Origin of the sequence: Paenibacillus sp. 19GGS1-52 (assembly GCF_022369515.1) — a bacterium.
Taxonomy (GTDB): domain Bacteria; phylum Bacillota; class Bacilli; order Paenibacillales; family Paenibacillaceae; genus Paenibacillus_AQ.
Map to the genome: position 1 here is coordinate 5,939,810 of NZ_CP059724.1, position 115,343 is coordinate 6,055,152.

The window sequence follows — 115,343 nt, forward strand, 5'->3', positions numbered from 1 at the left end:
TGGAATAGCAATGACAAACAGAATTAGTGACAGGAACATGCAGAACTGTCGATACATACGATGAGCTTTCAAATTCATCTTCCTTTCGGTAGCCAGGCTGCCACTCTTGCGAAGGCCCTTTAGCTTTGCGTCCCTATCTTTCGATAGGTTTGCCTTTATCGTTTTGAAGGAATTTTCCTTCTTACCGTATGTATCGACTCTTTTTTTTTTTTGTTTAGTGCATTTACAAAATATTCTTAAAATTGAGTCTTTCTACCCGTTTTGACTCTGTCATATTCGGTTAAATAGATAGTTTAGGCCTATGAAATGAACTGTTGTAGCTCGATATCTTTCCAGTCCAATGTAATACGAATGTTATCTTCCTCAACCAGCTCAGAGCCGGTCTGTACCTCAATAAATTCAACATCCGTCAATGCCAGAATAGCATGCTTAGTCCCCTCGGGAATACGCACCACATCGCCTGCCTTAACGTTATGCATTTTCTCATTCAGCACGATGCTCGCTTCGCCGCTGATAATAGTCCAGATCTCACTACGTTTGCGATGCAACTGATAACTAATGTTTTTGCCTTCAGATATAAAGATCCGCTTGGTCAGCACTTCATTGCCCTCTTCATACTTCACATAGTCAATAACTTTGTAATGACCCCAACGGCGTTCCTCATACATTGGTCTTTGTTCAAAAGCTTTCAGTACTTCCTTGATTCGCGGACTCTCTGCCTTATGCGTGACCAATATTCCATCAGGGCTGGCTGCGATAATTAAATCCTTTGCACCAATGACCGTGATTGGAATGTCGAGTTCGTTAATCAAGCAGGTCCCTTCAGAATCTGCAGTAATGAAACCTTTGCCAACATGATTGCTGCTCATTTCCTCGGTCAATGTATTCCATGTACCAAGATCCTTCCAGAAGCCGTCATACGGCTGTACAACAATATTCTTTTCTTTTTCCACCACTTCATAATCAAAGCTGATTGAGGACAATAATTTATACTGCTTCTGCAAGTCTTCATAATTCAGAGGCAGCCCTTTATGCTGCAAAATATCCAGTAAATATCCTAAACGGAAGGCAAACACGCCGCAGTTCCACAAGGCGTTGCGACTTATGAGCTCTTCGGCCTGCTTTCGTTCCGGTTTCTCCTGAAAATGACTTACTCGCAAATATCCACTTTCACCCGCTGCTTCAGTGGTAGGAATGATATAACCGTATTTCTCCGAAGCATGCTCAGGAACCACACCCATCAACGCCAGATTTGCACCACTTTCCTGCATCGTACGCTCAAGCTGGGCTACCGTATCAAAAAAAGATGCTTCCACATAAGGATCAACAGGTAGGATTGCTACAGTCTCATCTGGGGAAACCCCCACTACTGAATACAGATAGGTGGCTGTCAACGCAATTGCCGGAAAGGTATCGCGGCGTTCCGGTTCGACGATGATAGGCACATCATATCCAAGTTGGCTCTGAATCATCTCCACTTGGCTGCGGCCTGTGGCTAGATAAGAGGAATCCGCCATGCCAGTCTCCTGAAGTTGTCTCCATACCCGTTGTACCATGGATTCCGGTTCACCCAGTGGGCTTTCAAGTACCTTCAGAAACTGTTTCGAACGTGAATCGTTGGACAAAGGCCATAACCGTTTACCTGAACCACCTGATAATAGTACTAGTTTCATAAGTGAACCCTCCTTATTATTTATGTGTTACAGGTTTAAACTGTACCGGCTATACTGGGTGAGTACCCGCTGAGACCACCCATTTGCGGACGTCCAACCGAGTGATACACAAGCCCAGTACCTTCAATCTGCTGCTTGGAGTAGACGTTGCGGCCGTCTATCAGAATCTGCCGACGCATAACTTTCGCCAACTGACGCAGGTCAATGTCTTTGAATATCGCCCAATCGGTCAGCAGACAAACAGCGTCACTGCCTTCCGCTGCTTCTTCTGGCAGGCCGCACCAGCGGAGTTGTGGATGATCATATTGCTTTCTGAAATTATCAGCGGCAATCGGATCATACAGCTTAACTGTAGCTCCTTCCGCTACCAGTGCCTCGACGATCTCACGTGCAGGCGCTTCACGGACATCATCGGTATTCGGCTTGAATGCCAAGCCCCAAATTCCGATAACTGCTCCACGCAGGTCACCCAGAGATTCGTGAAGCTTCGAGATAATCATAAACCGCTGCCCTTTGTTCACCTCGACTACGGATTCTAACAATTTAAACTCGTAATCAACGTTGCCGGCGATTTGGATGAGCGCATTGGTATCTTTCGGAAAACAGGAGCCTCCGTAACCGATGCCGGCCTGCAAGAAGGATGAGCCGATTCTTCGGTCCATACCCATACCTTGAGCCACCTCGGTCACATCAGCTCCCACTTTTTCGCATATATTAGCAATCTCATTGATAAACGATATTTTCGTTGCCAAGAAGGCATTCGATGCATATTTGATCATTTCCGCACTGCGGATATCAGTCACAAATACATTTTCTGTGAATCCCTTATGAAGCTCCCTCATTACCTCTTCTAGCTTCGGATTATCGATTCCGATAATGATTCGGTCAGGATGCAGAGTATCCTGGATCGCTGAGCCTTCACGCAGAAACTCAGGGGCTGAGACAACATCGAAAGGATGAAGGGTATGTTCAGCAATGATCTTGCGAATCTTCTCGTTCGTTCCTACCGGAACGGTCGATTTGGTCATGATGATTTTGTAGCCTTCCATCGCTTGCGCGATTTCCGCTGCAGCCCCTTCGATATATTGCAAATCAGCTTCTCCGTTAGGCAGGGAGGGCGTACCTACAGCAAGGATGACGATATCAGAACGACCCACTGATTTGTGCAAATCTGCGGAGAAGGATAACCTTCCCTCCCGGAGATTCATTTCAATCAGCGCCTCGATTCCCGGCTCATAGATGGGAGATTCCATCCGGTTCAGCTTGTTGATCTTCTCTTCATCCTTATCCACACAGACGACATGATTTCCGTTAAGCGTAAAGCATACGCCTGATACAAGACCGACATAGCCGGTGCCGATTACTGCCAGCTTCATACAATCATCCTCCTTTTAGAAAATTAACATAGGCCTGTTCCACATACTGCTTAAACTGGACCATAAATGTCTGTTCATCGAATTTCTGTGCATGCCCGACAATCTGACCGATATCCCAGGCATAAGACTCTACCTCGTGAATGGCTCTCAATAAATCCTCAACCTCTTGATGCTGGAAAAACACACCGTTGACATAAGGGACGATGGTATCAAGTGCCCCACCAGCCTGATAAGCAATTACCGGTCTTCCTGCAGCATTAGCCTCCAGTGGTGTGATGCCAAAATCCTCTTCCCCTGGAAAAACGAAAGCCCGACACTGAGCCATCAACCCCGTAACCTGCTCATCTTCCAGCCTACCTAGAAACGAGACATTCTTCTTAGCCATTCCTTCCAGACGTTTCTTATCTGGTCCGTCACCCACGATATACAACTTTAGGCCGTTACGATTAAAGGCTTCTACTGCCAAATCAATTCGTTTGTAAGACACCAGTCGGGAAACAATCAGATAGTAATCACCGATAGATGAAGAGCTTTTGAAGCGGGCTGTATTAATCGGTGGAAAGATTACATCCGAGTCCCTGTGATAGTAATTCTGTATCCGCTTCTTCACCACTGAAGAATTGGCTACGAACTGATTCACATTTTTGGATGTTTTTTGGTCCCAGGTCTTGAGCTGCTGCATATATACCTTCAGCAACCTTTTGAACAAGCCTGAATTTGACTGCCGTTCCATGTAGGTGTCATAATCCCAGGCAAAGCGCATTGGAGTATGGCAATAACAAAGATGAAACGTATGCTGCGGCACCTGAATGCTTTTCATAAAAGCACTGCTGGAGCTCAGAACAATATCGAAACCACGAAAGTCCAAATCACGGATGGCCATCGGATACAGTGGCAACACCCCTTTAAAATTGGTCTTCACTCCCGGAATTTTTTGTAGCCAGGAGGTTCGGATATCAGCATCTTTGAGGTTCTCAGTCAGGCGGCTTCCATTAAAAACCGTTGTATAGATTGGAGCTTCCGGATACATCTGGTGGAATACCTCAACCACTCTTTCCGCTCCGCCCATTTGGATTAAGTAATCATGCGCTATCGCAATTTTCATGTGAATCATCCTCAAAGTTTTATGGAGCATCATCATCAGAGTTACTGGTTACTAACTATTAGGTACTCGCCAGTAATCCCTTGTAGTAGTCGACAATGTCCCTGACTGTATTCTCGATTACAAAATGCTCCTTCACCCGTCTCATTCCATTATCTGCCATCCGTTTTCTTTCCTCAGGATGTTCTAGCATCCATGTGATGGAATCCGCAAGAATCTTGGCATCTCCTGGCTGTATCAACAGCCCCGTCTCACCGGGTATCACAATTTCTACCGGGCCACCTTCAGCGGAGGCGATCACCGGCAGACCCGCTGCCATGCCTTCGACGATGACCTGACCAAAGGGTTCAGGAGTGATCGAAGTGTGTATCAGCAAATCAGCTTTATTCATTAATCCCTGTATATCTTCCACATGTCCCAGCAGACTAACGTTGGTCAGTTCATCCTTCGCCATCTTCTGAATCAACTCTTGCTTGTATTCCTCTTCACCGAACAAAGCATCGCCCGCCAACCAGAACTTCACGCGTGTGTCTTGCTTGAAAGCCTTGGCTGCCTCCATCACGATATGTTGGCCTTTCCAATGCGCTAACCGACCCACTAACAAGACGTTGAAGGTTTTCTGATCCCGTTTGCCGATCCCAGCTCCAATGGCTTTAGCGAAGGCGGAGTAAACTACCAGCGTTTTCTTCGAACTCGGCAACTCCAGTGCGTTCAGCGTAGAGTGGGAATTGGCAATGACACCGTTCGGAATCAGACGTGACAGGACTCGAATAGTTTTAGCCACAATGGGCTTTAGATAGGGGGCTCCGATATGATCCCGAATATGCCAGATCAGTGGAACTCCCGCCTTCTTGGCTGCGATGGTTCCATACAGTGCCGATTTCAATGAATTGGTATGCACACAGACTACCTTTTCCTGCTTCAAGAGAGGGGCCAACTTACGACCGTAAGCCAACAACTTGAAGGCTGCGGCTGGCGCTCCCAGATTGACTGCATTCCGCCCACGGCTGCGAATGCTCTCATCGAGGGGGATAATCCGAACATCGATCCCTTTTTCCCGCAAGCGCTCCGCCAGTGTGCCTTCCTCCGCCAAAATGACCAAAGGATCAATCTGATCTCCGATATTGGTAAGGATATTGAACAAGGCAACCTCTCCACCACTCCATTTGGCGGTGTGATCAATATAAGCTACTCTTAGCATCCTGCAGCCACACCCTTTCCCAAAGCTTGTAGGAAGACAGATTCTACTTGTTCAGCAACATGCTCCCATGTATATTTCTCCAGTACATGTCCCCTGCATTCCTCACGACTGGGAAGCAGTTTACGATTACTCAACATATGAATCATACCTTCAGCCATATCATCGCTAGCTGCACTCTTGAACAGCATCTCTGGCCGAAAAGCTTGTAATATTTCTTTGTTGCCACCAATGGGGGTAGCCATGACTGGCGTCCCTGTAGCCATTGCCTCGACAGTGATGAGGCCAAAGCCCTCTAAAGCCTGAGACGGAACCACGAACAAGTCGGCGGCTTGATAATAAGAAGTTAATTCATGATCGGGAATGTATCCGAGCAGCCGTACTTTATTGCTAAGTCCATAGTCAGCGATCTTTTCTTCCAGTTCTCCGCGCAGTGGACCTTTGCCTCCGATCAGCAGTATCGCATTGGGGAAACGTTCCGCCACCTGCTTCCAGGCCTCCAGCAACTGCAAGAGCCCCATCCGATTTACCAGTCTCCGTACTGTAAATACTGTGGTAGCTCCTTCCGGCAAATTCAAGGTCCGGCGGATGGCCAACCGGTTCGTAGCGGGAACGAAACGTTCCACATTGGCTGCTCCCGGTATAACTATGATTTTGTGCAGAGGCACACCATGCAAGGAGTGCAGCATATCGCGGAAGGTCTCGCTAAGCACAATAAATTTATCTGCCAGCTTATAAGCCTTATGTTCTATCGATTTGGCGATGGTAGTCTTGACCCGATGTTTAATCCCTTGGCCCTCGATCTTCATCTCTTCGTTCCACGGACCATGGAATGTCATAACTACTGGAATTCCACGTTTCTTGGCTTCTATCGCCGGACCAATACCATAAGGTGCAAAATGGGAGTACAGGATATCAATGCGTCCACTACCGTTCCCCATTAGTTCTGCTGCCTTACGCTGGAAGGCATCCTTACGTTTCCAGATCGTTTCTTTCGGATCACCTGCATTGTGTATAATCAACTCTTCCGAGGTAGACGGCGTCTCTTGACTGCAGATCAGCGCGTGTACCCGGTTGCGTGAGGAGAGCTGCTCGCAAACGGATTTGAAATAGGTATTGAGTCCGCCAGGCTGTAACGATGGCCAACTAAGACCCGTCGTCATAATGTTCAGTCCGTCATTGTACGGCATAGCTTCTCTCCCCTTTCTCTTCCTTTTCAGCGGGAAGCATGGCATTATGCTGAGCCAGCTTACCTGCGCTGTTTAATTCGTAATGCTTGAAGCCGACCATGAATTCATACATCACCCAAAATACCGATACTGCGAAACCAGACAAACCTTTCTTGAACAATCCATGCAGGAAATACTTCTGCAAGAAACGTGCCGGTGGACGAAGCAGCAGGTGACTAAGCCGAAATGGCTTACCGCTGGCATATGCGCTTTGTGCTTCCAAATCAGTGTATTTATTGAATCTAGCCACATGATCATTAATGCTGCGGAAGCCTTGATGCCAAAGTGTTCCAGTCAAGCGGACAATCCGTTCCTCCGAAACCTCGGGCATTTCATGCACAAGACTGTTGCGGATCCCATACTCTTTGCGATTGTACAGGCGTACAAGGTACTCACCACGATCCAGCCATCTGCCAAGAAAATCACCAATCCGGTATAACGAGTAAGCAACAGTTACATCCGTTAGCCCACGTTTATGTTCAAGAATATCTGTCGCCAGCTCTTGGCTGACTACTTCATCGGTATCAATGAGGAAGACCCAATCATGGACCGCGCGCTCCACTCCGAATTCTCTTTGTTTCGCGTATCCGGGCCATGGATTGACGAACACCCGGCAATCCAAGCTTTCAGCCAACTGCACCGTTCCGTCTTTGCTGCCTCCGTCGATTACAACCACCTCGTCGGCGAATAGTCTGCAAGACTGAATGGCTTGGGCTATTCGAACTTCGTCATCCTGAGCAATGATGACTGCCGAAATTGGATAACTACCCGGTGCGCCAAGTACGCTTGTCACTGAATCCATGAAGGTTTCCTCCTTTTTGTGTTATGTGCCAACTTAAGCTCAAGTTAACTGTTAGCGTCCATTGGTTTTTTTCGAATGTAGGAATTCATCGTCGTCTTCATCCATTGGATATCTTCTTTGTTAATGAGCAAACGTGGTAGTTTTACTTTTAGGTTGTACCTTATGTTGAGTATGATAAATATGAAACGCAGAACAGCCGACGAGAGCATGGCCACACCCGCTCCAATTAACCCGAATTTAGGTACCATTAGAAACAAAAGTGGGATGACCAAGAGTAATCCAACGCCCTGCAGGATGGATACAAACTTTGGCTTGCCAAGCGCCATAAAGACTTGGGCCAGAATAAGTGTCCCACCGCTTATAGTTACTTCCAGCAGTAGAAGGCGGAAGACGTGCAATGCTGTATTAAAATCTTTACCGTATAGCAGAGGAATAACTAAAGGGGCAATTAGCATTAAGAGCAGCGAACCCAATAGTGTAAATGTAGTACTGATTCGGAAAGCTTTGAAGGTAAGGGCAATGGCATCTTCCTTAGACATCTCAGAGGCTTTAGGAAACAACACCACTGTAATCGAGTTTGAGAAGAAGTTGACCATTCGTGATAGACTCACAGCTACTGCGTACAACCCCAGATCAGCGGGTCTTAACAAGCCAGCGATAATGATCTGATCGATATAATAAGAGAACTGTCCGAGCAAATCATTACCGTAAGAGCCAAGTCCATAAGTGAATAATCTTTTGAAATTAAGATAAGTATCTCTCATCTTCACTCTGTAAGTGCGAAGTAGAGAAATCGTCATCCAGATGAAGATCGGCACCGATGGAACCAGATACGCCAGTGCTGTCGTGAAAGGATTCATTTCATCCAGAAGGATCAAGACTCCGATCGCCACTAGTGTAAGTAAAGGAATCAGATATCTCAGCCAGTTGAATCTCTTATAATCCCCTCTGAATTGATAGGTTGCGTTATTCACCTGAGTGACTACAATCAGCGGACAAAGGATCATGGACCATTGTGCAAACCTGATAACATCTGGACTAAAGGATTTCAGCCAATAGGGTAGAACCAGAACACCTATAATCATGGCGGCAGTACCAAAGAACAACGCGATTAGCAAGGATATGCGATACAGCAGCCCGGCATCATCCGGGTTTTTTTTGGCATTGTAGATCAACGCCGAAGGAATACCGAAGCTCATGCTGAACGCCAGAAACTGTGACCAGTTCACCATTGCTGTCTGTTCCCCACGGCCAGTTGGTCCGAGATAACGGGCCGTTAGTACACCGGTGACCATGTTGACCAGCAGAATCAATATGCTGACGAACATAGTCTTGACGGCTGCCGAGCTATTGTCCTTACTCTTCGTAAAATGCCGGAGTGAGGACCAAACGGAGCTAATGGGAAGTGATTTTGCGTTCAATTGCTGCATGGGGCGTTCCCTTCTTTCTGCTGCTCTCAATAATCTCTTTTGCACTGAGGCCTAAGCCGATCAGCATCCAGATCAAGTAACCTTTTAATCCAGGAAAGCCATTGTCTGAAACCAGACTAACCACGGCTCCTGTCCATGCTGCCAGTGAAAGGCGTGCGTACGATTGAAGATTGTCTTTGCTAATCACTCGTGAGACGATTTGTTTGGCAATGGCCCCCAAAGCTCCGAAGAAGAATAGGGCGCCAATGACTCCAAAGGTGAGCAGCAAGGCAATAAAACCGTTATCCATATTGCCGTATTCACCAAGTTCGCCGCCATTCCCAAGCTTCGTTCCCTGGCCTACGCTGCCAATCCCCTGACCTACTGGGTTAGCGGCAACCATTGGCAGCATATTCTGCCATAGACCAAGCCGCTCATTATAAGAATGATCCTCCGAAACGGAGGTGAGCGTCTCCATCCTTGCAACCAGCCCCTCTGCTCCGGGTAACTTGGGAATAATCCAGAACAGGGCAGCAGCAACAAATACAATTTGGATTAATGTTTTCCACTTCCCTTTGGATGGTGAAGTTCCGATATACACCAACAACATGACCAGCAGTACCAGCCATGCCGAGCGAACTAAGGTAGTAAGCAGGCATACCACAACGAGTAGAACTCCGATCCAGCGCAGTGTTCCCTGCCATCTTTTCTCCAGAATCATCGGCACTAAGGCAAATACCAGAAAGGTTGCTGCCGGACCTGGAGAGTTCAAGGTAGAGAAAACCCGGATTTCCAAGGGATAAGGTGTCCCGATGGACATCATATCCGCATTCCTCATCCAAAAGGCATCCCAGGGTGGAACGGTTAAATATTGTACAATTCCGTATATTGCCACCAAAACTGCGATATTAGCGTAAGCATATAGCAACCGGTCAATATCCTTGGGCTTGAACCGTGTGACCGCGAAATAGGGGAGCAGTAGTAGCGGAACAATGTAGTTCGCCAGGTCGTACACTGAGCCCATACCGTTCTTAGCCAAACCGATCAAGGCTCCGTAAGCCAATGCCACAGCGAATAGCAGTATGATTCGGGTGGAGGATTTCTGTATTTTGTGAATCTCTCTTAGCACTGGAATGGCCAGTGTTGCTCCGGTTAGCAAGGGTGCCAGACTGAGCAGTGATACGGAGTGATAAACACCCTCTGACCAATCGGATATTCGGCGCAGCTCCGGGGCGACCGCCCAGATTAGCAAAGTATAAGATACTAGCAAACGCGGTCTGAGCAGGGCCAGCAGGAAGGCCGGGAATAGGATGCCGGCTAGGATCACTCCCTGCAGACTGCTTGTAGCGCTTAGCTTCGCGCTGGCAAAACCAATCATTAGTGGTAGTACCATACATATAGCGGCAACCACTCCTATAATGCCAGCAGTCTTGATAGACGACAGGGATGGAAGAGTGAAGCTCCCTTCATTGCGGTTCATCATCTTCCCATCCACCTCCGCTTTCGGAAATTCAGCTCTTCGTATGACGGACAAGGAAAGCAAACCTTCATCCTTGCTATGCCCGCAGTCTCCGTCAGTACGTTCATTCAGAGCCTCCTCCCTTATCTTTATCCCGCTTGCGCAGCTCCTTTAGCAGAAGAATCAGGAATTGGGCATCATCGACAAGATATCTTTTCCATAATCGCCCTGGTTCCTGACTCAACCGCCAGAACCATTCCAAGCCTGTTCTTTGCATAAAATCTGGTGCCCGCTTCACTGAACCTGAGAGAAAATCAAAGGTTGCTCCAACTCCGATAGATATCGGAGCCTGATAAGAGGTGTAATGTCGATAAATCCATTTCTCTTGTTTGGGAGCACCCACGCCGACGAATACAATATCGGGTTGGCTCTCAGTCAGCATGTTTATAATCCGTTGGTTCTCTTCATCATTGTGCTCAAAGCCATAAGAGGGAGAATAGCAGCCGACAATGTTCATTCCGGGATATGATGCTTTAAGATTCATTGTAGCTCGCTCCGGTACGCCTTCTGCTGAGCCCAGGAAGAACAGCCGGTACTTCCTTTGCTCAAAAGCATTGCCCAGACGACTGAAGAGATCCGCACCGGATACCTTCTGTTTCAGTGGCTTGCCTAGCATCTTGGAAGCCCAGATTAGCGGCATTCCATCAGCGACAACGGCTCCCGCCTCGGAATATACCGTTTGGAACTCTTTGTCCTTGCGAAGCTTGATTACATGATCCACGTTACAGGTCAGGATATAAGATTGATTCCGTTCCCTAATCGTCTTATCAATGTATTCAAGCAGGTCCATGAAATCATAATTATCGAATTTGACATCAAACATATTCACTTGATTCATCGTATCACTTCTTTTTGTGGGGAATCGGTTGGCTGTGAAGATCGATACAGGCAGTTTAGGTACCAACAGAACGGAATAATGGATTGGACCGTCGACAGCGTGTTGTCAGAGAAAGAATAGATCAGAAACGCTGCAATAAATAACAGATAAAAGGGTTTTACCGGCGGTGCCAAGGCTTTGTAAACCAGAATGAATACTGCCAATAAGGATAACAACAACAGTATGGAGCCGATGTACCCTCCATCGAAGTAGAACCGGATGTACTCGTTGTGTGGAACAACAAAACCTTTGTACAACGTTCCGTCATTCGCTACGGTGACCGCTCCAAGTCCTCTACCGGACCAAGGAGAATCAGCTACCTTATTCAAGAAATACTCCCAAGCCTCTGCCCGTCCAGACAAGTCAACACCTGTATCGGTCGATCTTTGAAAAGAGCGCTTCTCGAGATTGTCGAGCTGTGAATACACGGCGGCAAAGATGAGTACAATCGAGCACACCAGCGGAATCAGGTATTTTGTTTTACCCTTTACATATTGACGGAGGATATCGTAGAAGTAGTAAAGCACCATCAGGCTCAGTGCTAAGATCGGTCCACGTGTCCCAGTTCCGACAAGGATGAAGAAGTTCAGCGCTAACACGATATAAAAAAAGCGGGCTCGTTGCGGATTTCGTTTAATTTCTATAAACGGAATGGCAACTCCCATAAAGGCCAGCATAGCCAGATGCGCTGGAATATTCGCACCCTGAATCCGTACAGCACCTGTAAACTCGACATCCAGTAAGGAGTGAAGATGGACCAGTTGCAGCAATACTCCTGCCAGTACACTTACTACCGGCAATAAACAGATCATCCGGATATGCCGTTCGGCCACTTCTTTTTTCCAATTAATTAAGAGAAAAACAAACGGAAGTGATAAACCAATGAAGGCTTTAATAGCAATGGAAGAACTCATCTGCGGCAACCAGATAGAAAAGCCGAAGGTGATACACACTAAAATTACCATTGCCCAGAGAGGATAACTTAGTCGGAAGCGTAAGCCGTTAACCAGAATACAAGGCACCAGCAACATCAGGATACCTAGTTTATAGAGCGACAATATCTCTACTCCAAAAAGACTGCCGTCATATAAGAAGTTGATCGATATCGCCGTGGTCAGGAGAACAAAATAGCTGATTAAATCAGGACGTGAGATCGAGACACCAAGCAAAATAATTAGGAATACTATGCCTATCGCAATCACCGGCTGGTAGATCACCGCTGTTCCCAGAAGCAGGGCAGACATGAGATAGAGCATCCCGTATGGCAAAACGTTTAATTTGGAGCCCCACTCAAAGTTAGTCATGTCATTCCTCACCCCGCTGCAGATTGCCTCTTCCGGTTCCAGATCATATGAAGAGTTCCGCGAATACTCTCCAGCCTGCATTTGTTCAGAAGTTTTCTTCCCTGACTTCTTGAGAGGATCGAATCGGCTAGTATGTATAATACTTTAGCAGCCGTCTTTCCTAGCAGGAGCAGATTGTCCTTTACACCTTCGCTCTTCATCGCGTTGGATATGCCTTGGCTGTAATATCTTTTCATAATCCATGCTTCGGTCAAACGTTGTGCCGGAACGAAGTGGTTAACCGCCATTCGCGGATGGTAGAGAATGGAGTGTCCTTCTGCCTGAATCTGTCCGAATAACCAGGACTCTTCACCGGATATTAGGGAATCTCCCTTTCTACCTAGCTCCAGCGGAAACAAGCTGATATCGAATACAATCTTGCGCATAGCCATGTTAGCGCCGCACGGGTGAAGCCGTCCGGGATAATCCTTGATCCGGTTCCCCAAATCAACGATCGTGTACGGAAGTTCAAACGGCTTGATCAACCACTCCGGACGCTTTGTTTCGAATATAGGAGCAATTTTGCCTCCCATAGCCATCACTTCCGGCTTACTTCCAAAAGTATTGATTATTGTAGTAATCCATGTCTTGCAAGGGATTGCATCATCATCAAGAAAAGCAATCCATTTTGACTTTGAAGCTAGAATTCCTGTATTCCGTGCAGCTGATAATCCTTGTACTGGCTCCAGCATGTAATAGATATCTAATTTAGCTCCGTGTGCTTCGATGAACTCTCCCACAGAAGCTGCCGTATCATCCTTAGAGTGATTATCTACAACAATGATCTCGGCCTGCTCTAAATTCTCCAGTAATAATAAGGACTGAAGTGTCTTAATTAGCAAAGCCGATCGATTGTAAGTACAAATGATAATGGATAAACGGGGAACGACTCCGTATTCACGCATCGGCATTCACCTAATTTCCATAGTATTAATAAGCATCTTTGGAACCCAACAGCATCAAGCCTGTTTTGGCAATGATCTTCAGGTCCAGCATGGTGCTCCGGATATGAATGTAGGTTAGATCTAGCTGCACCATTTCTTCAAAGCCAACACTGTTTCTGGCATTAACCTGCCAGTAGCCGGTGCAGCCGGGGGTAACAGTAAGACGTTGCTTATCATATTCCGAATATTGCGCTACTTCGTCTGGCAGTGGAGGTCTGGGACCCACAAGACTCATATTCCCAACCAATACATTCCACAACTGTGGAAGCTCATCTATACTACTCTTGCGCAGAAACCTACCAGTCCGTGTAATGCGTGGATCATTCTTAATCTTGAACATCGCACCACTTACCTCGTTATAGGCCATCAAGTTCTGCTTTAGCTCTTCGGCATTGGATACCATAGAGCGGAACTTATACATGGGGAACTGTTTTTCATCTTTGCCTACACGATTCTGCCGGAAGAATACCTTCCCTTTCGGGTCCTCCAGCTTGATTAGGACGGCTACTACAACAAACAGCGGCAGCAGCACGAGAAGTCCAAGAGCGGAGAAAAAGATGTCGATCATCCGTTTCATAAACAGATAAGAATCTGCTTCTCTCGTTCCTTCTTTGGCGTGCAGCATGTAAAGTTTCGGCAGGACGTACTCGTAATCTTCCGGCAGTTTTTGCATGCTCAACTCTCCTCATTCCTATTATTATATTTATGGTGCATTTGTTTAACCGATAGTAGGCTGTCCAGCTTTACTTAACCATTCCGCCATTGCATCCATTACTTGATAACGTAAATCCTCACTTTGCAAAGCGAATTCCAATGTTGTCAAAATATAGCCGAGGCGTTCACCAACATCGTATCTCGTACCCTCAAAGTTATAAGCATATACCCGTTCGCTTTGATTCAGCTTCTGGATGGCATCCGTCAGTTGGATCTCGCCTCCGGCACCCTTTTCCTGCATTTCTAAATATTTAAAAATCTTAGGTGTGAACACGTAACGTCCCATGATAGCCAAATTGGAAGGTGCTGTTCCGAGCGGTGGCTTCTCGACAAAATTGTTAACGCGGTACAATCGTCCGTCCTGCTGGTCAGGTTCGATAATGCCATAACGGTTGGTAAATTCATCTGGAATCACTTGTACACCAATTACTGAATTCTGAGTTTCCTCATATTGGTCCATCAACTGCTTAAGGCAAGGTATTTGTCCTGTTACGATGTCATCGCCTAACATAACGCCAAAGGGTTCGTCACCGATAAATTTTCTTGCGCACCATACAGCGTGGCCTAAACCTTTAGGTTCTTTTTGGCGTATATAGTGAATCTCCACCTTGGAAGAACGCTGAACCTCTTTAAGCAGTTCCAGCTTTCCATCTTCCAGCAAGCGGGATTCCAATTCAAATGCGTTATCAAAATGATCTTCAATCGCTCTTTTCCCTTTACCAGTAACAATGATGATGTCTTCAATACCGGAAGCAATGGCTTCCTCTACAATGTATTGAATGGTAGGTTTGTTGATGATCGGCAGCATTTCCTTAGGCATAGCTTTCGTCGCAGGAAGAAAGCGAGTTCCTAGCCCTGCTGCGGGGATGATTACTTTTTTCACCTTTTTCATCACGCTTACCTCCTAAATAAAGTTTCTCTTGAGCAAAAGTTATTTGGTTTGGTTCATGGCGATACCGAGAATTTTGGAACCTGTCTGCTCCAGCAATACTTTCACCTTGCGAAGGGATTCCCGCTTGGATTTGCCGTACTTTGCCACCAGGATTACACCATCCACCAGAGGAGCTAAGATTCGTGCATCACTGTAATCAATCGCCGGCGGAGAGTCGAGCAGGACAAGATCATAAGAGGCTCTAAGCTCATCCAACAAAATAGTCATTTTAGCGTTGCCCAACAAATCCGGCGGACTAACATGGGATCTGCCAGCAGGGATAACAGACAGGTTCGCAAGGGTTCCAAGAACTGAAATCTTATCTGATTCCTCTTGGCCACTTAAGTAAGCTGCTAGTCCTTCACTACCTTCAATACCAAAGACCGTATGCAACCCTGGATGCCTTAGATTGCAATCGACAACGGCTACTTTCTTACCATCTTGTACAAAAGAAACTGCAAGATTGGATAGCATCGTTGTCTTGCCTTCCCCGCCTTCCGCTGAAGTGAAGAGCAACACCTTCCCTCCAGTCCCTTGCATTACCGCGAGCTGGCGGATATATGTGCGCAGCGAGCGAAACGACTCCGAGATATGTGAAGAAGGATTGATATCAGCAATGAGACTATTATTCAGCCGTAACATAAGCGCCCTCCCCTAATCTTGCTTTAGAAGCTGCTGACTTACCCAAATCGCGTTTGCGAATCGTTGCGATCGTAGCAATGACCGGCAGGCCGAGATCGAATTCTGCTTCTTTCTCGGAACGGAGCGTACCGTTGAGTGTTTCCATCAGCATAATAATTCCTAATGCAGCCATTAGCGAGACTACAAAGCTGATGATGATGTTCATCATAAAGCCGCCATTGACTGGCCCGGGAGTATCCGTCGGATCAGCAGGTGTCAGCAATGTTACATTATCCACTTTCATCAGTGACGGTAAGCTGCGAATAAACGTCTGCGAAACCGCATTTACAATTTCGGCAGCCTTGGTGTAACTTTCATCCTGAATACTCAGATTAATGACCTGACTTTTCTCTGAAGATTTGAGCTGCAGCATGCCAGCCAATTGACCTTCTGATAGATTGAATTCCGGGTGAGCCGCTGTTACACTTTTCATAATCGTTGGCGATTTGAGAATGTCCTTGTAGCTCTCAATGAGATTGAGGCTGAAGTTCAAATTGTTAAGGTTATTACTCTCAGGCACATTTGCAATGTTGTTAACCAGCAGCTGTCCGGAGGCGGAGTAGACGGGTACAACAAAGTTCTTGCTGACATAGTAGGTAGTAGCGCATGAGATTAATACAAATACCATGATCAACCACAACTTTTTCTTAATCAGGTTAATGTAATCCAAAATCGTCCTTTCCACAGTAACCCTCCTTCCGCGTAAACTTCATTCTGAAAGCATTCATGAAAGTTTCAACTATCTTGCTTTTTATTTTACCAAGCCCTACCGTTTGCCACATGGCTCCTACCATCCCTTTCCTCTTCACTTTGGAGTGAGTAGCTTTACCCCTTTAGAGTGGGGCGATGGTATACTTTAGTACCATTGACAAGAAAATGAGATTTCCTGCTTCAAAAAGACCAGCATAAAGGCACGCACAAAAAAACACGGACATTTGTCCGTGCTCAATTTCCAGAACCTCTTATAGATAAATATTATTCAAAAGACATTTCGTATTTGGTGATTCCTACCGCATTTGCATACAGAGCCGCCTGTGTACGGTCTGCAACCTGCAGCTTCGCCAAAATCTGGCTGACATGCTTTTTAACGGTAAATTCACTGATAAAGAGGCGCGAGGCAATATCGCGGTTGCAAGCACCCTGTCCCAGCTCAATCAGGACTTCCTTCTCTTTCGGGGTCAGTTCATCGGTTGGGCTGCTGCCGCTCATTCGCATTTTGTCTTCCATCAGACCAGGATCATAATACTTGCGTCCCTTATATACTAATTGAATAGCAAACAACAGTTCCTCGGGCAGTGCTTCTTTCAGCACATATCCATCGACCAGCACTTCTTCCGCTTTCAGGAAATCTTCCCGACTCGCTGAAGAAGTTAGCAGAATGAACTTACTGACTACCCCCCGCGCACGCGCAGCTTTAATTACATCCAGCCCCGACTCATCAGCAAGCTTCAAATCAATCAGCACAAGATCCGGTTGCGTCTCCTCTATTACCTGAAGCGCTTCTTGGCCATTCGTGGCTTCACCAGCAAACTGTAGATTTGGTTGCATCAAAATGACCGCTGCCAATCCTCTTCTCACTAAAGGGTGATCATCTACAATGACGATTTTCACTTTAATCGACCTCCTGTCTAAAGTTTATGCTTTCTTTAATTCAGACACACCGACAGGGATTGAAATTAAAATTCTTGTGCCCGCATTCTCATTACTGGACAATTGAAAGTCACCACCGAACGATTGAGTCAAATATTGCATATTCTTCATCCCGAGTCCGCCCGTATTATCCTCGGATTCGGTCCATAACAGATCCGTATCGAAGCCAACTCCATCGTCGCTTATCGATAGCCTGATCCAATTTGGCTTTAGTGACAGTTCAACCTCAACACGGCTGGCAGCGCCATGACGAATGGCATTGCCCGTTGCCTCGGATATAATCCGGAAGAGCGCCTTATGATATGGATAAGGGAGACTGAAATCATCACCCGTTATTTTAAGCTCGATTTCCACGTCGTTTAATCTGGATAAGCTTTTTAGATGTGATCTTACCATGCCGATCCAGGTAGGACCACCGCTCTTCTTGGAACTAAGACTATAAATGGTAATCCGCAATTCTTTGGCAACCTTGGTCGCCGAATCATGAATAAGCTCAATTTGTTCTTCCAGTAGAGCCTCTTCCATCTTTCTCCAGGTCTGCTTCAGAGAATGCGTGGCATACACAATGCCGAAAAGACTCTGTGACACACTGTCATGCATTTCATCTGCAATCCGATTCTGCTCGTTGGTGATGATCAACCGATTCTCAATCACGCCAAGTTCATGGCGTTCAAGAATAATTGCACTCAGCTCAGACAGAAACATCAATTGTTGGATGTACCATCTGCGGCCTTCCAATCCCTCGGAAGATTCCAGTTTAACTCCAATCATACCTACGAATCGGGTACTCATCCGTACAGGCATAAACAGAAAGTCTCCGAGCCCCGGCAAGCTTTTGAATACGGGCTCCCGCTGTAACCGCCATTCATGCTCATACTTCTCCAGTTCTGAAAAAAGAAAACGTTCCTCTTCCTGCGGCCAACCGCTCTGCTGGCTCTGCGGAGCAGGTTCCCCACTTTTTTGGGCGAACCAGAACAATGCTTTATCCAGTTTCGTAAGCTTCACCACATAATCTGTAATCACTTGACCAATATTCATGAAATCATGTTGACTAGAGGTTTCCACAATGTGATAAAGCGACTTGATATGCTCCATCGTTTCATTTGTGCGGGCATTCGCTTCCTCTCGCTGGCGCTTCATACGATTTACCATCTGCATTATAATAACCGCAAGAACCAGTGCTAGAAACAGGTTTCCATTCTCAAGGATCGCTTTTGTAAAAGATTTATTCGCGGAATTTAGGAAAAGGTAACAAAACGCGGCAATTATGCCGATATAGCTTAGGAGAAGACTCCATCCGAAATAAAATGATAATGATCCTGCAGCAATTAGAACAGGATTTAATACATAGAGCCTAAAGGAACTGTCATATCCACCAGTAAATAACGTTAGCATAATGATTCCGGCCATTTCTAAGCTTACAGCAAGCATTAGGACCCGCGGTCTGTTTCTTAATGTCCGGTAACTAAACGTGAATAGTTGGGCAAGTAAGAATAATAGCACGACGATTAAGGATTTATATATGACAGAAGGCCCCGTCCTATCCAGGAGATACATCAACGATGTGAGGGACAAAGAAAAGCATCTGTAAAAAGTAATCATTTTGTCTTCTGTAGTTGATTTGATATTCATCCCACCACCCTATTCTCCAGTTTTGTGGAAAATGCGAGCCCATATAGTGCTGTGTTAAAAGCATCATACATGAGAAAAATCACAATAACAAGTTGAGTTTTTTCATGTGAACGTTTACATTGCAAAAATTTAGTGCATTTTTTTGCTTATTTTTCAAGGATTATTTCATTAATATCCAGATATTCAAAATAATGCGGCATCAATTTTCTCCTTCTTTACAAAAATAGCCTATCCACTCTGTGGACAGGCTATTTTTGTAAAGATATCAATGTTTCTCTATGCGATTACATGTAGGTTACTGATCTATGTCTAACTCTGAGGAATAGCAGATTGCGGTTGTGCCAAATCACAGATGCAAATCTGATATCGTTGTTCTCCCACAATATGATAACCGGTGGAAAGGACGCGAAGTGAATGGTGCCCTGCTTCCACTTTGTGGAGCGTGCGACAACTAATGCAGTAGAATTCTCTCATGAGTTCATCTCCAACATAGCCCATTAATTCTGTTAATATTAACTAAATAATATCACTTTTTACTAAATATCGTCAACATAAATCCACAAATTACGACAACTTGTGATATTTATCGACGGGTATGTCACTATTTATACATTACCCCGGCATAATTGAGGTGAAATGCCCATGTACTTCTTAAATAACCGTGAGAAATAGAACGAATCACTATAGTGCAGCAAGCCGGAAATCTCCTTAACTTGCAGCGAAGAATTCAGCAACAGGTGCTTTGCTTCAGCCATTTTTAGGCGGTGAATATATTCATACAGAGGATAGCCGCTACTGCGCCTTACCTGACGACGAAGTGTTGACATGGAAATGTGATGCTTGGCAGCAATCTGCTGCACATCCAGTTCACCATACACACAGGAATTCAAATCCTCTCGAAGCTCCGGCATAAGATCAACCTGTGAAGATCGGTTATTCTTTTTAATAATCCCCGAACATTCCAGCAGCATTCCTTCTAAGAGCACGACCGCCCGATCAGCATCTACGGGAATACCACCGTCCATTCGCTTCAGAACTTCTTCGAAAGTAGTCAGTAGTTCCTGAGTAGCATCTGTCTGAAATACCATTCCCCCGACAATAAGACCGGATTCAAGCCATTCAGACACACGTGTTCCGCTAAAATTAATATAATACTCATCCCAGCTCCCTCCCGGTGGTGGCCCATAGCTGTAGCTATGTCCTGGACGAAAAAAAAACAAGCTGCCCTCACGTACCTGCTGCTCTTTGCCGCCATTCTCCGTATAAGAGCCATTTCCAGACGCTATGTACACAACAGCCCACAGCTCAAAAAAAACACCTGAACGAAATAAAGTTCTTCCAGGTAAATGACCAGCCTGTCCAATCCGGATCGCCTTTAGCTTCAACCTAGAGGATTCAACCTTGGGGTCAATAATTCGTATCGGATACGGGCTGACCATATAATCCATGACCTTGGGCATGGTAAACATTCCTTCCTCAAATTCGAAGTGATATTGTTATTGATAAAGATCTATCTAATTCTAAATGACCAAAGGTGGCTACTCTATGACTAACCATTCACTATTACTTCTTCCTAATCCGCGTGAACTTACGTTGTCTGAAGGATTCTTTCATATCCCCGCAACTGGAAGCATTGTGCTGGCCCATGCCACAGACCGCAGCGCTATGCCTGCTGCTCGTAAGCTCCAGCAGGTAATCTCACAAGTTCTACAGCTGGGCCTGCCTTTATCCATAGGTACTCGTTCAGCAGTTCTGTCTGTTTGTAACTTTAGTTATAATCCTGAACTTCCTGCACAAGGCTATGAAATCCTTATTGAGGAGAGCGGTATTTCGGTATTCTATAGTTCTCCGGAGGCAGCTTTTTATGCAGTAGCAACATTGAAGCAGCTATTAGAACAGTCGGGTAGAACTATTCCAAAACTGCATATCCGGGACGAGCCAGACTTTGGAGCCAGAGGTGTAATGGTCGACATCAGTCGGAACAAAATACCGAAGCAAGAAACGCTGTACCGGATCGTTGATCTTATGGCCGACCTGAAGATGAATCAACTGCAGCTATATATAGAAGGTTCTCCATTTGCCTATGAGTCTTTTCCACAGGTTTCAGAGCTTGAAACACCGATCACCGGTGAGGAAATTCTGCTGCTGGATGCTTATTGCCAGGAACGTTATATTGAACTGGTTCCTAACCAGAACAGCTTCGGACACATGGAAGATTGGCTTTCCCGACCTGAATTCAATCAGTTGGCAGAAGTCCCTGAAGGCTTCATGCTGCCCGAGGAAATGTATGCTGCTGACTTCTATCCCGAAGGATTATATATGCAGCCCGGAACCTTTCATACAGAAGATCCTGCCGTCATCTCTCTTTTAGGTAAAATGTATGATGATCTGCTGCCATACTTCAGCTCTAGTCTATTCAATGTGGGCTGCGATGAAACCTATGAACTAGGACTTGGTAAAAGCAAAGCACTCGCCGAAACGCAAGGCAAGGGCCGGCTCTATTTATCTTTTCTGCAGAAAATTCATGAACTGGTAGTCAGTCGCGGTAAAACGATGCAATTCTGGGGCGATATCATTATCCAATACCCAGAGCTGATTGCTGAGCTCCCCAAAAATATTATTGCTATGGAATGGGGCTATACTGCCGAGCATCCATTTGAAGCAGATACTAAAAAATTCCGTGACGCCGAAATTCCGTTCTATGTCTGCCCTGGGACCAACTCTTGGAACTCCCTTACGGGACGTAGTGACAACATGCTGGCCAATCTGCGCAGCGCAGCTATTCACGGTAGAAATAATGGTGCCATTGGCTATCTCATCACGGATTGGGGTGATTTCGGCCACTGGCAGCATCTTCCAGTCAGCTATGCCGGATTCGTATACGGTGCCGCAGTTGCGTGGAGTGTAGATACCAATCAGCAAGCTGACGTTACAGGATACTTGAATAGATCCATTTTCCATGACCAATCAGAGAACATCGGCCAGCTCCTACTGGATCTCGGAAACTATTATAAGCTCGAATCCCCAATTATACGTTCGAACGATACGGAAATGTCCATGCTGCTGCGCAGTAATCTGGATAATGTACTTATGGTTGAACAGCTTACAGAAGAACACTTAGAGCGCTTGGAAGTATATATCAAACAAATTGATGATCGACTGGGTGGTCTCTCTCTGGAATGTGATGATGCCGAGCTTGTCCTGAAGGAGCTGAAGAACGGTATTCATTTTGTGAAGCATGCAATACAGCTTGGCAGAATCAAACGAATGTTGGCTTCTGAGCCTCAACTCATTGATCCTCAGTTCATCACGGAGCAGATTAAGGATCTCGACTTACTCTTGCATCAATATCGACAGCTCTGGACTGAACGCAACCGACTTGGCGGTTTGGAGCAAAGCACTTCAAAGCTAATTCGTCTGCGCAGCCAATACGAGAATTTAACAGCTATTCTTTCTGGCTCAGCACAGAAATAATCCCACGTGGTTACGGCTTGGAGAGTCGGGAAAAGGCAAGCATTCCGACTCCTTGAGCCGTTTTTTTAAAATATAAGAATTTATATGTTTCACGCGATAACTTATCCTTATATTACTCGAAGAAACGGGTGCCGCCTCTTTCAGAGGACGGCAAAGCCGTTTCTTCTTGTTTATAACGCTTCATTATAATGGATACGTCACCATCTACCCTTTTGACCAAGGCTGGCTTTCCGAAACGAGCACCTCGCCTGTGTTTACCGCCTGTTCCAGCAGCAGTGCCAAATATTGATCCTGACTGCCTTCTGCCAGACTATAAAAGGAAGGTCCTCCCTGAACATGTTGTCCCATTCGGAGCAGACTTTCTGCGATCGCAATCTCATCTTCGCTTAATCGGGCCGGGGTAAATGGATTGCGGTATAACCACTCTCCATCCCCCATAATTCCCTTAAGATAGAACCCTTCCAGATTACCGCCATGTCCGGTATCCACCCGACGCAATGTACTATATAACGGCGTATCATAACTCTGTAGCCAAGAAACCTCATGATCTCTGAGCTCTCCACGGTCTCCACGCACCAGCATGCGGTTTCCGCGAATCCAGGAGAAGTACTGATCTCCCACAAAATCAAATAGCCCCAGCTTGTCTCCAAAATCAAAAGTAGCAATCATCTGTTCAGATTGAACAATTCTTTCTGAAGTTGGGGGTCCGCTGCGCTGTGGCCCATTCACAATGGGCGACTGAAATTTCTGACCACGAATCGCAACATTTTGATATCCAATACCGAGGAGCTGTCGCATCAGGCTGATTCCATGATACCCATGTGCTGCAGATACCTGGGCCTGACTGATTTCTCCAAGTACTCCGGAACGGGCCAGCCTTATTCTGGCAGCATGCATCGGCTGAAACAGATATTGCTCGGCAATCTGTACGATTGCCGAACGGCCAACTCCGTTCCATAGTTCAATTAATTGCTTCAGATTCTCCGCAGGAGGAGTCTCCGCCAATACTGGAATTCCGGCACGGCTAAGCTTGAGAATATAGTCCTTGCTAACGTCGCGTTTCAGACTCACAACGGCAAAGGAGTATCCTCCAGCTGAAATGAACTCCTCTAACGTGCTGTAGACTGCTATTCCCCAAGTTTCCCTTAAACTTTCAGCTTTATCCGTATTTCTAACGTACATGGCTGCAACGGCAAATTGTTCCGGAAGCTCTCTGGCAATCCGCAAATAAAATTCCGCTCTCCAGCCCCCGCCAAGCAATCCAAAAACGATTTTCCCCATCTCATTCATCCCTTCTGCGACTAACGCAACTCTACTTATAAGGCATTCAATTCACTCTGCTATAGACTAGCTTTCATTTTCATAACTTTATATTGAAATGAATTTTAGAGAGGATTATAATCAGGACGGAAAACCACATTTTTCCATAAATTTAATAATTATGACAGGAGATACGCCTATGGATTGGCTTCATGATTTTGAGGAAGAGCTTCGCTTGGTGTTTCAAGAAAGCAGGTCTATCATCTCCAAATTTCCTGAGCCGCTAAATTCTCAGGGCATATCCTATCTTGATCATTTTAACGTATTTACAACAGGAAGCCATAAAAACTACATATGCTACTTGCTGCCGTTTTGGTTTCAGAATGGCTATAATCTTTCCCCAGACGATACTCGCAAAATGTCGATGGGCAACGTATTCTTCATGTTATATTTCTTTATTCAGGATGATCTCATAGACAACACGGATTCCGCTCATGCAAAGCTGCCACTGGCCAACCTGCTTTATATTGAGTTTCTAAATATTTATAGATCCTACTTTGCGCCCTATTCACCCTTCTGGTTCTCCTTCAATCGCTATATCTCACAATGGGCAGACAGTGTAAGCCATGAGAAAGAACAAGACTATTTTCTAAACGATAGAGTCAAAATCGCCCACAAAGCCAGTCCACTCAAATTATCGAGCACTAGTATCCTGCTTCTCTCAGGGAATGATTCTCTGGTCGCTCAAGCTGAAGACCTGATTGATGATGTACTGCTCACTTTGCAAATGCTTGACGATTACGAGGATTGGGAACAGGATTTGGCTGAGGATAATTATAATTGCCTGTTGTCACTCACCCGCAGCCAGCTTCCAGACGACCGTAAGGCACTTACTGAGGGAGAAGTCAAAGATTTCATCTTTACGAGCAGCGGATTGAATGCCTATGCCAAGATCGCACAAGCTACTCATAACAAGCTTACTGCTTATGAAATAAACGCTCCACAACTAATTTCCTTCCATTTGGTATTGGTTAGAAATTTGCAGCATATCTCAGCGGCGATCGAAGCGGAGAAGCAGATTCTTCAAAGTGGCGGCCTCTATTATTGGTTATCAAAAAATATCAAAAAATGATAGAAATAGAAATAATCACATGCTATACTCATGAGGAAAATATATCCATTTGGGAAGGGTGATTATTGTGTCAGAAGCAATTCTTAGAAATCAAGTGATCCAGAAGGCATGGGAAGATCCGATTTTTAAGCAAAAACTACTCACAGATCCGAAATTAGCCCTCAAAGAAGCGTTAGGCGTTATCATTCCCGACAGTGTTACCTTGAAGACGTTAGAAGAAGGTTCTAATGAATTCTATCTCGTAATTCCTCCAAGTCCATCCTCAGGCGTAATGAAGACCGATCTTACAACACTCGGTTCTTGGTAAGACACCTGGTTTAACTTCTTAAGGAGTAGGAACTTCCAGATCTTCTGCCAATGGCAGCATAGTGATGGATTCTGTTCCCACTCCTTTTTTGCTTATGAAACGTATGTCCCCTTGCATGGCTTCAATGATGCGAAAGGTTACCATTAGTCCCAAGCCTGTTCCTTTAGTCTTGTTGGAGAAATAGGGCTCACCCAACCGGATTAGAACTTCTGGACTCATTCCCTCTCCGTTATCCTTAATATGAATGAATACTTTATCTGCTTTGCCATACGCGCTCAGTTGAATAGTGCCCTCATCTCCAAGCGCTTCAATGCTGTTCTTGATAATATTAATGAACGCCTGTTTAAACTTCGAGGAATTCCCTTTCACCCACAAATGATCTGCTACATCCAATATCAACTTGCCACCGTTCATATGACAGAGCGGCAGTAAGATACTCTCAATATGCTTAAATTCATCGTAGAGGTTAAGTGTGGATATCTGCTCAAATTCCGGCTTGGCAAAGGTCAGGAAATCGGTAATAATGCTCGATGCACGATCCAGCTCACTTAGGGCCATTGTGAGATATCTTTTCTCGTCACCGCTTGATTTCTCACTAAGCAGCTGCAAGAAACCCCGCGTGACCTGCAGCGGATTACGCACTTCATGAGCAACCGATGCGGCCAACTCGCTTATAATCTCCATTTTTTCCGAACGTTGCAGTTCATTATTGAACAGCTCCAGCTCACTGGAGTATTTGACCACCTGCTGATGGTTCTGAGCCAGCCTCCGTCCCAGAATTACAATTAAGGAAATAATAAAAACTACGAGTGCCCACTTCCACAGGAATAAATCATAATTACCCTTCCGGATATAATACCAGAGCAATTCGCTCACACCCGTAAAGGCTGCGGTTCCGAAACCAATAGCAAAAATGATTGCATCCTTATTCCCTCTGAACGAGTAAATGATTACGCAGGCGATCAACAGTATGAACTGGAATATCATGATGAACCCGATAATCGTGGTAGAGACAAAATAATAAAATTCAACAAAACGGTTGCCAGAAAGGGAATTGAGAATAAGGCAAAGCATACAGAACGAGGAATAGGCAACCTGGAATCTGCGAAACCGCCGGATGATCCCAAACTTTCCGCCACCAAAGATTTTTTCGAATAAGAAGGTAAGTGCAGGCAACAAGGATAATAAGGCCACATCCAAGAGCACAATACTGATCGGACCCAGATAGCTGTAAAAGGTATATACAAACGGGGAATAAGTAATAGCTAGGATTCCCGTGGAGGCAATGACTATAGCCAGGGAAACTGCATTAGCGAAAGACTCCTTATTCAAATAGAAAGAACATACAAACAACACTAACGCCACAAAGAAAAAGGCGCTGCCCAAAATAACGTCTACAAGTCCATTCTTAATATAAGCTTTGGTTAAGACATTATGCTCTCCAACAACCAATTTATCCTTGATTCCAATTCGATCCTGCAGTGTCTCCGTCCATATGTATAAGGTTTTGCCGCTATCTTGAGGACTGAGGGGCAAAAGCAAAGAATAGTTATCCTTAATGTAACTGCGATTCCCCTCGAAAATAAGCTTCTTCTCCACATACACCTTTACATGCAGCGCATATAGCGTATCCATATATATAGATGGGGATGCATAATTCAGCATAGGCAAGGTTACTCTTGTCCAGGCGGCCGAAACGCCAGGAGGTAACTCCGGTACTCCCTGAAGGGAATCAACATTAATCCACCCTTGCTGATCCTGATCCGTTAAGGGAACCGTATTTCCGGTCACAGCCGCTGCATTCCCCCACTTCATTTGCCATTTCGTAATTTCATCTGAAGGGGAATGACTCGCCGCAGCTGTTATGAGAGAACCGAATGCCGTGAAGAGGAGCAAGAGCACTATAGTTATATGAAGTATTTTGGCTATCAAGCGCATGTATGCACCTCAGAAGAAAGTTTGTTATACCTATTTCGCTTATAATCCGGCCATTCCTTCAAAAAAACGGAATTCACAAAAATAACTTCTATTTCCTTACAGTAACCGGTAATTTAACAACAACCTTGGTACCCTCACCTTTTTCACTCTGAAACTGAATAGAGCCGTCCATAGCCTCAATAATGCGAAAGGTTACCATAAGTCCAAGACCCGTTCCTTTAGTCTTATTAGAGTAATATGGCTCTCCTAGCCGGCCTAACTCACTACTATTCATACCCTCTCCGTTATCTTGTACACTGATGATGATCTGCTCTCCCGATTTCCAAGCTGTAACCGTAATGAGCCCCTCATGTTGCAAGGATTCTATGCTGTTCTTGATAATGTTAATAAACGCTTGCTTAAATTTGGCAGAGCTCCCTAGCACCTGAAGGTCCTTCTCTACCTTAAGCTCTATAGCACCACCCTGCAGATTAGCCAACGGAACCAGAATACCAGCCACATGCTTCAGCTCTTCATAAACTTCGAGCCGATCAACCGTCTCGAGTCCTGGCTTGGCAAAAGTGAGGAAATCTGTGATGATCAACGAAGCACGGTCCAGCTCTGACAATGCCATTTGCAGATATTCCTTCTCCTTCTTGCCGGATCTTTCTCCAAGAATCTGTAGAAACCCACGTGTGACTTGCAGCGGATTGCGTACTTCATGAGCTACAGAAGCCGCCAGCTCGCTAATGATCTCCATTTTCTCTGAGCGCTGCAAATTATCATTGAACCGCTCCAGATCACGCGAATATTCGATAAGCTGCTCATGATTTCTCGCGAACCTCCTGCCCAGGATGACAATCAGCGAGACCACAAATACCACGATGCCCCATTTCCACCAGTAGAAGTCATAGTCTCCCGAAGACGTATAATACAAGACCAGCTCAAAGAGCGACAGAATCGTAAATACGGAGAAACCGATGGAGAAAATAACGGCATCCGTATTGCCCGAATACGCATATATGATCGCCAAGACCAACAGGAAAATAAGCTGCAGACTTATTAGAAAACCAATAACAGTAACAGACATGAATTTATAGAAATCTTCAAGCTGGTACGACACAAGTACATTAAGCATAGCAAGACATACACAAAATACCGAATAGCCTATCTGAAATTTGCGGACACGAGTGACTATGCCGTTTTTTCCAGGTCCAAATATTTTTTCGAAATAGAATGTAAATGCTGGCAGCAGAATAAACAAAGCTAAATCAAAAATCAATTCGATTACTCTGCCATGGTTACTTAGAATAAGCGGCAGAAAAGGAGAATAGGTAACTACCATAACGCCAAAGGTTAAAATAACAAGCACCAGCAGCAAGCCGCTTGAAAGGAGCTCTCTTTTGAGAAACAGTGAGCATACTAACAGTACGGTAGCTATGAATATTAACGTCGCCCCAATGACAAGGTCCATTAAATCCTGCTTCACATAAAAAGCAAGCAGCTTTCCGTAGCTGCCCACCCGAATCTCGCCCTCTATTCCAAACTCTTTACCCCCGCTACTGCTCCACAGATAGATCTGACCCCCTGTAGCTTCTTCCGGCAAGGAAATCAGAACTTTACTGCCGTTATAATTGCTTTGTCCTTGCGAGTCATAGATCAAACTGTGATTTAGGAAGGCCTTAATATTATTTCCATAGACTTTATTAATTAGAATTGCTGAATTCTCTGTGAAATAGGGTAAAGAAAAACGCTGCCAAGCCGCATTTATTCCTTCTGGAACAATCTGTTTGCTCCCATTTGCCATTACTTTAATCCAATCCGCTTCAGAAATTGCCGCAGCATCTTCGGTAGTGGGTGCATCAGCTATACTGGCCCATTTCAGTTCCCAACTAGCCAAAACAGTCTCCGATTGTCCGCTAAACTCCGTGGCAATTCCGATGAATAATATAGCAGTCAGCAGCAAAAGAACTAGCATAGCAGCCGCTGTCTTTTGTAAGGGCAACTTCATCTTGACACCTCAGTAAGTCGTTAGTTGTATTCCTATGGTTCATATGATTCTTATTTTCGACAGTCTTCGCACTTATACCTGCCCCTTCTCCGCAAAAGCACTCGAAATAAGACGTATAATTTGAAATGTAAAGGGGTTAATACAGCTACTGAATGAATATATTAAGCATAGGAGTATGTTCATAAGAAGATTCGCTATCTCATGAGGGGGTAAATTAGTACTATAGGGATATAATGAGCAAGACTAAAAGGAGATGAACGGCTATGGGCAACGAATTCAATAAGACTGAAGCCGATTTTGCATACGAACGTTACACAAAAACGGGAGATATTCCACCTGAACAGGATATTCCTCTGGATGATTTACGTCCTGTCGGCTCCCTCGAGTCATCACTGACAAGTCATGAGCCCGTTGGAGCCACCCCGGTTGATTTCGATGGTATCGTCGATGATGGTTCCGATCCAGTGCTGGTGGGCGATAAGTATCTGGCCGCTGATATTGGTCTAAACGTCCCGGAGTCCGGACTTGGCCGACGGGCCGACCGTGAGGAAAGTATCCTTGCATCTCCAGCGCCGGAGCGGGACGAACTGCTGGAGTCCGATGCGATTCTGGCTGCTGGAGCAGCCGGATTAGCGGGAGGCAGTATCGATATCGAAGATGAGCCCTTGGAGGATGAAGAAGAATCATTCGAGGATGAGGACGAAGACCTTCCACTGGAAGATGTTCCTGATGCTGACGACATTGAACCAGATTCAGCAGTTGATCCTGCGTCCCCGCCGATCGATGTTATGCCAGGCATCGACGTATTAAACGGCTCACAGGGCGAAGAAGATTAATCACAGATTATGAGTAGACTGCTCCATTAAAATTAAAAAAAGCAGTCGGTCTCCGATTATGGAGGCTGACTGCTTTTTATTGTCTATAACCTATTGCTCAACTGTACGTGCGGCTACGATTTGTGCATCCAGCTTACGGGACTTAACCAACAGCGCCGCCACAAGCAGCAGACCCCCATTGAGGATAAACACCCAGCGTATTGGAATCAACCCACCAAGCAACCCGCCAATAATCGGTCCGGCCATTGTTGCCAGTTGGGTTGCAGCCTGATTAAGACCAAAGGCTCGACCGCGAAAATTCGGCTCGATAACCTGCACAATCATCGCATTTACGGAGGGAAGCACTCCAGCATAGAACAAGCCATAGGCAAACCTCAGCACCGCAAACTCCACATATCCGGATACAAAAAACTGCAGAATATTCCCGATACCACCGCCGATAAGCCCAATAAACAAGACCCTCCCAAAGCCTTTACGACTTCCTATTCTTCCCCACTGAGGAGCCATAATTACGGTGGCAATGCCCACAGCAGAGAACACGATTCCTGAGCTTAAGGAGGCACTGCTTTTGGAAATGCCCATATCCAGCAAATAGATCGGAATTAGTGGCTCCAAAGTCATAACCGAAAAGGTGCTTATCCCCGCTAGCATGACCAATGTAATAAATATCCGATTCCGCCTCGCTTCCCTGATATCATCACTTACGTGGGATCTAGGGGCGGAACGGTCGAAATTCTCCTCTTTAGCAAAAAAAGTAGCGATCAGTGCCGAGACCAGCACCATAACCGCCGAGAATAAAAAAGCATTACGGTTACCGGAATAATAGCTGACTACACCGCCGATTAACGGACCCAAAATACTACCCGTTGCTCCCGCTGTAGACATAATACTGAGGGCATAACCCGTCTTATCCTCAGGGGTGTTGGTAGCTACCATCGCAATGGCAGCCGGAACAAAACCGGCCAGCAGACCCTGAAGCACACGCACGACCAGAAATATGTATGGATCATGCACGAAATAATTGAGCAGATACAAGGCCGCAAGGCTAAATCCGGAGCGGATCAGCATCGGTTTACGGCCATATTTATCAGCCAAAGATCCCCAGAAGGGAGAGATCAAGGCACTGGCCAAAAAGGTGATACCAAAACTAATTCCCGACCAAAGCTCCAGATTATTTGTTATACCGAGATCATCTGTAAGAAAAATAGAGAGAAATGGAATGGAGATCGTATATGCCATGCTGCAAAAGAAAACGCCTATCCAGAGTACTACCAGGTTCCGCTTCCATGAAAAATTCAATATGCACACATCCTCTCTGCTGTTTTCTCGGAAGCACCCCTATTATTCTAAACCTCTTTTGAAGATGTGCCAATCCCAAGCAGCCTACCTGTCTTTTGCAAGAAGTAGGACAAAGGAGTTATTATGATAATGACAATGAATTCTTCCACGAAAAAGGAGAGATTGACTAGTGAAGCTTAGACGAACAAAACATGGCATATTTCTGATGATGGTCTGCATACTGCTGGTAGTAGTGGCAGGTTGCGGGAATAAACCGGACAACAGCAATACTGCTACGGCAACTGAAGGACTGCCTTCTGCAACGGCTAGCCACCCCATAGTGACTATCGAAATGGATAACGGGAGTATCATTAAGGCTGAACTTTATCCTGAGGTAGCGCCGAATACGGTGAATAATTTCATCTCTTTAATCCAAAAAGGCTTCTATGACGGCACCATTTTTCATAGAGTGATTCCAGGCATGATGATCCAGGGTGGTGATCCTGAAGGTACAGGCATGGGTGGCCCGGGTTATAGTATTGCCGGAGAATTCACCAGCAATGGGGTCGTAAATAACCTGCTGCACACGAAGGGGATTCTTTCCATGGCGAGAGCTCAGGAGCCCAATACTGGGGGTTCTCAATTCTTTATTATGGCGGACACTTACCCGAGTCTTGATGGAAGCTATGCCGCTTTCGGCAAAGTCACAGAGGGTCTTGAAGTTGTTGATAGCATTGTGAATCTTCCGCGTGACAGTTCCGACCGGCCAAATCAGCCGCCTGTGATGAAGAAGGTAACTGTCGATACTCTAGGCGTCACTTATCCAGAACCAGAGAAGGTACAATAAAGTTCCAGATTCAGAGTCATACAAATATAAGGCTTATACAACAACAAAACTCGGCAGCTCTACCGGATCAATTTCCGGATAAGGGCGTGCCGAGTTTTGTATGTAGAGACCTGATATCAAAGGCTATGAAATATATGCGCTATCCGCGCAAGTTTCTTCTACTAAGCGCATGATTCTCATTTTGCAGGAAGGTACTGCGGCTATTCTGAATGGAAGCTATGCGTTCCTGTGCAAGGTGGTCGGCAGCGGCATAGGAAGGAATCCCATTGGTACGCGAAATCTCTAGGACACGGGTGATGCTATCATAAATCTTCGCCACTTGCTTTAGAGCACGTTCTTTATTATAGCCGTTTAGTTCATCGGCAATATTGATTACCCCGCCTGCATTAATCACGTAATCGGGTGCATAAACGATCCCCATTTGATGCAGAGTATCACCATGCCGCGGTTCTTTCAGCTGGTTGTTAGCCGCACCAGCGACAACTTTTGCCTTTAGGAGTGGAAGTGATACATCGTTGATTGTTGCCCCAAGTGCACAAGGAGCATAAATATCACAGTTCACACCCACGATATCAGCAGGATCAACGGCCGTTGCACCAAAAGCCTCTACGGCACGATTTACGGCTTCCTTGTTAATATCTGTTACGATAAGCTGGGCGCCCTCTTCATGTAGATATTTGCACAGCGTATAAGCTACATTCCCCACACCTTGAACAGCAACGGTCTTGCCTTCCAGCAAATCACTACCAAAGGCCACTTTGGCCGCTGCCTTCATCCCCATATATACGCCATAAGCCGTTGCTGGAGAAGGATTGCCTGAGGAGCCGTAGCTAGGTGAAGTTCCAGTAACATAATCAGTCTCCTGATAAATAATGTTCATATCCTCTTCGGTGGTGCCAACATCTTCAGCCGTAATATAACGGCCGTTCAAGCCTTGTATGTATCTTCCAAAGGCACGGAGCATAGCCTCATTCTTGTCTTTTTTGGGGTCCCCAATAATAACTGTTTTCCCACCGCCCAAGTTCAGCCCAGATATAGCATTCTTGTATGTCATACCTTTCGCCAATCGAAGCGCGTCTACAATAGCTTCTTCTTCGGTAGCATAAGTCCACATCCGTGTTCCACCTAGTGCGGGGCCTAGTGTCGTGTCATGAATCGCGATGATCGCCTTTAATCCTGATGCCTTATCCTGACAAAACAATAGTTCCTCATAATCGTCCCGCTCCATTGCCGCAAACAATTCCATTTCTCCAATTCTCCTGTCTCTTATCTATCTTTAATGTTATGTTTCATAACAAAGCTAGTATATGCAGACACAATTGTCAACATAATTTGTGCTTCCACTGTAAAATTTATGTATAATCTATTTGAAATTCACTATAATCTAACTTCTATTGTTAGAAATATAGCATGGCAATTTGTGCACGTTAGAATTCTCTCCCATATTGAGTTGCACAAGCAACGATTATGGGAGAGTTTATTTTAATGTGAGCAGCTTGTCATTCTACGTCCCAGCTCATTCCCAATATTGATCCGGTCGATACTCAATCTCCGATTGCACCGATAGCGTTAGCCGCTGTGCGGATTCATCATAGATAACCGGATTATCGCCGACATAATACCAATGTTTAATAATAGGTCCGCCTTGCGGTTCTTCGAAGCGGAATACATTCAGCTCGGACTTGAGTTCCACCACCGCCGCTCCTTTGTCTGCAGATACGCCATTTATAGTTACCAGCGTAAGCTCACCAGCATGATCAAAGGTATACGTTAGCCCGTCAGTGCTGCTAATCAGCAAACGTCCAGTTACGGAGTGTTTAACCAACACTCTCTCCTGCGCCATTTTCATTCCTCCTACAAGTTTTGTTAGCAACCGCTTCATTGAATTACTTCGAACAAAACTACTTCGGAAGCATATGCTTAGTTTTGTTAGCCTCTACTTCAAGGTAAATCGATCAGCATGACAAGAGCAGCCTCCGAGGCGACAAGCTTAAGCTCGCTGATCTCGGTGATGCGTACCGAATCACCCGGATGCAGCACAGTATTCTCGTCTATCACTATCTCCCCTTCGACAAGATATATAAATATGCGTCTTCCGGCCTCCTGGTTAAATACCAGTTCTTGTCCCATGTCCAAACGACCTAGATAAATTGTCATGTCCTGGCCAATATCGACAACCTCTTCCGAGCTTTCAGCAGCGACAACCGGCAGCAGTTTCCCCTTTAGTTTGGCTGGATCGAACCGGCCTGTGGCATAGGATGGCGCAGTGCCACGTGTTCTGGGCATGAACCAGAGCTGCAGCAGACGTACAGGTTCATCTTCCGAAGGATTATGCTCTGTATGGATCGCTCCCGTACCCGCCGACATTCGTTGAATGCCACCGAAGGTTGTTTCCACTACATTCCCTAAATTATCTTCATGCCGAAGCCTTCCCGACAGAACAATAGAGACAATCTCCATGTCACTATGTGGATGGGCACCAAAACCTCTACCCGGAAATATGGTGTCATCGTTACAGACCCGCATCGGCCCAAAAGCCGTATTATCAGGATCATAGAAATCCCCGAATGAGAAGACATGACTGCCCTTTAGCCAGCCGTGGTCAAAGCGATGCGCTGAGTCAGCGGTATATAATTGAATCATGGAATCCCCTCCTTGTCATGGTCAGAACAGTATGGCTTCAATGAATTTAGTAGTCCTAGAAATATTGTAGCAGAAAGCACAAGAAAACAAAAAATTACGCAAGAAGAAACGGCTTCGCCGTCCTTTTAGGGATGGCATCCGTTTCTTCGAGAAATATAAGGATAAGTTATCGTGTGACACATATAAATTCTTATCTTTCAAAAAGAAACGGCATCACCGTCCTTTAGGTAGCGGCATCCGTTTCTCGCACAAATAATAGAAAAAGAATAGAAAGAATAGAATGAACAAATATTAAGCCTGAAATCCATTCCAATAGGTTACATCTTCCAGTGGCAGTCTGATACTCGGGCGGCCTTCAGCCGCTGCTTTACCAAGTGCAATCAACATTACGGGTACATAGCGCTGCGGAATTTCAAACAGTTCCAGAAAAGCCTCGACATTATAGCCACCCATCGGCACCGTGTCGTACCCTCTTGCTTTTGCCGCCAGCATTAACTGCATGGAGATTAACCCACCGTCCACCAGCCCAATACTCTTAAGTCTCTCCGGACTAAAGCTGGAGTACGCATTATAAGTGTTCTTGGCAATTGTATCCCCAACTTCCGGTGTTACGTAGCCAGCTGCTTGGGCATGGGCATAGATAGTCTCAACGTTCCGGTAGGCCTCCTGATCACCAAGAACTGCAATGACAGCCGATGCATCTATAATCTGTTGCTGATTCTCATCCCCTGTATTCTGGGTCTTAAACTAGATAGTTAACTGTAAAAACGCATTAAAATTAATTCTATGAACTTACTTGGTTTTAATGCACATAGTATAATTTAATCAACCAGATGCTGTCAATATCTTCCTTGTCAATCAGATCACCAAGCGTATATCAAAAAAAGAGCCCCTCCGCAATCATCAAATGATCTTGGTAAGGGCTCTACTTATAAATTCAAATCTTCCTTACAGCTTCGCCATCGTCTCGGTAAGAATCGGTACGATCTGCGATTTGCGGGAAACCACGCCTTTAAGGATGGCTTTATTATCGTCAAGCTTCACATTGTAGGCCTGTTCCACTGCGCCTGCATTACGTCCCAGAGCCAGTCCAACTGAATCGTTGTTCAGAATATCTGTAACGACGAACAAGAACAGATCCAAGCCCTTTTCATCAATAATGGAAGTAAGTGCAGCTTCCAGTTCGACTTGCTTGGAGAGTACATCGTTAACGTCCACCGCATTCACTTGCGCGATTTCGACTTTGTAAGCGCCCATCTTGAATTCCTTGGCATCGAGTGAAACGAGTTGGGCAATCGTCTTGTCGCTAAGATCAGCACCTGCTTTGAGCAAGGCCAATCCGTAGGTTTCAGCATCTACGCCAGCGATTTCCGCCAGCTCACGTGCTGCAGCTACATCTTCTGGTGTGCAGGTTGGTGATTTGAACAGCAAGGAATCGGAAATGATTGCGGAGAGCATCAGACCAGCGATTTCCTTAGGAATAGCGACTCCGTTTTCTTTATACAGCTTATTAAGGATTGTAGCTGTACATCCTACAGGCTCAGCACGGTAGTATAGTGGATGAGAAGTCTCAAAGTTAGCGATCCGGTGGTGATCAATAACTTCCACTACACGTACTTGATCAATATCATTCGCGCTTTGTTGGCGTTCATTATGGTCAACGAGAATAACCTGTTTCACTTCAGCGGCTACGTTCTCTACCAGACGTGGAGCTTGTACTCCAAAGTGATCCAGTGCAAATTGTGTTTCCCCACTAACGTCTCCCAGACGAACCGGCTCAGCATCCCAGCCTAGTTCTTTCTTAAGTGCAGCATAAGCTATTGCCGAGCAAATTGTATCCGTATCCGGATTTTTGTGACCAAAGACCAATGTTTTTTCCATTTCCAATCTCCTTACTATGTTTTATGTGAGAATAATATACCATACATTGATAGGGTCTAGCCAGAATGAGGATACACCCATGCTTATTTCTCATCTCCACCCTCGCGAATAAGCAGCTGGCCCAGCCTTTCCGAGAGAGTACCTCCACCCACAAGTGATACATTCCCGACCTTCTCACTTATTTTCTCCAGAAACTCAAGCTCCTTGAGGCGATACAATGTTTTGTTCTCATCCATCAGCTTGGCTGTATTTAACAAGCTGCGGGTAGACGCTGTTTCCTCACGCCGGGTAATCAGGTTGGCCTGCGCCTTCTTTTCCGCCAGCAGCACCGTATTGAGAATATCCTTGACCTCTCCCGGTAAAATAATATCCTTCACTCCGGCCGAATGGAACAAAACGCCGTAGCCTTCACTCTGTTCCTGTAGCCGCGAGAGTACAAAAGTACCTACCTCCTGCTTCATCCGCAATAAATCGTCCAGCTTCAGGCTACCGACATATTCCCGCAGCACCAGTTGCAGGCTGATATAAATCTGCTCCTCCACCGACTTAATCTGCAGCACACGCAGAGGATTTGTGATTGAATATTGGCATACAAAATTGAGTCTTAAAGAAACCTTGTCTTCCGTAAGCATCTCCTGCCCCGTCATATCCATCTGCTGCTGGCGCAGGTCTACCTTCTGCACGGCCACCTTGATAGGCCCTTTCCAGAAATCATATTTGCCTGGCGGCAGCTCCCGCTGCTGCACATTATTGAAGTACAGAATGCCCACTTCGTTAAAAGCCACCTCAAAAGTCTGTATGTAATTTGAGATCCGCGTCAGTATAGAACGGTTAATCTCCGTAAACAGCTCCGGCTGGCGAATGTCGGCCCGTTGGAACTGATGATCTCTCTGCTTGTTCCAGAACGCGTATTTGCCGGGAGTGAGCAGAGCTTTGAATCTCCCATCTTCATAATGCAGCACATATTCATCATCAAGCACATCTATAATCTGCAGATCGCGCAGCAGAATTTCGTCATGCAGGAATCCATTTATTTCTTTACCAGGTACAGAAAAAGGCTGATTCAGACTCAGCTTTACCACATGTTGTTCACCAAACGGAGCTAACCAGTATGATCCTGGTTCCAAATATTTGTCGTAGCTGCCTTTCTTAAACAAGAGTCCTCGTTCTTCAGCAGTAATTGTTATTTTAGTTAACATAGCTTCCTCCTGGTTCACCTGAATATCGACCCTGTCCACGGAAATCCTTCCGGCAGCGGCAGCGGAGCCGGTCTTAAGGAGCATGGCAGGCACGGAAATCTTGTAGGGCTAGCGCTGCCGAATACAAGCCCCACTTCAGGCCTGCCTTGTAGCAGCGATATTCCATTACAGAATTTCGGCTCATTCATACCCCGGTATCCGCCGTCTGCAAAGCTGCGCTTCTCAGTGCACGCCAGAAAGGACGCGCTAAGGATTTCCGTCAAAGGGTCTTGTGTCCATTTCACAGTCTCGAATTAAATCGAGTAACTTTGCCAAAGATCGCTCATCAGACGATTGGGGAATCGAACCCCTGAATGGATAAGCTCCAAATCTGCTGCAGCATACCCTGTCATAGAATGACGGGCACTGTGGGACCAGAGAAATCCACACTCAGCAGACAGCTTGGAAACAAACCCATATCTATTATAATTTGTAATACCGTATTTAATAAAGCTAAATTCCTTTAATCGCTGCCATTGGCTTGCACTTCGCAACGATGTCGGCTAAACCCGCACCAGTGATACTATCGATGATTTGATCCACATCTTTATAAGCCTGCGGACATTCATCCAGTATTGTATCGAGAGAAGGATGATTAACCACAATCTCGTCCTCCGTGCCTACTCTAAGAGATTGACTGAATTCATCCACAGTTACGGCCAATCGGGTAGCTCTTCTGGAGCGCAGCCTTCCGGCACCGTGACAAATGGAGTAGAAGTTCTTCACCCCTTCCTCCCGACCAATCATGATATAGGAGGAGGTTCCCATGGAGCCCGGAATGAGCGCTGGATGCCCGGTTTCTTTATAAACTGGTGTGTTGAGAAAATGTCCTGGCGGCAATGCCCGCGTAGCTCCCTTACGGTGCACCAGCATCGGCTGATTGCGGTGGAACTCCTTCAGCGCATAGTTGTGCATCAGATCGTACAATACCGGCATTTCAAACTGCGGTCCATACAGCTCGCGGAACGCTTCCTGCACTCCGAAAGCAATCATATGCCGATTAGCTACGGCGAAATTCAGCGCCGAATACATCAGGTTCAGATATGCCTGACCCTCACGGCTGCTGATCGGTGCATAATTCAAGTTCGGGTCGGGATTGTTCACTCCCCAGAGATGCATAGCTTCCTTGATGGTCTTGGTATGTTCCCGACCCACCATCGCGCCCCAGGCCCGTGAGCCAGAGTGAATCATCACAACAACCCCGCCATCGAAAAGTCCCCACTTGGCTGCCAGTTCCTTATGCTTTTCGGCAATTTCCAGATACTGAATTTCACAGAAATGGTTGCCACTGCCCAGCGTACCGAGCTGTCCGTGAGCATTTTTGCGGATTTTGGTTGGCAAATGATCTAGTGCAGAATGATCGTAGCGGAAATTACTTTCCTCCACATGCGTGATCCACTGTTTGGAGGGGATATATTTTGCCGGAAGTCCTTCAAGTCCGTTCCTTACTACTTCCATGATATCGATGTCAGCATAATTGCTATTGACGCGTTCGTTCGTTGGCACATACTTTTCAATCGTCTCAATAAGCTTCCGGCGGACGGCCTTATCCTGCAGATCTCTTTTATGCAGCGGTGTTGTGTGCACCCGCATTCCGCAACCAATATCCACACCTACAATGGAGGGAGACACCATTCCGTCCCGCATGCTCCAGACGGCCGTCGTACCGATACAAGTTCCCACACCCACATGAGCGTCGGGAGTGTAACCCATATATATATTCCGTGGAATCCGCAGATTATTATCGGCCATCTCAAATACTTTGGACTCAAAGGATCCGTAAATCTCCGGATTTGCGAATACATGCAGCGCTCCGTGGGGGAGTTCAAGCTCGTAATGGTTGTTCCCATGCGCCTTACTGTTCCAATTCATCGTTGTTCCTCCTAATGTTCGAACATTCAATCTGCCAGAGGTTTCTCTGGCCTCACAACAAAAGGCTGCCGGTCCACGGGTTGCTCCTGTACCGAATAGGCACTAGGGAAACCTTCGTGATCCGACAGCCTCATCCTTCAGACTCTCCTTATGAGCCGCTGCAGCGGTGCAAAAGTATAGTCAGAAATCACCGATCCTCAGCCTTGCAGGAGAGAAAGCGGATAGGACAAGACAGCCGGACATGGAATCGCAACTGATTTGGCGTTCATCACTTTGATTACGTTCATCACGATAGGTGGGGTTTAGAATAATCATGTTCATCGTTCTCTCTCCTTTCAGGATTAGAATGGTTTATTATTCAATGCGCTGGCTATCTCAGAATCGAAAAAGGCTGCGTTCCGCCGCCTCTTTCCCCAGCCCAAGGCCAAAGAAAAAGGCTGCGAGTACGCAGCCTGATCATCCGATAACCGATTCTACGGTTGCAGGGGTGAACCTGCATACCTCATGGGTAAGGGATGGCTGCGCAATACATTCGCGTCTTCGATATATAGATCACGTGACGGCTCACTACGGAATAGAATTTGATCTTCATAGCTGCGCTGTTCAATTCTATTCTCTGTCATCATGATCTAATACCTCCCTTAGCCGTTCGGCCCATAAATTTGAAATCAGCTTATCATATATTTCCAGAAGTTGTCAACGGTTCATTGTCCGAGAACAGATCGGGGTTCACTGCCAGCATCCGGCTGAGAATTTCATTGGTTTCTACCGTACCGCACACCCTAACAACTGCATCCCCGAAGCTCCCCTTACGCATGGCACCACCCTCGTACAGAACATCATCCACCTTCCAGAAATGCTGCGACCAGGAAAGACCGCAATGCCTGCGGGAAGGCACGGATAACACCGTTCCGTCAGGAGTCACCGTGTACAGCTGCTCCGGTTCATCTGTCATTCTACCGGGAATATCGACCCATTCCTCGATACCATGGATGAACGTATTCCGCCGCAGGTCTACGCCCAGCAGCACGATATCTGCCTTCCGGTCAAGCAGCTTGCCCCAGACCGAGCCGCGAGCGCAAGGCGTGTCCCACAACTCAGCTCCTGCCGTGAATTCTACAGCATCTGCGCCCAGAGCAGCCACCGAATGTGTCGGATGCCAGGAACGAATGACCCCTTTTCGAGAGCGGAACAATTCCGGCAAAATACCGACACAGGAAGGAGAATCCAGAACTGAGAAGCGTGGATTATTCGCGTTAATATAAGCCCAGGTATGTGTGGGCAATACCAACAGCCCGTCCCGCATATATTCGACTAAAGCATCCAGAACGGTGTCCGCACCTCCCTGTACTTCCCCAATGCTTTTTAAAGAAGAATGCACTAGAATCGTCCCTTGCGGGTCAAGCTCCAACTTCTGCAGTTGTTTCAATAAGCTGGCTTTCGTATGCATACACTTCTCTCCTTCAATCCAAACTTAATAAAGCTAATATACCAAGCAAAGCAAAAGAATACGATTAAATATCCAGTAAAGCGTTTAAACTAGTATATCCGCTTGCAGCTTCTGTCCGTCTTTTTGAGAATGTTGGAGTCCCCCTTGCAATTTGCCAAGTTTACTATTAAAATTATAGTTACTTAATATTATTCACGATGTTCCACTAGGAGGTACTACCAGATGAGTTTAATAATAAAAGGACTTCACCATGTATCCGCCATTACAGCCAAAGCACCGGAAAATTTCAAATTCTATACGGAAATACTAGGCTTACGTCTGATCAAAAAAACTGTTAACCAAGACGATATCTCCGTTTATCACTTGTTCTACGGAGACGAGCAGGGGAATCCCGGAACAGAGCTGACCTTCTTTGAAATCCCAAATTCGGGGCACAACCGCAACGGTAATAATAGTATTTCCGCCCTTTCTCTACGTGTACCTAACGACGCCGCGCTTACCTACTGGGAGGAGCGTTTTACGGAATATCATGTAGAACACGGAACAATTACGGTGCTAGGAGACCGCCAGACCTTATCCTTCCGCGATTTCGAGGGACAGCGTTTCCTGCTGGTATCCGATGAGTTTAATAAGGGTGTCGCAGGTGGCAAACCTTGGGGAAAAAGCCCTGTTCCCGCCCAGTACGGCATTGTCGGTCTGGGACCTGCGCATCTAACCGTGGACACGGCTGACCTAACGGCTGTAATCCTTGAAGAACTGCTTGGCTTCCGCCGCAAAAACACGTATCCTTCACCAGTAGCCGGACAACCGGATGTGATTGTGTTCGAGACCGGAGAAGGCGGCTCGGGTGCAGAGGTTCATCTGGAGGAACGGAACGATCTAGAACCGGAACATCTCGGACGGGGCGGTGTACATCATGTCGCGTTCCGCGTCGATAACGAAGCAGAGCTGAAACAATGGATCGAACGCGTGGGCACCCTTCGTTTGCCTAACTCAGGCTTCGTCGACCGTTTCTACTTCCGCTCCCTCTATTTCCGCGAGCCGAATGGCATTTTGTTTGAGCTAGCTACTGATGGACCAGGATTTGCAACCGATGAACCCATGGAGCATCTCGGGGAATCACTGGCCCTGCCTCCGTTCCTGGAGTCAAAGCGCGAGCAAATTGAGGCCTATCTCAAACCGCTGGATACACGTCAATAATCCGTATGCCCTCATACGTCACAACGGCAAAAAGCAAGTTTCCACTAATCTGGAAACTTGCTTTTTAGATTTACGCCATCTTATCGCGATCGCGAGCTTTAGCTTTCTGACCATGTAATAGTGAAGTTATTATATCCAGGACGTGCGGTTGAAGCTTTTCCTGTAATCGAGAGTGGACTTGTTCCACTTAGCTTGCCCGTGATCTTAACTGTAGTAGCAGTTATAGTCTGCGTCGAATTATCCAATTTCTTGATCCGCACATATTCGCTGTAAACAAAGCCCATGATATCAAGCGTTTCCTGTGTAGAATAGGTGAAAGCTACCTTCTTCACACCATCGATATCAGTATCCAAGGTTGTGGAAATGACCGCATCCTCAGGTATAGGGAAATCCTGTGGCAGATTAACAGGTCGTGATTTACTAGAGACAGGCGTTGTTGTGCCATTGTCCGTCGTTGGAGTCGGAGTTGCAATAGGAATCGCGCTATTCAGTCCGATCCGCACTTTATAATTCGCAGCATCATACGTAATAGGCACTTTCAATGCGGTCGCAACCGACTGAACCGGCAAATAGGTAAGCCCCTCATATGTAATCGGAGTCAGAGTCTTGCCGTTGCCATCCTTCATCCAATATGGATTACCATCTACGACAAGTCCGATGCTGTGATTCAAATAGGCCTTGATCTGCTCTAATTTGGCTCCTGCGTACACTCCGGCTGAACCGGTTATGGTCATACTGGCGACCACGGCTGCGATGAGCCATTTCTTTTTCATTACGATCCGCTCCTCTGTTGTCAGAACTATTGCTTTCTCCTATATATAACACCGGGAAAGGTTTTCCAATCTTTTTCTATTTGTAACTTATTCTGGCTACCCCCGAGCGATACTTATCAGCTCCGACAGGCTGCGTATTTCATATTTCGGCAGGACTCCTGAATCATTAACTTTACCGAGCGGATTAAACCAACAGGTATCGATACCATAATTAATTCCACCCTGAATATCCGAGGTCAGAGAGTCGCCCACAATCAGCACTTTTTCCTTATCCGTAATTCCCAGCTTGGCAAAAGCATAATCAAAGATACCTGTCTCCGGCTTCTGGCTGCCCGCTTCCTCAGAGATAATAATCTGTTCAAAGGTACTGCACAGCGGAGACCCCTGAATTCTGGAGGTCTGCACTTCCTTAATTCCATTCGTGATAATCGCCAACCTAAAGTCGGCAAGCTCTTCACAAAGCTCAATCGCCCCTTGAATCAGGAACGTCCCCTCGCCTAAGAACCGCAGATAAGCTGCACTAAACTCCTCTGGATTCAGCTTTAGCTCATTCGCAACAAACAGCCGATTGAAACGCTCCACCCGTAGCGCTGCAGAAGTAATCCGACCTTGCTCCAAATCCTTCCAAAGCGCATGATTAATCTCCTTGTAGCTGGCGGCATAATCGTCTGCACCCGTTGGCAAGCCAAATTGAGCAAACGTGTTATATAGAGCATGGCTTTCTGCCATTCCGTAATCAAACAGCGTGTCATCGGCATCGAATAAAATAATTTCGTATTTCATATGTACCTCCAGAAATATATTTTTCTAAAATATGACTAGCAATCGACAATTTATCACTTTTTAAGGTAACTCACGGGCGGATATGTTATTTTAAAGAGAAAACGGCGGTGAATATCATTTTATATTTATTAGCATTTCTGTTGTCGTTTTCCATTGTTTACTTGTTAATACCACCGCTTGGCAGACTGGCTTTCCGCATTGATTTTGTGGACAAACCCCGGCAGGACGTTGAGCGAAAAATACATAGAGAACCTATCCCGCTTACAGCCAGCTACGCCATCTTTATCGGGTTTTTCATTACCTATTTAGTATTTGCCCGTGACTTTACTATGGAGACCCTAGCCCTATTCATCGGCGGTGTACTGCTGCTGACCATCGGTACGGTGGATGACTGGTACAAAACTAAGGGAAAGGACTTCCCGGCGTTGCCCAAAATGATTGTTCAGGTTGCCGCGGCAGTTCTTGTCTATCTGGCCGGAAACGCCTTTACGGGATTTTACAACCCATTCTCTGGGGATTATATCGTTCTTCCAGTAGTATTACAGTTTTTGCTGACCATTTTTTGGATTTTCGGCGTAACTACCGTAATCAATTTCTCGGATGGTATGGATGGTCTAGCTGGTGCACTGACTGCTATTTCCGCCGTAACTCTGTTCATAGTTGCCTTGACTAAAGGACAATCCACTTCCGCTGTGATGGCAATCGCACTCGTAGGCGTTACCCTTGCTTATTTACGTTATAACAAACCGCCCGCCAAAATCTTCATGGGTGACGCAGGAGCTACCTTTCTCGGCTTCATCCTTGCCGTTATTGCGCTCGATGGTGCTTTCAAGCAGGCGACGGTCCTGTCCATTTTCATTCCGATTCTGGCGATGGGCGTACCGATCTTCGACAATATCTTTGTCGTGTTCAAACGCTTCATCCAAGGGAAGTCCATCTATCAAGCCGATGCTACCCAGGTCCACTACCGCCTGCTTAGGGCAGGGCTGAACCAGAAGCAGGTTGTTATCGTGTTATGCCTCGTGAGTGTCTGCCTGTCTTTATCGTCAATCATTCTGCTGTTGATCCAAACCTGACGCAACATCTCCAGTAAACTTGTATAATCTCCGGTAGATGTCGACAATCTCATTCAGCGGCATGCGCACAAGGCCGCTGGAAGAAGGCGCTACAAATTCACGCACTCCGTCTACCAGAGGCTCTGCGGCATCCTCTTGAAAGCCCCATTCAACCTTAGATCGCCGGCTGTATTCTGTATATACGCCCTTGCCAACAAAACAAGCCACTTCCGGCCGAAATTGCTCGAGCTTCGCTCGCAGCAGTTCTCGGCCCTCTTTATATTCTTCACGGGTGATGTCCTCCGCCCCACGGGTTGGGCGGGCAACAATGTTCGTGAAGCCCAGCCCGAGCTTCAGCAGTTCTCCATCCTCTGAAGGGTCGTATAAACGCGGCGTAAGTCCGGACTGATGCAGTATTCTCCAGAAATGGTTGCGCGGATTCGCATAATGATGCCCTTCCTCTCCTGAACGAGGACTGGGGTTAAAGCCGATAAAGATGATCTGTAATCCGTGATCCAGATGATCGGGTACTTCGTTCATCGCATTCGCCTCCTTTACCAGTTCCACTGACCGCATCAAAATAGAACAAAGGCCATGGACTATATCATCCATGACCTGATTGTTTAATAAATATACTGCTTCAGCGTCTGACCTGCAAGCCATATACACATCACCTAAGGAAGTAAAGCCCTGAGCGCAGGTGTCAGATCAGAATCCTCCAATTGAACATATTCAATGTTGCCGTTCTTATACTCCATTCGCACAAGAATCATTCCGTGCCTAGCTGCAAAGTCCCGCTCCTGCTCCAGAATGGTGGTAATCAATGTCTTGTCTACGGTTATAACCGTCTGCTTCTCCTTACGTGCAAGCTCAACATGTTTCTCTGGATTATACACTTCTTCATTTGAAAGGCTGCCGTCAAAGTCATCCTTCATAATCTCGGCGGATTTAATCTCAGCAGCAGTCGTGCGAACTTTATCGGCATATCCTTTTTCGACCAGCCAGCTCTCCATTTCCTGATAAAAGGGCTCCCATTCATAAAAAAGACTACTACGATTTACGTTTTGCTTCTGATCAGAGTACACCTCTATATAAGCTTCTGGCGTCCTATCGCTTGTTTGTTCTTCAAAAGACATGTTGAGAATTTCCCGTTTCAGAATTTCTTTGAATTCAGCGATCTCGACAGGATTGGAGATATCTACTGCTTTATCTCGATTGCTTAACCTTATTCTGTATGTGTTCTCCTCCAACTGAAACATATTATAAGCCTCTCTCTTGTAAGCTTCCGTCTCCATCACTGCCTTTAGTTCCGGTTCGAAACCTTTGATCGGCACCAGATACTCTCTTACCAGCTTACGGCTGTTATTCAACCGATACACCAAGGTAAAGGATTGGAAACGGGTATAATTGGCCACAGACTGGGTATCCACCTCGGGACGTACAGTGGTTAGTGCAAGATGCAGCTTACGAACAGCCTCGATATAATCCTTATCATTGGAAAAGGGGACATGATCTGTCGGCGCATCGGCAAGCGAACCTTGATCGTAACCCCACATCCAGTAATTCCCGCCTGCATAAACGCCGCTTATTTTATCGTTCGAAGGTACTCTGTTCTCATACCCCGTAAGTCCTGATGCTGGAATATATAAAAGCAGGCCTATCAATACTGTATAAACTGCCCACTCCAACGGAACTCTGCGAGTGAGTATTTGCCAGGTTTTACGGAGAATCATTTCTGCAATAACGTAGCCGATCACCGCTCCTATCGCATATCCACCAATCACCCAGCCCAACTGCTGCTTATCGGAGGTGAAATAGGTTCCGGAGATCAGCATCGCACAGAACATTACGCCTGCTTTAAAGAGCGGATTGAAAGCCGTGAAGGCAATCGCCTGGCCTGCTTTTTCCACATGACGCTTACGGTATAGCAGGAAAGACAAGGCGATAAAGAAGACAGACAAAGCCCCGTAAATCCACATTTCCTTCATACTAAAGGGATTAGCCGCTATGTTCATGATATGTATAAGAGGAGACCATGCCTCGGCACTGGTATTAACGTTATACACATGCGGATAACCGTACAAATAAGTGGATAAATGAGAATTCATTAATGTTATCAGAAAGGCCGGAAGTAACAGAAGAATATATGTGATAATTCCCTGCACAATGGATTGGCCTGTACAGATTCCTACAAACAGACTGAAGCAGAATAGAAAAATGGTAAGCAAAGTTACAACTAGGCACCAGTTCCAAATATCCACACCCTCGTAAATAAACATATTCCCGCCCCATTGCCGCACGACCGCGGTAACCGCAGCAGTCAGCCAGACTGGAGGCAGTAGCAGCAGCAGCCCACTCAACAGATGGGTGGTAAGCAGATGCTCCCTACGTAAAGGAAGGCTGTGCCACAGATCTGACGGTGATTTGGCCTGAAGGTAATATAGCAGGAACAGCCCTGCAGCAACAGGGAATACAACAATAAACAGCGATTGAATGCCATTCCCTATTTGGAATAAATTCTTAATCTCCTGCGGCAGCGAATTCGGTGTTTCTCTCATGAACAGCTGCATTGGTAGTGCGAACAATAGACCAAGAGCATATATAATACCGATCCAGCCATGTTGGCGAAGGTTCTGGCGAATGATGCTGCTATTAAAGAATAATCGGCTGGGCGTCATATCCGGCATCCCCCATTTCATAAATAAAGATTTCTTCCAAAGTTAGTGGAAGCAGATCGAATACATAAGGCTCATAAACCTCAAAAACCTTAGCAATCCGCTCGGATTCCCCTTTAACAATATATAAATTGACACTGCCCCGACGCTCCTGATGCAGAACCTGCAGCTTGGCGGATATTGCCGCCTCATGCCGTTCATCCCGGAAGGCAACCTGTACCTTATGTGTGTCTGCTTTCAGATCATCCAGATCCTTCTCAATCAGCATTTTACCGGCATGCATAATCCCTACATGATCGCACAGATCCTCTATCTCCCGCAGATTATGTGAGGAAATAATGACCGTCAATTGGCGCTCGGCAACCTCCTGAAACAGCAGATTCTTGATCTGCCGCCGCATGACCGGATCGAGTCCGTCAATCGGTTCATCCATAATAAGAACATCCGGCATACAGCAGAGTGTCAGCCAGAAGGACGCTTGCCGCTGCATCCCCTTCGAGAAACGACTAAGCTTGCGCTTCGTATCCAGTGGGAAGACTGCCCCGAGTTCCCTAAACCTCGACTGGCTCCACTGTGGGTAAATCGATTGGTAGAACGCGGCCATTTGTCTGATCGAGGATTGCGGAAAAAAATAAGGGCTGTCCGGCATGAACATAATTCGCTGCTTCATACCCGGGTTTTCAAAAACGGGTTCCCCCTCTACCTTCACCGTCCCCGCTTCCGGCGAGTAAATACCAGCCAACGTTTTGAGCAGCGTTGTCTTACCTGCACCGTTCGAACCCAACAGCCCATAGATCGTTCCTTTGGGTACGGTTAACGAAATTTCATCTACAGCCTTCTCGCCTTGAAACAACTTTGTGACTCCCCGCATCTCAATCACTATTCTTCCCCCTTTCTCTCTGCTCTTCTACTTGGCGGTATAACGCACTGATCTCTAGTGCTGTAAATCCGAGATAAACCGCCTCTGCCATTAACCGCAGCAATTCATTCCGCACCTCTGCTTTTTTGGATTCATTCTGTCCCTGCTGCAGGGGGGAGACGAAGCTTCCCTTCCCTTGCAGTGAGTAGATATATCCCTCACGCTCCAGCTCTCGGTACGCCTTCTGAATGGTATTGGGGTTCACCGTCAATTGTGAGGATAAGGTGCGTACGGAAGGCAGCTGTTCATCCGCCTGCAAAATACCATGCTGGACCATCTCCTTGACCTTATCAATCAGCTGCTCATAAATCGGCTTGCGACTGCGAACGTCCAGTTCGAACATGACAATCCTCCCTTCACTTTGTTGCATCAGCGTATTTGCTAGGTGTATTAACTGTACTACTATTATTAATACAGTTATGACTTTATGTCAACAGCAAATAGGGCTGCCCCTCGTAGATAGAAAGAATCTACAATAGGACAGCCCTATTCTTTAGCAATTATATTTAAGTATTAGAATAGCTCGCCTACTCCCGGCTCAGGAACATTCGAGTCCGCTCTAGCTGCGGGCTGCCGAATATCTGCTCAGGTGTTCCAGACTCTGCAATCTCCCCATTGTCCATGAAGATCACACGATCCGCTACATCACGGGCAAAGTTCATCTCATGCGTAACGATGATCATTGTCATATTCTCTTCAGCAAGCTGGCGGATGACACGCAGCACCTCACCGGTTAGTTCAGGATCTAATGCAGAGGTAGGTTCATCGAACAACAGGATGTCCGGATTCAGCATGAGCGCTCGGGCAATGGCTACCCGCTGTTTCTGTCCGCCGGACAGCATGGAAGGGTACACGTCACCCTTATCGGTAAGACCTACCTTGGAGAGTAGGTCTTTACTTTTGGCGGTGATATCCTTAATGCTCTCCCGTTTCAGCGTACGCGGAGCAAGCTCCAAATTCCCACGTACCGTTAAGTGGGGGAACAGGTTAAAGTGCTGAAATACCATTCCCATGGGGGCGGTAATCTCACGAATCTCAGCAGCGCTAGCGTATTTCCCGTCCTTGACCAGAGGTTTACCGTGAATGATAATGCTGCCACCGGTAGCCTCCTCCAGATGCACGAGACTGCGCAGCATGGTGCTCTTCCCGGAACCGGAAGGCCCAATGACTGCGACGGCTTCCCCAGGATTCACAGCAAATGTAACCTTTTTCAACACTTCGAGGCTGCCGAATGATTTCTGCAGCTCTTTTACTTCTATCATGCTACTCATATTTGGACAGTCCTTCTATTCGAATTTGAAGCGTTTCTCCAGTGCCTTGAAGAATAACGTCAAGACCAATGTCATTAGCAAGTAAATCACACCAGCCACGACAAATGGGGTTACTGTAAAGTCACGGTTCACTGCTGTTTTGGCATAATTCAGCAGCTCTGGTACGGCAACAGCGTACAATAGGGCAGTATCCTTGACTAGAGAGATTGATTCATTCGCTACTGCAGGCAAAGCGACCCGGAACATTTGAGCAACAATAACCTTACGCAATGTCTGCCATTTGCTGAGACCCAATACCTTGGCCGCTTCATGCTGTCCTTTATCAATTGAGAGCATCCCCCCGCGGAAGATCTCGGCAAAATAAGCACCATAATTAAGAATAAAACCTAAACTGGCTGCGACAAAACGATCCATAACGAGATACTGCCCAATCACCGGAATCTGCGGCAGTCCAAAACAGAAGAAGAGCAACTGCAGCAAAAGCGGCGTGCCGCGCATAACGTAAATATAACTATGTGCGATCCATGCTAATGGCTTAATAGCGCTCTTTGCCATCAATGTAACCAGAAATCCTAATGGAATCGACACCGCGATGACGATCAGAAACAGCAACGCAGTGGTCCGCGCTCCCTCCAGCATAGGCCCGGCAATCTTTATTATATATTCCACATTCATGTCTACTACCGACTCCTAAATGATACCAATCTATTTCAGTACCTTGTTCTCCCCAAACCACTTCGTTGAAATTTCAGCGGCCGTTCCATCGCTATTCAACTCATCCAGAGCCTTCTGCAGCTCTGTAAGCAACGCCTCATTGCCTTTCTTGATCCCGATGCCATATTGCTCAGGCGCAAGTGATTCATCCAGCAGCTTGTAGCTATCCGGTTCTTTGGACATGTAATATCTTGCTACCACTTCATCTATGACTACGCCATCGAGACGTTTGGTCTTGAGGTCTGTCAGGGCAAGTACGTTATCCGGATATTCGGAGACATTGGCAATTTTCTCTTTGATTGGACTTGCATCGAGTGCATCAGCAGCCGAGGAGAGACTTTGCAGCCCGACTTCTTTGCCAGCCAGATCATCGAGCTTTGCTAACGTTGAATCGGCCAATACGACTACAACCTGACTATTCTCCAAATAAGGTTTAGTGAACAATACCTTTTCCTTACGTTCATCCGTGATCGTATATCCGTTCCAGATCATATCAATACGTCCGCTATTCAACTCCGATTCCTTGGCAGACCAGTCAATCGGCTGGAAGGTGATCTCTTTACCCATTTTCTCAGCCGCTGCTTTTGCATAGTCTATATCAAAACCAACAATCTCATTATTGTCATCTCTGAAGCCCATTGGCGCGAACTTATCATCTATTCCGATCACCAGCTTGCCATCATTGCCACCGGAGCAACCCGCCAATGCCGCTATGACTACAACTAATATCAGAATCAACAATCCTTTTTTCTTCATCTCTCTATTCCCCCTAGAAAATAACACACTTCACAGCGTGCTTTAGTTCGTTAACACGTTATCAGACTATAATGATAACATAGCATGTGAACTGAGTCGATAGAAGAGAGAGACTTATCTGTGTTCAAGAAGAGAAGTATAAGGATAAGTTATTGTGTGAAAACATATAAGTTACAGTGATTACCGTTCATCCTTCCAGAAATTCACCGGATGCAGATCATTCGTAATAATCTGGAACTGATATCCTTCCTTCTTCAGAGAGTTCAGAATACGCGGCAGAACCTTTAGCGTCGCCTTCTGATCATGCATCAGAATCACCGGGTTGACCTTAGCCCGCTTAAGCTTATGAACCTGATTCATAACCAAATTATAAATCGTCTCGCTATCCTCCTTATACTTCCAATCCTCCGAGTCTACGTTCCAATCCCACAGGTGATAACCTTGAATTAATACCTTATCCCTGAACGACTGGGTAAAATAAGGTTTGCTTCCATAAGGCGGTCGGATTAGCGTAGTACCCACTCCCGTTACCTTCTTCAACACTGCGTTATCCCCCTGCATTTCTGCCAGTGCCGCCGCTGGTGAAGCATAAAACTTCTCTTTACGGTGTGTCATCCCATGCAAGCCCACTCCATATTTGTCCTTCGTTATACGTTTCACCTGAGTTGGATAGCTACTGATATGAGGCCCCAGCATAAAAAAAGTTGCCTTAACATCAGATTTCTCCAAGATATCCAGCAGCTGCGAGGTCGTTGCCGAAGGCCCGTCGTCAAAGGTCAGAAATACGGTGGTGCCCGGTTTCGCAGTGGCTACTTCCGGAGCTGATGCCGGTGGTTCTGCTGGCTTCAAGTCATTACTATATTGACTTAAGAATGCATCATCCGTTAATTTAGCCGTCGCATCCTCTACCCTCAATAAATATTTTTCAGGCTTAAAGGAAATAGTAAACCCAAGATAAGCGACCATTCGCAGCGGAACCATCAGCTTTCCCTGTTGCTGGAATGTGACGAGCGATATCGTGCTTCCATCCTGAAGAACGGCATTGGCATTATCTTTTAATAGTCTAAGTGATCGCGTCTGTCCCTTAACTTCTATCCCGTCCAGTAAGCCTGTTAGCGTCAAATTCAGTACACCCGCCAGGTCACGAAGCGGAACATAATATGAATCTTTTACAGATACAGCTTCAATATCAGTCAAATGATCATCAACCCCCAATTTAAGGGATTTATCACTCGCTGCGCTGGCTATTCCCGACTCCATAGTCAAACATAAACTGATGAATAAACCGATAAATAATAACACTACTCTCTTTGTAGACACTAAGCAGCAAACTCCTATCTATGTATATTTACCTTTTACTTTATCATAGATAAATAGATTGGAATTTGAGAGATTGTAACCGAATACAGACGAATTGTTACCTTTTCAATTTAAAAAGCGAGCCAACCTCATATCACAGCGATCTGCAACATCTGTCGAATCCTGTCGCATTGGCAAGAAAGCGCTTAATTTTAGGTTTTTTTGAGTAAAATAAATGTGACAAATTAAGTAACAATACATAATCGTTGAACTTTTTTCGAACAATGACAAAAATAAAGAAAGCAGCGCCATTACAGTGATCTTTATCATATCATTAGATGTTCGTAACAAAATGATCACATATATTTAACTAGATCGCCATTATTAAGGTCTTTTTTAGTAAAATATCTAAAATATGTCTTTTGCATTATCTCCGCGAAATTCTTACTATAGATAGAGGTTAAAGTTTTCGGCTAATGAAAAAGTACTATATAAGGAAGGAGTACAACATGAATAAAAAGGGGCCGTTATATGTTTTATTTCTCAGTCTTGTCTTCCTCTTACCAGGGTGCAGTTCACTCACTGTTCTAAATCCGAAGGGGCCAGCCGCACGAACGATATCGGATACGATCATCCTCTCCATTCTTGTGATGCTCGGTGTTCTGGCTGTTGTGTACATCTTATACATCTTTATCCTTGTGAAATATCGTGCCAAAAAAAGTAATGAGGGTTATGTACCTCCACATGAAGAGGGCAATAAATGGCTGGAAGCACTTTGGATTGCTATTCCTATCATTATTGTGGCTTTCCTCTCCGTCATTACCGTTAAGACGACTAATGCTGTAGAAAACGTTCCAGCGGATTATAAAAATCAGACACCGCTCGTTATTTACGCTTCTTCATCGAATTGGAAATGGCATTTCAGCTATCCGGAGGAAGGCATTGAGACGGTGAACTACGTTAACATTCCTACTCACCGCCCAATAGAATTCCGTATGTATTCTTTCGGGACCATCACCAGTCTGTGGATTCCTCAATTAGCGGGCCAGAAGTACGCGATGAGCAATATGCTTACAAAGCTCAACCTGGTCGCTGACTCTGAAGGTTCTTTTATTGGTAAGAACGCGAACTTCAGCGGTAGGGGATTTGCTTACATGGAGTTTGAGACATTGGCCATGAATACCAAGGATTATGATAAATGGGTGAAAGAGGTTAAGGAAACCGCACCAGCGCTCACAGAAGAAGAATTCAAGAGTCTGCTGGCGATGGAGCATCTCGGACGTAAAACCTACTCCTCGACCCATCTGACCTTTAGTCCACCTCCGGCGGATCATGGTGAAATGAATTCCGAGGACGGTATGGACATGGATATGGATAACGGAAGCATGGAGCATCAGGATAACACAAAGATCCATCCTTCTCCGGCACCAGAAAGTGAAACAGAATTCGACAGTGTGCCTAATCCTGAGCTTGATGAGCCTGTACCTACCTCAGCGGTAGAAGAACATACACACCAAAGCAACTAAGCTACAGCTTAATTGAACAACCTGAAAGGAGCTACCCTAATGGATTTTGAAAGATTTAAGGTGCATGGCGAACCGTTGATCTACGGAGCAATGATTAGTATCGCTCTGGCTACGATCGGAATTATCATCGGTCTAACCTATTTTAAAAAATGGGGCTACCTCTGGCGCGAATGGCTAACCACAGTAGATCATAAACGTATTGGGGTTATGTACATCCTTGCTGCGCTGCTTATGCTCTTCCGCGGTGGCGTCGACGCTATGATGATGCGCCTGCAAACCGCAGCGCCGGAAATGAAGTTTCTAGATGCGCAGCATTATAACGAGGTCTTTACCACTCACGGCTTGATCATGATCCTCTTTATGGCAATGCCGTTTATCATCGGACTGATGAATGTTATCGTTCCCTTGCAGATCGGGGCTAGAGACGTTGCCTTTCCTCGTCTGAATGCCGTCAGCTTCTGGCTCTTCTTCTTCGGAGCGATGCTGCTAAATATTTCATTTGTTATCGGGGGATCGCCTGATGCTGGCTGGTCCGCATATTTCCCGCTCGCGAGTCTGGAGTTCAGTCCAACAGTAGGTAACAACTACTACTCCCTCGCCCTGCAGATATCCGGTATCGGTACGCTGCTCACAGGCGTCAACTTTATTGTGACGATTCTGAAAATGCGTGCACCAGGCATGAAGCTGATGAAGATGCCTATGTTTATCTGGTCCGCGTTGCTTACGAACGTAATTATTGTCTTCGCTTTTCCAGTGCTGACCGTAGCACTTGCCTTGATGATGTTTGACCGGCTATTCGGCTCTCAATTCTTCACCATGTCGAACGGCGGTATGGATATGCTCTGGGCCAACCTGTTCTGGGTATGGGGACATCCCGAGGTCTACATCGTTGTATTGCCGGCTTTCGGTATATACAGTGAGATTATCGCGACCTTCTCCAAGAAGAACCTGTACGGCTACACCTCCATGGTCTTCAGTATGGTGATTATCTCGCTCTTGTCCTTCCTGGTTTGGGCTCACCATTTCTACACCATGGGCCAAGGGGCAATGGTCAACGGCTTCTTCTCCATTACAACGATGGCTATTGCTGTACCGACAGGGGTTAAGATATTCAACTGGCTATTTACCCTCCGAAAAGGGCGAATCACCTTCACCACCCCTATGCTATACACGCTAGCCTTTATACCAATCTTTACGATTGGCGGGGTGACCGGTGTCATGCTGGCGATGGCCAGTGCCGATTACCAGTACCATAACACCATGTTCCTGGTAGCGCATTTCCACTACGTTCTAATTCCTGGTGCGGTATTTGCTGTTATTGCAGGCTTCCATTATTGGTTCCCTAAAGTATTCGGCTTCCGCCTAAATGACCGCCTCGGCAGACATGCCTTCTGGTGGATTGCCATTTCCTTTAACGTAACCTTCTTCCCTCTATTCCTGTTGGGACTGATGGGAATGACTCGCCGGACATACACCTATTCTGCAGAAACAGGCTTTGGTCCGCTCAATTCGCTTTCTTTTGTCGGGGCGCTTGGTCTGTGTATCGGGTTTGTCATTTTGGTCTACAACATCTATTGGAGTACACGTTATATGCCAAAGGATACGAACGGAGATCCTTGGGATGGACGTACCTTGGAATGGGCAACGAATAGTCCAATTCCGGCTTATAACTTTGCCATTGTTCCAAAAGTACAAACTCGCGATGCCTTCTGGGCTTCCAAGGTAGATAATATCCCGCTCTTTGAGGAAAAAATCACCAAAATTCATATGCCTAGCAACACTGGCAAGCCGTTTATCATGGGCGTTATCTTCTTCATCTTTGGCTTCTCCATGGTATTCAGTCTCTGGATTCCGGCGATTGTGGCAGCAGTGGGTATCGTTATTGTCATGGCCACCATGTCCTTTGACCGCGATCACGGGTTCTATATTTCAGCCGAAGAAGTTATAGCTACAGAAAAGAAATTGCGGGGTGAGACTGTATGAAAATAGATGCGTCTAAGCCGCTGGAATATTCGACTGAGGAGAACAGCAATAAAATTTTTGGCTTCTGGGTGTTTCTTGGAGCCGAGATTGCGCTGTTCGCCACTCTCTTCACCGTTTACTTTGTCATGGTAACGCGTTTTGCAAGCGGCCCTAACGGTAGTGAGTTATTTAAAATTACCCCTGTGCTGTTTGAGACCTTTCTTCTGCTCTCAAGTTCGTTCACGATCGGCCTAGCCGTTCATGCCATGCGTCACGGCTTCAAGAAAGCTATGATGGTCTTCATCGGCTTAACACTCGTGATGGGTCTCGGCTTCCTTGGTATTGAAATCTCGGAATTCGTCACCTATATTCATGAGGGAGCTACACTCCAGACCAGCGGCTTCTTGTCCAGTCTCTTTGTACTACTCGGAACGCATGGAGCTCACGTTTCCTTTGGTTTCTTGTGGGGTTCGGCAATCCTGATCCAGGTCTGGCGGCAAGGGATTAACCCAGCTACCGCCAATAAGACCTTTATCTTCTCACTGTACTGGCATTTTCTAGATGTTGTCTGGATCTTTATCTTCAGCTTCGTCTACCTGAAAGGACTGATGTGACATGATGAAGCAACTGTTTCCAATTCGCCATGTGATGGGTTATCTGGCCTCTCTTGTCCTTTCTGCCGCTGCACTCACTGTGATTTATGCTGATCTGTCTGATTCAGCAAATATCGTTATTCTGTTAATTACAGCACTGATTCAGGCATCGTTGCAGCTGTTCCTGTTCATGCATATCGGAGAAAATGCCGAGACCAAAACAGAATTATACCTCAATATTGCCTACGCATTATTTGTGGGTTTGGTCACGATATTCGGAACACTGTTTATCTTCGTATGGGGCTGGTATTCTTAACTCCTCTTGAAATGAATATGGGCTATCCCACAAGCCATGAAAATGGCTGAAGGGATAGCCCTTTTTTTTCGAGGAAGTTTCCGCAGGCGATTGGAGCATCTCTACGTGAACGACATACCAAAAAATCATCTCGTTTGTGTCGCCGCTACGGAGCAAAACAAAGACTAGCCAGTCTCCGATACTTGGAGACTGGCTAGTCTTTTATATTTTATAACTTCGAAGTGCAAGTAGCTATAACCTGAACCGCGATAGACTCTTCTGCAGTTCCTCTGCCAGCGTGGCCAGATATTGAGCTGAAGCCAACATTTCCCCCATAGCAGTAAGTTGCTCCTCGCTAGCAGTTCTTGTGTCTTGAATGTCCTCTGCTCCTTTATTCGAGATCGCTTGAACCTGATCCATAGCCTCAGCGACGCCCTGTGATTCTTTTGAAATATGACCCATAGCCGCTCTGATCTCCTCAGTCTGACGGGTCGAGTCCTTTATAGAGTTCTGAATCTCTACAAAAGCCTGGGATACCAGCTCACTTTGCGCTACACCATGCGACACTAACCGGGAACCCAGTACCATCGACTCCACGGCACTTCCGGTTTGCTGCTGAATGTGTGTAATAATGTCTGTAATTTGCAGCGAGCTTACCCCCGTTGCTTCCGCCAGCTTGCGAATCTCTTCGGCAACTACAGCAAAGCCTTGGCCATGCTCGCCAGCTCTGGATGCTTCTATCGACGCATTAAGCGACAATAGATTTGTCTGACTGGCAATTTCGTTAATAGTAGTAATAATGGTATTGATCTCCTGCGAAAGTCTACCCAGATTACTGACAACCTCCTGGCTCTCTGTCACACTTGTGTCGATTTCTTTCATTTGAGTGATGATTTGATGTACAGCCTCCGCACCGCGGTCCGTTGCAACGGCGGCTATACTCATAAGATCTGACATCTCATTACTGCTGCGTTCAACTGCTGATATATCCTCTGCCATAGCCTGCACGGATTGCGAAGTACGGTTAATGCTGCCCAGCTGTTCATCAAAGCCGTCTGCAATCTCACCGGAGGTCTCGGCAATTACTTTAGAAGCCAGCGAGGTCTGCACCGCACTTGCACTCATCTCCTCCGCTGAAGCCGATAACATCTCTACACTCTCCGTAACCCCCTGCATCATTGTCCGCAGACTGCCAAGCATGCTATTAAAGGAACGGTTAATAAGGCCGATCTCGTCATTGGAATCATAGACAACTGCAGCTGTCAGATCTCCTTCTTCCGCACGCTTCATCAATCCTTGCAGCTCTTTCAGCGGTTTCGTAATTAACCGGGTGATGATCACGCTGATCCAAACACAAATGATCCAAACAATAGTAATAAAAAGAATATTTAGCATCTTGAATTTATCTGCGCTGGCTACGGTATCCGTGTTATGAACCGCAGCATCTTTAAGCAGCAATTCAGCTGTATCATCAAGTAGAGCAACCATTTTCTCTCGGGAACTACTAAATTCACTTCCGGAGAATAAGTCATACCCCTCATTATTCATATTATTATCGCCGAGCTGGACAATATTATCGCGTTGGGCACGATAGTTCGACAGCAAGGAAATATACTCATTAACTTTTCCGGTAACAGTATTATCCTTGAAGGAGATCAGCTTCAGCTTGCTTAACAGATCATCGTTCTTTTTAATATTTTGCTTGATGCTGTTAGTAAGCTCCTTATTCCCTGCATCATCCGTTGACAATAGATTTTCTAGTAAAAAAGATTCAATAGCCCGATTATTACCCCGTATTTGTGTTATATAGGAAATTGGGAGCAGGTTCTCATTATAGGTATCCGTTGATCTGCCAGCCATTTTATCTGTTGTGACAATGCCGGTAATCCCTATTGCCAGAAGCATTATAATAACTACTACCATCAGTAGTGCCATTTTGTGTTTCACTTGCAAATTCCTCATGTCTTGATCCCGCCTTCTAGATGACTTTACGCATACACCTAGTATATCGGTGAAAAAGATCGAATACATGACATCAATACTGAGAACATTGTCGAATTATAGAAAATATGTCGTATGAGTCCTGAAACTAACCCTATTAGTGGGTCTTTATTCCTGCTGCAGCAGACCATATTTCTTGCGGAAACGCTGCAGCACCTTGATCCAGCCTCCAGCCAATAGGGATAGAAAGAAAACATTGGATAAAGCATGGGCCAGATCAAAATAAAAGCTGGAAGCATACGCAGCGGCCACAAGGCCCCAGCTAAAGGCATCAGGCAAACTGATAATATACCATATATTCATGATCCAGCCGAACAGAAATCCCCAGATGAAGCCGAAGATTAGCATCCCGGTTCTTGTTCGCATCCACCTGGTATTGCGCAACCAGCCCGCCGTGAGGCCGACCATTCCCCAAGCGAACATCTGCCAGGGCGTCCAGGGGCCTTGACCAAAATAAACATTGGAGACAAGCGCAGCAACTGCCCCAATGATAAATCCTGCCTCCGCTCCGAAAACATAGGCCGAAAGGATTACGATTGCCGACACCGGCTTAACGCTGGGCAAGGCTGCAAAAGGAATCCGGCTGACGGCTGCTACAGCAGATAATACAGCCAACAGTACCAGCTCGCGCGATTCAAGAGCTCTGCGCTCCAATCTTACAAATAGCGGAAACAGCGCTGCAGCAACCATTACCAGACTAAGCAGGATATAATGACGGTCCTTCAGTGCGGCGGTAAGCGCCAGCATCACTACAAATAACGCCAGGGCAATCAGGAGCGGAAAGCGAAATCGGGCCATTGCTTAATTCACATCCTCTATAGTCAATGCTTGCGGCAGCCAATCCCGCACCATGCGGTTTACAGCTGTAGTATAGAAATAATTCGCACTAAAAAAGCTTTCCGGCGCACCTTCCGCCGTAATACCTCCGTCAAAGAGCATCGCACAGCGTGAAGCATATTTGGCTGCAAACTCCACATCATGCGTCACAATGACGATGCTTGCCCCTCGGCTTCGCAAGTGCTGCAGCAGCGAGGCCAAACTTTCCTTTGCCCCAGGATCTAATCCCTTGGTAGGCTCATCCAGCAGCAGGATATCAGGCTTCAGCAGCAATACCATCGCCAGCGCGACCTTCTGCTGCTGTCCACCGCTAATATCCTGCGGATGGCTTCCCCATAGGTCTTGAAGCTGAAAGATATCGGTCAATCCTGCAATTTCATGCTGGGACTCTGCTTCCGTCATCCTGGCATACTGCGCCATATGCTGCAGTTCTTCCAATACCGTGTCCTGGCTGAAATAGAGTAACGGATTCTGCGCCAGATATCCGGCGCTTACTCCTTTGGCGAGCTCTGCCTTGCCTCGCTGTGGCTTCGCAAGGCCGCTGATCACATGCAGCAGTGTGGACTTCCCCGCACCGTTTCCGCCCATGATGGTCAGAAGCTCCCCCCGAAACAGCGATAATGACAGCTTCTTCAGCACCTCCGGTCCATCCTTCTCATACCGGAAGGTAACCTCACGGCAGTTCAGCAGTACCTCTGCTTGTTTGGCAGACGACCGTGATCTTGCGACTCTGGCTGCACCATCGGTGGATTGCCCTGCATTTGCCGCAAATCCAGCAACCTCAGATTCTCCAGCTGCTGTCTCCAATAACTGCCGCTTTTGCAGCCATTGCTTGCCCTCGCGAACGGTCAGCGGAAGAGAACTCAGCTCCGCAGACTCCGCTTCAGGCGAGAGTCGCAGAAACAGGCGGGCTGCCGTAGGCAAATAAGCTAAATGAGACGGAGATAGCTCTTTGCCGATCCTCCGCACCATTTCCCGCGGGCTGCCGTAGGCCTTCAAGGCCCCATCTTCCATTAGCAGGACACGGTCAGCTAAGGGCAGCACCTCTTCCAGCCTATGTTCGCTGATGATTATAGTCATCGACATTTCCTCATTCAAACGCTGTAGAATTCCGATGAATTCCCTTGCAGCCACGGGGTCCAGCTGTGAGGTCGGCTCATCCAGCAGCAGCAGCTTGGGCTGAAGCAGCAGGACGGAGGCCAGATTAAGCAGTTGCTTTTGTCCACCAGAAAGCTCGTGCACCGACTTATATAACAAAGGCTCCAACCCGAACAGTCCGGAAATTTCCGCCAGTCTGCTGCGCATTACGGAAGGTGGATAACCCATATTCTCCATGGAAAAAGCCAGCTCATGCCATACGGTATCCATCACTATCTGCGCATCCGGGTTCTGGAACACCATCCCGATCTCTCCGGCTGCTCTTTCCGGTGACAACTCGGCCAGCAGCTGGCCTTTATACTTGAGCGTTCCACTGCCGGTCCCCACGGGTGTAAGCTCCCGCTTCAGGTGACGCAGGAGTGTTGTTTTGCCGCAGCCCGAAGGTCCGCAGAGCACTACAAATTCCCCTTCATTTACCGTGAACGAAAGCTCATGGAGCGAGTCCCTGCTTTCATCGGGGTAACGGAAGGATAACCGCTCCGCCGTGATGATCTCCATAACCATTTCTCCCTTCCTTCCAGCCCTAAGGGCGTCAGCACGAACAGGCAAAAGCTCGCGAACACTGCAGCTTCGTCCCAGCTGAATACCGCGGGCTTCATGCGTGGATAGATCTCCAGCATGGCGTATCCTTGCAGCCAGCCAAGCAGTGTAAACAGACCGCTGACCGTTAGTACAATTAAGATCCAGATATCCTGCCGGTCCAGCTTGTAGATTCCGTAATTGCTGCGTTTATGGAGGCCATAACCGCGGGCTTTCATTGAATCGGCACTTTGCAGCGCCTCCTCCAGCGACCAGGTTAAGAGCACCTTGAGCAGCGTCATACCGTCTTTCATTCTTTTACGCAACTTCCCCGAGTTAACGTTAATGCCTCTAATGCTCTGAATTAAGGTGATCTGGCGCAGACGCCTTTGGAACAACGGTACAAACCGGATAGCCATCAGGCTCAGCAGCGCAGTTCTCGGTGCCGCTGCTGCGAACAAATACATAAATTTATCTGTCGTGACTGTGTAGTTATAAGACATAAATACGATAAAAATCGTCAACAGCACCAGCATCATCATCACTCCATAGAGCACGGCTTCAAGCGTAATCGGCTGATCCAGCAAATAAAACAGGATATTAGCGCCTCTATGCGAGAACAACGGATTCATTACGGCAACGGAACCGGCCATCAGCAGGTAAAAGGGCAGGGCTCGCAGTAAATGCCGCCCCTGCCCCTGCATAAGCAGCAGCCCCAATACTCCAATCATTTCCGTAAGCAAAAACACGGGGTGAAACAGCAGAGCAGCGAACAGCAGCAGCCCTGCATAATATAATAAAGTTACGGCTGGATGCATGGAACGGAAGCCATTGTTCATGGCCCCTTGGCTCCGATATCCTTGCCCATATCAAGCGTGTACAGCCAATCAATCGTATCTCCCGCCTTCACGGTATAGGCCCCTGCGCTTTTGCTCGGGAATTCTCCATTTACCCGGTACATCCAGCCGCTCTCCGCACCATGGTCGAATTCGTACAGATTATCAATGCCTTCGATGTAGGAAAATCCTTTGGCACCGCTAAATTCCATCTGCATTTTATTCGCGCGGGTAACTCGCTTGAGCAGATCCAGCACACTGTCGCCCTCCTCCAACTTCACTGAGGTGGCAGACATAATAATGCCAAACTCCTTATCCCCGACGATGGATAGGGTGGCGGTGCTTGCTGCTGCATTGTCCGCAGGTTTCACCGAAGCTGCGGGTTGAACTGCTGTCGCCGGCTTCGCTGTGGACGGCGGCTTGGCCGTAGCCGTTGGCTGTGCAGCAGCTATAGACGGCGCAGAGACCTGCGCAGATGGAGAGCCTCCATCTGCGTGATCTGCTTCTGGCGAAGCCTTAGAAGCAGAACCAGCATTGCCGGCAGCCGGACTTGGCGTTGCTGCCGGTGTGGTTCCTGCCGGAGCCGCAGCCGACTCCGGGCCGGAAGCAGCCGCAGGCTTGCCGCTCGGCGCGGCAGTCGCTGGCTGTGCTGTGCCTTCGCCTGCGGCTGCGGCTTGCGCAGACGCGTTGGCGCCTGTGGCAGGAGGCGCGGACTGCAGCGCCCCTGTTCCTGCTTCCGGCACCGATGCAGAGCCGGAAGCCTCAGCCTCAGCCCCGCTGCTCTCTAAGTTACCGCTAACGTTCGAAGTCGTTTTTGCACCAGAAGCTTGCGGTTCACCGGAAGAACATCCAGTCACCAAGATTAGAGTTATGGGCAGGACTACCAGAAAAATATTTAGTAAACGTGTAGCTAGTTTGGACATTATTCTGCACACCTCCGTAAAAAGGGAAAAGAACGAGGGCTGGCAATAACCTCCCCCGTTCCATCCCTTCTCTATATACTTTCAATTGGACGTTAAGACAATTATTTAGGGCAATCTGACGGCTACCGCAGCCGCCATCTCTCTAGTGACAGAGGCTGAAGGATTAAAGGCTCCATTGAAACCAGTCATATAGCCCAACTCTGCCACGGAATGTACGGCAATCGAGGCATACGGACTGATTTTGCCTTCGTCTTTAAAGCTCTGTACGTCAGTTGGACCACTAAGTTTAAACGCTCTGGCAATCATCACAGCCATATCCTGGCGGGTGATTGTCCCGTTCGGATTAAAAGCTGTCGCGCTGATCCCGTCAATAATGCCCAGCTCTTTCGCTTTCAGCACATCTCCATAGTACCATGCCCCAGCTTTTACGTCGCTGAATACAGGTGCTGTGGAAGCTGCTGCTGGCGCATTGTGGGTCAATCTCAGCAGCAGTGCTGCAAACTGTGCCCGTGTAATGTTTTCTTTAGGTGCAAACACTAGGCTGCTGCCACTAACACCTTGCATCAGCTTTCTATCATAGACCGCATGTACGGCATCCAGCGCCCAAGCCGAAATTTGCTGTTCGTCATCAAAAATTACGCTTATGGCAGTTGGAACGGAAGAGAGACTGTACAGCTTTGCTTGCCCGTTCAGGAATCGGTCATAGGCCGTCAGAGCCAGAAGCACCTGCTCAGTCGCAAGGCTGTTGCTTATGGCATCCGCTGGAGCATGGGCGTAACCCCCGTCTGCCTTTTTATAAGCTGCCAGGTTGCTAAGAAGCCCACCCTTTGCTTTGACAAACCGGGAATCATTAGGGCCTGCGCCCGCTGCGGACAGAGCAATAATAACCTGAGCTACACTCTCGCTATTCTCCTCACCGGACAGCTTATAGCCGCCGTTCTCCAACTGCTGCTGTGACAGCCAGTTGATCGCTTTGTCGATAGCAACTTTCACTGCCGCCTGCTCTCCATGAGCTGAAAGCGCGGCAACTGCCATAGCGGTTATGTCCACATTATTGACCTCGCCTGCGGTCAACGGGAAACCGCCGTCTGTGTTTTGCTGCTCCAGAATCCACTTGAGCAAGCTTTCCTTATTCCACTGTGCATTGGCAGGTACACTGTAGGCTGCGCTATCCAAGGCAATCAGGGCAAAAATCGGTCCGTTGCTGCCTTGATTAAGCATATTCGCATTGTTGTATATCTTCTCGATCAAATTAAATCCGCCGATATTCAGTGGATCACCGCCACTAGCCGCTACCGCCAAGGCGAGTCGCTCATAATCAGTTACCTTGCGGAATTCGCCTTTGTTCGCGATTAACTGCTCTTTCACTCCATTTAAAAAGCTGGATGGCACCCCATTGCCGGATCGCGCCAGGCCAAGGGCCTGCCAAGCACTAATCTCTCCGGCTGCTGTAATATTCTTCGCCATAGCGGCGATATCGCTCTTCAGCTGTTCCTGCTGCGGTTCCCATTTACTGCGGTCAATGACTGCATACGAAGTGAAATGACTAACCTTGCCTGTGATGACTCCAGTCTTGACATCCAGACTGGATGGAACAGGAATCCATTGATTAGTCGTCTTGTTGAGCCAAGCCACAACCAGATTGCCCGGGAAATTTGTGGTTACCGGGATCGTAATTGCTAAGTCCACGGGCTTGGTGAATTTAGTGCCATCAGGAGTGAATTCGTACAAACCGGATACCAGTTCACTGAGGTTTGAGCTCTGCTCCTGTACTGTGATCTTGACTGGACCCGAGACCGCTCCAGCCGGGATCTGCAATTGCACTTCACGAGTACTATCCGTAAGCGTAGCCGCTGCACCTGCTGTAACCTCCTGTGTGACGGATACTTTATTGGCCGCCAAGTTTGTGCTAAGTACCGCCGCTTGCGCAGCTGTCATTTTGGCGCTCAAATTAGTAACAGCTGTTGTCTCTCCCACTTGATTAAGCGGCAGCGTGTTGTCTACAGTGATGCTTACTGCGGCCCCAGCGCCGGAAGCACCCGTTCCTGCCGAACCATCCGCTGGTTGGCCCAAATCAGCTCCAGCATTAGTGGTATAACGCCAAGCTAACGTATCGCCATTCCCCAGAAAATATGCCCCTGCACTAACATTCTGATATACCCCGTTGACCGAATACATCCAGCCACTTAATGGCCCGCGGTCATATTCTGCCAAGCCGTCAATGGCTTTCACATACAAACTTGATCCGCTGCCATAAGTAGTGACCTTGCTGCCCAATTGGCGGACTAGCAGGCTGTATGGCGTATCTCCAGTGTTCAAAGCGACCTTCGTGCTGGAAAGAATCGTTCCACGTGCACTGTCCCCGATTACGGAGATTGTCGCAGAGGGCGAAGAAACAACCAGTGACTGTGTATAACGAGCCACCTTCGGTGTATGATCTGCCACATAACCAGTAACCGCTATAGTATAAGTATCTGCCGACAGTCCTCCAGCAAAAGAGACCATGCCTTGAGCATTCGTCGTTTCGGTCTTGCCGCCGATGGATACCTGCACGTTAGCTGCTGGTGAAATCACCGGGTCCGAGGTATAAGTAGTCTTATTCCACACCCATTCCTTTTGGGTAACTGTTACTGTAAACGCCTCTCCCCGCAGGGGTTGCGCTGGGGAAACGGCCACAGCATTGACCACTTGTGTTGTGCTTCCTGCATAATAGACAAGCACATGGTCTGATTGCTGCAGCTCAAAAGCATCCATCCCTACACTTGGGTAGATCCATTCACCGTTACGTGAGACTACAAAGCTCCACCATCCATCGTAAGTTCCACTCGCAATTCCATTAATCCCTGATACATAGCTTCCATATGAAGATTTGGTAATATCTATTGGAATATGATTTGATGTTGTAAGCTGCTGTAAAGCTTCAAGTGCATTGGCAGCTTGTAAGGTTCCCGCAGCGATAGGACCTTGGGGTCCTTCGACAGACAGCGAGGCTGTTACATTCTGAGGCACCACCTGCAAGGCTTGCGTATACTTCGCTACTGATGGCAGTTTCCCCGGCGAGGGTAGCTCCCCCGGCTTGTAGTCGGTTATAGTCAGCGTGTAATCACCAGCTGGAACACCGGCTGCAAACTCTGCTACTCCGTAAGTATCTGTAGAAACCGTTTGGGTTCCAATCTGAACCTCCACATCATTAGCCAGTGCCGTTACAGGATCTGATGTAGATGTCTTGCTGTTCCAGACCCATGTTTTCTTAGTCACAGTAACCTTAAAAGGTGTTCCTTCTTTAGGCTGTTCCTGAGAGAATGTAACGGAATTAACTAGTTGAGTATCGCTTCCCCCATAATAAATCAGCACCTTGTCTGAAGCTTTAAGAACAAAGCCACTCATGCCTACATCCGGAGAGATCCACTGGCCGTCACGGGAGACAGCATACATCCAGCCATCCCAACCGCCATAACTTCCAGCCACAACTTTTCCAATCCCCTTGACATAATTGCCTGAAGCGATTACTAACGGGAGACTTTTCTGTACTGCCAGCTTCTGCAAAGCTTCAAATACATTCCCTGCATACGCACTTCCCTGGGCCAATGTACTCTCAGGGCCTTCAATAGTAAGCGGAACATAAACCAATGGGTTCTGTACTGCTGGATTAGAGAAATCGTATAATTTACCGTTGCCACCTTTAGTGAACAGGTTATAGGCAACCAGCGCCTGCAGCCCTTGCTGGGTAGCAAACACGTCAGAGCTGCTGTTCTGACTATGAGCAAAGCTGCCATCTGCGAGGTGGAAGCTTAACAATTTCCCGACGAGCTCTATATTATTCTTGGTGAAATCTGCACCAGCAGGGTCTATTCCAAAAGAAGACAGACCTATGATCGCTTGTGAGACACTCTCGCTGCTAATCCCAAAGCCGCCATTGCCATCCTGTGCAGCGGATAACCAAGCTACTGCCCGTTGTCCCGCTGAATTGGCCGCTGAATTATCTTTATGAGCTGCCAATGCAGTCAAGACCATCGCCGTCATATCGACATCGCTAGCTCCCGTGTTTAAGGTAAAACCGCCATCTGCATTCTGTTTGGACAGAATTTCGGTGAGCAGCTTATCCGCTGTCCATAACGCATCACCAGGAACGGTATACTGACCTGAATCCAAGGCCAGCAGTGCATAGACTGGATTATTGAGCGTCTGACCGCTCATCTTATCATTGTTATAAATCTTCTTAATCAGATTGTAACCCAGCTCAGTATAATGGGCAGGATCGGCACCCATTGCTTTTGCAGCAAGTACAATCCGGGCGTAATCCGTAACATTCGAGAAATTCCCCTGAGCGGTCATCACTTGATTCTCAAGCGAGTGAACATAGCTATCTGGTACTTTATAGCCAGCTTGGGCCAGACCAATAGCTTGCCATTCCGACTCTACTCCACTATTCAAAATAAACTCGGCGGCCGCGTATGTTGCCTCAGTCACACTAGTCACGCCAGTCCCTTCCTGTACAGCGGACTGCTGTGCCTCAGCATAGACCTGTCCAGCCGGAACAAGTGATGTACCTAGAATCGAAATGACGAGCAATAAGGCCAGACCAAGCGTAAACAGCTTGGAGGAGAAAATATTCTTCATAGTTAACCTCTTTCTGTGAATGAATTGGGTATTATAAATTCTTATAACGCAACATAAAAACCGCCCTAAAAGGGCGGTCCGGGAAGAATACATATATTGAGGTCTGCGGTGCATAAAGCTCCAGTGACACTACCAATCTACATATGTTCCACATTCTCACCCCTCGAAGAATAGAAACGTTCACGAAAAAGGCAGGTCTCCTGACTTATGCATCCATCGCATCTCTTCACCTTCCCATCCTAGTTCTAGGACAGTGGCCTATGAAAGAGCTGCTCTGCATTTACAGTGGCGGGACCGCGCCGGATTTGCACCGGACTTCCCTTTTAAGCAGGCTCTTCTGACAGAACCTGCACCTTTTTCAAAATTAATATTTAATTTTAATGTTCAAAAAATAGTTCTAATTCATTGTAAGGTGTTTAGAATATATTCACAAGGATTTATATTATTCAATTCTTATATTTGGAAGAAGTCTACAAGGGACATGACAGAGGCAATCGTAAACTGATGCAGATAAAAACTCCTGAATCCGCGCAGACCTTTACCTCTCGGTAGAAGTCCTGCACAGTTCAGGAGTTTTCGATTTTATTCTGCTGTTACCTCCGGGCTTGCGGTAGCTGAGGGCACAGCACTTGGATCAGCACTTGGACTATTACTTGGATCAGACAAATCAGGGGTTGATGCTGAGCCTGGGTCTGGCTGCAAGGTCAGCGAGTAATTCCCGGCTTTAAGCACACTGCCCTCCACTAATACTATTCCTGGTTCTAGTGTGGCATCAACCTGGAGTGAGACAGCCTGTCCCGTATCGGGCGAAGTCGTCTTCTCGGAGCCACTCACAGCAGTAGCAGAGGCTGAACTGTTGCTGCCTGCAGTATTCGCGGACGTAGCCGCGGCCTTATCTTTTGCTGCTGTATCAACCGTGTTGCCTCCGTTCGTCGCGTTCGCAGCCGCAGCCGCATCATTCGTCGCGGTTCCTCCAGTAGCGGCGTTGTCCTGATCCGCTGTTCCTGGCGTTCCCGAAGCTGGAACCGGACAGGTACTTTTGGTAGAGATCACTTTGTAGGTGTCCGTAATCTTCCCAGCGGAGTTGACCAAACCAATCTCCGTTGGCTTGAACTGGAGACATTCGTCAGCTTTGGCGAAGGTGAACACCAGCACACTGCCTGCCTCCACATCACTATTGCTCTTCAGATACACTGAAGCAGGGGGAAGCTGACTTACGGCCGTTTGAGCGGGAGTTGGCGAAGGGCTTGTCTCCGGCAAGGCGGTGCCTGCCCCCTCTGGACGCAGCATACTAATGATAATAATAGCGATAATCACCACGACTCCCAGAAGGGAGCCGGAGATCAGGAGTTGAAATCGGCTGCGGCTGATCCACCTCGCCAGTGACGAAGCCAGCTGGGAGCGGGCTTCATTATAGACATTTTGCAGGGCAGGGCCTGCCGCGGAAACATAGCTTTTGCGGAAATCACGGTTCTTGAAGGCTTCGCGATCATGCTTCTGGAAATATTTCAGGATCGCCCGCCGATAACCCGGATGAAGCTTCTTATTCGAGATGGAGAACAAAGAATTCCCTTGCGACCAGGCCAGAAACCGATAAACGTCCTCTTTATCCGCTCCGGTTTTGCGATTAACCAGCTTCAGCAGCTCATCATAATCGAGCGGTCCGCCCTCGCGGTCACTGCTGTGGTAGAAAGCCAGCGGAAGCCGATCGAACGGCTCCAGCGTCCGTGCCTCCTGCAGCCAGCGTCTGCCCAACAGCTGCACATCATCCAATTCCTTCGGCGACAGCTTATTGAAAATAGCCTCGTTCGGCTTCTCCTCCCCAAACCAGCGATAAGCGGCTCGCAGCGCATTGGCTTTTTGCTTAGTGATAAGATCAAGCGGCGGCTGCCAAACCATCCCCTCCCGGGGATCGCGTAAAAAAGCAATTTCCAACAACTGCTCCTGCGACATCTCAGAGAGCGACAAGCGGTTTAGCAAGAAGCGGTCCGCCACCGCCGTAAGCTCCTGCAACAGCGATAACACCTCAGTTGAAAGCCCCGTCCCTTTGCGCCGCTCTTTTTCCACTTTATCCACGGTTTCATGAATCGCCGCAACGGCAGCTACCGAATCAGTCTCCCGTTGCAGCTTCTCCAGCAAATAGTCTCTGACCGCGTCCCTGACAAAAGGCTGCAGCAGCACCTCCGGCAGAAACCGCCCCCATTGAACGACAAAGCCCATGATATCAGCGGACTTGGCTGCCGCCGCCAGCCGGGCTTCGATATAAGGCTCCAGCAGCTGTTTACGAAATACGGGCTGCGCCAGCACTCGTTTAAAAAAAGCTTCGCTAAGCTCATCATTGCTCTCGATAACACCGTAAGCAACGCCCAGTACATCCTCACGTCCGGCCGATTGACTATTCAGCATGCCATTGATGAAATAATCAACAACTTTAACCTTATAGGTATGCCCCTTCAGCGTGAAATACTCCTTGAAGATTTCCATAACTGCAGGCACAAGCATGCCTTTTTGGCGGATGAGATCATATTCACGGTCAAAACGCTCCAGAAACATATCATTCAGCCGAACTCTCGTATCTATAGCACCCTCTGTTTGCAGATAAGCGAGCAATCCGCCCAGCACAGCGCTTTTGTTCTCGGTGTAAAGAGCCTCATTACCCTGCTCAATCTCATAAAAAACAGCCAGCTCATTATAGAGCGCAGGGGAAAGCTTACGCTCTCCGCTCTCTCCAGCCAGCATGGAATCGGCAAAACGGGCAAAGTCATCCAATCCGTCCGTCTTCTGTCCTAGCATCTTCCACACCAGATCTGCGTAGGGTTGCCGGGATTCACCGAAATCTGCATTGCCTATCCGGCCTGTGACCAGGTCAAAGGTGAAATCTTTCTCCACACTGCGGTCACCAGGGCGGAGCGAACCCTTTTCCACAAAGGTAAGGTGAATATATTTGCGACTTTTGGGCTCATTGGCATACGTGATCACACCCAGCCTCCGGCGGAATTCATACGGCAGTGCGGCGAATATATGCTCCGTAAGCTCCGCAGCCCGTACCGAAAGCTCCGAGATCGGCACATCGAGCGCCACATATATTTTTTTCTTGCCAGCGACCGAGGTCATAACTGCCTGCAGCAGCGCCTTGAATAATTCTTCTCCAAATCCTAGTGAACGCAGGACCGCTAACGGATCAGAGCGCCGCACTTTGCGCAAGACGGGAATAGACGTAAGCTCTGGCAAAGTACCACCCAGCTCCCCTTCATAACTCCCCGCAAAGTCGGCTTGCAGCCAGTCCGCGTAGCTCAACACGATCTCCTCCGCACGGGAGGCAGGAACTACATAGTTATGTGCGAAAAAAGCGCTGCGCTGACCGGTGAAATCCGTCGCCTGATATTGATTGTTTCCGATAACCGTTTCACCTGACTCCGTATGGAACAGGTGCAGCTCAGCCGGATATAACGCTTCCTGCTTCTCCCCGCGCACAGTCAGCTCGGCTGGCGCATCGTAGAGGCAGAAGGGATGCAGTGTTTTTTTGACAAAATTATTGTCCAGGCTCTCCGACTTCGCTACCGTATCAAATCCTTCTGTCGAACGGTAAACTCCGCGGCGCTCACGGGTATACATCTGTTGAGTGATCTTGGACCCTGAAAAGGTACTCACGGGCCGTCGCTCCCCTCAATATAATGCAACTTGTGCAGCAGCCAGATAAACGGCTCGTCCACACGGATCGGACTGACCACACCTTCAATCTTCTGATTGACGGGATTGCTGCCCAGGGCAGATACGGCAAAGTAACCGGTATTGGAAAAGTACACATCCATCGTATCCTTGAACGGACGATCCACCTTGCTGATAAAGCGGCTGATTTCACCGTCGATATTGCGGACCTCATCCAGATTCAATGTTTTGCGATGAACGTAGTTATTGAACACATTGCTGTTGGATTTGATATAATCGCCATCCTCATCCTTCAGGGAATGCAGCATATCACTCTTGGCCAGCACGATGGCTGTCGGAATATCGGTTTTGCTCTTCTCCTGATAGGCGATGAAATCACCGAACATGGTCAGCACCACATCGCGCGGCTCGTCATATTGCGAGACCCATTCGCCGGGGCGATCACCGATATTAATCCGAATCTTCTCCCGAATGGAGCGGATTTGCAGCGGATCGACCATAAACAGAATACCGGCAGAGTTCTTGATATGCTGTCCGTGCAGCCCCAGATAATCCTGATCCACCATGCCTTCACCAGCCACATCGAAAAAGACCAGCGTCAGCGGCGGCTTCTCCTCATCCTTAAACACAAATTGAAAGATAAACGGCTCCTGCATTCTCTCTTTTTGCGTAGAAGCCAGTAGATCCCCACGCTCGAAGAGCGGTTCTTCATAAAGTGTGCGGAATTTGCGGCTGATCTCTGCATTTAGCGGCATACAGGCTGCGTCAAAATGGCCTGCCGTTGTATTCTGCAGCGTATGGATCAATGAGGTCATATAGACCGATTTCCCTACCTGGGAAGCTCCGATGATCGAAATAATGTTGCTCGGAACCTTGCCCGCGGTCACGGGCAGTTCATTATGGCAGGACGGACACAGCCGTCTGCGCGTCAGCACACCATAGCGGTCAGTCAGACCCGTCAGCACATGATCGGTGTAATGGTGATACTCCTCAGGAATATCAACTGGTTTAAGTATCGCTTCCACATCATCTACCGAATCGAGCCCGAATCGCTCGCGGTATTTATTCAGCGCATCATCCTCGCCGAGCGCGTAATTCTCATCGTCCTCCCGGCTATGCATCGCCCGAAAGACAACATCCGCAGGGTCAAACTTGGTGAAGCAAAACGGACACACAATATCATAATAGAGCGGCCGTGGCTGCGGCTGGTTTTTTTTCATAAAGCGGCTAAAAAAAGACATTTCTTCATCCTCCTTAAGTTCTATGGGCAATTCCTTCTCGATTTACTGCGCCCTCAAACTCGCTTGATAAGCATACATCTAGCTCACTGCGGCACCAGTTCATAATAAAGTCCATACTTGCGGCCGTCAGTGAAAAAGATACGCACAAAGTCCTCTTTGCCGATCTCAATAGGCGGAAGCACATTACGCCCGGCAGCGAAATCCTGCACGAATGGAAAAAGCACACCATCCTCTTTGCCCGCCGGATGACCGCCGCGCTTCTTCACATAGCACAATACATCCCGCGGTACCGGCACCTCCGCCGTAATCGCCATATGTACTGTTTTTTGCTTCCCGAACCAGCCTTTGTTCTGAAGGATGGAATAATAGATCCGCGCCTTGCCTGCGCTGACAACTATACGGTTGGCCGCGTTACTTTGCCGTACCAGAACGGTCTCCCCGTCCTCCGTGAGGCGGATGTATACGGTATACGCGACCAGACCGATTTCCTCCAGCCGGTCACGATACCCATTATTAGCCTTATATTCCTCACGAGTATAGAGCTTCATCCCGGAAGGCGGGACTTCTCCGCTCTCCCGATCCTCTGCGGAAGTCTTATGGATGCAGACCGCCTGCACCCCTTCGGGCCAGCGCCAGCTCAGCGTACAGAAACGTTCTTCCACCCGGGAGGTGACATCCGTAATGACCGGTGTGGATGAATCCACTTCGGCGTACCTCATGATTGTAGGCTCCTTTCAACTGCATTAAAATCCTTTGCTGCCCCTGTTTCTGCGTGGCGTAGGGATGCTGTCCTTCGCTGAAACAGGAACTTCTGTATTCCGTCTGCTTCCACGATACATCCGTCCTTCTCCTACAGGGACAATTCCCGTAAATAAGGAAATAATGGCTGCCAGAACGAGCAGGGCTATTAAGCGTATAAGACCGTTAAGGAAGGAATGACTGCTAAGGCCGAACTCCAGAATCAGACCAGCGAACAGACCCGATACCGCACCGCCTATGCCGAAGCTTTTGGCTAAATGACGGTTATCGAACACAATGCCCAGTCCCAGTCCAAGCGCCGCACCAATCAGCAGCAGTGCTAGTATTCTGACCACTGCATAATAGGGGCTGTCTTTGGTGGCGTCACTGCGATCAGTGAGCAGGGTCCGGTCTCCCAGACGATCATAAATCTGCTGGAACACCGAGCCCAGTCGCCCCGCGTCCGTAACATCATAATATTGTCCGCCTGTTGCGTTGGCGATATCCTGCAACAGCGCAGAGCCTGCCGGGTCCTGCATACCTAGTCCAATCGTATTTACCGCAATGCCGCGATCCACATAAGACTGGAGCTCACGCGTTGTATCGAATTGGCTGGCTCCATCGGAGAGCATAATAACCATGGCGCCCCTGGCAGTTTGAGCGTCACCATTGATAACATTCAACGCTTCGTTAAGCGCACCGCTAATATTCGTACCGCCCTCAGTGGTCTGCAGATTGCCGATTGCAGCCGATACCTTATCGCGGTTGGCCGATTTGGACAGTGAGATCAGCGGCTGAACAACTTGGGTATCGTCACTGAAGGTCAGCACAGCCGCCTGATTATCTTCATCCATCTGCATCACCAGCGACTGCGCCGCCGAGTAACGGCTGTTATTCGGATCGCTCTGCATCATACTGCCGGAGTCATCAATGACCATCACTACATCTTTTACCGGCCTCACGCCGCCAAAGTTCAGCTCATAGACGAACTCCGTGACCGCGCCAACTCCAAACAGCAGCACCACTGTCAGCGGCAGCAGCTTCCACGATAACCCTAAGTAACGCTGCTTCCAGGAGTATCCGTTCAGCGTTGGCGAGATCATCTCTGCCAGCAGGCAGCCCACTCCAACACCCAGCGCTACTATGGCAAAATATATGCCAACAAGCACAATAGATGGCATTTCGCCAAGCCAGCGACCCAGCAGCAGTTCGCCAATGAGAAAGGCGACCCCCGCGCCTAGCAGACTGAAGAGGAGCAGGAGCGGATTGATTTTTCGCTGCATCATTATTCATCCTTTCTTCGGAGGAACATAAGAGAAATATTGCCCAATACAAGGTTTGGAAAATCGTAAATGATGTATGAAATACAGCATTAATATTCCTGACGACACAGCAGCGACGAAATGTTGTACGAAATCCATCTTTCACTCACTGTAGAGTCCCATTTCGCAAGGAATGTTGTATTTTATACATTATAGTATCTATAATAGGCTATTTATGGAAATATTGTTGGAAGAAATACATCATTTCGCTAAAAGTTTCTGTTCAACGTAAGCTATTTACCGGTAATAGTTACATCCCCATCGATCCAAACACTCTAATTTGTTTTCGAGAGCCAGATAATAGAGATGCTAGCCGTTGACGGACTGTACGGACCTTATTACGACTCAGGATGGCAAAAAGAAGCTTGAGCGGACTAAGGTTCCGTTATTCATGGATACAGAGCCCTATTTAGCTGAATGTCAGATCAATAACGGATTCTGTGTCCGCAAGCATATGAAAATGGTAGTGTTTTTAGGAAATAGCGTATCCTGTGTCCGCCTAAACGCTATGCTGGTTTATTTGAACCGAAAACTCCCCATCGCCTGATCTCCGACCGAAGGAAGCATTCACCGCAGCACCGGCAGTTGCTCCTCATCCAAGCCATGCAACCGGTAGCCGTTCTGAGCGTAAGTCTCATAGTAAACTTTTCCATTGCGATAATAGAGCAGGTCCTCCAGATGGAAACCACCCATCAGATTTAGCTTCTCGACCCCGCTTCTGCGCTGCTCATGTACGAACCCGAGTCGGTAGATGCGAGTCGTCTCGTCCACGCCGAAGGCGTACCGCAGGAACTCGGAGGCACTGTCGCCGAAGAAATACTTCTCCTCATGCCGATGCTCCTGCGTGTATTCGAACAATCTGACATTCACAACTGCGCCCTCTTCCAAACTGTGGTACAGCTGCTTGAAGAGCTCTTCCCTGGAGAGCACCTGACGGTTCTCGTAGGCCGCCGCAACATTGGCGCGCCGCAGCAGCTCTTCCTCGAAGGAAAGCGCAAACGGCTCTGCTGTCAGCAGCTCCCGTTGGCAAATATCAATCAGGCGTTCGGTTACAGCCGCCTTGCCTTTCTCAAGCAGCTTGGACATACTGCCCATATACCGCTCGCTAAAAAACACACCCGATCCACGCCGCACTTCGATGTCCTTCATGACCTCTTCAGTCACGGAGCGGTAATATTCCATAATATTCTGACCCGTAGTGGCATCCGTGCGTCCAATGCTGCCCACTGCAACACTTCGCAGCTCTTCTTCCAGCACCTCCATGGCCTGCACCCGGTTTATGCTCTCCGCGTGCAGTTGTTCCAGTGCAGATTCCAGCCGGTGACAGAGTGCAAGCTCGGTTTCAAGGCGCAGCAGCTCGTATCTCTGGCCATACACCATGGAGAATAAATAATGAATGAAATTCCGCACCGTACGTTTGTCGAACAGCGGTACCCGCTGAAAAGACTGGCGCTCTACGCTTTCCGCATAGAGCCCGTCAAGCTCCGTCTGCGCGGAAGCAATGGCCGTGCGCAAGCCTGCCATATGCTGACGCAGGTGATGCAGCACACTTCCGTTCCCGGCCTCATCACGGTCAGCAGTCCATTCAGTCAGCTGATAGAAAGTAACTGCCGGAACGGCTGCTTCCTGTGCCGCCAGAGCCGCACGCCACTCGCGGAGAGGCTCTATCGCTGCTGCTCTTCTATCCGCTTCAGCCGCAAAGTTGTTGCGGAAGTAAACCTCGCCTCCCTCACCGAACAGCTGCTGCTCCGCTTCGCGCAGCGATAGCTGTCTCAGCTCCGCATAGGATGGACGGCCGTGGCTCATCAGCCCGGTCATTTCCGTCAGCCCGGCTTCCTCCGGCAGCAGTGCACTCGCACGCTCCCGCAGACTTTCAGCATCTAAGCCCAGCAGGGCTTGGCGGTCACGCAGGGTCCAAGGACTGCCCTCCCGCAAGCTTCCGTCCAGCCGCCGGAAGGCATGATACAACACCGCCAGCGCAATCTGCAGATTAGGTCTGCGCACCCCGGCGAAGCCTGCAGAGGCATACCCTTGTCTACCCGTACTGCCTCTGATCCCGCTTTTGAAGGTCATATTGTTATAGCCGCCGTGTCCGGTGGCATGGTCGGCAGCGGGTCGGACCCGATTCTTCAACAGACTGATGTGAGCGATGATCTCATAGTTGTCGTTCATCCCGTTGACCGACATCATCCCGCGCTCATTCTTGTCGGAGAGCAGGTAGACCAGATCGAACAGGGCGGAGGGACCGTGGACAACCGGAATCGAAAGCCCATCTTCGGTCACTAAGAGCGGTGCGCTGAGGGTGTAATCTCCCGCTTGCATTCCGTCCAGCTCCCGCAGAAAAGCCAGCCCTACCGAGCTGGAATAGCCAAAATTCTCACCTTGCTCCCGCTCGTTGATCAGGGCAAACAGGTCGGTCTGCACCGATTTAAAGGATTGGCCGAGAATAGCACGAGCCAGCAGCGTAATTTGTGGCAATAACACATTAAGTGGATCATCAACCCGCGTAATGATTGACAGATGAATCACGTCAAAGGATGAATACAAGCGGCCGAAGTCCGCGATGCTATTGCTTAACCGCCGCAGCGTCCGGTTCATCTCGGCCAGATAACGACTGTCTTCATGAAATTCACGGTAGACATCCTGGCGGACCGTACGGGGATCTCGCCCCGCCGATCCAGGCAGCGGCATCGCCATGACCCGGTCTCTTCCTCCCGCCCCATAATCGGCTCGGTCTCCAACAGCAGCATCTTTCCCGCCGCATTCTCCTGACACCGCATGCACTGCCATCACACCACCGGCGTTATCCCATTTCCGTTCACAGCCATCCAGCACTGGGCCGATGGCGGGTGTTACCTTATCGCCTACGAACAGAAACAGGGCCGGATAATGGATACTGCTGCGTCCATCCCCTTGTGCGCGCAGCGCCTCTTCCTGTGCTGCATATTGTTCACCATAAGCCAAAACCACTGATTTGCTCATATGATTATTTCAGCTTTCTGCGGATACTGCCGAGCTTGCCAGTCATGCTCTTGTAGAATCCGTACATTTCGTCCCCGTTGGCATGTTCTACCCGCTCATATTCCAGACTGTCCCGCGCCTCCAGAAATGACACATACAGCCCTTCCAGCTTATACAGCAGTGGAGTTACATCTTCTGCGGCAGTCATTTCACTGGCACGACGCGCCGCCTTGCGCAGCAGCACACTGCGGCTCTTCTCATCCAGCTCGCGGAAATGACGGTATACAGCATGCTCCACGTAGCTGCGTTCTTTCATTAAGTTGGCGAATGGCTCCCAAGCATCTTCCTCTTCATCGCGGTCATAGACGTACAAAGCGCCTTTTTTGATAATGCTGTCGGTATACAAAGCCTCGATGAATTGGTCCATCCATTTGTCCTCATCCAGATATTGATGCAGCAGCACCTCGAGCTCAGCAGCTTTAGCGGCAATTGTGGCATACTTCGCCAGCTCCTCACGGACACGGGTAATCAGCTGCGGCGAACGAATCAGATTTTCTTGGGCCATATCTCTATTGATGCTGCCAAAAATATCCTTAACGCTCTCGCGCTCCAGCCCCTTCTCGCTCAGCTCTTTAAGCGCATCTGCCGCCTTTTTCACTTCACCAAGGTTCGGACGTGCCAACTGCAGTTGTAGATCATAACCGCTCAGCAGCTTCTCCAGATCAAAATCCTTTGTGAACACGACCGAATAGCGGCTGCTGGTGTTCTCGTCGATGCCTTTTTCGATAATGACGCCCAGTTCCATGCCTTGTGCAAAATCAGCCCGGACACGAGCGTTGTAATCACGGACACGAGGATTGATATAGGTATCGCCCCATGATTTCTCTGGAATCGGGGAAGGCAGATAGGTCCAGTTGTTCTTGTCGGTCATGACTAGATGGCGGCCAATCCCTTCCTTGTCAAGGATGGTTCGCTCGTAGTTCTCTTCGAACACCCGCAGCGGCGTATAGACGAAGAGTGGCACCCCATTGCGCGTATTCAGCCAGAAAATCCGGTTCTTCACCTGGCTTTCCTTGATCGTAAATTGCGATTTGCCCAGCGCATTATTCTGATAATTGCGAATCCCCTTCAGGATGCCCGGCGTATTCAGCGGCACTGACACGAAACCCCATGACGGGAAATGCAGACTGCCTGAACTGTTGCTGAGATGAAAAATCGGCACAGCGTCCTCGTCCAATCTACCGGCGATAATCCGCTCCACGAACTTGTCGAGCGGCTCCTCGTTGCCGTATTTCATCACCAGGAAATCTTCCATCGAGCGGGTGATCAGATCGCCAAATTTATCGCTCAAGAACTCGGAAATGGAGCGTACAATGTCGATCTCCTGCTCTTTGACCCAACGTCCGGAATGATTCAGCATATCGCGGGTGAAATCACGAATCAGATCATCCCCGTCCTTCTGATCCATGACCTTCGAGATCGTCGCCGAAATATCCGGCACATTGACAATATTCCAGTAGTAAGTCTTGTTTCCTTTGTGATCGGCCTGCTCCCCACCATTGATAAGCAGATCCCCATTCTTGGCAAAAATCGAGCTGAGTGCACTCAGAATTTCCGTGAAAACGCCGTATATCCGGCTGTTCTCTTCATTCAGCCCCTCATACAGATCCTCATAGAATTGAATCATCTGCTCGGTACGTTCCACATCGGAATGCAGCCAATATTCATTGATCTTTGCTTCTATATAAGCATTCTTCTTCTTCTCTTTGGATACAAAAGCGCTGCGGGCATCGCCCAGCTTCTCGTCCGCACTGTCCTGCGCGGTCTCAATATCACGCGGCAGGCGCAGCAGGCTCTCGCGCAAAGCTTCGATATAAGACTGAATCAGCTTCAGAATACAAAAGCCCTTCTCGGTATAGAGCAGCCGTGAGACATAGAACGGGCCCTGCTCAGGATGCAGGAAGATTCGTTCCAGTTCTTCACCAAAACGACCGACGATTTCACCGGGAAGCTGTTTTTTAGCCTTAATAAATTCTTCACGGGCACGGGACAGGAAATTCTGCTCCAGCTCGGTATCCATGCTGACGACCTGGTTCTTGATGACATTGGCATGGCTCAGACGCTCGCTGTTCTGGTAACCAGGCAGCGGCTCCGGCACACGGGATTCAAAGGTCTTAATCATACTGTCAAGATCGATGCCGAGCTTGCGTGCGAACTTCTCAACATCCTCTTGGCCCGGAGCCTGCTCGAACATTTTATCCATTTTGTCGAACAGCCGAAACGCCAGATAAGTCGTCATTTCCTCAATAGGCAGCACGGCAGAGGAAGCACCGATAATGTTATATTCGTAATTGGCCGGATAAGTCTTGTTCATCTGCGCAATGTTCGTGCGAATATTGCTGATATAGTCGTGGATAGCGAATTCCTCACCCGACTGCTTTTCCTCACTGGCCATAAAGTTTGTAATATTCTCTGCCGTTACATTCATGCAGTAATCATAGGCATTCTCCAGCAGCTTGCCTTCGGTATTGGTTGCAGAGATCAGATGACACAGATTAAATGGCGGCAGCGGTGAATTCACTGTCAGTATATTCCCGTACTGCTGGCGGAACCGCTCACCGCGGCTGTCTACATTCATCCAGTAATCCAGCTCTTTGAGCGCGGCGTAACCGTTCTTGCGAATATATTCACGTGTATGCTCGCTGAGGCTTTTGTTCGCCAGATTCACGTCTGGTGTGAACAGATAACCAAGTGTGTTCACCCGGTCAATACCGGCTGAGCCAAAGTCACGTTCAATAATGCCGCGCACGATATAAGCGATATCTAGAAAAGCCCCACTGCCCGTTCCGCCTGACAGGCCTGTCAGAAGGAAGACCATCAGCTTCTTGCTGGTGCCTACGGACAACGTCTTGATCTTCTTGTCGATGGCTCCAACCACTTGATTAATCTTCGTGAACAGCAGCAGACGTCCAGCCTGACGCACACCGGCAGCACCATTCATGCCATCCGTAATACTAAGCTCAGGTGACAGCCAGTCTGTAATGTAGGGTTCAAGAATACTGCGATTCTGCAGCAGCCCGCCGATTTCTGCATTCGCTAGCAGCACGAATTCATTCTGCGGGTCGAGGCCGATACCTTTATATTTCTTGCCACGGTCCTGTTCATTGGTCTCAAAAGCCAAAAACTCCACATTATCGGGCTTATCCCGTTTTTTCTTGGACAATGGATCTTCAGGCAGCTTAAAGCGGCGGTTAATCTGGTATTTCAAGCGCAGCAGGGCATCAATACCCGTGCCCCCGAGTCCGATGATCAGGATCGGATTATCAATCGTATCCACCCTGATTTTGTCACTGACAATACCCCCACCAAGCGATACATCCAACTGTTGAATATGCTCTCTGACTACCGGTTTCATCCAATCTCCTCCTAAAACTTACTATATTAAATATTCCAACATAATCGTCTTATCAACTGTCGGCAACACTACTGAAATGCGGTCGCCACTCTTAAGCTCCAGGCCGCGCGTCGTATCGGCAGCACGGCCGGATTTCTCTACAGATATGCCCCCGCTACTACGCAGCAGCAGTGTGTCGTTCTTGCCTGGCGTGAAGACCAATTGTTCACTTTCCTTCAGTTCAGGAGCGAGCTGAAGCAACTGGTGGAGATTGAACTTCCCTCTGAACGCCGCCAGCTTCTTATATTGAGGGTACGTTTTCTCGCCCGTATTTCCGTCCCGTACTTCAACTACAATCTGGCCGACGAAGCCGCGTATGGCTTGTTTGCGGAACAACCAGAATGCTATCCCTGCCGCCAACAGCAACACAATGCCGCCGATAATGTAATACAAGGTGTATGAAGCAGCCTCCTTGGCCGGTTCTTCAGTGCTGCCGGTTGACGTTCCCGCTCCGGCTGTTCCCGCTGCCCCACTCTTGGCGCTGATCTTCACTACATCACTCTCACGGTAGAAACTGCTTTCCTCTGCCCGGACCTTCAGCTCATAATTATGGCTGTCTTTGACCTCAAAGGTCCCCTTGAACACAGCGCCGGTGTTATCCAGTGGAATCTCCTCGGAAACTCCCGTATCCGTATCCGTAGCAAGCAGCACCGCCTCCATATCTTGATACAAATTGCTGAGGGTAACCTGAGCACCATTGTTGAACAAGTGGGAGCTGATATCAATTTTATCGCCTTTTTTGTAAGTGGCTGATGGTAAGGCGTCAATTTTGAGCTCTAGATCATAGTTAAATACGAGATTAATATCAATCTTATCCTTAGGCACGCCCTTGATGGACAGCTTCCAATCGCCTTGCTGCGGTGACAACAGCTTGAGCAGGCTATATGTCTTGGACTTGGACAGCAGGACATCGGATGAAGGAATCGCTACCGATTTCCCGGACGGGTCCGTGAGCTTCGCGGTCACAGGCTGTGCCGACATAATGGATATATTGGCTTCCAGAACACTGCCGTTAGGCACGTTCACCGTCACATCCTGATAGCTGCCATTTGCCGTAATAGACTGCACAGGGACTACCTTCAGCTTCAGATGACTGGCAAAAATCTCACTGAGGATCTGCGGCAGATCATCTGGTGAATCCGTTGAGAACGCTTTGCCGCCCGTCTGGTCAGACAGATCGGCCAGGCTCTGCTTGTTCAGCTTGCCGTCGGCATTCAGACCAATGGTATAAATGGGGTACCCATTCTTCTTGGCAGTTTCCACCGCAGTCTTCAGTTCCGCATCAGATTGACTTTGTGTCCGACCTGTCGCATCGTTGAGATCGTTATTGCCGTCCGCAAGCATGACGATGATCGGCTCATGGGCCGGATCGCTTCCGTTCTGAAGCACCTTGACGGCTTCCTCCACACCAACAGCAATATCCGTATAGGCCCCGCGGTCCAACCCGTCAATGAAATCCTTCAGATCCTGCTTATCCCCGGCAGAGCTGATCTGCAGCAGAGCCTTCTCGCGCTGCACCTTATCGGTGTAAGCTACAATGCCTACCTTATCCCCTTTCGCGGATAACATATCTATAAACATTTTCATCGCTTCATTGGCGATCTTGTTCTTGTCGCTCGTGTTCATGGAATTACTGACATCGATCAGCAGCACAGCATCAATATGAGATTGCGCCGTTGTTGCCGCATAGGCCCGCACAGCTCCAAAGGGAGCAGCAGCGAGACACAGAGCCAGCAGTAGTGCCGGAAAAATACGTAATAGGCTAGTCTTGCTTGTTCTGTTGCAAAGATGTTTCTGAAGCATAAATATGGCTCCTCTTATGTTATATTAGGCGCATATGGCTGGATCACCAGGAAAGCTAAATTCTGTAAATAGTATGCCATTATGATATAATTAAACCTTGTAAACTTCAACTTTAAGACTGTCGTATCGGTTACGAAGCTGTAATAGAATCGTCATTCTATGGACCTTCATCACCGACTCGCCGTTCAAGAGAAAGGAATAGCTCCATGATCTCATACGTTATTCTCGGGATTACGTTCCTCTATGCCGTAATTCAGATTTCTATCTATGCCTCACGCCAGCGCAAGCCGCTCACTCGTGATGATATTGATGAGAGGCTCCTGGCCGCTCTAAACGGAGGTGACCCCGGCCGTGAATAAGAAGAAGCCCGTTACGTTTAGCCCTTTCAAGACTCCTCGCTACGCCTATGACTTGCTGCGTATCTGCAAACACTGCGGACGTTATACCGCACTTTCGGAAGAACGGTGCAGCAAATGCGGCAAGTCCTCTTTGGTCCCGGTGGAACAGTATGCTATGTCCAGCAGAGGCCGATCTATGCATACACGGCTCCTACTCCCTCTTCTGCTCACCCTGGCTGCGGTCTATTTCGGCAATAGCATCCGGCAGATGGTGCTGTGCGGTGCCGGAGGTCTTGTACTGATGGGACTGCTGTACTATACGCAGCGAAAGGTCCGGCAGAACGAGAATCTCCATGCTCTTAATCAGCTACTCAGCCGGAACCTTGGCATTATTAAGGAAGGGCTGGAGTTCAATCGTCAGGAGGCCGTTTCCGTGCTCCGCGAGAATGATGTTCTGGCTTATGAGAAGCTGCGCATAATCTCCATTCTGCTGCGCGGCGACCGAATTTCCCGGCAGCGCGTCGCCCTGCTGCATGGCTTCCTGCTGCGCAAGGACATGGACCTGGAGCTCGAGCAGCTCCTGCTGAAGGACTTCGAGCCGCTCCTTGCTGAATATATCGGCGAGATTGCCAAAGTCCGTCCTGACCTGATCAAGGACCGCACGCTGCGCTATGTGAAGACCTACGAGATACAGATTCTCCAGATGGACAAGGGCACGGCTATTCTCGCCGGTGTCGCCGGAGCAGCAGTACGAATGAAGCGATATGTCCTGCTTCATTCCGAGTTTATTGGCAGATACGCCCATGAGCTTCCCAAGGACCGCTTTCTACGTCTGTCCAAGCTGATAGCCGCCAATCCCCATGAGCCTTGGAACGGTCTTGACCTTACTGTAGCAGAGCTTCGCGAAACCCAGTACCGCTGGGACCCAGAATTTCAATAGAATGAATTAGGCAGCTAATAGAGCACACTGACGCAATGTAACGCACCATGACGCACGTTAAATCGCGATATCAGCGTCTTGAAGCCATTATGACAGAGTAAGCTGAAAATTAAGTTAAAACGATAGTTCAAGCTAACCAGCCATTCCAAGATTCGCCGAGTTGAGCTTTTGTAATCAATTATCCGGACACAGAATCCGCTATTTCCTTGAAATACGCTAGTTTCGTAAACTGGCGGACACAGAATCCGCTATTGTGCGAAAATCGAGGCAATTGGGACTCTAATTGCACAATTAACGGAACCGGTGTCCGCTCAAGCTTCCCATCGGTCATTCTGAACCAAATAAGGGATTCTCTGTCCGTCAAATCCACTTTTGGAACGGCACCCAACTGATATTCTCTTATATTTCGAAAAAGAGGCTACCCTATATGACGATCAAACAAATAATAACCCTGCGCAATATTATGATTATTCTGTGTATCTTTATGTTTGTACTGCTCGGAGAGAAGATATTTCTGATCGCTGACAAAATAAAAGCGGTGCAGGCAGGCGATCGCCTGTATGCTGCGGGTGACCTGATTGCCGCGGAGGATCAGTTTCGGCAGGCTGCAGCCAATCTGTCCATTCACTATAAAGAAGAGTCAATCGCCAGCCGACTTACGGAGTTGGCTCCCATAACAACGATCCGCAGCAGCTTGAGCACACTGGTGTTGTCAGCTCGCGCACAGGCAGCGACTAAGGATTTTGCCGGATTCATGAAGAGCTATGACTCCCTGCTCACCCTGAAGACTACATATATGAAGCCCGGAGGTCCCTATGAAGCCTATTATCGCCAGTTATCAGCAGCTTCAGGCATTTCGGATCAGTTCACAGCCTATTTCAAGCAATTCAAGCAGCAATTTCTCACTGAGCTTGCACAGAGTCAGTCCAGTGGTGACACGAATGAGGATAGTTTCAAATGGAATCTGCTGCTCATTCCCGATGCTTATTACGGAGCTGCCGACTCCAAAGCCGAACTGTTGGCCTCCAAATTTATGGCGCATGATACAGCTAAGCTAAAGACCTTAGCGGCGGCAGGCAGCTTCACCCCCATGCTGGATAGTGCCTTGACCCTGATAAACAATTACAACAGTCATAATTACAAGGCTCCATGGGTGAAGGAACAGACAGAAAGCAGCGGGGAAATTTTCTTGAACAAGGATGTGGATAGCGATTCTATCACAGCCTTTGCCGGACATGCTGTAGCCTATCGCAAGTTCGCCAGCTCAGCTGACTTCGCCTCATCTAAAGTGTTAACTTTAATAGATAAAAATACAGCCAAGTTGGTTAAAAGTGCCGGAAAGTTGGCTAAGGTAGGTCAATATGCAGCGTCCATCCAATTATATGGGGAGCTTGCTCCGCTGCAAGATACTGCGCAAGAAGTTGCAGCTACAAGGTTAGCCTGGAATATCGCTGAGCCCGTTCGCCTGCTTCCAGGTGGTGAGGAGCAAGGCAAATATACCAATATCATCTCCACCCGTGGACGATACGGAGCGAAGGTGGTTGTAGCCGGAACTGATAGCAGCGGACGCCTTTTTTATGCGGCGATGAATAAAGATAATAGCGTGGTTACCTTAACCGGAGATATTCTTCCTGAATTCGAGAACCTGCACAGTCTCATTTTTGATGATAGATTTATGTCCTCCTCCGAAGTGCCCGTTATTCTGGCTGTGGCCGAGCGGGCCGATGGACGGAATATTTTCACCGCTTACGAGTTGCAGTCGCAAGGTATTTCTGTGCTGTTCTCTCTTACAGGCGCAAGCTATGAGTTGCAGCCGGATGATTCCATTATTGTAACTAATGCGGACCTCGGAGACGGTGTTGATGACCAGACGGCCTTATACCGTAAATTGGACGGGGCTTACCAGTTTGTTGAAATCGTGCAGGAGTACCCAGTAATTACTACGTCCGATCTGGAGTATCATCCTTTTGAGAATGTATCTTTAAACTGCGAGATTGGTGTAGACCTTAACGGCAAATGGGTTGCCTACTCCGATGGAAGTTACCTTTCGCTTAAAGGTGATGTAGGCTCTGTAACCGGCTCCGCAGTGATCAGCGGGCAGTTCCAGAATGGCTACGAATTCATTATGACGGATATCGGGGAGCAATACGTGCCGGTGTTTGTGATGGATAAGGTGGGGAGTTTGAGTTTAATGGTACGTTAAAAAATATATAAGTTGAACTTGAGATTCTCCTGAATCGGCTTTAATCGTAACTGCGGTGAATGTTTGGACTTCCGGCCGCTGTTGTCGTAAGACTTTCTTGATTTATTCCGCTCTTAGCGGATGAAATCCGGAGACAGCTTATGCTTACGATGCGAGCTTTCCTACGGAAAGCTTTCGGGCGGTCGCTATCGCTCCTACAGTTCCAAAATTCCCCTCCGTTACTTTTGCCTTTTCTTTAGTTTTTAAGTCAACCTTCCATCACTTTAAAATAACGATAGATCTTGTTCAGCTTCTGCTTCTGCTTGCCCTTGGGACTTTCCATGCTGCCAAACTCGAAGAACTTCACTTTTCGGATGCCTACAAAATTGAACAACGCCTTTCGCATCAATGCTTTATGAGCGTTATTGAGCATCAGCAGCGGGTAATGGGCCGGTCCCTTCATACTGGAAATACACACTACTGACTTTCCTTTGAGCAGTCCCTCCGGCATAAGCTTGCCCACTTCCTTATACGCAAATCCCGCTGCAAACATCTGGTCTATATATCCCATCAGCATAGCCGGTGGACGCCCCCACCAAATTGGATACACCAGCACAATTTTGTCCGCCCACATAAGCTGTTCTCTGTAAGCGGCAAAATCCGGATCCGTATACATATCTCTGCGGCGTTTATTCTCATTAAAGACTAGAACCGGGTTAAACCCTTCCTCATACAAATCCAATACTTTTACCTTTTCAATAGAAGAGTTCTCTTCACTACCCCGGATGACTTCCTCTAAAAAAGCATAACTTAAGCTGCGATGATTCGGATGAGTATAAATAATGAGCATATTCATAGTAAAGCTCCTTTACTTATCATTTGATAAGTAAAAGGTAACACATTTTGAATTTAGTTGTCAAATGATAATTATATTATGATAATTGTTTAATGATAACAATTCTGCTATCGTGTCAGATAGAGGTGATCTTGTGGATCAGAACATGTTGTTCCAAAAATTCGTGGCCTTTACAGCTGCCGTTCATCAAATAACATACGACATGACCAAAGGTGTGAAATCGGAAATGATTACACCTGTTCAGTATAAGATTGTGGAGTATCTTGCCGTCAGTCAGCCGGTTACGCTTAGTGAGATCAGTGAATGTTTGCATATGTCGATGCCGAACACGAGCCGGGAACTGAAGAAATTAACGGAAAAGCAATTATGCGAAAAGGTGGCCGACGACGAAGACCGGCGCAAGCAATATATTCGTCTCTCTCCAAAAGGAAAAGCGATGATGCACGAGGCGTTCGGACAGATTGAATCTCGATTTGTGGAACGCATCCAGCAGTTGTCCGCCGAAGAGCTTAAAGATATCGAAGCTGCGCTTGATCTGCTGCATAACAAAGTATTTTATTAATCGATTATTTAGGCAAAAGAAAAGGTGGTTATACTCATGTCCAACCGTAAAGAGAGCATTTATAAACGCTACATTCCGGCGATAATCGCCAACCCGGACTTTGTAGACCCCACTTACTGGTTCATCTTCAGCTCCGGCAAGCTGCTGGTACAGGACGTATCCGGCAGGCTCGTTATTCCGTTAGTTCAGGGTATTGAATCCCTGCCGCTTGCTCCCATCCGAACATTATATCTCGGAACTCTGGAAGGTATTCCTTGTTATGCTGTGGAGGTGTCCGCAGAATCCCCCGAGCCTGAGGGTCTGACCTTCCGCCCGCTTCGTTCATTGTATGAGCTTATGGATGAGGACCTGTTTCACTTGGCAGGCAAGGCAGTGCAGACGATTGCGTGGGACGAGACACATCAATATTGCGGCCGCTGCGGTACGCTCACGGACCTGTCGCAAAGTGAGCGCTCCCGAGTGTGCCCGCAATGTGGTCTGATCAGCTATCCCCGGCTGGCTCCCGCGGTAATTACCGCCATCATGAAGGACAAGCAAATCTTGCTGGCCCATTCCGAGCATTTTCAGAATAATATGTACGGACTGATTGCTGGTTTCGTCGAGCCTGGAGAAACGCTGGAAGACTGTGTAGAGCGGGAAATCATGGAAGAGGTTGGCCTCAAGGTTAAGAACATCACGTATTTTGACAGCCAGCAATGGCCCTTCCCTCATTCATTGATGATCGGCTTCCTGGCAGAGTACGAGAGTGGTGAAATCACGGTAGACGGCGAAGAGATTGTCCATGCGGACTGGTTCGATCTGGACAACCTACCCGTTATCCCTCCGAACGTCAGCATCGCGCGCAAGATGATTGATTGGCTTGTGGAAAGAGATACATGAGGAAGCCGTTCCTACCCAGAACTAAATCAGCAGAAAAAATGGCAAGTCTCCGTTTGATTGGAGGCTTGCCATTTGGCTTTTACTTCATATTGTTACTTCATATTAGCTTTTACTTCATAGATTCTAGAAGTACATTAAGCTCTGGGTTTGTTTGAAGCACGCGCAACACAATGGTTAATGCCTCCGCACGAGAAGCTTGCTTATCCGGGAGAAATGCTCCCTTTCCCTCACCGCGAATAATGCCGGCTGCGGCTGCTTTCTCAATCTGAGCCTTATTCCATGTATTATCAATATCTGAGAAATTAGATAATGATGTAGTGGTAACCACATTGTTCAGGTCAATAATTTTGGATATTATGGAGATGATCTCAGAGCGGCTGATTGCAAAGTTTGGCTTGAATGTACCGTTCGAGTAGCCTGACACAATCCCCTTCTCTTGTAAGGTAGTGATGGAAGATTCCGCCCAATGACCGGAAACATCACTTAATGTACTTCCAGTAACAGTAGTGGAAAGATCAAATAGCTTAACAATAATCGTAGAGAACTCAGCCCGTGTAATACTTGCATTAGGGTGGAAGCTGCCATCTGAATAACCATTAACAACTCCTAATTTAATGAAAAGATCAATACTAGCAGCCGCCCAATGAGAGGTTGTATCCGTGAATACGGACGGAGTCGGATTAGCGCCAGCTTCCGCTATCTTTTGCTTAATGCTGGATATAACTTGCTCAATGTTAACCACTTGATCGTTAAATTTCACTACAGGCTGTGCCGATGGTGTCGGCGTTGGTGTTGATGATGGTATCGGCGTTGGTGTTGGTGTCGGCGTTGATATCGGTGTTGGTGTTGGTGTCGGCGTTGATATCGGTGTCGGCGTTGGTGTCGGTGTCGACCCGCCTGTATTCACCGCTGTAATCTCAACGGCTGTCGATCCAAACACAGCAGAACCATCCGTTGCCGTAGCTTTGACCGTAACCGTACCTACTGTTATACCCGTTAATAAACCATTCACATCGATAGAGGCTGTGCCTGTTCCACTATAAACAGACCATTCTACCGTTGGGTTGGTTGCTTTTGCAGGTGTAACGGTAGTAGCCAATTGAATCGATTGTCCCACTTGAACGGATGGATCTCCGGTTACCGTTATCGAATGGACCAGAATGGTAACTGGAGGTGGCGTTAGTGCTGTTACCGTTATTTGAATGCTGCCAACAATTCCACTTCCATCCGTAGCGGCAGCTTGTACCGTCACTGTCCCTGGGTCCCCTGCGGTAAGTTCGCCGCTTGTCCCATCGATGGTCGCAGAACCTGTTCCGTTCACTACAGACCAAGTGACAGCTTGGTTGGTTGCATTGGCTGGCGCACTAATTGCAGCTAGTTGAATATTCTGACCTGTTTGAACTGATGAATCACCAGTAATCGTTATCGAAGAAACTGGAATAGGAGCAGCTGTTACCGTTAATTGAATACTGCCAACAATGCCACTTCCATCTGTAGCGGCAGCTTGCACCGTCACTGTCCCTGGGTCCCCTGCAGTAAGTTCGCCGCTTGTCCCATCGATGGTCGCAGAACCTGTTCCGTTCACTACAGACCAAGTGACAGCTTGGTTAGTCGCATTGGCAGGTGCTACTGTCGCACTCATGTTAAGCAGAGAACCTGCTACCACTGTCGAGATTCCACCTGCAGCAGATACTGCGATTGTGTCCACTGGAATATCATCGATTGTTATCGTTCTTGATCCAACTATTCCAGAGCCGTCAGCAGCTGTAGCTCGTACGGTTACAGTTCCGGCTGATACAGCGTTCAGCAAGCCATCCGCATCAATTGTAGCTGATCCTGTGCCGTCTACAACGGACCAAGTAACTGCCTGGTTAGCAGCATCTTTAGGTAATATGGCTGCATTCATAGCCAAAGATTCACCTGTATGCAAGGAATAGACATCTCCGACAGTTCTTACATCAATGCCAGTTACCTTATGAAAAAAATTATCAGCAATTAATTTCGAACCCGAATACAACGATATCGCTGTCGGAACATCTATAGTGTCCGAATGGATCCGAAAGGTAACCAAGCCGTTGACCGTTTGATTGGAGTCCCCTTCTTTTACTGTATTCCATCCATTATCATATTCATAAAATTCTAAATTAGGATCACTGGCATGTACGAACACCTCTGTACTGCCATCCACAAGCTTACCATCCGTACCATAAACAGCAAAGGTTACATCAACATACTCTTTGTAATCGGAATCCCTTGCTATGGGTTTAGCCAACACCACATGGTCAACAGCGTGTGTGGGTTTAGTTTCCTGAATTTTACTTATTTGCACTGAAATCGCATCCAAGTAATACGCAATATTAGGAACCCAGCTTACGTTATTATCGGTCACATACCCGCCTACAATCATTTTAGTGATATCAGTACTGACAGTTGCTACTATGCCTGCTCCAGGATCAGGTGCCTGCACTACCGTACCATCTGAATATCTTAGGAATACTTGTTCCGAACTATCTGGATTCCCATTCAAATAATTAATAATTACTGTGCTTTTATTTACGGCACAACCACTTAACACAACTAAAACCAAAGCCGAAATTAACAACATTCTCCATATTGAAGATTTTTTCATGTATATTCCTCATCTCCTTAATTTACATTACTTATATTTAAGAGAATTATAACTGAGCTCAATGACGGGAAAATGACAAACTTCTATGTACAGCAGGAAATCATAGAAGAGGTTGGCCTCTAGGTTAAGAACATCACGTGTTTTGACAGCCAACAAATCTGCTCGTTATCCCTCCGAACGTCAGCATCGCGCGCAAGATGATTGATAGGCTGTGGAGAGAGAGGCGGCCGATGGGATTATTGCAGAAAGACAGCCTTATTGATCTCTACTAACTTCTGATAGTCCAAGCCCTATAGAACATATGATTTTAATCAGTACTCGGACAGAAAGAAAAACAGCAATCACTGGGAATGTGATTGCTGCTTTAAGATAAGATTACTCTTTATAAAAATAACTAGTGTTAGACACTCAAACTTCATAGTAATCCTGCTGAAATAAAAGTGAGTATCCGTTCTATTTTACCGATTAAATGGAGTAATATGGTATTAATTCCCGAGGTATATTCACATGACGGTAGAAGGAGGTCCAATGAAAAAACTAAATAGAATCGTCATTATATGGTTAGCGATTATCCTATCCTCTGGCTGTTCTAAACCGACTAATAACAAACACAATGGGTTTTTTGCTTGGATGGATGCTTATATAGCTATCGAACAAAATACGGAGAATGCAATTGCGGTTACATTGTTTTTTGAGAATGAACCCTTTGAACCGGATGATGTGGCTAGTATCACATTTGTAGACATTAGTAAGGATATTCCCATCAGTAATTTTGGTATTGAAGATACTAAGCAGAGCGTTAAGCACTATTCTTCTTATGCCATCACACTTAACTATACTGCTAATACCACGGGCATTTATGAAACCTCAGGAATCGTCATTACTCTAAAATCCAACGAAGCCATCAAGTATCCTATAGGAAAATGGATATTCGATGTAAACGAAGAAAGCGCAGATATTGTGGATGTCTGGAGTTCGCCCGTTGCTACTGCCAATGGCAAAGAGTTTCCGTATGAGTATTCCGTAATACAATCAACAGGGAAAATAACCAAAATTCATTATGGAGATCAACTATTCATTAATGATGATTCGGGACTTGATAATATGGGGATCATCCCTATTAACAACAATTATTCATCTCCAATAGTCTATATTAAGTCAAAAATTATAGTGTCCATAAATGGGGAGGATAAAATCGACTTTGGTGAAGGCAGCTACTGCGGAGCAATCGGTTCTTCCGAGGATATAATAACTGCATCTAAAGAGCGGAATGGTATCAGATAGTTTGAATGACATCCTGTAACGAGGAATATCTTTATAGTCCACTTTCCCATCATACAGACCATTTTTCATTCCACTGCTCAATCAATAGTTTTACAACTCTATCAAAACCTTTTTCAGAAACACACTTTTCCTCCCTTTATCAATCCAGTTATCTGATTTTACATATTATTAAACAAAACGAAATAGACCTTTTAAATTCATGCCTATCTGTATTTATATACCAATTCTTTTATCAAAACAAAAAAGAGCAAGTCATAGACCTACCCTTCTGTTAATCATTGTTACACTATAATATATTCTCTTAAATCCACAAACTCACCATTGAGTATTCTTTAAAGTAGCTAAAAACTCTCTATCCAAGTCACAGCTAATCCAGCCCAGATCCTCTATTGAGAAATCACTTATGCGGCTGTACCCGACTGTATTTCCGCCCGCTTGCGCCGAAAGAACGGCTTGCCCTTCGACCAATTGATGAACGGCTGCTCTATGACATAATAAGAGATCGTCGCTGCTACATACGAGATGGCGACGACGGATATACTGATGCCGAGCCATCGCCACACGTCCCTAATCCCGGAATAGTGATAATCCTTGATACCGTACTTTTCGATTAACGTAATGAACAAATAATGCCAAATATACAGGCCGAACGAAATTTTCGCGGTAAACCGGAAAAAGCGGTTATCCAGCAAACGCCCTAATATCACGCTGAACGGTGCCGACAGCAGCACCACTCCGAACAAAATAGCATAAGCCGGGAAGTAGTATGGCTGCTTCTGGAGGCTGAAGTCGAATTCGCCCTGGTGGCGCATACGCCAGATCAGCAAGCCGGCAAGACCCAAAGCAACTGCCCCGACGGCGTCGAACAGCCCGAGCTTGCGCAACCGTTCGATTGCAGCGCCGCGCTGCATGATCACGGTTGTTACGCCCGCCGCCAGGATACCGATTGAGAAGTGGCCGAAGAATCCGACGGGATTGTAATTCGGCATCCAGAATTTCGCACCGCCAATCAGACCATAATCCCAGCCCCGGTCCTGCTCGCTTGGCGTAAACCACTGATAGATGAGAGCGTTTGCAACAAGCACCAATCCGAACACGATGACCCAGAACAAGATCGCCTTTCCGAATGAACGCCTTTTACTGAGCATAAACAATAAAATCATAAACAAAGGCATAAGTATGTAAGAAAATACCTCGAAGCTGATCGACCAGAATGGCCCATTCAAATCTGACGGAAAAAAAGTTGTATAGTGGAAGCCCGATGTAAACGTGAAACCCGTTATGATTCGCCGCCATAAGAACTCCGTAGGAATGTCCAGCCTCCATACAAGCAACAGACAAACCAAGAATGAAACATAGAAACCGGGCATAATTCTTGCAGCGCGACGCACAGCATACGTTCGGATACTCGGATAAGGCTCATTTCCCAAATAAGCGCTCCAAAAGGGGAACGACAACAAAAATCCGCTTAACAAGAAAAACAAGCTGACCCCGCTGTTCCCAAGCAAGAAAACCGACTGCACTTCTTGAAGCCAAGGCTTTTGTGCAGGCATCACCAGTCGTTGAGACAAATGATGCAGGATGACGGACAGGCAAGCGATCGCACGAACGCCATCCGCTCCTGTTAATCGAGTACTGCCCAACTGAATCTTTGACATCAGCTTAATTTCCTCTTTTCCGTATAAACTACCCGAACGGATGATCAACCGCGCAGACAACGAAAGGGCCGTCCAACTGAAACGGATAACCGAAGCCTAGAACACGACATCCGGTTGCCAACTACTCCCATTCCCAATGGCGCTGTACATCGATTTCAGGTACTTCTATCTTTCAAGAAAACTTTGGAAATTCCTTCAAGTATTTTATTATTCAGCAAAAAAAATCCACGATCCGAAATTCGCCTCTTTCAATAGCTACCTGAGAAGTTTCTGTTTATACACGATTATAGGAATAAAACATCCCCATTCACTCCCCAGCCCGCTCCCCAAACAACCGCCCCGCATAATCCTCAATCAGCTCCCCCATAGCAAGCTTCTCTCTCCACTCTGCCGGAATGCCGCTGAGCCCATAATAGGCTCCGGCGATTTGGCCATATACAGCGCCGGTAGTGTCGGCGTCATCGCCCAGGTTGACGGCGAGCAAGACGCCTTCGGCGAAGCTGGAGGTTTTATGGAAGGCCCACATCGCCGCTTCCAGTGATTTCACAACATATCCTGAGCCTTTGATGTCTGGCGGTTCTTTGACTTTATAGGACCCATCCAGAATGTTCTGGATGCTGCGACCCAGTGTCCCCTCCTGCAACCTTTCGCGGTAAGCGTGCAGCTCCAGAACCTCTTGCTTGCTCTGGCCGTGCAGGCCAGCGAGGATGTAGGCGGCCATTAAGCGGCAGGCGTCGAAACATTCCTTGGCGGCGTGGGTTGTTCTTGAGCTTCGCACGGCATACTCCAACGCCTTGGCCGGATGCTCTGCAAAGTACATGACTACAGGCGCCAAGCGCATGATGGAGCCATTGCCGGCTGCACGGGGGTCCATTGATCCGCTGTAACCTTCGCCAGTAGCTTCAAAGTGCTGCAGCGCCGCACGTGTGGAGTTTCCGATATCGAAGCACACGCCGGTGCTGCTTAAATAGCCTTCGCGGAACCATTTTACGTATCTCGCCATTTGATCGACGGGATCAAAGTCCTGTTTCTCAAGCAGGCTTTCCGCCAGGCAGAGCGCCATTGAGGTATCATCAGTCCATTGTCCCGGCTTTAGATCGAACACCCCGCCACCGACAATATCCTGTACTGGCGCAAACGTTCCGGGCGGTTTGAATTCTACAGTTGTACCCAAAGCGTCTCCAATAGCCAAGCCGTTTAAGCAACCTTGGTACCTATCCAGATGTAATGTCATTTCGCTGTTCTCATATTCTTTTTTCTATACTTGGCTCCAATACCGTTACTCACAATAGCGATAACTCCATAGGCAACGGTATAGAACTGGGCACTGCTGTTGCCGTCAAATACCAGAAATACCGACAGGGCAAACAACAGCGCGGGAAGCAGGCACAGGGCAATATTGAAGCCTTGGTGGAGGCCCGCCTCCGCATTAAGAATCATAACCGCCGCTGGATTGACCATAAGCAAGAGCAGCAGCAAGGTTCCTAGATCATTCATGACATGGCTATTATTCTGGATATAGGGAATCAGAAAGAACAGTATAAGATAGAATCCTGTATGAATCAGTACTCTTTTGTATAAGGGACTCATCTAGGCATCTCCAATTCACCAGGATAGGTGAGTCCCCATGAGGCACGAATTTGATCCAGCAGCTTCATGATCGCCAGGGACTCATCGAGCGTGATGGCTGAACTTTCGGTAAGTCCGGCCTGCAGACAACGTCCAACTTCCTCAGCTTCAAAGGCATACCCGATGGATAAGCGGTCATCTTCAAAAGTCTCCACGATCTTATCCCCCACATAAAGCACGGCCGATCTCGGATTCACTACATTCTCAGGAAGAACAATACGACCCTCTGTACCGTAGATCTGAGCGTCCTCTTGCAGATTCAGCCGTATGCCACCGTTCAGCGACGCTGTTCTGCCTCCGCCGTAGGATAACAATAGCGAGAAGTGCTCGTCCACTCCGGTCTCACCAATATGTACTGTACTGGATATAGACTCTGGATTTGGCCCGAAAATCATAGAAGCAAAGGAAATGGGATAGATGCCGACATCCAGCAGCGCACCGCCTCCAAGCTTAGGATTAAGCAATCTGCCTTCCGGATTCCACTCCGAACGGAAGCCTAAGTCGGCTTTTATCAAACGAACATCACCTATCCGGCCTGCGGCCAACCACTCTTTAATCTTGATAATAGCCGGGATGCAGCGCGCCCACATGGCTTCCATCAAGAAGAGCTTTTGCTCACGAGCGTAGGCAACAATCTCTTCGAGCTCTCCGCTATTGACGGTGAAGGGCTTCTCACATAACACGGCCTTGCCAGCACGCAGCGCCAGCAGCACATTATCTTTATGGAAGGGATGGGGTGTCCCGATATAGACAGCATCCACTTCCGGATCATTCACTAATTCCTCATAGGTTGCATAAGCAACGGGGACTCCGTGATTCTTGGCAAATTCATCAGCACTTTCCTGAGTGCGTGATCCCACTGCATAAGCCACACCGTTGCTGGCGTGTGCCAGATCCGTTACGAATTGATGGGCGATCCAGCCGGTGCTGAGGATACCCCATTTTACCTTGTAAGCGTTATCCGTAGTCATTAAAGTCTTTCCTCCCCAATATTATGCATAGTCTATTTGATTCTATCAAAGTGGCCGACAGAAGCAAGCAGAAATGGCCGTGCCGTCGTTCTACTCCACTTAAACCATGCTCATCAATGCATAGATACTAATGGCCGCGAGTACTAGGGTTACGAACATCGTTGCTGCATTCCATATACGACTTACCACGGCAAGATTCTCAATATAGCTACGCAAAAAAACCTTGCGCAGGAGCACCTGCAGCAGCTTCATAATGATACATCCTAACACTCCGATTCCACTCAGTAGAACAACCTCAAAGCTCGATTTCATAACAAACCTATCTGCTATAGACCCTGTATAATGGATCGGAACAATGTCTGGCATGCTAGGGTACAGATATATGTAGAGTATAAAAGGGAAGATCGCAACCAGACAGCATATCATCAACGTGGGTTTGCTTTTGAACATTAGGGTAGCCTCCTTACCGTTTAAAATAATAGCTACACCTGTAGCTCATCCGCCACATCCAGCAGAAATATTCTTTCCATAAAACCACCGCGCCGCGCTGCTTTGTCTGCACGAATCCGTTCTAGTGAACTGCCCTCACACCCGTGTGTCAACGCTAATGCCAGGATCACTTCCAGCATATCCGCTAGTTCCTCAAGCGCTTCTTCATCGCTGTCCGCCGCGAAATATTCCGCCGTTTCTTCCTTTAATTTTATACGCAGCTGCTCTATATATTCTTCGGTATCCAGTATCCTTGTTCTGAGTGCTTTTCCTTGTGCCGCAATTATTCCTGGAATCCCGTCACGCACCAGCTTCTGATAGGTAGGCATCTAGCAGCTCCTTCTATTGATAAGATTCCTGCAGCAGTTGTTCTACAAAAGGGATGTCCGCCGCCGCAAACACAAACGCTCCCAATTCGCCCGGGTACACCCAGCGGTAATCATCGTGATCCAGCAGTTTGATTTCTCCACCGCGATATTCGGCGTGCCAGGCAATCAGCCTGATCTGTATCTTGCCATAGCTATGCTCATTCGTCCCAAAGGCCTCGTAAGGAATAATTGTGATGCCCATCTCCTCCTGCAACTCTCTTTGCAGACAATCAGGGATACTTTCACCCGCTTCTACCTTGCCCCCGGGAAATTCCCACAAGCCTTCTTGCGACTTACCCAATCGCCGCCGAGCGATCAATAGCTGTCCTTCACCATTATGTATAATTGCTGCCGCTACTTCTATCAGGGAATTCACCTCTATTCTGTATGATCTATACCATATGATACACAGGAATGATTGAATTGTTTCTCTGAGGAGACTGGAATGGACATGCAAAAAGAAACGACTTTACCGTCCTTTTAGGGATGGCATCCGTTTCTTCGAGAAATATAAGGATAAGTTATCATGTGAAGCCTATAAATTCTTATCTTTCAAAAAAAGACGCCTTCCGTCGCCATATTCGGCTAAGAAAACGTCCCTCCTATTATTAAGCTACCTATTATTTCGTCAGCACAAGCTCCAAGCTTACCAGTAGATTATTCTCTGCATCCAGCACAATAGAGTGCGGGCTAGTCATCCCGAAATCGGCAAAGGTTACAGTCGTCGTTCCTGACAGCAGCAGCTGGCCACCACTATAAGCAGCTTTAGCAGCAAAGGTAACGTCCTTTGCAATTCCTTTTACGGTGAGTGTCCCCTGCATTTCAACCGGTACTGCGGTTCCTTCTGTCCATTCAGCAGGCAACTCAGAGAACGACTTCACCACGAAGGTAGAAGTGGGATTAGCGGCAACCGCCAGAAAATCGTCTCCTTTTACATGCTCGTCTCTTTGGCCGTTGCCGGAATCCAGCGCGCTCATATCCACGGTTCCTTCTCCTGTCATCGTGGTGATATCGTCCAGATTCACTTTCCAGCTGCCTTTAACTGAATTGTCTACAAAGTTCACGGTTTCCTGCGAGGTCGTTACGGACCAATATACTTTAGAAGTGTCGGCAATCGTCCAGTCTCCATTTAATTGCTCTGCTGTAACCGCCGCACCCCCCGCCGTGTCTGTACTAGCGTTCGTAGCGGCTGGCGTGTCTGCGGCTTCTGTCCCTGGTGTCTGCGTAGGAATCACGGATTCGATCTCAACATTATTCCCCATAGACTTATTAAGCCATGTATAACCTGAAATGACTCCTACGATAATTACTCCGGCAGCGATCATGGCTATTGTTTTTTTCTTCATCCTGTTTCCTCCATCCGATTTCTTTGTATTGTGCAAGCTCGTTCCTCATTCTAACAAAGCAATAAGTCGGGAAGAAGTCGAAGCAACGCTTGCTGTCTTGTGGTAAACTTGTCGTAATTTTAGGCAACATTTCAGGGCTCAGAACCAAAATTAGCGGTTGATGAATTCGAGCGAAGATACAATGAGGCAAACATATAAAGCCTGAAAAGTTGCAGTTCAAATCTGGCGGACAGTAGCGCCGCTATTTCACTTTTGAAGGGGTTTGGGCACAGGAAGCGGACTCAGAATACGCTATTGAAGCGGAAACGGGTTCTTAGGGGAGGAAATTGGGTCAATAGTGTCCCTAGTGTCCGTCAAATTCCCAAATCGCCTGATTTCGAACAAATAGGAGCTTCTCAGTCCGGTTCACTGGGTCAACCTTTGATTTGGAGCTAGAGCCCATTTAGATCAGAATAACTTTTAGGAGACTCCTTATGAATATGAAATCCATTCTGATAGTCGAGGACGAAGAAGCGATCGCCAGAGTCCTCAGTGCCTATCTCAAAAAAGCAGGCTTCAGCGTCACCCGGGCTGCGGACGGTATAGCAGCGCTGGAGGCCTTTGCAGAATCTCCTCCATCGCTTATCCTGCTAGATATTATGCTGCCAAATATGGACGGCTTCGAGCTGCTGGGCCTGATCCGGGAGAAGAGCAGCTGTCCGGTGATCATGCTGACAGCAAAGGACGGCATTAACGACCGGCTGGCGGGATTGGACGGCGGTGCCGACGATTATATGTCTAAGCCTTTTATTCCGGAGGAGGTAGTAGCCCGCGTGAATGCAGTGCTGCGCCGCCCCTCGCAGTGGTCTGACGGCAGCCGCAAGCGGCATTTCGGCAGCTTGTTCATCGACTACAGCGCGCGCTGCCTCTTTCTGAACGGCGCCGAGGTCAACCTCAGTCCTCGCGATATGTCCGTGCTGCTATTCTTAGCCGAACGGCCGAATCAGATTTGTACAAGGGAACAGCTAATCGAGCATGTGTGGGAGATGGATTACGAAGGAAGTGACCGGGCGGTGGACCTCTCCATCAAAAGAGTACGCCAAGCGCTGTCTCACTGGCCAGCAAGTGAGGGAGAGATTCGTACACTAAGGGGGACGGGGTACCAATTATGGACAACCTAAAGAAGCGAACCTCTATCCTCTCCTACTGGACGGTTAGATACCTGCTGATCATCAGTGTTGGTCTGCTGCTCACTGCGCTGACTACCTTCTGGTGGATTCAGCAGGAAGCGATGGATAACCGCATGCAGACCACCGGCCTCTTGGCGCAGGAGATTGCCGACCGCAGTGTTAGCGCGAATGGCACGATTGAGATCAGCCAGAATCTGGGGAAGCTCATTGAGGACCGGAAGCGGTTCTTCAAATTAACGGTAGAAATGTGCGTCATTATTACAGATAAGCAGGGACAAATGCTGTACTCTATGCCGCCGCTGACTGAGAACCAAATGCGGTTGAAGATTAAAGACAGCTTGAGTGATTCCCGTAACTCGGAGTACAAGGGGGCCGTCGCCCCTATCAAAGCGGATAATGCGGTATTAGGCCAGGTTATCGTTATGCAATCCAAGAAATCGCTGCGCCATATCCCGCAGGACGAAATCATCTTCTTCTCGATCATCCTGCTATTTCTGATCATCCTGAGCTGGCTGACCATCTACCTCTTATCCCGAAAACTCGCCAAGCCTATTCAAAGAGTGGCGGCGGCAGCCGTCCAGATCAGCAGTGGCCAATATAACATCGGGCTGGAAAAAGGAGCCAAGGAGCGGGAAATTCATGAGCTTATCGTCTCCTTTCAGGAAATGGCGGGCAAATTACAGCAATTCGAGCAGTCCCGGGCTGTCATGCTGGCCGGCGTATCTCATGAGCTAAAGACTCCGGTAACTTCCATCAAAGGTCTCGTGCTTGCCGTTCGTGAAGGTGTCGTCGAAGGAGAGGAAGCTGAAGAATTCCTCGATATCGCTCTGCTGGAGGTGGGCAGGCTACAGCATATGGTTGCAGATCTACTGGATTACAACGCCCTCACGGCCGGCATAGTATCCGTCCGCCACGATAGGCTGGATGCTGTTCCGCTGCTCGCGGAGATTGTCTATCAATGGAAGCTGACACAGGATGATGATATCTGTGAACCTATCCTGCTAATGCCGCAGAAGCCCCTATTTGTCCGGGGAGATCCGCTGCGTATTCAGCAAATCATGGTCAATTTGCTGAACAACAGCGTGCAGGCGAAGGCGCAAGGCAAGAAGGTAGAGCTTACCATCGAATTGCTTGAAACCATCGGGGAACAAGCAACCATCCGGGTCACTGATAATGGAATTGGGATCACACCTAGTAACCGGGAGCTTGTGTTTGTTGCTTTCTTTCGCAGCAACGGCAAGAATACTACCCTGCGTGGACTGGGACTGGGTCTTACCTTCAGCCGCCTGCTGGCCGAATGTATGGGCGGAAGCCTCCATCTTGGGGACAACCCGGAGCAGGGCTGCTGTATTGTTCTAACTTTGCCACTTGAGTAAGATCAGTGGTCTCGCGGGACTCCCGCATGTTATAATCATGTGCACAATGATAACCTGAACCGGAGGCTGTATATGCTTACATTTGAACAGAAATTAGCTATTCTGGACACCTACTCTGTACTTGAGCGCAAGAACGTGTCCCTTGGACGCGTGAACTATCACTACGAGCAGAGCCAGCATGAGAAGAAAATAGTAGCGTTCCATCTTCACCCAAACGGCAACGGCTATGTATACGCAGGGCTGCTGCGGGGTTATGAGACGGATGATAAGGGCTTCGTGAATATTCGCGAGCTGTCGGAAGCTGAGCTGCGGGAACTGCTCGATGCCTCCATCACCTCCATGTCCATGCACATCCCAGAAGCTCCAGTCGTGAATCGAAGAAAAAAGAAAGCTGTTGTGGCCGAAGCAGATTCGCTCTGGGTTAACAGCGACGACGATACGTTGACGCTTAAACTAGAGGATGATTTATGGTATGTCTATGCTGGCCTGAATCTGGAAATGGCCTTTGAAAGTATTGAGGAAGCCAAAGAGTACCTGGCGGAAGAAGGCTTTACTCCGGCGCAGCCTTAAGTTGAACTAAATATTAAAGCCTCTAAGTCCGCGGGTACTGGCGGGATTAGAGGCTTATTTTTTTAGGGATCGATTAAGGTGACGCCTTTTTCATAGTAAATTGCAGCCTCTTAGCTTATATTATATCCAGCGATTCTATTCCCATTTATTGCAGAAGGAGGAAAATCTATAAATATCCTTGCCGCATCATGAACATGGTGGTTGCTGCTCAGGCTCTCTATAGCATCATTACGATGGCTTTAGTAGCGATATCTTCATTTGTTATTTCATACTTATACAGAGGTGATTCTTATAAATGACGATTTAGTTATTAGAGACTATGTTGCGGCGGACTGCCAAACCTTATCGGCTATTATTAGAGAGAATCTGATCCATATAAATAGCAGAGATTATTGTGAAGAGATCATACACAATATGTATAGAACTTTTACTCCAGACCACATTTCTAATCTTTCCAAAATAAGAGAAATATATGTTGCTGTTAAGGATACCATTATTGTCGGTACTGCGAGTCTTGATAAAGATACTATATATACTCTTTTTATTGATATAAATCACCACAATAAAGGGATTGGACGAGAATTCATTCATTTCATTGAACGAATCGCAGTGGATTCAGGAGTAACAACAGTTAAACTTCCCAGCAGCATAACTGCCCAGGGCTTTTATGAGAAGCTTGGCTATGAGGCAATTGATATTGTTGATTCAGCTGAGTATGGCAGGGATATTATCATGATAAAGATTTTAGTATAAGAAAAACTATGAAGACACCGCAAATTGTGGTTAGATTGAGGGGAAGGCCCACTCTTAGAGAGAAAGAAGCGTGAACCCACATGAGTTTTGAAATCGTAGAAGCGACGATACCGGAGATTCAGGCTGCTTTGGAGGCCGGTGAGATTACGTCACATCAATTAGTCCTTATGTATCTCGAACGCATAGCTGACCATGATAAGAACGGTCTTACTATCAACTCTGTGCTGGAAATCAACCCTGATGCCCTGTTTATCGCAGAGTCCCTGGATGTGGAACGTTCATTGCAAGGGCCCCGGGGGCCCATGCATGGTATACCCGTATTAGTGAAGGACAATATTAATACAGGGGATAAAATGCATACCAGTGCGGGATCGCTGGCCTTGGCGAATTCTTTTGCCGTAGAGGATGCGTTCATAGTTACCCGCCTGCGAGAGGCCGGAGCGATCATCATGGGCAAAGCCAACATGACCGAGTTCGCCAATTTCATGACCAACGGCATGCCTTCCGGCTTCAGCTCACGTGGGGGACAAGTACTAAATCCTTATAATATATCAACACCGACAGGTGGCTCCAGTGCCGGTTCAGCAGTAGCTGTAGCTTGCAACTTCTGTACAGTATCCGTTGGAACGGAAACCTCCGGCTCTATCCTGAATCCCGGCAATCTAGGTTCTGTCATTGGAATTAAACCTACAGTAGGCATGATTAGCCGCTCAGGCATCCTTCCGCTCTCCAATACACAAGACACCGCAGGCCCGATGGCCCGAACGGTTCACGATGCGGTACTGCTGCTAAACGCCATGCTCGGCAAAGACAGCAGCGATGCTGCCATGGGCACAAGCGTAGGCAGGCTGCATGAGGATTACACCGTCTTCCTGGATGAGAACGGACTTAAGGGCGCTCGAATTGGCATCCCGCGTGATTATTATTTCGAGGAACTAACCGAAGAACAGCTGGCTCTCTTCAATGCTTCCGTGGAACAGATGAGAGCACAAGGTGCGATCATCATTGACCCCGCCGATATCCGGACAGCACGTGAGATCAGTTATTCCTCCGTGGTGCTGAACGAATTCAAAATCTCCCTGAATGCCTACTTATCACGGTTAGGCCCGGGAGCACCGATGCGGACGTTAAGAGACATTATTGATTTCAATCATACCCGCCCCATGGAGACGCTAAAATATGGCCAGGTTACGCTCATGGATGCCGAATATGCTACTTCCGGCACACTAACCGATCCGCAATACCTGCGTGACCGCGCCACCGACTTGAAACTGTGCAAGGAGCAGGGAATTGACGCAGTCATGAAGGAGCATAACCTTGACGCTCTGCTATTCCCGGCTGATTTCGGAGCCAGAATTACCTCCCGGGCCGGTTATCCGTCGATCGTAGTCCCTTCAGGTTACACTGCTGCTGGCGCACCCTTCGGCGTTACCTTCTCGGCACAGGCTTACCAGGAACCGTTGCTGATTAAGCTGGCTTATGCCTTTGAGCAGTACACCAAGGTTCGTAAGGCACCTTCACTGCAGAGTTTCATCTGATAAGTGCAGCATCCTTTATAACTTAAATAAGCCCGGAACGATGAGCTGAGGTGCACTCGTTCCGGGCTTATTTATGTGTATTGAAGCACTCATAACCTACTCATACCCTCGTTGATTCTCTTCATCGGCAATGTTCTGAATCTCATCCGAATGAATTAAATAGAGGCCGTAGTCACTCTCCGTATGCAGCTTCAACGCTCTGGCCTTAAAGAATTTCGGGCTTCCTTCCGCAGCATCCTCATCATAAAAGAGTAAAATACCGTCGCTTTTGCGAAACAGCAAATCATCTCTGGCCCGGAACTGCCAGCTGCCGTCATAGGGCGCATTGCTAACCGCTCCGTAGTAGTCTGCGCCAGCAACAATACGCCGGTATTCGTTCTGCTTCTCTTCCTTCCACTTCTCCTCCGGCGCTGCGTGGGCTGTAATGATGCCCAGCTTAAGCTCAGGATACTTCTGCTTTAGCTCAAGCACCACCTCGCAGGCCCAAAGATCTACGCCATATTGGCCAGGCGTAATGATCCACTCCACTCCGTCCTCCACAAGCGGGATCAACCTGTTCGCTAGTGCTTTTTTTATATAGGGAATACCCAAGTGCTTATTATCAAAAATACCGAGCTCATGCGCACGATAGCCTGTTACTAGTAAGGTTGTCATGTATTGCCTCTTTCCTTGAAGATTAATTACTATTGCCATTATACAACAGAAAGAGGAGCTATTTCTTGGGCAACCATCAGCTGATTTTCATCGTACTTTCAGAATCGATTGATATATTGTTCTCTAAACCATATCTTGGGAGGAATAGTCAAATGAAAAAACTTATACCGTTTATGATTTCAGGAAGCCTTTTGGCTTCTATATTGTTGGCGGGCTGCGGCACAAATACAAACACCAAAGTACAAACGGATACTTCCGCAGCACAGCCAGCTCCTTCAGCAGGAGCCAATGAAAACGGCAACCCTAACAGAGCTATGAATATTGGCAAAATCAAGAGCATCAGTGGGAGCACGATCACGATTTATACTGCGGATATGACTATGGCACCTGGACAAAATGGAGGTGGAAAAGATACAGGGGCTCCACAGGGAGAACAAGGTGCCGCTCCACAAGGCAATGCTGGCGGAGAACAAGGAACGGCTCCTGAAGGCGGAACGCAACAAGGTGGAGGTGGACAAGGAGGTGGAATGAAGGGTGGTGGTATGCAAGGTGGCAGAATGCAGCAGAACTTCTCTGAAGAAACCACAGACATTACGATCGGCGCTGACACCACTATTTCCTCCGTTACCTTCGACAACGGCGCACAAAAAGAAAGCACACTAAAGTTATCAGACCTAAAGGCTGACGATATTATCCGCTACACGTTGAAGACAGATAGCACGGAGGCTGCGAGCATTACGTTAAGTAATGGAAATCCTGGAGGTGGCATGGCGAGAGGAAACGAGAGCGCGCCTAGTACCAATTAACGGTAGAGCAGGCGTTAGTTCACACCACAATCCAGCTTGAGCACAAACACTAAGAAAGAGGGCTGCCACTTGGTAGTCCTCTTTCTTTTACCCCGTTATTATTAATGGAGCGCTTAATGTACCAACCTTTGTTTGGTGCCCCCAGAGACCAGCTCCTTGCTCATTTCCAGATATGTATCGCGCCAGCTCATGGAGAATCCGCATTCTACACTCTCGGCAACAATACCAATGATGCGCAGTTTGCGAATGGCAGACACCCGCAACAGCGACATCAAGGAGTACAGCACAGAGACTATAAACTGATAGATTACAAATTCTTTTTGCTGATAATGTCTGAGAAATTGAGAATTGGAATAAAAGTCCCAGTGAAAATCATTGACTGCATCATAATATTGAAAAAGGTCACTGCCTCGCCCCTGCTTGTCCAAGCTCAATTCTCCATCGTCATAACCCTGAGATAGCACAGAGAGTAAGCAATCAATGAAAGTCTGCATCCGTGTAAAAATATACTCCCGTTCATAGCTGCTCTCTGCGAATAGCTGCACCCCTTGAGAAATAAATTGCTGCTCTTCCTCTGTGCGGCCGAACAGTATCTCCCAGTTTCTGCGTGTAGTCTCTGCATATTTCCCGGTTAATTCCATTTGACCTTTAAAATATTCAAAGTTGGAGCGCAGCGACAAGTAGCTGAATTTCAGGCCACCCTCACAACGATTAACCGTAATCATAAACATTTTGGCGAATTCAATATTTTGCTGTTCTTCAGACAGTTCGCCCCATATATCATAAAGGTCTACCAATAGCTGGCTTTTGTGAAGTTCAATCTCATAATTGACATGAGGGCTGCCCAAGGGATTCCCATGTTGCAAGTCCTCCCCTTCCTCTATTGTCACCACTCCATCCTTGCGCAGCGGAAGATATTCTCCTGCATAGTCCTCTAGCTCCGCCACTTTACGAATGACAGCTTCAAATTTAGCATATTCATTGTGCCCCCTAGGTCGGCTGTAACGAAAAGCCAGTTGGCGGATCGTAGACTCAAGTCCATTGTCCCCGTCTGCAGCCGGATAGGTTACCTTCACATGAAAGCCATAGGTCCAACTCTTCTGCAGCACAACGTTCATTAGACTTCTTGCTTGAACAAAACGAATGACACCCTGTAAAAGATACGCGGTGGCTTCGCTGTCGTATAAATAGCAATTAATTGTTCGCAGCATCATTGCCCCCATCACTCCTACTGTTAGATTTGCATAGATATTGCAACTTGTTCTATTTAAACTTTTAACTTTACTTATTTACCTTAACATAGCCTTTTCCAGGCTTCACCGAATACCGGATGTGGAAATCCGCTAAATTCTTGCGGGAATCTATTCTCTTATTGCGCTGTATTCCCCACACAAAAAATCCCGAACCACTTTAGCAGTAGTTCGGGATGTTTATTGGAAAATATATGAATTTATATGCTTCACGCAATAATTTATTCTTATATTTCTCGAAGAAACGGCTTCGCCGTCCATAAAGGACGGCGAAGCCGTTTCTTCTTGATTATTTATCATTTTCCAGCAATTCAGTCAGTACTTTCAACTCACTAAAGGTGTCGATATAGGCATAACGTCCGCCTGTGAATTCACCTTTTTGAATTAATGGCATGTTCTTGGAATGCAGCAGTTCGATCTTCTCTTTCATACCTTTAATTGAAAAAGCGATATGGTGGACACCTTCCCCTTCCTTATCCAGGAACTCCCGCCAAGTTGAAGGGTTATGGTCAGGCTCGATTAGTTCTATCTGCAACTGTCCACAATCGAAGAAGGCCAGCTTAGCACGTGCTTCTGATAATTCACCATTGAATTCAGTCTGCGCAAGATCGACAGTGTCCGTCCAGAACCACTGCGGCTGCTCAATGCCAAAGAATTTGGCATAGCTTGCTGAAACCTTCTCGATGTCATTGACGATAATACCGATCTGTGTAATCACTTGAGTCCCTAATATACCATTGTCCATAATTGATTTCTCCTTTTATAGGTCCTGAGGAGCTCTTCGTTTAAGCGTTCAATAGGTCGCCTTTCAATATCAGTACGCCGCGACTTGGCACAACGACAGTGCCCTTAAGTTCCTCGCCGCCCAGAATATCCGTACGTACGGCAGTACCAATATCCGCGCTTAATTCTCCTTCGGTATGGTTCAGCAGGAACAGATAGGACACTCCATCCTTCACACGCTGCACAGACTCAATGCCTGTCGGTGCAGATACAAGCGGCTGAATCCCCTGCTCCGCGCAAAGGTTCGCCAGAAATCCTTGCAGGAATCTTGCTTCCGGACTAGTCGCTACATAATAAGCTTTACCTTCGCCAAAGCTGTTCACGGTAAGTGCAGGCATGCCTTTGTAGAAGTCCGTACCATACTGGGCCAATACTTCAGCACCTTCAGAGTGAATCAGATCGCAGAGTAGATCGCAGGAATAAGATGTGCTCAGAGCGCCCCATTCTTTGTTCATGACTAATTCATTGCTCATTCCTGGCAGCAGTGCATCGATTTCCTCTGACCAGATGCCCAACACCTTGCGCAGCTCTCCAGGATATCCGCCTACGGTTACGAGATCATTTTCATTGACGATACCGCTGAAATAGGTCGTAATAAACGTGCCCCCAGCTTGCACAAAGGCCTCTACCTTCGCGGCAAAACCCGGTTTGATCATGTACAGCACAGGTGCAATCACGATCTTGTACTTGGACAAATTCTCTTCGACACCGATCATGTCGGCTTCGATATTTTGCTGATACAGGGCGTCATAATATTTATGCACTTCATTTACATAGTCCAGTGCAACTGAAGGTCCACTTGATAGGTCGAGCGCCCAACGGTTCTCCCAGTCATAAATAATTCCGATTTCCGCCTGACCACGAGCGTCCAGCAACTGACTGCCAAGCTGTTCCAGCTCTTTGCCTAACTCTGCACATTCACGGAAGACACGGGTATGCTCATGACCCACATGCTCGATAACTGCACCATGGTACTTCTCACATGCCCCGATGGAACGGCGCAGCTGGAAGAATAACACGGTATCCGCACCACGTGCCACTGCCTGGTAGCTCCATAAGCGCATTACACCCGGACGCTTCAGGCTGTTGTAGGGCTGCCAGTTCTGCTGACTAGGTGTTTGCTCCATCAGCATGAATGGCTGGCCGTTCTTCAGTCCACGCATCAGATCATGTGTCATTGCCGTAAAGCTTACGGGTGTATCCAATGAAGGGTAGTTGTCCCAGGAGATCACGTCCATATGTTTAGCCCACTCGAAATAGTCCAGTTCCGGATAGAAGCCCATCAGGTTGGTCGTAACCGGAATGTTGGTGCTGTGCTCCTTGATCGCGTTATATTCAAGCTTGTAGCATTCCAACAGGCTGTTGGACATAAATCGGCGATAGTCCAGTGAGATTCCCTGGAAGTTGGTGCGGTTGCCATTCCATTCTTCGCTTAACTCGTTCGGCACAACAATTTCTTCCCAGTCGTAAAAGGTATGGCCCCAGAAGCGAGTATTCCAGGCTTTATTCAAGGTATCCAGCGTGCCATAACGTTCCTGCAGCCAAACCCGGAAGGCAGCAGCAGACTCCTCGGAATAATCATACCCACCATATTCGTTAGAGATATGCCAGGCTACCAGTCCCGGATGGTCTTTATAGCGTTCAGCCAGCTTGCTAGCCAGCTTCGTGGCAAATTTGCGATAGACCGGACTATTGGGGTTGGAGTTGTGGCGTCCGCCGAATTTACGTTTTCTACCCTGTACATCAACACGGGTTACTTCGGGATAGCGGTGGGCCATCCAGGCCGGATGAGCACCAGTAGCTGTTGCCAAACATACATAAGTACCATTCTTATATAATCTATCTATTAATTCATCCAAGGTAGAGAAATCATAAGTGTCTTCAGAGGGTTGTATCAGCGCCCAAGAAAAAACATTTATCGTAGCAACGTCAATTCCAGCCAGTTTAAACATCCGTTCGTCCTCTGCCCACTCTGGAGCTTCCCATTGCTCGGGATTATAATCCCCACCGTACCAAATCTTCTGTAATTTATCGTTGATCACACAACGCACATCCTTTATAGTATAATTATATATTTATTGTAAACGGTTAACCTTTCCTTTTAAATATAATATTACAGACGAACTATATAATAATATGGAACTAGCAGGAGATGAGACATTTGTCGTTAATCGCTCGCCGCAGAATTGTGTTCGCCCACGAGGGTGGTCAGCATCTGCCGATCACTTTAGACAGTATGGGCTACAATCCCGAACAGGAAAAAGTGACCCGTCCAGATGGCTACCATACCTATCATTGGATTCAAACTGCCCATGGAGAGGGTACTATTCATTTCGAGAACAAAACGCTCTCGCTGGCTGAAGGCAGCGGTGTACTTCTGCTTCCTCATACCCCCCACCGTTATGAATCGGCATCTACCGATTGGTGCACCTATTATTTAACTTTCGGCGGCAGCTCTAGTCGACAAATCCTGGAAACGCTCGGTATGAAATCTAATTCCTTTTACCGCTGGGAGAGTGAGGCTCCTCTCTCTCTGATGCTGAATGAGATGCTGGACCGCCATGATGCGGCCCAGGATATGTTCAGTCTGGGGGCCTCCACTGATGCTTACCGTTTCCTCTTAACCCTAAGCAAATACGGACAGCTCCATAACAATACAGCGATTTCCCGCAATGTGGACAAGCTGCAGCCACTGCTGAAGTGGATGGACAGCCAATATGGTGATCCTGACATCGGACTGTATGATCTGGCTACACAGCTTGGGGTCTCGGGACGTTATCTCAACAGCCTGTTTCTGCAAACCTTTGGGCTCTCACCTTATGCTTATTTCGTCCGTTTACGCATCCGCAAAAGTAAGGAGATGCTCGTTAGCCAACCCCACCTAACGGTAAAATCAATCTCCCTGCTGGTCGGCTTCCGTGATGTCAGCCATTTCGTCGCCACGTTCCGCAAGCAGTCGGGGACTACGCCGGAGCAATTTAGGAGGCTGCACTAAAAGTTTGGTGCGGCTATGGGGAACTGCTGCGGCTATGGAAGAGAATACGGGTTTGTCGGCACTGCGAGAAACTTTTGGACTTCCGATCGCTGTTATTCTCGGATTCCTTTATTTGAACCGCGTAGCGGTTGGAATCCGAGAATAACCTATGCTTTCGATGCGAGCTTTCCTACGGAAAGCTTTCGGGCGAACGCTTTCGCTCCTACAGTTCCAAGATTTCTCTTCGTTCCTTCAAACCCTCCCTCTCTGCTTTGCCTTGAGAGTAGTTCGAACCATAAAGCCCCCCACTTTTAGAACACAGTGTGGATAAGGTAGGGCAAAAGAAAGAGCAAAGAAAGGGCAAAAGAAAGTCAGCCTTTAGAGCGGCCACGGTATATAGCCTTCATGTGGGCTCCAAAATGGATTCTATTGCAGAAAATACAATAGAAATACCCCATTTGGCTCAAAAAAAGGAATCTAATGTATTCAGTGCAGTAGAATTCATAAAATGGGCTTGGATCAGGGGTTTTCCCGACAATCAAGTGTACAAAGTGCAATAGAATCAAATTTCAGTCTCAGTTGGATAGATTCTATTGTACGAAATACAATCAAACTAGATATACGTCTCTCGGATAGCCTTTACATCTCCAGAATCTCCACACCGTAAGGCTCAAGCTGCAGCTCTCCAAAACGAGGCTGTCCGTAGAGTACGCTGTTAAATTCGCGCGACAGCGTGACTGTCTGGGCTTGGCGGTTTAGATTGAGCAGGAACAAGAAGCTTCCGCTCTCACCAGTTCGCACTGATGCCTGCATTCCATCCGGCAGGCCAGCAAACTGGAACAGTTGGTGTTTCTTCGCCAGATCCGCCAACAGAACAGACCAGTAGCTCTCCTCCGCATGGGTTCCGAGGTAATAAACTTGGCCTCTGCCGAAGGTGTTAACCGTCACCGCCGGAATTCCGGCGTAGAAATCATTCCCGTACCAGGCGATTGTCTCGGCGGTAGTAGGCGTCAGCAGATCACACCACTGCAGACACTCATAGGAATTACCGTTAATGTCTACGATGATATGTGCTTCGGTACCAATCGGGTCATACTCGTCCACTCGAACCCCTGCAGCGTAGCTGAGCAATCCTGGCAGCGGCTGCATGACCGCTATATTATTCATATTTTTGACGCCGCTGCGATTCGTGATTATTAACACGCCACCAGCGGCTGCATAAGCTTCCAATTGTTTAGCTATTTCCTCATCCAACAGATACAAGCTCAGTGCAATAACTACTTTGTATTCATCCAGCTGTTGTCTCCAGTCGATGACATCACAGCCGATCCCAAGCTTCGTCAGCGCACGGTGAATTTGCTTCAGATTCTCATAATATTCCATATTCTCAACCTGCGGTTGAATGTCGAGCGCCACAAGCTGCTCATGCGAATTCAGTATAGCTACCTCATTCTTCAAGGTTGTCCCCTTTAGCTTGTCCCCTAGCGCATTTACCTCATTACAGAACTGAGTGAACTCAGCGAAGCGGCGTCCCGGGACGTTGCTATGATCAATCAGACCATGCCAAAATTGCTCAGCACCAGCTACTGCATTTCTCCAGCGAAAGTGCACCACGGTATCAGCACCTCTGGCAATAGTCTGCCAGGCGTAAGCACGGATAAATCCAGGGTACGGCGTGCGCCACATTGGCATCCAGCAGCCCGGTGTCCCGCTTAGCTGCTCCATAATCCAGAAATTTTTCCGTTTAATCCCACGAGTCAAGTCGAGAGATAAGGCTCCACTATAAGGCGCAGTGGCCTGTTTGGTCGGAGAGGTATTCGGATAATAATCAAACGCAGCTACATCCAGATTCGCCCCTACAGGATACATATTCAGCTTCTGTGGATAGCTATGAAAATTGTGGGTTATGAAATGTTCCGGGCATACGGAGCGCAGAATATCAATCTGTGTCTGTTGAAACTCTACGATGGAATCCCACTGGAAACGTTGAAAATCTAACAACAAGGAAGGGTTCTGATGCCTTGATCCACCCAGCGGAACCGTAAATTCATTCCAAGCACTGTATTCCCCGCTCCAGACATTGGTTCCCCATTCACTGTTTATGGCTTCCAGAGTGCCATATTTGGCTTTTGCCCATTCACGAAAAGCATCATTGCAACGATCACAATGGCAATCGAGCATACCGAATTCATTATCAGTCTGCCAGCCAATAACCGCTGGATGTTCGCTGTAATGCTGCGCTAGGCGCTCTATAATACGGCTCCCGTATTTCCGTAACGAGGGGCTATTGTAACAACGATGTCCGCGCACACCAGGATGAAAGATTCCCCCGTCGGCAAATACCGGAAGCACATCCGGATAGCCCGTGGTCAGCCAGCGTGGCGGTGTAGCAGTTGGTGTTCCGATGACGACCTGTAGTCCATAGTTATGAAAAAGATCCATCGCCCGGTCCAGCCACGCAAATTGGAAATCTCCATCCGTTGGCTCAAGTCGGCTCCAGGCAAATTCGGCGACCCGAACCACCTTCACGCCGGTTGCTTGCATCAGCTTGATATCGGCTTCCCAGAGCGATTCATCCCAATGCTCCGGGTAATATTCTACTCCGACTTGCACGTTGTTATACTCTTTCATCGCCATAGCTATCCACACTCCATTCTTCTAATGTTTATTGTACCAAGAAGAAACGGCTTCGCCGGTCTTTATTTGACGGCACCCGTTTCTTCGAGAAATATAAAGATAATTTATCCTGTGGAATATACAAATTCTCACCTTTTAAAAAAAAGCTGCCCCTTGCTTCACCGCAAAGGATGAAGCGAAGAAAGCAGCTTTTTGATAACTTTAATTAATTTAATAACTTAAATCAAATGTAATGAAGCGTTACAGCTTACTATTATTGTGTCTTAAGCTTGTCCCAAGCAGCTTGCATATTCGTTTCCCAAGCTTTCACGTCAATTTTTCCGGCTACATATTCTTGAATTACGCTGCCGAACTCTTGCGCTGCACCATCAGGGAATTTCGAAGATTGCAGGCCGATGATTTTGCCAGCATCAATATATTTGTACAGCTCTGTACCGATATCGCCCATTTGTTCTGGTGTTGCTTTGATGGTCGACAAGGCGGGAATAAATTTGAATTTGTTTACGATATAATCTTTACCCATATCCGAAGTTACAAGCCAGTTCAGGAAAATCTTAGCTTCTTCTTTGGAATCGGAATCTTTGTTAATGACAAGGTTAGCTGGAATACCGATAGTCAGCTTGTCGCTTTCAGCGGCATCGTCGCTAAGCGGCATTGGCAATACGCCGATATTCAGATCAGGATTAATACCGTCGATCATCGTCTGTGACCAGTTGCCTTCTTGCATCATAGCAGCTTCGCCATTAGCAAAGAGTGTAACTTGTGTATTGTAATCGGTAGTCAGTGGATTTTTGTTGCCATAGTCCACAGTCAGCTTCATCAATTTAGCAAAATTATCGAACTTCTCATTGCCGACCATACTAGCGGAACCATCGTTCAAGCCTTTAATAAAGGCGTTAACGTCTGGTTGCTCTGCAAAGGCCACGCTAATTCCTTGGTTACCCATCAACCACCATTCCTGATAAGCATTAGCAAAAGGAGTGATTCCGGCAGCCTTTAGCGTCTTCGCAGCAGCTTCCAGCTCGGTGTAGGTTTTTGGCATTTCTGTAATGCCTGCTTTAGCAAACAAATCTTTGTTGTAGATATATCCGTAGCCTTCAAGGTTCATTGGCATACCGTATACTTTACCGTCTTTAGTCATCGGCTCAGCAGCCAATGGAATCAGATCTTTAACCCAAGCTTGATCACTAAGATCTTCAAGCTTGTCCATCCAAAGATCCATTTCGTTGTATCCACCGTTGGAGAAAATGTCCGGAGCATCACCGGAAGCAAATTTAGTCTTCAGGGAAGCTGCATAATCCGCACCGCCGCCGACTGTTTGAATATCAAGCTTGATGTTCGGGTGTTCTTTTTCAAACTCGACTTTCAGCTCGTTCAGGCCTTCCACAATCTCGGTTTTGAACTGGAAAATTGTTACCGTTTTCACTTTATCTGTGTTAGTAGAACTATTCCCGTTACTTTCGCTTGCAGCATTATTATTGCCTCCACAGGCAGCGAGTACTAGTGACATTACCATCAGAACGGACACTGCCAATAACGCAGGTTTTTTGCTCTTCATTCTTATTTCCCCCTT

Annotated in this window: 97 protein-coding genes and 2 riboswitches (1 of these 99 cut by a window edge); of the genes, 25 read left to right on the forward strand and 72 right to left on the reverse strand. The window is 47.5% G+C overall.

The genetic code is table 11. The annotated features are described in order from the left end of the window. From H1230_RS27520 to H1230_RS27610, 19 genes are all read right to left on the reverse strand, one after another. A protein-coding gene (locus tag H1230_RS27520) for a PA14 domain-containing protein (protein WP_239712987.1) crosses the window boundary here: on the reverse strand, positions 1-78 show its start. It extends 2,256 nt beyond the left edge of the window; the window shows 78 of its 2,334 coding nt (coding positions 1-78); its start codon is at positions 76-78; its stop codon lies beyond the left edge, outside the window. A 6-nt stretch (positions 79-84) separates the two neighbouring features. Then, a riboswitch (cyclic di-GMP riboswitch) is annotated at positions 85-164 on the reverse strand. A gap of 135 nt (positions 165-299) precedes the next feature. After that, positions 300-1,673: a sugar phosphate nucleotidyltransferase gene (locus H1230_RS27525; protein ID WP_239712988.1), complete on the reverse strand. Its 1,374-nt coding sequence runs from the start codon at positions 1,671-1,673 to the stop codon at positions 300-302. 35 nt (positions 1,674-1,708) lie between these two features. Beyond that, a complete protein-coding gene (locus tag H1230_RS27530; protein ID WP_239712989.1) occupies positions 1,709-3,049 on the reverse strand; it encodes a UDP-glucose dehydrogenase family protein in 1,341 nt (446 codons plus the stop codon). Positions 3,050-3,053: 4 nt separating this feature from the next. Beyond that, positions 3,054-4,154, reverse strand: a complete 1,101-nt coding sequence (locus H1230_RS27535; RefSeq protein ID WP_154116206.1) for a glycosyltransferase — start codon at positions 4,152-4,154, stop codon at positions 3,054-3,056. A gap of 58 nt (positions 4,155-4,212) precedes the next feature. Next, positions 4,213-5,352 carry a glycosyltransferase family 4 protein gene (locus H1230_RS27540; protein ID WP_239712990.1) on the reverse strand — a complete coding sequence of 380 codons (1,140 nt, stop codon included), beginning with the start codon at positions 5,350-5,352 and terminating at the stop codon, positions 4,213-4,215. Beyond that, a complete protein-coding gene (locus H1230_RS27545) occupies positions 5,346-6,539 on the reverse strand; it encodes a glycosyltransferase family 4 protein (RefSeq protein WP_239712991.1) in 1,194 nt (397 codons plus the stop codon). Before H1230_RS27545 ends, H1230_RS27540 begins: the two co-directional genes overlap by 7 nt. After that, positions 6,526-7,380 carry a glycosyltransferase family 2 protein gene (locus tag H1230_RS27550; RefSeq protein ID WP_239712992.1) on the reverse strand — a complete coding sequence of 285 codons (855 nt, stop codon included), beginning with the start codon at positions 7,378-7,380 and terminating at the stop codon, positions 6,526-6,528. The genes H1230_RS27545 and H1230_RS27550 overlap by 14 nt, the downstream gene beginning before the upstream one ends. A gap of 44 nt (positions 7,381-7,424) precedes the next feature. Continuing rightward, positions 7,425-8,810, reverse strand: a complete 1,386-nt coding sequence (locus H1230_RS27555; protein WP_239712993.1) for a lipopolysaccharide biosynthesis protein — start codon at positions 8,808-8,810, stop codon at positions 7,425-7,427. Beyond that, a complete protein-coding gene (locus H1230_RS27560) occupies positions 8,776-10,269 on the reverse strand; it encodes an O-antigen ligase family protein (protein WP_345773447.1) in 1,494 nt (497 codons plus the stop codon). The genes H1230_RS27555 and H1230_RS27560 overlap by 35 nt, the downstream gene beginning before the upstream one ends. Positions 10,270-10,372: 103 nt before the next feature. Continuing rightward, on the reverse strand, positions 10,373-11,146 hold the full coding sequence (locus tag H1230_RS27565; protein WP_239712995.1) for a WecB/TagA/CpsF family glycosyltransferase: 774 nt from the start codon (positions 11,144-11,146) through the stop codon (positions 10,373-10,375). Continuing rightward, entirely contained in the window at positions 11,143-12,489 is a 1,347-nt protein-coding gene (locus tag H1230_RS27570; RefSeq protein WP_239712996.1) for an O-antigen ligase family protein, read from the reverse strand. The genes H1230_RS27565 and H1230_RS27570 overlap by 4 nt, the downstream gene beginning before the upstream one ends. 8 nt (positions 12,490-12,497) lie before the next feature. Further along, positions 12,498-13,433, reverse strand: coding sequence for a glycosyltransferase (locus H1230_RS27575; RefSeq protein WP_239712997.1), 936 nt, complete (start codon positions 13,431-13,433; stop codon positions 12,498-12,500). A gap of 25 nt (positions 13,434-13,458) precedes the next feature. Continuing rightward, positions 13,459-14,151, reverse strand: a complete 693-nt coding sequence (locus H1230_RS27580) for a sugar transferase (RefSeq protein ID WP_275591001.1) — start codon at positions 14,149-14,151, stop codon at positions 13,459-13,461. A gap of 39 nt (positions 14,152-14,190) precedes the next feature. Further along, positions 14,191-15,078, reverse strand: a complete 888-nt coding sequence (gene galU / locus H1230_RS27585; RefSeq protein ID WP_239712998.1) for a UTP--glucose-1-phosphate uridylyltransferase GalU — start codon at positions 15,076-15,078, stop codon at positions 14,191-14,193. Positions 15,079-15,117: 39 nt separating this feature from the next. Next, a complete protein-coding gene (locus H1230_RS27590) occupies positions 15,118-15,759 on the reverse strand; it encodes a CpsD/CapB family tyrosine-protein kinase (RefSeq protein WP_239712999.1) in 642 nt (213 codons plus the stop codon). Further along, on the reverse strand, positions 15,743-16,483 hold the full coding sequence (locus H1230_RS27595) for a YveK family protein (protein WP_239713000.1): 741 nt from the start codon (positions 16,481-16,483) through the stop codon (positions 15,743-15,745). The genes H1230_RS27590 and H1230_RS27595 overlap by 17 nt, the downstream gene beginning before the upstream one ends. Positions 16,484-16,773: 290 nt before the next feature. Next, positions 16,774-17,409, reverse strand: coding sequence for a response regulator (locus H1230_RS27600; RefSeq protein ID WP_239713001.1), 636 nt, complete (start codon positions 17,407-17,409; stop codon positions 16,774-16,776). 24 nt (positions 17,410-17,433) lie between these two features. After that, on the reverse strand, positions 17,434-18,588 hold the full coding sequence (locus H1230_RS27605; protein ID WP_239713002.1) for a sensor histidine kinase: 1,155 nt from the start codon (positions 18,586-18,588) through the stop codon (positions 17,434-17,436). Between the two features lie 1,097 nt (positions 18,589-19,685). Further along, positions 19,686-20,540 carry an AraC family transcriptional regulator gene (locus H1230_RS27610; RefSeq protein ID WP_239713003.1) on the reverse strand — a complete coding sequence of 285 codons (855 nt, stop codon included), beginning with the start codon at positions 20,538-20,540 and terminating at the stop codon, positions 19,686-19,688. Between the two features lie 85 nt (positions 20,541-20,625). Between H1230_RS27610 and H1230_RS27615 the strand changes: the two genes are divergently transcribed. Then, positions 20,626-22,554, forward strand: coding sequence for a family 20 glycosylhydrolase (locus tag H1230_RS27615; RefSeq protein WP_239713004.1), 1,929 nt, complete (start codon positions 20,626-20,628; stop codon positions 22,552-22,554). Positions 22,555-22,758: 204 nt separating this feature from the next. On the opposite strand, the gene H1230_RS27620 is transcribed toward H1230_RS27615, so the two are convergent. Then, positions 22,759-23,835 carry a Gfo/Idh/MocA family protein gene (locus H1230_RS27620; protein WP_239713005.1) on the reverse strand — a complete coding sequence of 359 codons (1,077 nt, stop codon included), beginning with the start codon at positions 23,833-23,835 and terminating at the stop codon, positions 22,759-22,761. A gap of 178 nt (positions 23,836-24,013) precedes the next feature. On the opposite strand from H1230_RS27620, the gene H1230_RS27625 reads away from it, so the two are divergent. Together H1230_RS27625 and H1230_RS27630 are read left to right on the forward strand one after the other, a co-directional pair. Further along, positions 24,014-24,946 (forward strand): hypothetical protein, encoded by a 933-nt coding sequence (locus H1230_RS27625; protein ID WP_239713006.1) that lies wholly within the window; start codon positions 24,014-24,016, stop codon positions 24,944-24,946. A 64-nt stretch (positions 24,947-25,010) separates the two neighbouring features. Beyond that, positions 25,011-25,253, forward strand: coding sequence for an NHLP leader peptide family RiPP precursor (locus tag H1230_RS27630; protein ID WP_239717591.1), 243 nt, complete (start codon positions 25,011-25,013; stop codon positions 25,251-25,253). 18 nt (positions 25,254-25,271) lie between these two features. On the opposite strand, the gene H1230_RS27635 is transcribed toward H1230_RS27630, so the two are convergent. Both H1230_RS27635 and H1230_RS27640 read right to left on the reverse strand, forming a co-directional pair. Further along, positions 25,272-27,191: a sensor histidine kinase gene (locus H1230_RS27635; protein ID WP_239713007.1), complete on the reverse strand. Its 1,920-nt coding sequence runs from the start codon at positions 27,189-27,191 to the stop codon at positions 25,272-25,274. An 88-nt stretch (positions 27,192-27,279) separates the two neighbouring features. Then, positions 27,280-29,181, reverse strand: coding sequence for a sensor histidine kinase (locus tag H1230_RS27640; RefSeq protein WP_239713008.1), 1,902 nt, complete (start codon positions 29,179-29,181; stop codon positions 27,280-27,282). A gap of 263 nt (positions 29,182-29,444) precedes the next feature. Here H1230_RS27640 and H1230_RS27645 point away from each other — a divergent pair, with 263 nt between their 5' ends. Then, positions 29,445-30,017 (forward strand): hypothetical protein, encoded by a 573-nt coding sequence (locus H1230_RS27645; RefSeq protein ID WP_239713009.1) that lies wholly within the window; start codon positions 29,445-29,447, stop codon positions 30,015-30,017. A gap of 90 nt (positions 30,018-30,107) precedes the next feature. Here H1230_RS27645 and H1230_RS27650 read toward each other — a convergent pair whose 3' ends face one another. Continuing rightward, positions 30,108-31,316, reverse strand: coding sequence for an MFS transporter (locus H1230_RS27650; protein ID WP_239713010.1), 1,209 nt, complete (start codon positions 31,314-31,316; stop codon positions 30,108-30,110). A 205-nt stretch (positions 31,317-31,521) separates the two neighbouring features. Here H1230_RS27650 and H1230_RS27655 point away from each other — a divergent pair, with 205 nt between their 5' ends. Further along, complete coding sequence (locus tag H1230_RS27655) at positions 31,522-32,142, forward strand: peptidylprolyl isomerase (protein WP_239717593.1); 621 nt, start codon at positions 31,522-31,524, stop codon at positions 32,140-32,142. 139 nt (positions 32,143-32,281) lie between these two features. On the opposite strand, the gene H1230_RS27660 is transcribed toward H1230_RS27655, so the two are convergent. The 10 genes from H1230_RS27660 to H1230_RS27705 form a co-directional block, all read right to left on the reverse strand. Next, positions 32,282-33,388 (reverse strand): Glu/Leu/Phe/Val family dehydrogenase, encoded by a 1,107-nt coding sequence (locus tag H1230_RS27660; RefSeq protein WP_239713011.1) that lies wholly within the window; start codon positions 33,386-33,388, stop codon positions 32,282-32,284. Positions 33,389-33,658: 270 nt separating this feature from the next. Further along, positions 33,659-33,985, reverse strand: a complete 327-nt coding sequence (locus H1230_RS27665) for a hypothetical protein (protein WP_239713012.1) — start codon at positions 33,983-33,985, stop codon at positions 33,659-33,661. A 98-nt stretch (positions 33,986-34,083) separates the two neighbouring features. Then, positions 34,084-34,785 (reverse strand): pirin family protein, encoded by a 702-nt coding sequence (locus tag H1230_RS27670; protein ID WP_239713013.1) that lies wholly within the window; start codon positions 34,783-34,785, stop codon positions 34,084-34,086. Between the two features lie 291 nt (positions 34,786-35,076). Then, entirely contained in the window at positions 35,077-35,493 is a 417-nt protein-coding gene (locus H1230_RS27675; protein ID WP_345773448.1) for a nitroreductase family protein, read from the reverse strand. A 240-nt stretch (positions 35,494-35,733) separates the two neighbouring features. Then, positions 35,734-36,666: a manganese-dependent inorganic pyrophosphatase gene (locus tag H1230_RS27680; RefSeq protein ID WP_239713014.1), complete on the reverse strand. Its 933-nt coding sequence runs from the start codon at positions 36,664-36,666 to the stop codon at positions 35,734-35,736. Between the two features lie 83 nt (positions 36,667-36,749). Continuing rightward, complete coding sequence (locus H1230_RS27685; protein ID WP_239713015.1) at positions 36,750-37,865, reverse strand: slipin family protein; 1,116 nt, start codon at positions 37,863-37,865, stop codon at positions 36,750-36,752. Between the two features lie 492 nt (positions 37,866-38,357). Then, positions 38,358-39,776 carry an RtcB family protein gene (locus tag H1230_RS27690; protein WP_239713016.1) on the reverse strand — a complete coding sequence of 473 codons (1,419 nt, stop codon included), beginning with the start codon at positions 39,774-39,776 and terminating at the stop codon, positions 38,358-38,360. A gap of 180 nt (positions 39,777-39,956) precedes the next feature. Further along, positions 39,957-40,097, reverse strand: coding sequence for a hypothetical protein (locus H1230_RS27695; RefSeq protein WP_239713017.1), 141 nt, complete (start codon positions 40,095-40,097; stop codon positions 39,957-39,959). A 152-nt stretch (positions 40,098-40,249) separates the two neighbouring features. Next, positions 40,250-40,402 carry a hypothetical protein gene (locus tag H1230_RS27700; protein WP_239713018.1) on the reverse strand — a complete coding sequence of 51 codons (153 nt, stop codon included), beginning with the start codon at positions 40,400-40,402 and terminating at the stop codon, positions 40,250-40,252. A 50-nt stretch (positions 40,403-40,452) separates the two neighbouring features. After that, positions 40,453-41,226 carry an AAC(3) family N-acetyltransferase gene (locus H1230_RS27705; RefSeq protein WP_239713019.1) on the reverse strand — a complete coding sequence of 258 codons (774 nt, stop codon included), beginning with the start codon at positions 41,224-41,226 and terminating at the stop codon, positions 40,453-40,455. A gap of 222 nt (positions 41,227-41,448) precedes the next feature. Between H1230_RS27705 and H1230_RS27710 the strand changes: the two genes are divergently transcribed. Then, positions 41,449-42,426: a ring-cleaving dioxygenase gene (locus H1230_RS27710; RefSeq protein ID WP_239713020.1), complete on the forward strand. Its 978-nt coding sequence runs from the start codon at positions 41,449-41,451 to the stop codon at positions 42,424-42,426. 98 nt (positions 42,427-42,524) lie between these two features. Here H1230_RS27710 and H1230_RS27715 read toward each other — a convergent pair whose 3' ends face one another. Together H1230_RS27715 and H1230_RS27720 are read right to left on the reverse strand one after the other, a co-directional pair. After that, complete coding sequence (locus H1230_RS27715; RefSeq protein WP_239713021.1) at positions 42,525-43,199, reverse strand: hypothetical protein; 675 nt, start codon at positions 43,197-43,199, stop codon at positions 42,525-42,527. Positions 43,200-43,295: 96 nt separating this feature from the next. Next, positions 43,296-43,982, reverse strand: a complete 687-nt coding sequence (locus H1230_RS27720) for a YjjG family noncanonical pyrimidine nucleotidase (RefSeq protein ID WP_239713022.1) — start codon at positions 43,980-43,982, stop codon at positions 43,296-43,298. Positions 43,983-44,098: 116 nt separating this feature from the next. Between H1230_RS27720 and H1230_RS27725 the strand changes: the two genes are divergently transcribed. Next, the gene (locus H1230_RS27725; protein ID WP_239717597.1) at positions 44,099-45,058 is read left to right on the forward strand and encodes an MraY family glycosyltransferase; all 960 of its coding nucleotides are present in this window, start codon (positions 44,099-44,101) and stop codon (positions 45,056-45,058) included. Here H1230_RS27725 and H1230_RS27730 read toward each other — a convergent pair. From H1230_RS27730 to H1230_RS27765, 8 genes are all read right to left on the reverse strand, one after another. Further along, positions 45,029-45,577, reverse strand: a complete 549-nt coding sequence (locus tag H1230_RS27730) for a mismatch-specific DNA-glycosylase (RefSeq protein WP_239713023.1) — start codon at positions 45,575-45,577, stop codon at positions 45,029-45,031. The genes H1230_RS27725 and H1230_RS27730 overlap by 30 nt on opposite strands. Before the next feature lie 134 nt (positions 45,578-45,711). Further along, positions 45,712-47,715, reverse strand: a complete 2,004-nt coding sequence (locus H1230_RS27735) for a DUF6449 domain-containing protein (protein ID WP_239713024.1) — start codon at positions 47,713-47,715, stop codon at positions 45,712-45,714. After that, entirely contained in the window at positions 47,690-48,592 is a 903-nt protein-coding gene (locus H1230_RS27740) for an ABC transporter ATP-binding protein (protein WP_239713025.1), read from the reverse strand. Before H1230_RS27740 ends, H1230_RS27735 begins: the two co-directional genes overlap by 26 nt. Continuing rightward, positions 48,585-48,974, reverse strand: coding sequence for a GntR family transcriptional regulator (locus H1230_RS27745; RefSeq protein ID WP_239713026.1), 390 nt, complete (start codon positions 48,972-48,974; stop codon positions 48,585-48,587). The genes H1230_RS27740 and H1230_RS27745 overlap by 8 nt, the downstream gene beginning before the upstream one ends. A 184-nt stretch (positions 48,975-49,158) precedes the next feature. Further along, positions 49,159-49,902 (reverse strand): amino acid ABC transporter ATP-binding protein, encoded by a 744-nt coding sequence (locus tag H1230_RS27750; protein ID WP_275591003.1) that lies wholly within the window; start codon positions 49,900-49,902, stop codon positions 49,159-49,161. Positions 49,903-49,917: 15 nt separating this feature from the next. Further along, complete coding sequence (locus H1230_RS27755; protein WP_239713027.1) at positions 49,918-50,577, reverse strand: amino acid ABC transporter permease; 660 nt, start codon at positions 50,575-50,577, stop codon at positions 49,918-49,920. 30 nt (positions 50,578-50,607) lie between these two features. Further along, entirely contained in the window at positions 50,608-51,372 is a 765-nt protein-coding gene (locus H1230_RS27760; protein ID WP_239713028.1) for an amino acid ABC transporter substrate-binding protein, read from the reverse strand. Positions 51,373-51,552: 180 nt separating this feature from the next. After that, on the reverse strand, positions 51,553-52,692 hold the full coding sequence (locus tag H1230_RS27765; protein ID WP_239713029.1) for a polysaccharide deacetylase family protein: 1,140 nt from the start codon (positions 52,690-52,692) through the stop codon (positions 51,553-51,555). Between the two features lie 488 nt (positions 52,693-53,180). Here H1230_RS27765 and qoxA point away from each other — a divergent pair, with 488 nt between their 5' ends. Genes qoxA through qoxD form a run of 4 tightly spaced genes read left to right on the forward strand, consistent with a single transcriptional unit; the run spans position 53,181 to position 57,068 of the window. Continuing rightward, on the forward strand, positions 53,181-54,197 hold the full coding sequence (qoxA, locus tag H1230_RS27770; RefSeq protein WP_239713030.1) for a cytochrome aa3 quinol oxidase subunit II: 1,017 nt from the start codon (positions 53,181-53,183) through the stop codon (positions 54,195-54,197). Between the two features lie 39 nt (positions 54,198-54,236). After that, entirely contained in the window at positions 54,237-56,180 is a 1,944-nt protein-coding gene (qoxB, locus tag H1230_RS27775; RefSeq protein ID WP_239713031.1) for a cytochrome aa3 quinol oxidase subunit I, read from the forward strand. Then, positions 56,177-56,773, forward strand: a complete 597-nt coding sequence (locus H1230_RS27780) for a cytochrome (ubi)quinol oxidase subunit III (protein WP_239713032.1) — start codon at positions 56,177-56,179, stop codon at positions 56,771-56,773. Before qoxB ends, H1230_RS27780 begins: the two co-directional genes overlap by 4 nt. A 4-nt stretch (positions 56,774-56,777) precedes the next feature. Then, the gene (qoxD, locus tag H1230_RS27785; RefSeq protein WP_239717601.1) at positions 56,778-57,068 is read left to right on the forward strand and encodes a cytochrome aa3 quinol oxidase subunit IV; all 291 of its coding nucleotides are present in this window, start codon (positions 56,778-56,780) and stop codon (positions 57,066-57,068) included. A gap of 231 nt (positions 57,069-57,299) precedes the next feature. On the opposite strand, the gene H1230_RS27790 is transcribed toward qoxD, so the two are convergent. The 13 genes from H1230_RS27790 to H1230_RS27850 form a co-directional block, all read right to left on the reverse strand. Next, a complete protein-coding gene (locus tag H1230_RS27790) occupies positions 57,300-59,009 on the reverse strand; it encodes a methyl-accepting chemotaxis protein (protein WP_239713033.1) in 1,710 nt (569 codons plus the stop codon). Positions 59,010-59,156: 147 nt separating this feature from the next. Beyond that, on the reverse strand, positions 59,157-59,846 hold the full coding sequence (locus H1230_RS27795) for an ECF transporter S component (protein ID WP_239713034.1): 690 nt from the start codon (positions 59,844-59,846) through the stop codon (positions 59,157-59,159). Positions 59,847-59,849: 3 nt separating this feature from the next. Continuing rightward, positions 59,850-61,541, reverse strand: a complete 1,692-nt coding sequence (locus tag H1230_RS27800) for an ABC transporter ATP-binding protein (RefSeq protein ID WP_239713035.1) — start codon at positions 61,539-61,541, stop codon at positions 59,850-59,852. After that, positions 61,457-62,401 (reverse strand): energy-coupling factor transporter transmembrane component T, encoded by a 945-nt coding sequence (locus tag H1230_RS27805; RefSeq protein WP_239713036.1) that lies wholly within the window; start codon positions 62,399-62,401, stop codon positions 61,457-61,459. Before H1230_RS27805 ends, H1230_RS27800 begins: the two co-directional genes overlap by 85 nt. Continuing rightward, positions 62,398-63,321: a DUF4430 domain-containing protein gene (locus H1230_RS27810; protein ID WP_239713037.1), complete on the reverse strand. Its 924-nt coding sequence runs from the start codon at positions 63,319-63,321 to the stop codon at positions 62,398-62,400. Before H1230_RS27810 ends, H1230_RS27805 begins: the two co-directional genes overlap by 4 nt. Before the next feature lie 105 nt (positions 63,322-63,426). Next, complete coding sequence (locus tag H1230_RS27815; RefSeq protein WP_239713038.1) at positions 63,427-67,941, reverse strand: S-layer homology domain-containing protein; 4,515 nt, start codon at positions 67,939-67,941, stop codon at positions 63,427-63,429. A 173-nt stretch (positions 67,942-68,114) separates the two neighbouring features. Next, a riboswitch (cobalamin riboswitch) is annotated at positions 68,115-68,313 on the reverse strand. Positions 68,314-68,523: 210 nt separating this feature from the next. Continuing rightward, the gene (locus tag H1230_RS27820; RefSeq protein WP_239713039.1) at positions 68,524-71,592 is read right to left on the reverse strand and encodes a GAP1-N2 domain-containing protein; all 3,069 of its coding nucleotides are present in this window, start codon (positions 71,590-71,592) and stop codon (positions 68,524-68,526) included. Continuing rightward, positions 71,589-72,851, reverse strand: coding sequence for a hypothetical protein (locus H1230_RS27825; RefSeq protein ID WP_239713040.1), 1,263 nt, complete (start codon positions 72,849-72,851; stop codon positions 71,589-71,591). Before H1230_RS27825 ends, H1230_RS27820 begins: the two co-directional genes overlap by 4 nt. Before the next feature lie 83 nt (positions 72,852-72,934). Beyond that, positions 72,935-73,570 (reverse strand): beta-mannanase, encoded by a 636-nt coding sequence (locus H1230_RS27830; protein WP_239713041.1) that lies wholly within the window; start codon positions 73,568-73,570, stop codon positions 72,935-72,937. Positions 73,571-73,594: 24 nt separating this feature from the next. Further along, complete coding sequence (locus tag H1230_RS27835; protein ID WP_239713042.1) at positions 73,595-74,875, reverse strand: vWA domain-containing protein; 1,281 nt, start codon at positions 74,873-74,875, stop codon at positions 73,595-73,597. Between the two features lie 603 nt (positions 74,876-75,478). Continuing rightward, on the reverse strand, positions 75,479-77,893 hold the full coding sequence (locus H1230_RS27840; protein ID WP_239713043.1) for a tubulin-like doman-containing protein: 2,415 nt from the start codon (positions 77,891-77,893) through the stop codon (positions 75,479-75,481). A gap of 4 nt (positions 77,894-77,897) precedes the next feature. Continuing rightward, positions 77,898-81,287, reverse strand: a complete 3,390-nt coding sequence (locus tag H1230_RS27845) for a tubulin-like doman-containing protein (protein WP_239713044.1) — start codon at positions 81,285-81,287, stop codon at positions 77,898-77,900. A gap of 21 nt (positions 81,288-81,308) precedes the next feature. Then, positions 81,309-83,129 carry a vWA domain-containing protein gene (locus H1230_RS27850; protein WP_239713045.1) on the reverse strand — a complete coding sequence of 607 codons (1,821 nt, stop codon included), beginning with the start codon at positions 83,127-83,129 and terminating at the stop codon, positions 81,309-81,311. 206 nt (positions 83,130-83,335) lie between these two features. Between H1230_RS27850 and H1230_RS27855 the strand changes: the two genes are divergently transcribed. The 3 genes from H1230_RS27855 (at position 83,336) to H1230_RS27865 (ending at position 86,610) form a co-directional block, all read left to right on the forward strand. Then, positions 83,336-83,488, forward strand: coding sequence for a hypothetical protein (locus H1230_RS27855; RefSeq protein ID WP_239713046.1), 153 nt, complete (start codon positions 83,336-83,338; stop codon positions 83,486-83,488). Then, positions 83,481-84,407 (forward strand): hypothetical protein, encoded by a 927-nt coding sequence (locus H1230_RS27860; RefSeq protein ID WP_239713047.1) that lies wholly within the window; start codon positions 83,481-83,483, stop codon positions 84,405-84,407. Before H1230_RS27855 ends, H1230_RS27860 begins: the two co-directional genes overlap by 8 nt. Positions 84,408-84,834: 427 nt before the next feature. Continuing rightward, a complete protein-coding gene (locus H1230_RS27865) occupies positions 84,835-86,610 on the forward strand; it encodes a hypothetical protein (protein WP_239713048.1) in 1,776 nt (591 codons plus the stop codon). Between the two features lie 247 nt (positions 86,611-86,857). On the opposite strand, the gene H1230_RS27870 is transcribed toward H1230_RS27865, so the two are convergent. Then, positions 86,858-87,445 (reverse strand): NAD(P)H-dependent oxidoreductase, encoded by a 588-nt coding sequence (locus H1230_RS27870; RefSeq protein WP_239713049.1) that lies wholly within the window; start codon positions 87,443-87,445, stop codon positions 86,858-86,860. Positions 87,446-87,578: 133 nt separating this feature from the next. On the opposite strand from H1230_RS27870, the gene H1230_RS27875 reads away from it, so the two are divergent. Both H1230_RS27875 and nudC read left to right on the forward strand, forming a co-directional pair. Next, positions 87,579-88,007: a MarR family winged helix-turn-helix transcriptional regulator gene (locus H1230_RS27875; protein ID WP_239713050.1), complete on the forward strand. Its 429-nt coding sequence runs from the start codon at positions 87,579-87,581 to the stop codon at positions 88,005-88,007. 36 nt (positions 88,008-88,043) lie between these two features. After that, positions 88,044-88,886: an NAD(+) diphosphatase gene (nudC, locus tag H1230_RS27880; protein WP_239713051.1), complete on the forward strand. Its 843-nt coding sequence runs from the start codon at positions 88,044-88,046 to the stop codon at positions 88,884-88,886. A 109-nt stretch (positions 88,887-88,995) separates the two neighbouring features. On the opposite strand, the gene H1230_RS27885 is transcribed toward nudC, so the two are convergent. After that, on the reverse strand, positions 88,996-91,515 hold the full coding sequence (locus H1230_RS27885; protein WP_239713052.1) for an S-layer homology domain-containing protein: 2,520 nt from the start codon (positions 91,513-91,515) through the stop codon (positions 88,996-88,998). Between the two features lie 528 nt (positions 91,516-92,043). On the opposite strand from H1230_RS27885, the gene H1230_RS27890 reads away from it, so the two are divergent. Next, positions 92,044-92,799: a hypothetical protein gene (locus H1230_RS27890; RefSeq protein WP_239713053.1), complete on the forward strand. Its 756-nt coding sequence runs from the start codon at positions 92,044-92,046 to the stop codon at positions 92,797-92,799. Between the two features lie 401 nt (positions 92,800-93,200). On the opposite strand, the gene H1230_RS27895 is transcribed toward H1230_RS27890, so the two are convergent. From H1230_RS27895 to H1230_RS27930, 8 genes are all read right to left on the reverse strand, one after another. Continuing rightward, positions 93,201-94,517, reverse strand: a complete 1,317-nt coding sequence (locus H1230_RS27895) for an acyltransferase family protein (protein WP_239713054.1) — start codon at positions 94,515-94,517, stop codon at positions 93,201-93,203. 247 nt (positions 94,518-94,764) lie between these two features. Then, positions 94,765-95,691: an ADP-ribosylglycohydrolase family protein gene (locus H1230_RS27900; RefSeq protein ID WP_239713055.1), complete on the reverse strand. Its 927-nt coding sequence runs from the start codon at positions 95,689-95,691 to the stop codon at positions 94,765-94,767. Then, on the reverse strand, positions 95,688-96,047 hold the full coding sequence (locus tag H1230_RS27905) for a hypothetical protein (RefSeq protein WP_239713056.1): 360 nt from the start codon (positions 96,045-96,047) through the stop codon (positions 95,688-95,690). Before H1230_RS27905 ends, H1230_RS27900 begins: the two co-directional genes overlap by 4 nt. Continuing rightward, complete coding sequence (locus tag H1230_RS27910) at positions 96,044-97,057, reverse strand: Gfo/Idh/MocA family protein (protein WP_239713057.1); 1,014 nt, start codon at positions 97,055-97,057, stop codon at positions 96,044-96,046. The genes H1230_RS27905 and H1230_RS27910 overlap by 4 nt, the downstream gene beginning before the upstream one ends. A 99-nt stretch (positions 97,058-97,156) precedes the next feature. Continuing rightward, on the reverse strand, positions 97,157-97,507 hold the full coding sequence (locus tag H1230_RS27915; RefSeq protein WP_239713058.1) for a DUF1648 domain-containing protein: 351 nt from the start codon (positions 97,505-97,507) through the stop codon (positions 97,157-97,159). 32 nt (positions 97,508-97,539) lie between these two features. After that, complete coding sequence (locus H1230_RS27920) at positions 97,540-97,875, reverse strand: nucleoside triphosphate pyrophosphohydrolase (protein WP_239713059.1); 336 nt, start codon at positions 97,873-97,875, stop codon at positions 97,540-97,542. 13 nt (positions 97,876-97,888) lie between these two features. Next, complete coding sequence (locus H1230_RS27925) at positions 97,889-98,290, reverse strand: (deoxy)nucleoside triphosphate pyrophosphohydrolase (protein WP_345773380.1); 402 nt, start codon at positions 98,288-98,290, stop codon at positions 97,889-97,891. Positions 98,291-98,534: 244 nt separating this feature from the next. Further along, positions 98,535-99,260 (reverse strand): YceI family protein, encoded by a 726-nt coding sequence (locus H1230_RS27930; protein ID WP_239713060.1) that lies wholly within the window; start codon positions 99,258-99,260, stop codon positions 98,535-98,537. A 479-nt stretch (positions 99,261-99,739) separates the two neighbouring features. On the opposite strand from H1230_RS27930, the gene H1230_RS27935 reads away from it, so the two are divergent. The 5 genes from H1230_RS27935 (at position 99,740) to H1230_RS27955 (ending at position 104,666) form a co-directional block, all read left to right on the forward strand. Continuing rightward, entirely contained in the window at positions 99,740-100,420 is a 681-nt protein-coding gene (locus H1230_RS27935) for a response regulator transcription factor (protein ID WP_239717605.1), read from the forward strand. Next, entirely contained in the window at positions 100,408-101,805 is a 1,398-nt protein-coding gene (locus H1230_RS27940; RefSeq protein WP_239713061.1) for a HAMP domain-containing sensor histidine kinase, read from the forward strand. Before H1230_RS27935 ends, H1230_RS27940 begins: the two co-directional genes overlap by 13 nt. A gap of 72 nt (positions 101,806-101,877) precedes the next feature. Beyond that, positions 101,878-102,375: a hypothetical protein gene (locus H1230_RS27945; protein ID WP_239713062.1), complete on the forward strand. Its 498-nt coding sequence runs from the start codon at positions 101,878-101,880 to the stop codon at positions 102,373-102,375. Between the two features lie 282 nt (positions 102,376-102,657). Beyond that, on the forward strand, positions 102,658-103,128 hold the full coding sequence (locus tag H1230_RS27950) for a GNAT family N-acetyltransferase (protein WP_275591269.1): 471 nt from the start codon (positions 102,658-102,660) through the stop codon (positions 103,126-103,128). An 80-nt stretch (positions 103,129-103,208) separates the two neighbouring features. Beyond that, entirely contained in the window at positions 103,209-104,666 is a 1,458-nt protein-coding gene (locus H1230_RS27955) for an amidase family protein (protein ID WP_239713064.1), read from the forward strand. A 96-nt stretch (positions 104,667-104,762) separates the two neighbouring features. Here H1230_RS27955 and H1230_RS27960 read toward each other — a convergent pair whose 3' ends face one another. Further along, positions 104,763-105,320 carry an SLOG family protein gene (locus tag H1230_RS27960; protein ID WP_239713065.1) on the reverse strand — a complete coding sequence of 186 codons (558 nt, stop codon included), beginning with the start codon at positions 105,318-105,320 and terminating at the stop codon, positions 104,763-104,765. A 152-nt stretch (positions 105,321-105,472) separates the two neighbouring features. On the opposite strand from H1230_RS27960, the gene H1230_RS27965 reads away from it, so the two are divergent. After that, the gene (locus H1230_RS27965) at positions 105,473-106,126 is read left to right on the forward strand and encodes a hypothetical protein (protein ID WP_239713066.1); all 654 of its coding nucleotides are present in this window, start codon (positions 105,473-105,475) and stop codon (positions 106,124-106,126) included. 113 nt (positions 106,127-106,239) lie between these two features. Here the strand turns inward: H1230_RS27965 and H1230_RS27970 are convergent, their stop codons facing one another. The 3 genes from H1230_RS27970 to H1230_RS27980 form a co-directional block, all read right to left on the reverse strand. Then, positions 106,240-107,340 carry a hypothetical protein gene (locus H1230_RS27970; protein ID WP_239713067.1) on the reverse strand — a complete coding sequence of 367 codons (1,101 nt, stop codon included), beginning with the start codon at positions 107,338-107,340 and terminating at the stop codon, positions 106,240-106,242. Positions 107,341-107,665: 325 nt separating this feature from the next. After that, the gene (locus tag H1230_RS27975; protein WP_239713068.1) at positions 107,666-108,121 is read right to left on the reverse strand and encodes a VOC family protein; all 456 of its coding nucleotides are present in this window, start codon (positions 108,119-108,121) and stop codon (positions 107,666-107,668) included. Positions 108,122-108,161: 40 nt separating this feature from the next. Continuing rightward, entirely contained in the window at positions 108,162-110,201 is a 2,040-nt protein-coding gene (locus tag H1230_RS27980) for a beta-galactosidase (RefSeq protein ID WP_239713069.1), read from the reverse strand. A gap of 110 nt (positions 110,202-110,311) precedes the next feature. On the opposite strand from H1230_RS27980, the gene H1230_RS27985 reads away from it, so the two are divergent. Beyond that, positions 110,312-111,154, forward strand: a complete 843-nt coding sequence (locus H1230_RS27985) for a helix-turn-helix domain-containing protein (protein WP_239713070.1) — start codon at positions 110,312-110,314, stop codon at positions 111,152-111,154. A 4-nt stretch (positions 111,155-111,158) separates the two neighbouring features. Then, positions 111,159-111,299 carry a hypothetical protein gene (locus H1230_RS27990; protein ID WP_239713071.1) on the forward strand — a complete coding sequence of 47 codons (141 nt, stop codon included), beginning with the start codon at positions 111,159-111,161 and terminating at the stop codon, positions 111,297-111,299. Between the two features lie 473 nt (positions 111,300-111,772). Here the strand turns inward: H1230_RS27990 and H1230_RS27995 are convergent, their stop codons facing one another. Together H1230_RS27995 and H1230_RS28000 are read right to left on the reverse strand one after the other, a co-directional pair. Next, on the reverse strand, positions 111,773-113,770 hold the full coding sequence (locus tag H1230_RS27995) for a beta-galactosidase (protein WP_239713072.1): 1,998 nt from the start codon (positions 113,768-113,770) through the stop codon (positions 111,773-111,775). A 253-nt stretch (positions 113,771-114,023) separates the two neighbouring features. Next, entirely contained in the window at positions 114,024-115,328 is a 1,305-nt protein-coding gene (locus tag H1230_RS28000) for an ABC transporter substrate-binding protein (RefSeq protein WP_239713073.1), read from the reverse strand. Positions 115,329-115,343: the final 15 nt, after the last annotated feature.

What these genes read in the sequence shown, in the direction of transcription:
- H1230_RS27955 (WP_239713064.1), top strand. Translation starts at nt 103,209, where the DNA reads ATGAGTTTTGAAATCGTAGAAGCGACGATACCGGAGATTCAGGCTGCT.
- H1230_RS27965 (WP_239713066.1), top strand. Translation starts at nt 105,473, where the DNA reads ATGAAAAAACTTATACCGTTTATGATTTCAGGAAGCCTTTTGGCTTCT.
- H1230_RS27970 (WP_239713067.1), bottom strand. Translation starts at nt 107,340, where the DNA reads ATGATGCTGCGAACAATTAATTGCTATTTATACGACAGCGAAGCCACC.
- H1230_RS27910 (WP_239713057.1), bottom strand. Translation starts at nt 97,057, where the DNA reads ATGACTACGGATAACGCTTACAAGGTAAAATGGGGTATCCTCAGCACC.
- H1230_RS27890 (WP_239713053.1), top strand. Translation starts at nt 92,044, where the DNA reads ATGAAAAAACTAAATAGAATCGTCATTATATGGTTAGCGATTATCCTA.
- H1230_RS27680 (WP_239713014.1), bottom strand. Translation starts at nt 36,666, where the DNA reads ATGGAAAAAACATTGGTCTTTGGTCACAAAAATCCGGATACGGATACA.
- H1230_RS27810 (WP_239713037.1), bottom strand. Translation starts at nt 63,321, where the DNA reads ATGTCCAAACTAGCTACACGTTTACTAAATATTTTTCTGGTAGTCCTG.
- H1230_RS27645 (WP_239713009.1), top strand. Translation starts at nt 29,445, where the DNA reads ATGGGCAACGAATTCAATAAGACTGAAGCCGATTTTGCATACGAACGT.
- H1230_RS27995 (WP_239713072.1), bottom strand. Translation starts at nt 113,770, where the DNA reads ATGGCGATGAAAGAGTATAACAACGTGCAAGTCGGAGTAGAATATTAC.
- H1230_RS27825 (WP_239713040.1), bottom strand. Translation starts at nt 72,851, where the DNA reads ATGTCTTTTTTTAGCCGCTTTATGAAAAAAAACCAGCCGCAGCCACGG.
- galU (WP_239712998.1), bottom strand. Translation starts at nt 15,078, where the DNA reads ATGAAAAAGGTGAAAAAAGTAATCATCCCCGCAGCAGGGCTAGGAACT.
- H1230_RS27745 (WP_239713026.1), bottom strand. Translation starts at nt 48,974, where the DNA reads ATGTTCGAACTGGACGTTCGCAGTCGCAAGCCGATTTATGAGCAGCTG.
- H1230_RS27550 (WP_239712992.1), bottom strand. Translation starts at nt 7,380, where the DNA reads ATGGATTCAGTGACAAGCGTACTTGGCGCACCGGGTAGTTATCCAATT.
- qoxA (WP_239713030.1), top strand. Translation starts at nt 53,181, where the DNA reads ATGAATAAAAAGGGGCCGTTATATGTTTTATTTCTCAGTCTTGTCTTC.
- H1230_RS27900 (WP_239713055.1), bottom strand. Translation starts at nt 95,691, where the DNA reads ATGACATTACATCTGGATAGGTACCAAGGTTGCTTAAACGGCTTGGCT.
- H1230_RS27750 (WP_275591003.1), bottom strand. Translation starts at nt 49,902, where the DNA reads ATGAGTAGCATGATAGAAGTAAAAGAGCTGCAGAAATCATTCGGCAGC.
- H1230_RS27540 (WP_239712990.1), bottom strand. Translation starts at nt 5,352, where the DNA reads ATGCTAAGAGTAGCTTATATTGATCACACCGCCAAATGGAGTGGTGGA.
- H1230_RS27705 (WP_239713019.1), bottom strand. Translation starts at nt 41,226, where the DNA reads ATGCATACGAAAGCCAGCTTATTGAAACAACTGCAGAAGTTGGAGCTT.
- H1230_RS27710 (WP_239713020.1), top strand. Translation starts at nt 41,449, where the DNA reads ATGAGTTTAATAATAAAAGGACTTCACCATGTATCCGCCATTACAGCC.
- H1230_RS27670 (WP_239713013.1), bottom strand. Translation starts at nt 34,785, where the DNA reads ATGATTCAATTATATACCGCTGACTCAGCGCATCGCTTTGACCACGGC.
- H1230_RS27560 (WP_345773447.1), bottom strand. Translation starts at nt 10,269, where the DNA reads ATGAACCGCAATGAAGGGAGCTTCACTCTTCCATCCCTGTCGTCTATC.
- H1230_RS27800 (WP_239713035.1), bottom strand. Translation starts at nt 61,541, where the DNA reads ATGGAGATCATCACGGCGGAGCGGTTATCCTTCCGTTACCCCGATGAA.
- H1230_RS27625 (WP_239713006.1), top strand. Translation starts at nt 24,014, where the DNA reads ATGGATTGGCTTCATGATTTTGAGGAAGAGCTTCGCTTGGTGTTTCAA.
- H1230_RS27945 (WP_239713062.1), top strand. Translation starts at nt 101,878, where the DNA reads ATGCTTACATTTGAACAGAAATTAGCTATTCTGGACACCTACTCTGTA.
- H1230_RS27830 (WP_239713041.1), bottom strand. Translation starts at nt 73,570, where the DNA reads ATGAGGTACGCCGAAGTGGATTCATCCACACCGGTCATTACGGATGTC.
- H1230_RS27870 (WP_239713049.1), bottom strand. Translation starts at nt 87,445, where the DNA reads ATGAATATGCTCATTATTTATACTCATCCGAATCATCGCAGCTTAAGT.
- H1230_RS27930 (WP_239713060.1), bottom strand. Translation starts at nt 99,260, where the DNA reads ATGAAGAAAAAAACAATAGCCATGATCGCTGCCGGAGTAATTATCGTA.
- H1230_RS27915 (WP_239713058.1), bottom strand. Translation starts at nt 97,507, where the DNA reads ATGTTCAAAAGCAAACCCACGTTGATGATATGCTGTCTGGTTGCGATC.
- H1230_RS27655 (WP_239717593.1), top strand. Translation starts at nt 31,522, where the DNA reads ATGATGGTCTGCATACTGCTGGTAGTAGTGGCAGGTTGCGGGAATAAA.
- H1230_RS27960 (WP_239713065.1), bottom strand. Translation starts at nt 105,320, where the DNA reads ATGACAACCTTACTAGTAACAGGCTATCGTGCGCATGAGCTCGGTATT.
- H1230_RS27605 (WP_239713002.1), bottom strand. Translation starts at nt 18,588, where the DNA reads ATGAAGCGCCAGCGAGAGGAAGCGAATGCCCGCACAAATGAAACGATG.
- H1230_RS27685 (WP_239713015.1), bottom strand. Translation starts at nt 37,865, where the DNA reads ATGTTAACTAAAATAACAATTACTGCTGAAGAACGAGGACTCTTGTTT.
- H1230_RS27535 (WP_154116206.1), bottom strand. Translation starts at nt 4,154, where the DNA reads ATGAAAATTGCGATAGCGCATGATTACTTAATCCAAATGGGCGGAGCG.
- H1230_RS27590 (WP_239712999.1), bottom strand. Translation starts at nt 15,759, where the DNA reads ATGTTACGGCTGAATAATAGTCTCATTGCTGATATCAATCCTTCTTCA.
- H1230_RS27575 (WP_239712997.1), bottom strand. Translation starts at nt 13,433, where the DNA reads ATGCGTGAATACGGAGTCGTTCCCCGTTTATCCATTATCATTTGTACT.
- H1230_RS27565 (WP_239712995.1), bottom strand. Translation starts at nt 11,146, where the DNA reads ATGAATCAAGTGAATATGTTTGATGTCAAATTCGATAATTATGATTTC.
- H1230_RS27760 (WP_239713028.1), bottom strand. Translation starts at nt 51,372, where the DNA reads ATGAAGAAAAAAGGATTGTTGATTCTGATATTAGTTGTAGTCATAGCG.
- H1230_RS27835 (WP_239713042.1), bottom strand. Translation starts at nt 74,875, where the DNA reads ATGATGCAGCGAAAAATCAATCCGCTCCTGCTCCTCTTCAGTCTGCTA.
- H1230_RS27545 (WP_239712991.1), bottom strand. Translation starts at nt 6,539, where the DNA reads ATGCCGTACAATGACGGACTGAACATTATGACGACGGGTCTTAGTTGG.
- H1230_RS27570 (WP_239712996.1), bottom strand. Translation starts at nt 12,489, where the DNA reads ATGACTAACTTTGAGTGGGGCTCCAAATTAAACGTTTTGCCATACGGG.
- H1230_RS27840 (WP_239713043.1), bottom strand. Translation starts at nt 77,893, where the DNA reads ATGAGCAAATCAGTGGTTTTGGCTTATGGTGAACAATATGCAGCACAG.
- H1230_RS27755 (WP_239713027.1), bottom strand. Translation starts at nt 50,577, where the DNA reads ATGAATGTGGAATATATAATAAAGATTGCCGGGCCTATGCTGGAGGGA.
- H1230_RS27525 (WP_239712988.1), bottom strand. Translation starts at nt 1,673, where the DNA reads ATGAAACTAGTACTATTATCAGGTGGTTCAGGTAAACGGTTATGGCCT.
- H1230_RS27730 (WP_239713023.1), bottom strand. Translation starts at nt 45,577, where the DNA reads ATGAACGAAGTACCCGATCATCTGGATCACGGATTACAGATCATCTTT.
- H1230_RS27795 (WP_239713034.1), bottom strand. Translation starts at nt 59,846, where the DNA reads ATGGCCCGATTTCGCTTTCCGCTCCTGATTGCCCTGGCGTTATTTGTA.
- H1230_RS27695 (WP_239713017.1), bottom strand. Translation starts at nt 40,097, where the DNA reads ATGAACATGATTATTCTAAACCCCACCTATCGTGATGAACGTAATCAA.
- H1230_RS28000 (WP_239713073.1), bottom strand. Translation starts at nt 115,328, where the DNA reads ATGAAGAGCAAAAAACCTGCGTTATTGGCAGTGTCCGTTCTGATGGTA.
- H1230_RS27620 (WP_239713005.1), bottom strand. Translation starts at nt 23,835, where the DNA reads ATGGGGAAAATCGTTTTTGGATTGCTTGGCGGGGGCTGGAGAGCGGAA.
- H1230_RS27865 (WP_239713048.1), top strand. Translation starts at nt 84,835, where the DNA reads ATGACGATCAAACAAATAATAACCCTGCGCAATATTATGATTATTCTG.
- H1230_RS27555 (WP_239712993.1), bottom strand. Translation starts at nt 8,810, where the DNA reads ATGCAGCAATTGAACGCAAAATCACTTCCCATTAGCTCCGTTTGGTCC.
- H1230_RS27845 (WP_239713044.1), bottom strand. Translation starts at nt 81,287, where the DNA reads ATGAAACCGGTAGTCAGAGAGCATATTCAACAGTTGGATGTATCGCTT.
- H1230_RS27720 (WP_239713022.1), bottom strand. Translation starts at nt 43,982, where the DNA reads ATGAAATACGAAATTATTTTATTCGATGCCGATGACACGCTGTTTGAT.
- H1230_RS27855 (WP_239713046.1), top strand. Translation starts at nt 83,336, where the DNA reads ATGATCTCATACGTTATTCTCGGGATTACGTTCCTCTATGCCGTAATT.
- H1230_RS27640 (WP_239713008.1), bottom strand. Translation starts at nt 29,181, where the DNA reads ATGAAGTTGCCCTTACAAAAGACAGCGGCTGCTATGCTAGTTCTTTTG.
- qoxB (WP_239713031.1), top strand. Translation starts at nt 54,237, where the DNA reads ATGGATTTTGAAAGATTTAAGGTGCATGGCGAACCGTTGATCTACGGA.
- nudC (WP_239713051.1), top strand. Translation starts at nt 88,044, where the DNA reads ATGTCCAACCGTAAAGAGAGCATTTATAAACGCTACATTCCGGCGATA.
- H1230_RS27905 (WP_239713056.1), bottom strand. Translation starts at nt 96,047, where the DNA reads ATGAGTCCCTTATACAAAAGAGTACTGATTCATACAGGATTCTATCTT.
- H1230_RS27885 (WP_239713052.1), bottom strand. Translation starts at nt 91,515, where the DNA reads ATGAAAAAATCTTCAATATGGAGAATGTTGTTAATTTCGGCTTTGGTT.
- H1230_RS27920 (WP_239713059.1), bottom strand. Translation starts at nt 97,875, where the DNA reads ATGCCTACCTATCAGAAGCTGGTGCGTGACGGGATTCCAGGAATAATT.
- H1230_RS27985 (WP_239713070.1), top strand. Translation starts at nt 110,312, where the DNA reads ATGAGACATTTGTCGTTAATCGCTCGCCGCAGAATTGTGTTCGCCCAC.
- H1230_RS27805 (WP_239713036.1), bottom strand. Translation starts at nt 62,401, where the DNA reads ATGAACAATGGCTTCCGTTCCATGCATCCAGCCGTAACTTTATTATAT.
- H1230_RS27665 (WP_239713012.1), bottom strand. Translation starts at nt 33,985, where the DNA reads ATGGCGCAGGAGAGAGTGTTGGTTAAACACTCCGTAACTGGACGTTTG.
- H1230_RS27790 (WP_239713033.1), bottom strand. Translation starts at nt 59,009, where the DNA reads ATGAGGAATTTGCAAGTGAAACACAAAATGGCACTACTGATGGTAGTA.
- H1230_RS27635 (WP_239713007.1), bottom strand. Translation starts at nt 27,191, where the DNA reads ATGCGCTTGATAGCCAAAATACTTCATATAACTATAGTGCTCTTGCTC.
- H1230_RS27530 (WP_239712989.1), bottom strand. Translation starts at nt 3,049, where the DNA reads ATGAAGCTGGCAGTAATCGGCACCGGCTATGTCGGTCTTGTATCAGGC.
- H1230_RS27850 (WP_239713045.1), bottom strand. Translation starts at nt 83,129, where the DNA reads ATGCTTCAGAAACATCTTTGCAACAGAACAAGCAAGACTAGCCTATTA.
- H1230_RS27815 (WP_239713038.1), bottom strand. Translation starts at nt 67,941, where the DNA reads ATGAAGAATATTTTCTCCTCCAAGCTGTTTACGCTTGGTCTGGCCTTA.
- H1230_RS27735 (WP_239713024.1), bottom strand. Translation starts at nt 47,715, where the DNA reads ATGACGCCCAGCCGATTATTCTTTAATAGCAGCATCATTCGCCAGAAC.
- H1230_RS27940 (WP_239713061.1), top strand. Translation starts at nt 100,408, where the DNA reads ATGGACAACCTAAAGAAGCGAACCTCTATCCTCTCCTACTGGACGGTT.
- H1230_RS27700 (WP_239713018.1), bottom strand. Translation starts at nt 40,402, where the DNA reads ATGATGACAGAGAATAGAATTGAACAGCGCAGCTATGAAGATCAAATT.
- H1230_RS27660 (WP_239713011.1), bottom strand. Translation starts at nt 33,388, where the DNA reads ATGGAATTGTTTGCGGCAATGGAGCGGGACGATTATGAGGAACTATTG.
- H1230_RS27975 (WP_239713068.1), bottom strand. Translation starts at nt 108,121, where the DNA reads ATGGACAATGGTATATTAGGGACTCAAGTGATTACACAGATCGGTATT.
- qoxD (WP_239717601.1), top strand. Translation starts at nt 56,778, where the DNA reads ATGAAGCAACTGTTTCCAATTCGCCATGTGATGGGTTATCTGGCCTCT.
- H1230_RS27780 (WP_239713032.1), top strand. Translation starts at nt 56,177, where the DNA reads ATGAAAATAGATGCGTCTAAGCCGCTGGAATATTCGACTGAGGAGAAC.
- H1230_RS27715 (WP_239713021.1), bottom strand. Translation starts at nt 43,199, where the DNA reads ATGAAAAAGAAATGGCTCATCGCAGCCGTGGTCGCCAGTATGACCATA.
- H1230_RS27615 (WP_239713004.1), top strand. Translation starts at nt 20,626, where the DNA reads ATGACTAACCATTCACTATTACTTCTTCCTAATCCGCGTGAACTTACG.
- H1230_RS27690 (WP_239713016.1), bottom strand. Translation starts at nt 39,776, where the DNA reads ATGAATTGGAACAGTAAGGCGCATGGGAACAACCATTACGAGCTTGAA.
- H1230_RS27935 (WP_239717605.1), top strand. Translation starts at nt 99,740, where the DNA reads ATGAAATCCATTCTGATAGTCGAGGACGAAGAAGCGATCGCCAGAGTC.
- H1230_RS27610 (WP_239713003.1), bottom strand. Translation starts at nt 20,540, where the DNA reads ATGCCCAAGGTCATGGATTATATGGTCAGCCCGTATCCGATACGAATT.